The organism is Streptomyces sp. NPDC029044 (assembly GCF_040637495.1).
Lineage (GTDB): Bacteria > Actinomycetota > Actinomycetes > Streptomycetales > Streptomycetaceae > Streptomyces.
Genome location: NZ_JBEZWN010000004.1, coordinates 1 through 111,856, shown reverse-complemented (window position 1 = coordinate 111,856; position 111,856 = coordinate 1). Strand labels below are relative to the sequence as shown.

102 protein-coding genes, 1 tRNA gene, 1 other RNA gene, 4 pseudogenes and 1 riboswitch (1 of these 109 cut by a window edge) are annotated in these 111,856 nt (G+C 71.1%); of the genes and pseudogenes, 51 read left to right on the top strand and 57 right to left on the bottom strand.

Annotated elements, in window-relative coordinates; translation table 11 throughout:
* From AB0E85_RS05430 to AB0E85_RS05370, 13 genes are all read right to left on the bottom strand, one after another.
* Nucleotides 1-1,560, bottom strand: partial view of a hypothetical protein gene (locus AB0E85_RS05430; protein ID WP_361922659.1) — the 5' portion only. The gene continues 1,740 nt to the left of window position 1, outside the view; the window shows 1,560 of its 3,300 coding nt (coding positions 1-1,560); its start codon is at nt 1,558-1,560; its stop codon lies off the left edge, out of view.
* A complete protein-coding gene (locus AB0E85_RS05425) occupies nt 1,557-2,807 on the bottom strand; it encodes a hypothetical protein (protein ID WP_361923094.1) in 1,251 nt (416 codons plus the stop codon). Before AB0E85_RS05425 ends, AB0E85_RS05430 begins: the two co-directional genes overlap by 4 nt.
* Nucleotides 2,808-2,860: 53 nt before the next feature.
* Complete coding sequence (locus tag AB0E85_RS05420) at nt 2,861-4,087, bottom strand: XRE family transcriptional regulator (RefSeq protein ID WP_361922656.1); 1,227 nt, start codon at nt 4,085-4,087, stop codon at nt 2,861-2,863.
* Between the two features lie 147 nt (nt 4,088-4,234).
* Complete coding sequence (locus tag AB0E85_RS05415) at nt 4,235-6,205, bottom strand: ABC transporter ATP-binding protein (RefSeq protein ID WP_361922653.1); 1,971 nt, start codon at nt 6,203-6,205, stop codon at nt 4,235-4,237.
* 197 nt (nt 6,206-6,402) lie between these two features.
* A complete protein-coding gene (locus AB0E85_RS05410; protein ID WP_361922650.1) occupies nt 6,403-7,449 on the bottom strand; it encodes a phosphotransferase in 1,047 nt (348 codons plus the stop codon).
* A gap of 64 nt (nt 7,450-7,513) precedes the next feature.
* On the bottom strand, nt 7,514-8,398 hold the full coding sequence (locus tag AB0E85_RS05405) for a phosphotransferase (protein ID WP_361922647.1): 885 nt from the start codon (nt 8,396-8,398) through the stop codon (nt 7,514-7,516).
* Between the two features lie 134 nt (nt 8,399-8,532).
* Nucleotides 8,533-9,033, bottom strand: a complete 501-nt coding sequence (locus AB0E85_RS05400) for a LuxR C-terminal-related transcriptional regulator (RefSeq protein ID WP_361922644.1) — start codon at nt 9,031-9,033, stop codon at nt 8,533-8,535.
* 34 nt (nt 9,034-9,067) lie between these two features.
* Complete coding sequence (locus tag AB0E85_RS05395) at nt 9,068-10,399, bottom strand: glutamine synthetase family protein (protein ID WP_361922641.1); 1,332 nt, start codon at nt 10,397-10,399, stop codon at nt 9,068-9,070.
* 92 nt (nt 10,400-10,491) lie between these two features.
* On the bottom strand, nt 10,492-12,024 hold the full coding sequence (locus tag AB0E85_RS05390; protein ID WP_361922638.1) for an amino acid permease: 1,533 nt from the start codon (nt 12,022-12,024) through the stop codon (nt 10,492-10,494).
* Nucleotides 12,025-12,103: 79 nt separating this feature from the next.
* The gene (locus AB0E85_RS05385) at nt 12,104-13,108 is read right to left on the bottom strand and encodes a hypothetical protein (RefSeq protein ID WP_361922635.1); all 1,005 of its coding nucleotides are present in this window, start codon (nt 13,106-13,108) and stop codon (nt 12,104-12,106) included.
* A 210-nt stretch (nt 13,109-13,318) separates the two neighbouring features.
* Nucleotides 13,319-13,513: a hypothetical protein gene (locus tag AB0E85_RS05380; protein WP_191846794.1), complete on the bottom strand. Its 195-nt coding sequence runs from the start codon at nt 13,511-13,513 to the stop codon at nt 13,319-13,321.
* Nucleotides 13,513-13,953 (bottom strand): hypothetical protein, encoded by a 441-nt coding sequence (locus AB0E85_RS05375; RefSeq protein WP_361922631.1) that lies wholly within the window; start codon nt 13,951-13,953, stop codon nt 13,513-13,515. Before AB0E85_RS05375 ends, AB0E85_RS05380 begins: the two co-directional genes overlap by 1 nt.
* A gap of 109 nt (nt 13,954-14,062) precedes the next feature.
* Nucleotides 14,063-15,301, bottom strand: coding sequence for a helix-turn-helix transcriptional regulator (locus tag AB0E85_RS05370; RefSeq protein WP_361922628.1), 1,239 nt, complete (start codon nt 15,299-15,301; stop codon nt 14,063-14,065).
* A 427-nt stretch (nt 15,302-15,728) separates the two neighbouring features.
* Here AB0E85_RS05370 and AB0E85_RS05365 point away from each other — a divergent pair, with 427 nt between their 5' ends.
* Nucleotides 15,729-16,460: a haloacid dehalogenase-like hydrolase gene (locus AB0E85_RS05365; RefSeq protein ID WP_361922625.1), complete on the top strand. Its 732-nt coding sequence runs from the start codon at nt 15,729-15,731 to the stop codon at nt 16,458-16,460.
* A 17-nt stretch (nt 16,461-16,477) separates the two neighbouring features.
* Here the strand turns inward: AB0E85_RS05365 and AB0E85_RS05360 are convergent, their stop codons facing one another.
* Entirely contained in the window at nt 16,478-17,122 is a 645-nt protein-coding gene (locus AB0E85_RS05360) for a DUF6886 family protein (RefSeq protein ID WP_361922622.1), read from the bottom strand.
* A gap of 130 nt (nt 17,123-17,252) precedes the next feature.
* Nucleotides 17,253-18,749, bottom strand: a complete 1,497-nt coding sequence (locus AB0E85_RS05355; protein ID WP_361922619.1) for a LacI family DNA-binding transcriptional regulator — start codon at nt 18,747-18,749, stop codon at nt 17,253-17,255.
* A gap of 763 nt (nt 18,750-19,512) precedes the next feature.
* Here AB0E85_RS05355 and AB0E85_RS05350 point away from each other — a divergent pair.
* From AB0E85_RS05350 to AB0E85_RS05315, 8 genes are read left to right on the top strand one after another with little or no spacing between them, the layout of a single operon-like run.
* On the top strand, nt 19,513-20,634 hold the full coding sequence (locus tag AB0E85_RS05350; protein ID WP_361922616.1) for a glycosyltransferase family 4 protein: 1,122 nt from the start codon (nt 19,513-19,515) through the stop codon (nt 20,632-20,634).
* Nucleotides 20,631-21,623 (top strand): D-2-hydroxyacid dehydrogenase, encoded by a 993-nt coding sequence (locus tag AB0E85_RS05345; RefSeq protein WP_361922613.1) that lies wholly within the window; start codon nt 20,631-20,633, stop codon nt 21,621-21,623. The genes AB0E85_RS05350 and AB0E85_RS05345 overlap by 4 nt, the downstream gene beginning before the upstream one ends.
* Nucleotides 21,610-22,731 carry a GTP 3',8-cyclase MoaA gene (locus tag AB0E85_RS05340; protein ID WP_361922610.1) on the top strand — a complete coding sequence of 374 codons (1,122 nt, stop codon included), beginning with the start codon at nt 21,610-21,612 and terminating at the stop codon, nt 22,729-22,731. Before AB0E85_RS05345 ends, AB0E85_RS05340 begins: the two co-directional genes overlap by 14 nt.
* Nucleotides 22,728-23,828, top strand: a complete 1,101-nt coding sequence (locus tag AB0E85_RS05335) for a hypothetical protein (RefSeq protein WP_361922607.1) — start codon at nt 22,728-22,730, stop codon at nt 23,826-23,828. The genes AB0E85_RS05340 and AB0E85_RS05335 overlap by 4 nt, the downstream gene beginning before the upstream one ends.
* Before the next feature lie 15 nt (nt 23,829-23,843).
* On the top strand, nt 23,844-24,704 hold the full coding sequence (locus AB0E85_RS05330) for a radical SAM protein (RefSeq protein ID WP_361922604.1): 861 nt from the start codon (nt 23,844-23,846) through the stop codon (nt 24,702-24,704).
* Nucleotides 24,683-26,410, top strand: coding sequence for a carbamoyltransferase C-terminal domain-containing protein (locus AB0E85_RS05325; RefSeq protein ID WP_361922601.1), 1,728 nt, complete (start codon nt 24,683-24,685; stop codon nt 26,408-26,410). Before AB0E85_RS05330 ends, AB0E85_RS05325 begins: the two co-directional genes overlap by 22 nt.
* Nucleotides 26,407-27,012 (top strand): HD domain-containing protein, encoded by a 606-nt coding sequence (locus AB0E85_RS05320; protein WP_361922598.1) that lies wholly within the window; start codon nt 26,407-26,409, stop codon nt 27,010-27,012. The genes AB0E85_RS05325 and AB0E85_RS05320 overlap by 4 nt, the downstream gene beginning before the upstream one ends.
* Nucleotides 27,009-28,001: a glycosyltransferase gene (locus tag AB0E85_RS05315; protein WP_361922596.1), complete on the top strand. Its 993-nt coding sequence runs from the start codon at nt 27,009-27,011 to the stop codon at nt 27,999-28,001. Before AB0E85_RS05320 ends, AB0E85_RS05315 begins: the two co-directional genes overlap by 4 nt.
* A gap of 11 nt (nt 28,002-28,012) precedes the next feature.
* On the opposite strand, the gene gltX is transcribed toward AB0E85_RS05315, so the two are convergent.
* The 7 genes and pseudogenes from gltX to AB0E85_RS05280 form a co-directional block, all read right to left on the bottom strand.
* Nucleotides 28,013-29,380 carry a glutamate--tRNA ligase gene (gene gltX / locus AB0E85_RS05310; protein ID WP_361922594.1) on the bottom strand — a complete coding sequence of 456 codons (1,368 nt, stop codon included), beginning with the start codon at nt 29,378-29,380 and terminating at the stop codon, nt 28,013-28,015.
* Between the two features lie 1,082 nt (nt 29,381-30,462).
* Nucleotides 30,463-31,023, bottom strand: coding sequence for an ATP-binding protein (locus AB0E85_RS05305; RefSeq protein WP_361922591.1), 561 nt, complete (start codon nt 31,021-31,023; stop codon nt 30,463-30,465).
* 1,014 nt (nt 31,024-32,037) lie between these two features.
* A pseudogene (locus tag AB0E85_RS05300) lies at nt 32,038-33,417 on the bottom strand (hypothetical protein); the annotation flags it as partial.
* Nucleotides 33,418-34,008: 591 nt separating this feature from the next.
* Nucleotides 34,009-34,420, bottom strand: an RNA gene (gene rnpB / locus AB0E85_RS05295) — RNase P RNA component class A.
* A 124-nt stretch (nt 34,421-34,544) separates the two neighbouring features.
* A pseudogene (locus AB0E85_RS05290) lies at nt 34,545-35,261 on the bottom strand (EamA family transporter); the annotation flags it as partial.
* A gap of 82 nt (nt 35,262-35,343) precedes the next feature.
* Nucleotides 35,344-36,171, bottom strand: a complete 828-nt coding sequence (locus AB0E85_RS05285) for an AraC family transcriptional regulator (RefSeq protein WP_361922588.1) — start codon at nt 36,169-36,171, stop codon at nt 35,344-35,346.
* A gap of 23 nt (nt 36,172-36,194) precedes the next feature.
* Entirely contained in the window at nt 36,195-36,758 is a 564-nt protein-coding gene (locus AB0E85_RS05280; protein WP_361922584.1) for a Uma2 family endonuclease, read from the bottom strand.
* A 134-nt stretch (nt 36,759-36,892) separates the two neighbouring features.
* On the opposite strand from AB0E85_RS05280, the gene AB0E85_RS05275 reads away from it, so the two are divergent.
* From AB0E85_RS05275 to eda, 4 genes are all read left to right on the top strand, one after another.
* On the top strand, nt 36,893-37,645 hold the full coding sequence (locus tag AB0E85_RS05275; protein WP_361922581.1) for a MerR family transcriptional regulator: 753 nt from the start codon (nt 36,893-36,895) through the stop codon (nt 37,643-37,645).
* Nucleotides 37,645-38,223: a hypothetical protein gene (locus AB0E85_RS05270; protein ID WP_361922578.1), complete on the top strand. Its 579-nt coding sequence runs from the start codon at nt 37,645-37,647 to the stop codon at nt 38,221-38,223. The genes AB0E85_RS05275 and AB0E85_RS05270 overlap by 1 nt, the downstream gene beginning before the upstream one ends.
* Nucleotides 38,224-38,277: 54 nt before the next feature.
* Nucleotides 38,278-39,060, top strand: coding sequence for a peroxide stress protein YaaA (gene yaaA, locus AB0E85_RS05265; protein WP_361922575.1), 783 nt, complete (start codon nt 38,278-38,280; stop codon nt 39,058-39,060).
* 75 nt (nt 39,061-39,135) lie between these two features.
* On the top strand, nt 39,136-39,786 hold the full coding sequence (gene eda / locus AB0E85_RS05260; RefSeq protein ID WP_361922572.1) for a bifunctional 4-hydroxy-2-oxoglutarate aldolase/2-dehydro-3-deoxy-phosphogluconate aldolase: 651 nt from the start codon (nt 39,136-39,138) through the stop codon (nt 39,784-39,786).
* On the opposite strand, the gene AB0E85_RS05255 is transcribed toward eda, so the two are convergent.
* The 3 genes from AB0E85_RS05255 to AB0E85_RS05245 are packed head-to-tail and all read right to left on the bottom strand — an operon-like array spanning nt 39,761 to nt 43,097.
* Entirely contained in the window at nt 39,761-41,482 is a 1,722-nt protein-coding gene (locus AB0E85_RS05255; RefSeq protein WP_361922569.1) for a bifunctional RNase H/acid phosphatase, read from the bottom strand. The genes eda and AB0E85_RS05255 overlap by 26 nt on opposite strands.
* A gap of 20 nt (nt 41,483-41,502) precedes the next feature.
* The gene (locus AB0E85_RS05250) at nt 41,503-42,246 is read right to left on the bottom strand and encodes a C4-type zinc ribbon domain-containing protein (protein ID WP_361923091.1); all 744 of its coding nucleotides are present in this window, start codon (nt 42,244-42,246) and stop codon (nt 41,503-41,505) included.
* Nucleotides 42,243-43,097, bottom strand: coding sequence for a Nif3-like dinuclear metal center hexameric protein (locus AB0E85_RS05245; protein WP_361922566.1), 855 nt, complete (start codon nt 43,095-43,097; stop codon nt 42,243-42,245). The genes AB0E85_RS05250 and AB0E85_RS05245 overlap by 4 nt, the downstream gene beginning before the upstream one ends.
* Before the next feature lie 199 nt (nt 43,098-43,296).
* Between AB0E85_RS05245 and AB0E85_RS05240 the strand changes: the two genes are divergently transcribed.
* Together AB0E85_RS05240 and AB0E85_RS05235 are read left to right on the top strand one after the other, a co-directional pair.
* Nucleotides 43,297-44,577: a hypothetical protein gene (locus AB0E85_RS05240; protein ID WP_361922563.1), complete on the top strand. Its 1,281-nt coding sequence runs from the start codon at nt 43,297-43,299 to the stop codon at nt 44,575-44,577.
* A 48-nt stretch (nt 44,578-44,625) separates the two neighbouring features.
* Nucleotides 44,626-44,793, top strand: a complete 168-nt coding sequence (locus AB0E85_RS05235; protein ID WP_361922560.1) for a hypothetical protein — start codon at nt 44,626-44,628, stop codon at nt 44,791-44,793.
* A gap of 158 nt (nt 44,794-44,951) precedes the next feature.
* Here the strand turns inward: AB0E85_RS05235 and AB0E85_RS05230 are convergent, their stop codons facing one another.
* From AB0E85_RS05230 to AB0E85_RS05210, 5 genes are all read right to left on the bottom strand, one after another.
* Entirely contained in the window at nt 44,952-45,896 is a 945-nt protein-coding gene (locus AB0E85_RS05230) for a 3-oxoacyl-ACP reductase (protein ID WP_361922557.1), read from the bottom strand.
* An 11-nt stretch (nt 45,897-45,907) separates the two neighbouring features.
* Nucleotides 45,908-46,984, bottom strand: a complete 1,077-nt coding sequence (locus tag AB0E85_RS05225; protein ID WP_361922554.1) for a Zn-dependent alcohol dehydrogenase — start codon at nt 46,982-46,984, stop codon at nt 45,908-45,910.
* 32 nt (nt 46,985-47,016) lie between these two features.
* Nucleotides 47,017-47,874: a MaoC/PaaZ C-terminal domain-containing protein gene (locus tag AB0E85_RS05220; RefSeq protein WP_361922551.1), complete on the bottom strand. Its 858-nt coding sequence runs from the start codon at nt 47,872-47,874 to the stop codon at nt 47,017-47,019.
* 220 nt (nt 47,875-48,094) lie between these two features.
* Nucleotides 48,095-48,835, bottom strand: a complete 741-nt coding sequence (locus AB0E85_RS05215) for a class I SAM-dependent methyltransferase (RefSeq protein WP_361922548.1) — start codon at nt 48,833-48,835, stop codon at nt 48,095-48,097.
* A gap of 218 nt (nt 48,836-49,053) precedes the next feature.
* Nucleotides 49,054-50,493 carry an MFS transporter gene (locus tag AB0E85_RS05210; protein WP_361922545.1) on the bottom strand — a complete coding sequence of 480 codons (1,440 nt, stop codon included), beginning with the start codon at nt 50,491-50,493 and terminating at the stop codon, nt 49,054-49,056.
* A 194-nt stretch (nt 50,494-50,687) separates the two neighbouring features.
* Here AB0E85_RS05210 and AB0E85_RS05205 point away from each other — a divergent pair, with 194 nt between their 5' ends.
* From AB0E85_RS05205 to AB0E85_RS05175, 7 genes are all read left to right on the top strand, one after another.
* Nucleotides 50,688-52,427, top strand: coding sequence for an MFS transporter (locus tag AB0E85_RS05205; RefSeq protein ID WP_361922542.1), 1,740 nt, complete (start codon nt 50,688-50,690; stop codon nt 52,425-52,427).
* Between the two features lie 101 nt (nt 52,428-52,528).
* Complete coding sequence (locus tag AB0E85_RS05200; RefSeq protein WP_361922539.1) at nt 52,529-53,179, top strand: class I SAM-dependent methyltransferase; 651 nt, start codon at nt 52,529-52,531, stop codon at nt 53,177-53,179.
* A gap of 108 nt (nt 53,180-53,287) precedes the next feature.
* Nucleotides 53,288-53,575: a hypothetical protein gene (locus tag AB0E85_RS05195; protein WP_361922536.1), complete on the top strand. Its 288-nt coding sequence runs from the start codon at nt 53,288-53,290 to the stop codon at nt 53,573-53,575.
* 62 nt (nt 53,576-53,637) lie between these two features.
* Nucleotides 53,638-54,588, top strand: a complete 951-nt coding sequence (locus AB0E85_RS05190; RefSeq protein WP_361922533.1) for an N-acetylmuramoyl-L-alanine amidase — start codon at nt 53,638-53,640, stop codon at nt 54,586-54,588.
* 158 nt (nt 54,589-54,746) lie between these two features.
* Complete coding sequence (locus AB0E85_RS05185) at nt 54,747-55,583, top strand: hypothetical protein (protein WP_361922530.1); 837 nt, start codon at nt 54,747-54,749, stop codon at nt 55,581-55,583.
* Between the two features lie 99 nt (nt 55,584-55,682).
* Nucleotides 55,683-56,693 (top strand): LLM class F420-dependent oxidoreductase, encoded by a 1,011-nt coding sequence (locus tag AB0E85_RS05180; protein ID WP_361922527.1) that lies wholly within the window; start codon nt 55,683-55,685, stop codon nt 56,691-56,693.
* A 46-nt stretch (nt 56,694-56,739) separates the two neighbouring features.
* Nucleotides 56,740-57,030 carry a hypothetical protein gene (locus AB0E85_RS05175; RefSeq protein WP_361922524.1) on the top strand — a complete coding sequence of 97 codons (291 nt, stop codon included), beginning with the start codon at nt 56,740-56,742 and terminating at the stop codon, nt 57,028-57,030.
* Between the two features lie 120 nt (nt 57,031-57,150).
* On the opposite strand, the gene AB0E85_RS05170 is transcribed toward AB0E85_RS05175, so the two are convergent.
* The 3 genes from AB0E85_RS05170 to AB0E85_RS05160 are packed head-to-tail and all read right to left on the bottom strand — an operon-like array spanning nt 57,151 to nt 60,391.
* The gene (locus tag AB0E85_RS05170; protein ID WP_361922521.1) at nt 57,151-58,221 is read right to left on the bottom strand and encodes a prenyltransferase; all 1,071 of its coding nucleotides are present in this window, start codon (nt 58,219-58,221) and stop codon (nt 57,151-57,153) included.
* The gene (locus AB0E85_RS05165) at nt 58,218-58,952 is read right to left on the bottom strand and encodes a class I SAM-dependent methyltransferase (protein ID WP_361922518.1); all 735 of its coding nucleotides are present in this window, start codon (nt 58,950-58,952) and stop codon (nt 58,218-58,220) included. Before AB0E85_RS05165 ends, AB0E85_RS05170 begins: the two co-directional genes overlap by 4 nt.
* On the bottom strand, nt 58,946-60,391 hold the full coding sequence (locus tag AB0E85_RS05160; RefSeq protein ID WP_361922515.1) for a glycosyltransferase family 4 protein: 1,446 nt from the start codon (nt 60,389-60,391) through the stop codon (nt 58,946-58,948). Before AB0E85_RS05160 ends, AB0E85_RS05165 begins: the two co-directional genes overlap by 7 nt.
* Nucleotides 60,392-60,602: 211 nt before the next feature.
* On the opposite strand from AB0E85_RS05160, the gene AB0E85_RS05155 reads away from it, so the two are divergent.
* Nucleotides 60,603-61,262, top strand: coding sequence for a TetR family transcriptional regulator (locus tag AB0E85_RS05155; RefSeq protein WP_361922512.1), 660 nt, complete (start codon nt 60,603-60,605; stop codon nt 61,260-61,262).
* A gap of 329 nt (nt 61,263-61,591) precedes the next feature.
* Here AB0E85_RS05155 and AB0E85_RS05150 read toward each other — a convergent pair whose 3' ends face one another.
* Together AB0E85_RS05150 and AB0E85_RS05145 are read right to left on the bottom strand one after the other, a co-directional pair.
* Nucleotides 61,592-61,825 carry a ferredoxin gene (locus AB0E85_RS05150; RefSeq protein WP_361922509.1) on the bottom strand — a complete coding sequence of 78 codons (234 nt, stop codon included), beginning with the start codon at nt 61,823-61,825 and terminating at the stop codon, nt 61,592-61,594.
* 2 nt (nt 61,826-61,827) lie between these two features.
* Nucleotides 61,828-63,279, bottom strand: a complete 1,452-nt coding sequence (locus AB0E85_RS05145) for an aldehyde dehydrogenase (protein WP_361922506.1) — start codon at nt 63,277-63,279, stop codon at nt 61,828-61,830.
* 158 nt (nt 63,280-63,437) lie between these two features.
* Here AB0E85_RS05145 and AB0E85_RS05140 point away from each other — a divergent pair, with 158 nt between their 5' ends.
* The 3 genes and pseudogenes from AB0E85_RS05140 (at nt 63,438) to AB0E85_RS05130 (ending at nt 65,716) form a co-directional block, all read left to right on the top strand.
* On the top strand, nt 63,438-64,463 hold the full coding sequence (locus tag AB0E85_RS05140; protein ID WP_361922503.1) for an MBL fold metallo-hydrolase: 1,026 nt from the start codon (nt 63,438-63,440) through the stop codon (nt 64,461-64,463).
* Between the two features lie 11 nt (nt 64,464-64,474).
* Nucleotides 64,475-64,752: pseudogene (locus tag AB0E85_RS05135) on the top strand (nuclear transport factor 2 family protein); the annotation flags it as partial.
* Between the two features lie 58 nt (nt 64,753-64,810).
* Nucleotides 64,811-65,716: a helix-turn-helix transcriptional regulator gene (locus AB0E85_RS05130; protein ID WP_361922500.1), complete on the top strand. Its 906-nt coding sequence runs from the start codon at nt 64,811-64,813 to the stop codon at nt 65,714-65,716.
* A gap of 4 nt (nt 65,717-65,720) precedes the next feature.
* Here AB0E85_RS05130 and AB0E85_RS05125 read toward each other — a convergent pair whose 3' ends face one another.
* Complete coding sequence (locus AB0E85_RS05125; protein ID WP_361922497.1) at nt 65,721-66,536, bottom strand: SAM-dependent methyltransferase; 816 nt, start codon at nt 66,534-66,536, stop codon at nt 65,721-65,723.
* A 35-nt stretch (nt 66,537-66,571) separates the two neighbouring features.
* The gene (locus AB0E85_RS05120; protein WP_361922494.1) at nt 66,572-67,252 is read right to left on the bottom strand and encodes a phosphotransferase; all 681 of its coding nucleotides are present in this window, start codon (nt 67,250-67,252) and stop codon (nt 66,572-66,574) included.
* 171 nt (nt 67,253-67,423) lie between these two features.
* Nucleotides 67,424-67,559, top strand: a riboswitch (cobalamin riboswitch).
* Between the two features lie 109 nt (nt 67,560-67,668).
* On the opposite strand from AB0E85_RS05120, the gene AB0E85_RS05115 reads away from it, so the two are divergent.
* Genes AB0E85_RS05115 through AB0E85_RS05095 form a run of 5 tightly spaced genes read left to right on the top strand, consistent with a single transcriptional unit; the run spans nt 67,669 to nt 73,129 of the window.
* Entirely contained in the window at nt 67,669-68,883 is a 1,215-nt protein-coding gene (locus tag AB0E85_RS05115; protein WP_361922491.1) for a prenyltransferase/squalene oxidase repeat-containing protein, read from the top strand.
* On the top strand, nt 68,880-69,515 hold the full coding sequence (locus AB0E85_RS05110) for an SCO2322 family protein (protein ID WP_361922488.1): 636 nt from the start codon (nt 68,880-68,882) through the stop codon (nt 69,513-69,515). The genes AB0E85_RS05115 and AB0E85_RS05110 overlap by 4 nt, the downstream gene beginning before the upstream one ends.
* A complete protein-coding gene (locus AB0E85_RS05105; RefSeq protein ID WP_361922485.1) occupies nt 69,508-70,599 on the top strand; it encodes a CbiQ family ECF transporter T component in 1,092 nt (363 codons plus the stop codon). Before AB0E85_RS05110 ends, AB0E85_RS05105 begins: the two co-directional genes overlap by 8 nt.
* Nucleotides 70,596-72,284 carry an ATP-binding cassette domain-containing protein gene (locus AB0E85_RS05100; protein WP_361922482.1) on the top strand — a complete coding sequence of 563 codons (1,689 nt, stop codon included), beginning with the start codon at nt 70,596-70,598 and terminating at the stop codon, nt 72,282-72,284. The genes AB0E85_RS05105 and AB0E85_RS05100 overlap by 4 nt, the downstream gene beginning before the upstream one ends.
* Nucleotides 72,281-73,129, top strand: coding sequence for an ECF transporter S component (locus AB0E85_RS05095; RefSeq protein WP_361922479.1), 849 nt, complete (start codon nt 72,281-72,283; stop codon nt 73,127-73,129). Before AB0E85_RS05100 ends, AB0E85_RS05095 begins: the two co-directional genes overlap by 4 nt.
* Nucleotides 73,130-73,332: 203 nt before the next feature.
* On the opposite strand, the gene AB0E85_RS05090 is transcribed toward AB0E85_RS05095, so the two are convergent.
* Complete coding sequence (locus tag AB0E85_RS05090) at nt 73,333-74,568, bottom strand: cytochrome P450 (protein WP_361922476.1); 1,236 nt, start codon at nt 74,566-74,568, stop codon at nt 73,333-73,335.
* A gap of 218 nt (nt 74,569-74,786) precedes the next feature.
* Between AB0E85_RS05090 and AB0E85_RS05085 the strand changes: the two genes are divergently transcribed.
* On the top strand, nt 74,787-75,956 hold the full coding sequence (locus tag AB0E85_RS05085) for a steroid 3-ketoacyl-CoA thiolase (protein WP_361922473.1): 1,170 nt from the start codon (nt 74,787-74,789) through the stop codon (nt 75,954-75,956).
* On the opposite strand, the gene AB0E85_RS05080 is transcribed toward AB0E85_RS05085, so the two are convergent.
* Both AB0E85_RS05080 and AB0E85_RS05075 read right to left on the bottom strand, forming a co-directional pair.
* Nucleotides 75,940-76,143: a DUF397 domain-containing protein gene (locus tag AB0E85_RS05080; protein WP_361922470.1), complete on the bottom strand. Its 204-nt coding sequence runs from the start codon at nt 76,141-76,143 to the stop codon at nt 75,940-75,942. The genes AB0E85_RS05085 and AB0E85_RS05080 overlap by 17 nt on opposite strands.
* Nucleotides 76,103-76,951, bottom strand: a complete 849-nt coding sequence (locus AB0E85_RS05075; protein WP_361922467.1) for a helix-turn-helix transcriptional regulator — start codon at nt 76,949-76,951, stop codon at nt 76,103-76,105. Before AB0E85_RS05075 ends, AB0E85_RS05080 begins: the two co-directional genes overlap by 41 nt.
* A 91-nt stretch (nt 76,952-77,042) precedes the next feature.
* Between AB0E85_RS05075 and AB0E85_RS05070 the strand changes: the two genes are divergently transcribed.
* On the top strand, nt 77,043-77,438 hold the full coding sequence (locus tag AB0E85_RS05070; protein ID WP_361922464.1) for an ATP-binding protein: 396 nt from the start codon (nt 77,043-77,045) through the stop codon (nt 77,436-77,438).
* Here the strand turns inward: AB0E85_RS05070 and AB0E85_RS05065 are convergent.
* Complete coding sequence (locus AB0E85_RS05065) at nt 77,435-77,845, bottom strand: peptidoglycan-binding domain-containing protein (protein WP_361922461.1); 411 nt, start codon at nt 77,843-77,845, stop codon at nt 77,435-77,437. The genes AB0E85_RS05070 and AB0E85_RS05065 overlap by 4 nt on opposite strands.
* An 89-nt stretch (nt 77,846-77,934) precedes the next feature.
* Complete coding sequence (locus tag AB0E85_RS05060; protein WP_361922458.1) at nt 77,935-79,974, bottom strand: phosphatase PAP2 family protein; 2,040 nt, start codon at nt 79,972-79,974, stop codon at nt 77,935-77,937.
* 355 nt (nt 79,975-80,329) lie between these two features.
* On the opposite strand from AB0E85_RS05060, the gene proP reads away from it, so the two are divergent.
* Nucleotides 80,330-81,715: a glycine betaine/L-proline transporter ProP gene (gene proP / locus AB0E85_RS05055; protein WP_361922455.1), complete on the top strand. Its 1,386-nt coding sequence runs from the start codon at nt 80,330-80,332 to the stop codon at nt 81,713-81,715.
* Between the two features lie 89 nt (nt 81,716-81,804).
* On the top strand, nt 81,805-82,476 hold the full coding sequence (locus AB0E85_RS05050) for an O-methyltransferase (protein ID WP_361922453.1): 672 nt from the start codon (nt 81,805-81,807) through the stop codon (nt 82,474-82,476).
* A gap of 33 nt (nt 82,477-82,509) precedes the next feature.
* Here AB0E85_RS05050 and AB0E85_RS05045 read toward each other — a convergent pair whose 3' ends face one another.
* Nucleotides 82,510-82,902, bottom strand: a complete 393-nt coding sequence (locus tag AB0E85_RS05045) for a hypothetical protein (protein WP_361922450.1) — start codon at nt 82,900-82,902, stop codon at nt 82,510-82,512.
* Nucleotides 82,903-82,998: 96 nt separating this feature from the next.
* On the opposite strand from AB0E85_RS05045, the gene AB0E85_RS05040 reads away from it, so the two are divergent.
* On the top strand, nt 82,999-83,406 hold the full coding sequence (locus AB0E85_RS05040; RefSeq protein WP_361922447.1) for a DUF1992 domain-containing protein: 408 nt from the start codon (nt 82,999-83,001) through the stop codon (nt 83,404-83,406).
* A gap of 43 nt (nt 83,407-83,449) precedes the next feature.
* Here the strand turns inward: AB0E85_RS05040 and AB0E85_RS05035 are convergent, their stop codons facing one another.
* Together AB0E85_RS05035 and AB0E85_RS05030 are read right to left on the bottom strand one after the other, a co-directional pair.
* The gene (locus tag AB0E85_RS05035) at nt 83,450-84,136 is read right to left on the bottom strand and encodes a hypothetical protein (RefSeq protein WP_361922445.1); all 687 of its coding nucleotides are present in this window, start codon (nt 84,134-84,136) and stop codon (nt 83,450-83,452) included.
* A gap of 4 nt (nt 84,137-84,140) precedes the next feature.
* Nucleotides 84,141-84,836, bottom strand: coding sequence for a hypothetical protein (locus tag AB0E85_RS05030; RefSeq protein WP_361922442.1), 696 nt, complete (start codon nt 84,834-84,836; stop codon nt 84,141-84,143).
* A gap of 159 nt (nt 84,837-84,995) precedes the next feature.
* Between AB0E85_RS05030 and AB0E85_RS05025 the strand changes: the two genes are divergently transcribed.
* Nucleotides 84,996-85,487 carry a GNAT family N-acetyltransferase gene (locus AB0E85_RS05025; protein ID WP_361922438.1) on the top strand — a complete coding sequence of 164 codons (492 nt, stop codon included), beginning with the start codon at nt 84,996-84,998 and terminating at the stop codon, nt 85,485-85,487.
* Between the two features lie 2 nt (nt 85,488-85,489).
* Here AB0E85_RS05025 and AB0E85_RS05020 read toward each other — a convergent pair whose 3' ends face one another.
* Nucleotides 85,490-87,541 carry an MFS transporter gene (locus AB0E85_RS05020; RefSeq protein WP_361922435.1) on the bottom strand — a complete coding sequence of 684 codons (2,052 nt, stop codon included), beginning with the start codon at nt 87,539-87,541 and terminating at the stop codon, nt 85,490-85,492.
* Nucleotides 87,542-87,700: 159 nt separating this feature from the next.
* On the opposite strand from AB0E85_RS05020, the gene AB0E85_RS05015 reads away from it, so the two are divergent.
* Nucleotides 87,701-89,203 carry a peptidoglycan-binding protein gene (locus tag AB0E85_RS05015; RefSeq protein ID WP_361922433.1) on the top strand — a complete coding sequence of 501 codons (1,503 nt, stop codon included), beginning with the start codon at nt 87,701-87,703 and terminating at the stop codon, nt 89,201-89,203.
* Nucleotides 89,204-89,230: 27 nt separating this feature from the next.
* On the top strand, nt 89,231-89,767 hold the full coding sequence (cpt, locus tag AB0E85_RS05010; RefSeq protein WP_361922431.1) for a chloramphenicol phosphotransferase CPT: 537 nt from the start codon (nt 89,231-89,233) through the stop codon (nt 89,765-89,767).
* A gap of 209 nt (nt 89,768-89,976) precedes the next feature.
* Here the strand turns inward: cpt and AB0E85_RS05005 are convergent, their stop codons facing one another.
* Together AB0E85_RS05005 and AB0E85_RS05000 are read right to left on the bottom strand one after the other, a co-directional pair.
* Nucleotides 89,977-90,636 carry an HAD-IA family hydrolase gene (locus AB0E85_RS05005; RefSeq protein ID WP_361922429.1) on the bottom strand — a complete coding sequence of 220 codons (660 nt, stop codon included), beginning with the start codon at nt 90,634-90,636 and terminating at the stop codon, nt 89,977-89,979.
* A 208-nt stretch (nt 90,637-90,844) separates the two neighbouring features.
* The gene (locus tag AB0E85_RS05000) at nt 90,845-91,426 is read right to left on the bottom strand and encodes a TMEM165/GDT1 family protein (RefSeq protein ID WP_062926595.1); all 582 of its coding nucleotides are present in this window, start codon (nt 91,424-91,426) and stop codon (nt 90,845-90,847) included.
* Between the two features lie 389 nt (nt 91,427-91,815).
* Between AB0E85_RS05000 and AB0E85_RS04995 the strand changes: the two genes are divergently transcribed.
* From AB0E85_RS04995 to AB0E85_RS04970, 6 genes and pseudogenes are all read left to right on the top strand, one after another.
* Nucleotides 91,816-92,460 (top strand): HNH endonuclease family protein, encoded by a 645-nt coding sequence (locus AB0E85_RS04995; protein ID WP_361922427.1) that lies wholly within the window; start codon nt 91,816-91,818, stop codon nt 92,458-92,460.
* A 78-nt stretch (nt 92,461-92,538) separates the two neighbouring features.
* Complete coding sequence (locus AB0E85_RS04990) at nt 92,539-94,173, top strand: alkaline phosphatase D family protein (RefSeq protein ID WP_361922425.1); 1,635 nt, start codon at nt 92,539-92,541, stop codon at nt 94,171-94,173.
* 190 nt (nt 94,174-94,363) lie between these two features.
* Nucleotides 94,364-94,773, top strand: a pseudogene (locus AB0E85_RS04985) (FAD-binding protein); the annotation flags it as partial.
* An 83-nt stretch (nt 94,774-94,856) separates the two neighbouring features.
* Nucleotides 94,857-95,309: a DoxX family protein gene (locus AB0E85_RS04980; protein WP_361922423.1), complete on the top strand. Its 453-nt coding sequence runs from the start codon at nt 94,857-94,859 to the stop codon at nt 95,307-95,309.
* A gap of 292 nt (nt 95,310-95,601) precedes the next feature.
* Entirely contained in the window at nt 95,602-96,198 is a 597-nt protein-coding gene (locus AB0E85_RS04975) for a VTT domain-containing protein (RefSeq protein ID WP_361922422.1), read from the top strand.
* 129 nt (nt 96,199-96,327) lie between these two features.
* Nucleotides 96,328-97,614 (top strand): phosphatase PAP2 family protein, encoded by a 1,287-nt coding sequence (locus AB0E85_RS04970; protein WP_361923088.1) that lies wholly within the window; start codon nt 96,328-96,330, stop codon nt 97,612-97,614.
* 61 nt (nt 97,615-97,675) lie between these two features.
* Here AB0E85_RS04970 and AB0E85_RS04965 read toward each other — a convergent pair whose 3' ends face one another.
* A complete protein-coding gene (locus AB0E85_RS04965; RefSeq protein WP_355829748.1) occupies nt 97,676-97,912 on the bottom strand; it encodes a DUF2277 domain-containing protein in 237 nt (78 codons plus the stop codon).
* Between the two features lie 102 nt (nt 97,913-98,014).
* On the opposite strand from AB0E85_RS04965, the gene AB0E85_RS04960 reads away from it, so the two are divergent.
* Together AB0E85_RS04960 and AB0E85_RS04955 are read left to right on the top strand one after the other, a co-directional pair.
* Nucleotides 98,015-98,929: a 2-dehydropantoate 2-reductase gene (locus AB0E85_RS04960; protein ID WP_361922420.1), complete on the top strand. Its 915-nt coding sequence runs from the start codon at nt 98,015-98,017 to the stop codon at nt 98,927-98,929.
* Between the two features lie 89 nt (nt 98,930-99,018).
* Nucleotides 99,019-99,372, top strand: a complete 354-nt coding sequence (locus tag AB0E85_RS04955) for a hypothetical protein (RefSeq protein WP_355829742.1) — start codon at nt 99,019-99,021, stop codon at nt 99,370-99,372.
* 12 nt (nt 99,373-99,384) lie between these two features.
* Here AB0E85_RS04955 and AB0E85_RS04950 read toward each other — a convergent pair whose 3' ends face one another.
* The 3 genes from AB0E85_RS04950 to AB0E85_RS04940 all read right to left on the bottom strand — a co-directional run bounded on the left by AB0E85_RS04950 (nt 99,385) and on the right by AB0E85_RS04940 (nt 100,705).
* On the bottom strand, nt 99,385-100,038 hold the full coding sequence (locus tag AB0E85_RS04950; RefSeq protein WP_361922417.1) for a DUF305 domain-containing protein: 654 nt from the start codon (nt 100,036-100,038) through the stop codon (nt 99,385-99,387).
* A gap of 102 nt (nt 100,039-100,140) precedes the next feature.
* The gene (locus AB0E85_RS04945; RefSeq protein ID WP_361923085.1) at nt 100,141-100,488 is read right to left on the bottom strand and encodes a DUF6153 family protein; all 348 of its coding nucleotides are present in this window, start codon (nt 100,486-100,488) and stop codon (nt 100,141-100,143) included.
* A 142-nt stretch (nt 100,489-100,630) separates the two neighbouring features.
* A tRNA-Val gene (locus AB0E85_RS04940) sits at nt 100,631-100,705 on the bottom strand.
* 250 nt (nt 100,706-100,955) lie between these two features.
* On the opposite strand from AB0E85_RS04940, the gene AB0E85_RS04935 reads away from it, so the two are divergent.
* Both AB0E85_RS04935 and AB0E85_RS04930 read left to right on the top strand, forming a co-directional pair.
* Nucleotides 100,956-101,795: a DUF4097 family beta strand repeat-containing protein gene (locus tag AB0E85_RS04935; protein WP_361922416.1), complete on the top strand. Its 840-nt coding sequence runs from the start codon at nt 100,956-100,958 to the stop codon at nt 101,793-101,795.
* Nucleotides 101,796-101,869: 74 nt separating this feature from the next.
* On the top strand, nt 101,870-103,270 hold the full coding sequence (locus AB0E85_RS04930) for a hypothetical protein (RefSeq protein ID WP_361922414.1): 1,401 nt from the start codon (nt 101,870-101,872) through the stop codon (nt 103,268-103,270).
* Between the two features lie 19 nt (nt 103,271-103,289).
* Here AB0E85_RS04930 and AB0E85_RS04925 read toward each other — a convergent pair whose 3' ends face one another.
* From AB0E85_RS04925 to AB0E85_RS04915, 3 genes are all read right to left on the bottom strand, one after another.
* Entirely contained in the window at nt 103,290-104,444 is a 1,155-nt protein-coding gene (locus tag AB0E85_RS04925) for an amidase domain-containing protein (RefSeq protein WP_361922412.1), read from the bottom strand.
* A gap of 122 nt (nt 104,445-104,566) precedes the next feature.
* Nucleotides 104,567-105,844: a hypothetical protein gene (locus AB0E85_RS04920; protein WP_361922410.1), complete on the bottom strand. Its 1,278-nt coding sequence runs from the start codon at nt 105,842-105,844 to the stop codon at nt 104,567-104,569.
* 56 nt (nt 105,845-105,900) lie between these two features.
* Nucleotides 105,901-108,057: a transglycosylase domain-containing protein gene (locus AB0E85_RS04915; protein ID WP_361923082.1), complete on the bottom strand. Its 2,157-nt coding sequence runs from the start codon at nt 108,055-108,057 to the stop codon at nt 105,901-105,903.
* Nucleotides 108,058-108,308: 251 nt separating this feature from the next.
* Between AB0E85_RS04915 and AB0E85_RS04910 the strand changes: the two genes are divergently transcribed.
* Together AB0E85_RS04910 and AB0E85_RS04905 are read left to right on the top strand one after the other, a co-directional pair.
* On the top strand, nt 108,309-108,530 hold the full coding sequence (locus tag AB0E85_RS04910; protein WP_184557282.1) for a zinc ribbon domain-containing protein: 222 nt from the start codon (nt 108,309-108,311) through the stop codon (nt 108,528-108,530).
* Nucleotides 108,531-108,588: 58 nt separating this feature from the next.
* Nucleotides 108,589-109,371 carry a DedA family protein gene (locus AB0E85_RS04905; RefSeq protein WP_361922408.1) on the top strand — a complete coding sequence of 261 codons (783 nt, stop codon included), beginning with the start codon at nt 108,589-108,591 and terminating at the stop codon, nt 109,369-109,371.
* On the opposite strand, the gene AB0E85_RS04900 is transcribed toward AB0E85_RS04905, so the two are convergent.
* Together AB0E85_RS04900 and AB0E85_RS04895 are read right to left on the bottom strand one after the other, a co-directional pair.
* Nucleotides 109,292-110,101, bottom strand: a complete 810-nt coding sequence (locus AB0E85_RS04900; protein ID WP_361922406.1) for an HAD family hydrolase — start codon at nt 110,099-110,101, stop codon at nt 109,292-109,294. The two genes, AB0E85_RS04905 and AB0E85_RS04900, sit on opposite strands and share 80 nt — an antisense overlap.
* On the bottom strand, nt 110,101-111,856 hold a 1,756-nt coding region (locus AB0E85_RS04895; RefSeq protein WP_361922404.1), incomplete at its 5' end, for a cysteine protease StiP domain-containing protein. The genes AB0E85_RS04900 and AB0E85_RS04895, both read right to left, overlap by 1 nt.

Sequence of the window (111,856 nt, the reverse complement as noted above, 5' to 3'; positions counted from 1 at the left end):
GGCGTGGCTGACCGGAGACACCAGGTCCATCTCGTGGACGATGGGAAGGTTCTTGGCGTCTTGGTCGATCTCCCGAAGCGCGGTCGTCCGTTTCCGGGACGCCAGGGTGATCTCCGAGGTGCAGCGGCTGACGGCAGCCGTCTGGAAGGCGTCGATCTCGTCGATCAGCATCACGTCGCAGGCCCGCAGCGTCATCTCCAGCACGCTCATGCCCCTCGTACCGCGTGCCTTGCCGCGGAACTCCTGCCCGTCCAGCACGACACCGATGCGGGTCCGGCCTTCCAGCAGGTTCGCGTGGTTGGTGACGACCACGGCCGCGTCGGCGGCCCGGTAGAACTGCTGGAACTTGCCGCACACAGGGGCGAAGGAGCAGGTGTGCCGGGTGGATCCGGTGGCGGCGGAGGTCAGCGACGTGCAGTTCTCCTCGCCGTAGGGGTACAGGTTCGGTGGGTCCATGAGGGCCCGCTGCGCGCAGCCGGCCGACAGGAGCCCGATGTCGGTCCTGGCACGACGGTCCCACTGGTCGATCTGGGTGGAGGGGCTGAGGGCGGCGTAGTCCATGGCCCGGCGGTGCATGCTCGTCGGCGACATCAGTGGAGTGCAGTGTGCGGGCTCGGGGAGATGTCTCTCCCTATGCAGGTAGGCCAGGTCGTTGTTGATGTCCCAGGCCATGTCGAGGGTTGCGCGGACGTCGGTGACCGCGAGGGCGATCCGGACGTCGTTGAGCGCCGCCCAGGACGCCATGACCCGCACCAGGACCGTCTTGCCGCTTCCCGTGGGGGCGTTGAGGACCTGGAGGTCCCCCGAGGTCAGGTCGAGTTCTGTCAGCGCGCCGTCGGTGGTCTTCATGCCCTTGAAGAAGCGCTTCAGGGTCTTGTGGAGGTAGGCGACGCTCTTATCCTGGCCGCTGAGGATCTTGGCGACCTTCAGGAGTTCCTTCACCGTCGGTGCCACACGGTCACGCTGCGGACGGGTCCTCACCTGTGGCAGAGCCTCGTGACCGGGCGCTTCGAGGAAGCCAGGGGTCTCCTGGATGTGGATGTCGCGGTTGGTCGTGCCGTGCTCCTTGCCCAGGTAGGCGGTTCTCGTCCTGTGCGTACCGGGACCGACGAACGCCTGCGCCTTGGGGCGCTTGCCGAAGGTGAAGAAGGGGCCGACAACACGCCGCGCGTAGTCGAGGCAGTTCCCTCCCACCCGGGGGATCACGGCGTCGGCCGTTTCGGGTTCCCTGGTCGGCAGTCGCAGCGAGCCACCTGTCCTGTCGGCCATGTCGGCGTCGGGAGCGAAGGCTCCGAGCAACGCGAGGGCCGCCGCCTTGAGCTTCTTCGGGTCCGTCCACTCCGGCGACATCAGGACCATCACCTGACGGATGACGTTCCTCTCGGCCACCGGCAGCCTCGCCCACTCCGACCACGCCCGCGGCTTGCGGTGGGCGAAGAAGGAAGCCCCTTCGAAGCCGGCCAGCACCCGGCCCTCGTCGTCCTTGCGCGGAAAGTAGTGCGCCGCCAGTGCGAGTGCCCCTGCCAGGCCGGCTTCGCGGCCCGTCATCTCCCCGCTCACGCCCGGCCCTCCTTGACTCCCGTGATGACCATCTCGACGTAGTCGGTGGCGGTCATCGCCGCCTTCATCCCGTACATGCGGCACACCATGTCGAGCTGGGCCACCTGCTCCTGGCGGTGGTCAGGCACGACCAGGTACTCCGCTCCTCCTCGGTCGCCACCGTCCATGTGGAGCTTGCTGACCAGGTGGTTCACCCAGGTGTAGTCCTTGAAGTCGGCGAGGAACGCCGGCTTCTCGCTGTCCGGGTGAGTGATCCAGTGATCGCACTGGTCTCCGTTGGGCCACAGGTGTGACGTCCAGGCCGTGCCCTCAAGGTCCGCTGAGACAGCCCGGTGAAGAGCCAGTTCAGGGAGGCCAGGGACGACGGTGTAGCGCCACACCGGCCGCACCAACGCCACGTAATCCTCGACCGGCTGAGCCTCCGGCAGCTGCGGAACTGCCCCGGTCCACAGTGCAGCGAAACGTCCGGACGGGACTCTGCACCCAAACGTCGGGCTCAGGGTGGGGGCCGACTTCTTCCGAGCGGTCACGACGAACTCGTAGGACGCGCCGGTCTCCTCGTGCCAGGGGTACAGACACCGCACCCTGCCCTGGATGCGTGCACCGGAACGGGTGGCTGCCACCTTCATCGGCCACTTACAGGCGGGACAAGGCCACCACCAACCGTTGTACTGCGCGTATTGGGAGATCGGCTTGTAGAAGTCGTTCGCCCGGGACGGCAGCTTGAGGTCGGGGAGGCTTCCCTTCGGGACCGTCGGGTTCTCCACCAGCGTGGTGCGGTGCCTCTCGTAGAAGGGGCCTTTGATCGCGCTGAAGACGGCTTCCTGGCTGTACTCGTCGTCCAGCTTGGGTTTCGTCACCTGGCCGCTGAACTTGCCGACCTTCTGGGCGGCCCGCATGACTCGCTGGGCTTCGTGCCGGAAGTCGAACCCGTCCTCGGTGGCGACTCCCTCGCTGTCCATCAGCCGCACGCCGGCGAGAGCCCGGGTGTCGATCCAGTCCGGCAGCAACCCCTCCAGGGAGCCTGCGCGGTCACCGGTGAGCCGTCCCAGCAGTTCCTCAAAGCGGATCAGATGCCCGGGGCCGCACGCCGCCATCAGGATCCCGTGGGCCTCGATGAGCCGGTCCAGACGCTTCGGACCGTCCAGTTCTTCACTGGCGATCGCGTGCTCACACACGGCGAACGCCTTGACGATTTCCAGCAGGGCATGCGTCTGCTGAATGCCTGTTGTGTCGTCAGCTTGCATCACGAGCCGGAACCCTACGACAGGGCACTGACAGCGACCCTCCCCCGAAGGCCCTAATCGAAAACGTCTTCGAATCCCTGAGTGTCGATGCCGGGATACAGAGCACGGTAGGCGTCGAGGTGGTCAGTGATGTGGCGCCGGCCTGAGTCGGTGAGAAGCCACCGGTACGGCCCGTGGGTCACTCCGTCAGGGTGTCGAAGGACGATGAAGCCTCTGCTCGGGGTACGCCCGTCGGGGCTCTGCCCCACCGCGAGGTAGTGCGGTCCACGTCCGGCAAGACTGCCGTCCACTCCCTGTGCCCCAGCGCGTGCGACACGGACCATGATCTTCCACAACCACGGCGACAGAAGCGGCGCGGGCGGTCCCGCTTCGCGGGAGACACCCAGCGCCGTGCGGGTCACCGCTCTGCCACGCCGGGTCATCTCAACCCTGGTGCGGGGCACGTCCCCCAGGCCGTCGAGATGTACCCGGTCCCGGTACACGCGGATCAGACCGCGTCGTTCCAGAGCGGCCACGGAAGACCCGGCGCCGGGATCATGCACCCCGGCCTCGCGCAGCCGCTCCTGAATGCGGGTGTAGCCGACGACGTCGGACGGGACGGAGAGGGCGAGTGTCATGCGCCGCCACTCGACTGCAGGCTGCCGCCGCGCTCCCGCGTAGCGGTTCTGTCGCTGCTCCGCCTCGGCCTCCTGGTCTTGCTGGAAGATACAGGTCAGGTAGGTGCGCTGCCGGTCGTTGAGAGCCTCCCAGGCGGTCATCGACTCCTCGGACGGCCGTCGCGACTGCCGCTCGGGGAGTACCGGGAGGGGGTCCTCCGGGCGGCTGCGGAGCCAGGCATCCACCACCACCCGGACGGGAACCCCGTAGACCTGGGCCAGCATGCGCGCCACCTGCCCCAGAGTCTCGGGAGAGCGCCACATCCAGCCGCGTACGTGTCTGCCGCGTTCCAGGTCCCGGATCTTCTCAGCGTTGAGATGCAGACCCTGCGCGCCGTGCTTCCGCCGCAGGGCTGAGGCGGCCTCTTCCGTGCTGATGCCCGCGTCGCGGCGCAGGTCCGCGAGGGTCTCGGTGCCCGGCTCACGGCCCGTCAACTCCTGCGCATCGCAGCGCAACACCTCCAGCAGCCGACCGAAAGCCCGATCACCGACGGCCCGTGCTCCCGTCTCCCAGTGGCGCACGGCACGTGACGTAACACCGACCGCCTCAGCGAGCTCCTCCACGCTCATATCCCTGAACAGTCGCTGGCGTACCAAGGCTTGGGGAGAGATGGGCTGCGCCATACCTCCAGCAAAACGCAGTGAACAGTTCACCGCAACTGTTTTCAGAGTCCGGCCGCCAAAGGCACCACGACGCTGGGGCCTCGAAGACGTACACGCCTGCCGTGGACCAATCCGATCTCGTGGAACCTCCCATCCGTACCGCCCTGATCAGAACAGGACAGACTGGTTCGACGCGACGTTTCCGTCCGAGTCGGCCTGGGCAGGGACCTGCCCGGTGCGCTCGTTCTGCAGATCCCACAACTCTCGGAACAAGCCGTCCCGCTGGGCCAGCAGTTGCTCCGGGGTGCCGTGCTGGATGACACGCCCCTGGTCCAGAACAACAATGCGATCGGCGATGGTCACATTGGTGAGCCTGTGAGTGACCAGGACGACCGCGCGGTCGGCGGCGAGGTGGCGTAGCCCGGTGAAGATGCGGTGCTCGGCCCTCGGGTCGAGAGCGGCGGTCGGTTCGTCCAGGACGAGCAGTCCGGCCGGCCGGTGGAACGCTCGGGCTAGCGCGATCCTCTGCCACTGCCCGCCGGACAGTTCCTGCCCGCCCCACCATTCTTTGGCCAGCAGGGTGTTCAGCCCGCTGCGCAGTCCGTCGACGACCTCGTCGGCGCCCGCAGCCTGCGCCGCGGCGAGCACGGCGGCGTCTCCCTCCTCGGTGGCCTGACCGAGGGTGATGTTCTCCCGCGCCGAAAGAGGCCAGGCCGCGTAGGACTGCGGCACGACGGCGACACGCGCCCAGGTGGCGTACGCGTCCAGGTTCCTGGTGTCGGTGCCGTCCCAGATGACGGCTCCTTGGTCGGGTAGGTACAGGGCCGAGAGGATCTTGCTGAGAGTGGTCTTGCCGGAACCGTTCTCGCCCACGAGTGCGACGACCTCGCCACGCCGGACCTCCAACGAGACGTCGTTAAGGGCGGGACGGTCGGCGCTCGGGTACTGGAAGGTGATGTTCTCCGCGCGTACGACGGCGGGGGCGGCTGGCGCCTGGGAGCCCCGGTCGATGCGGTGTCCGCCGGCCTCGTCGATGAAGTCCGCCCAGTCGTCCAAGAACATGCCGGTACGGAAGAGCTGGGCTCCGTAGCCGACGATTCCGTCCAGTCCCGCGCTGACGCGCCCCAGCGCGAGGAACGCGGTGCCGAGGGCGGCGACGGAGATCTGCCCGGCAGACACCAGCAGGGCGAGGGCCACCCACACCACCGCGTGGGCGAGGCCTCCTGTGGCCCCGCCCACAAGGGAGATCCTGGCGGAGCGCCAGGTGGCCTGGTCGGTGGTCCTGTCGATCCGCGTCCCGGCCGTGCGGTACTTGGCGAGGAGGAACGGTGCCATGGTGCCGGAGCGGACTTGGTCCGCGGTCTGCTTGTCGACCATGTACCAGCGCAGCATGCCCAGGAGCCGCCGGTCCTTCGACGTGGCGAGCGAGGCGATGTAGCTGATGCGCGCTGCCCTCACGCTGGCCAGGCCCTTCGGCAGGGCCGCCAGGACAAGCAGAGGTAGAAGGATCGGGTGCACGGCGGTCAGGACGCACGCCGAGGCGATCAGCGATGCCGATGCGGCGAGGATGTACTGGGCTTGGGTGAGAAGGTCCCTGGAGACCTCCACTCCGCGGTCGGCCGCGTCCCAGCGGTCGTTGTATCCGGGGTTGTCGTACGCGGCCAGTTCCGCCTTGGTCGCCGCGTCGAGGAGCTTGAGTTCGGCTTCCCGGGCGATACGCGGGGCCAACCGGGCCGACAGCGCGGTGGAGGCAATACCCAGCAGGGCACGGAGACCGATGGCACCCGACAGGACGACGAGGGAAGGTACGGCGGCACGGAGCTGGTCGCCGCTGATGTGCTGCGAGGCGATCAGCGGCTTGATCACCCCGGTGGTGGCCATCAGACCGAACGCCTCCAGTACTCCGGAGAGGAGCTGGACGCCGAGCAGGGCAATAACCGCGGCGCGGTCTACCTGCCAGCCCAGTTCGAGGGACCTGCGGATCAGCTGGGGCAGGCGCCGGGCCATCGAACGGGTCGTGATCGCGTTGGCGGCCTCGATACGACGGTCACCGGGGATGACGAACTTCAGTTCCTCGTCCGAAACCTCCGCCTCGTCCGCCGGCGCGGCTGTCCCGGTGGGCTTCGGGATGGTTGTCATCGGCTCCAGCCCTCCGTGGACTTGCGGTGCCCGACCAGGGGCGTACGGGATCCCAGCGGCGCACGCCGTTCGCGAATGAGTACCGGATGCTGGCCGATCACGGTTCGATGTGCCAAGACGTCCCCCCTGTGCATTGCGTGGATGAGGTTGTCGCTGGTCAGTCGTTTCGTTTGGCATGGTCAGAAGTTGACGGGTGGTCACGCCGTGCCTCCGCTCGCTCCGAGGGCGGTGAGCTCGTCTTCAAGACACTCAAGCTCACCGAGCAGGTGGCGGACGGCGACCTGACGCTCGCGCCAGTACCGCCTCAGATCCACCTCCGCCTCCCCCGGCAGGTCGTACTCCGCGGTCGTGGCCCCGTAGAGGCTGGACAGCATGTACAGCAGCGCGATCCGAGCGCAGGCCCGCACTTCCCGAATCGGAAGGCTGGGGTGCTCCGAGCGGTAGGCCCTGGCCATGGCCAGGGCGCAAGCGGCCCACTCGGTGCTGGTCGCGACCGTGCGCGGGTCGAACGCCGCCCGCCCCAGCTCCCAGGCTGGCAGCGCGCCGGCGCAGCGGAAGTCGATGATGCCGGTGACGGCATCGGCGAGGGTGATCAGATTGGTGCGGGTCAGGTCCGCGTGCAGCGCCTGTTCGACCAGCGTCTCGGGGAGATGAGCCCTCAACCGGGGGACGTGTGTGCGCAGGTCCTCACGCCGCTGGTCGAGGTCGGCACGCAGTTCATCCAGATGGTCGTGGCCTTGGCGCCTGGCCCTGGCCATCACGGTGTCGCATCTTGCTACGGCCTCCTCGACGGGCTCGGTCCGCCAGCGGGTGTGCTGCACGCGCCTGGGCATCGGATACGCGGCGAGCGTACGGTGCATGCGCCCCATAACGACGCCGATGTGCTCGGCGAGCCGGATCGTCATCGCCGACGAGGTCACCCGGCCGGGAGCCTCGTCGACCACGGCCCATGCGCTGCCTCCCGCGATGGTGACCAGGTTGTCGTCGGCATCGGGCCACACCCGTGGAACGGGAAGCCTCGCGGCCCGGCAGTACTCCGACATGTCCCACGCGTTGCGTGCCGCCTCCAGGTCGGCCATCGAGCGGTACTGCTTGACGAACAGCCGTACTCCGTCGTCCGTCAGGACTCGCCGGTTGATGGTGTCCGTGCCCATGTGCACCGGTTCGACGACATCAGCGACCAGCCCGTACCTTTCCTCCAACACTTCAGCGGCGAGCGTCTCGCCCCAGCCTGCTGCGTCCATTCAGATCACCGACCGCCGTCCACAGGGAGACAGCGGTCCGTGCGAACCGTTCCAGAGAAGCTGTTCACGCACGCCACCCGCCCCACACGCACTTGCCGGTCTCCAGACGCAGGTTCTCCAGCATGGTGTGTGCCTCGTCGACCAGTCCGATGTCGCGCTGCCTGATCCCCCAATCCAGGCAGTCCAGGGCATCCAGTGCCCCGTACGTCCGGCACGCGATCTGTTCCTCCTCGGTGAGTGGGCGGCCGTATCCGTGGTGGAAGGCGGCGTTGAGGTCGGGACGGTTGCACAGGATCCGGTAGCGCAGTCGGCTCAGGTCGCGGTAGGCGGCAGGCCGAAGTTCGGCGCGTTCGAAGTCGATAACCCGCAGGCGCTGCTCGGTCTCGTCCCACATCCAGTTCTTGGGCATGTAGTCGCCGTGCTGCGATACCGGAGGCAGGCGTGGAGGGGCCTCCCCGGCGAGGGTGCGCACCATCGCGAGGTCGTGTTCCGGCGCGTTCCTCCCCGTACGGCCCAGCAGTCGGGTGATCGTCTCGTCCCAGGCCTCCTCGGTCATTTCCGGCATCGACTCGTTGGCCGCCGCGGTGTGGAACCGGGCGAGCAGTTCACCGGCCTGCTCGTAGGCCGCCCGTTCCTGCTCGGCCGGCAGGCGCAGCGAGTCGAGGCCGCGTCCGGGCACGGCGGTGACCAGGACGGTGCGCGTCTGCGTGTCCGCGGAGACCAGCTCGGGGGCGCGGTCTGCGCCCAGGGCCACGGTCCACTTCTCGTACGCGGTCACCTCGCGTCGGTGGAGCTTCGCGCCCGCGTGACACTTCCCGAACCACCTTTGGCCGCCAGGCCCATTGACCTCCCAGACGGAAGGCCGGATGTCTCCGGGCCGGGGATGCTCGGCGACCACCGTGTACGTGTCGGTCGCCGACTCCACCAGATGGTGGAGCGCGCTGGGCATGTCGGTCAACGGTGCGCCCTTCCGCTCGCCGGGCCGCCCGACCGTGCCACGATGAGTGACAGGTCGGACGCGCTCAGTGTCCTGTTGTGGGTGGGTAGCTTGCCAAGTGCCACTGACAATGCGCTCTGAACTGGTCATTTGCCTGCCCGGAGGCGAAGGACGGCGCCGGAGGCCATCTCGAGGAGGGACTCGCTCAGAACTCCGTACCGCCAGCCGAGCGTCACCAGGTGCGGGTCGTTTTCTGCCTCGACGCGCTGCCGCAACGCCCGTACTCGTCCCAGGGCTTCTTCGTGGCTGATGCGGGCGCGCGCCGCGTACTCCTTTGACGTCGCACCGATGGCGACCATGCGCCACGTCTCGATCTCCGCCTCCGAGAAGGCTCCCGGGAGCGTGGCCATCTCGGGGCGCCGGAGCTGCTCGGTGACGAAGCCGGCGTGGACGACTGCGGCCCGGCCACGGGTGCCGAACTTCTGTCCGCAGTGCTTCAACTGCACGTTGATCGTGCCAGCCGTGATCGTGCGGTCGGTGGCGATCGCGTGGGTGCTCTTGCCCTCCGCGACCTGCTGGACGATCCGAATCTGCGCGGGTGTCAGGTCGAGCGACGTCGAGGACGGGCGCGCCGGTCGGGCACTCACGGGAGTTCTCGGTCCTTTCGGGGAGGAACGGCGGTCAGGCGCGGGCCAGCCACCGACGCCGCTCGGCGTCGGTGACCAGGCTCCGCTCGTGGTCCAGTTCCAATTGGGCAAGACGGGTGTAGTGCTCGACCACATCGGTTCCGAAGGCTTTCCGCGCGAGGGCGCTGTTCTGGAAGGCGACGAGGGCGTCGGCCAGGGTGGGCGGGACGGAGGTGCCGCCCACCCGGTAGGAGTTGCCCGTCTCCGCCGGACCGGGGGTGAGTTTCTGTTCGATGCCGTGGTCGATGGCCGCCAGGGCGGCGGACAGGGCCAGGTAGGGGTTGGCATCCGCGCCCGGCACGCGGATCTCCAGATGGAGGCCCTCGCCGTGGCCGACGACGCGGACGGCACAGGTGCGGTTGTCGTAGCCCCAGCTGAACGTGGTTGGCGCGAACGAGTCGGGCGTGAACCGCTTGTAGGAGTTGGTGTTCGGGGCGTAGAGGGGAACCAGCTCCGGCAGGCCGGCGAGCAGGCCCGCGATGGCGTGCCGCCCTGTCTGGGACAGTCCGCCGCCGGACTCGTCGAGCTGGCTGATGGCCTTCGACCACAGCGACACGTGGAGGTGCAGACCGTTGGCACGGCCGGTTTCCGGGGCGGCCATGAAGGTGGGCGCCAGTCCAGCACGCGAGCCGAGGGTGCGCACCGCGTGCTTGAACAGCAGGTGCCCGTCGCAGGCGGTGAGGGCGGGCCCGTACGGGAAGGTCACCTCGACCTGGCCGGGCCCGGCCTCCGTCTTGATCGCTTCCACGGGCATTCCGGCGCCCGCGAGCGCGCGCTGAAGGCGGCGGAAGAAACGGTCGGAGACCGGATCATGGTCGAGGGCGTAGTCCAGGTTCTCCGTGGCCACCGGTCGTAGGCCCTGGTATCCGGCCTGTTCCGCCTCCGCGTATGTGCCCCTGTAGAGGACAAACTCGGTCTCGATCCCCGCCTTCGGGTGCAGCCCGTGGCGCGCCATCCGGGTCAACTGGCGATGGAGGATCTCGCGGGGGGCGATCTCGATGGGTGTTCCGTCGTGGGTCACGGCGTCGCCGAGCACGACCGCGGTACGCGGAAGCCACGGAACCACCCGCAGGGTCGACAGGGCCGGCTGCACGGACAGGTCCTGATAGCCGGTCTCCCACGAACTCAACGCGAAGCCGTCCGCCGGGCTCATGTCGATGTCGGTGGCCAGGACGTAGGCACACACCTCGGCGCCGTGATGCGCGACGCGCTTGAGGAAGTGGTTCGCGTCGTAGCGCTTCCCCTTCAGCCTCCCCTGCATATCGGGGACGGCGAGCAGCACCGTGTCGATGGCACCCGCTTTGACGAGGTTACGCAGGTCCGACAAGGAGAACGCCTTCTCGGGGCGCCCGCCCCGCTCGGGTCCGGAAGCGATAGCCAGACGCGCCACGGTGCTGTCGCCGCTCGTGGTGCCCGGCATCAGACGACCTCGTCTTCGTACGCGCTCGTCGAGCGGTCGAAGTGCTGTGCCGGCACTTCGTACGAGCTGCCCTTCGCCCGCCACCACCCCCAGGCCAAGGCGAGGACCACAAGCAGAGCGACCGGCGCGTAGTTGAACGTCTCCACCGACACGAGGCCGCCGCCGGCGGGGCGCGTCTGGGGCAGACAGAACAACACCGTCACGAACGCCACCCAGAGAACCGCGATCGTGCCCACGATCACGCCCCAGTTGCCGAGGTTCCACGGTCCGGGCCGGAACCGTCGGCGGTTCTTGACGCGCAGGAAGATCGGGATCGCGTAGGCCGGGGTGATGCCAACCACGTTGATGCTGGTGATCGCCGCGTAGGCGACCGGGCTGTACAGGCTCGGCAGGGCCAGTACGGCGGCGCACACCACGGAGAGCAGCACCGCCATGCGCGGCGTGCCGGTACGACGGTCCACCCGCCGCCACAGGTGCGAGCCGGGTAGCGCCCCGTCACGCGAGAACGCGAAGACCATCCTGCTGGCCGCAGCCGTCTCGGCATTGCCACAGCACAACTGCGCGACGATGACGACCAGGAGCAGTGCCTTCGCCCCGGCCACGCCGAGCGCGTCCAGGAAGATCTGTGCCGGCGGCACTCCGGTCGCGGTGCCGACGGTGCCCGCGTAGTCCTGGATCGCGAAGGTGAGTCCCGCCAGCAGGACGAACCCGGCCAGCCACGACCAGCCGATGGCGTGGATGATTCCGCGGGACGCGGACACCTGGGCGTCGGTGGTCTCCTCCGACAGGTGCGCGGAGGCGTCGTAGCCGCAGAACGTGTACTGGGCCAGGAGCAGACCCAGCACGGCCACGTAGAGCGGGCTCGACCAGCCCGTGTTGTTGACGAACTCGCCGAACACGAAGTCGGCGGACCGGTGGTGGGAGGGCACGATCGCGAGCGCGCCGACGATCACCGTGACGCCGGCGAGGTGCCACCAGACGCTGATGCTGTTGAGGATGCTGACCAGCCGGACCCCGAACAGGTTCAGGGTGAGGTGGAGGGCGAGGATGCACAGGAAGATCACCATGATCCTTCCCAGCGTCGGCTCGAAGCCCCACTGCAGGTTGAACAGGGCGCCCGTGAAGAGCGCGGCCCCGTAGTCGATGCCGGCGATCGCACCGAGCAGGCCCAGCAGGTTCAACCAGCCCGTGTACCAGCCCCACTTCCGCCCGCCGAGCTGCTCCGCCTGGTAGTACAGGGCTCCGGAGGTCGGATAGGCGGAGGTCACCTCGGCGAGCGAGGCGCCGATGAACATGACCATGGCGCCGACGACCAGCCAGCCCCACAGCATCACCGATGGGCCACCGGTGTTCAGGCCGAAGCCGTAGAGGGTCATGCAGCCGGACAGGACGCTGATGACGCTGAAGGAGATCGCGAAGTTCCCGAACGGCCCCATGCGTCGGGTGAGCACGGGCTCGTAGCCCAGTTCGCGCAGGTAGGTGTCATCGGACTTCCGTGGTGTCGCGTGGCGGTTCGGACTCGGACGGGACATGGATCGGCCTCCAAGACTCGGGGAGGTGGGCAAACTAGACAGGTTCATGCCAATACGTGGTTGCGATGGCGGCTGTAGATCACGGGTGCGGCCCGGCGCGTGGCCTACGGGTACGGGCGTAGGAGAGGGATTCGGCGCGCGCCCGAAGGAGCAGTGCCTCACCGGGATCAGGCCCCGCGGCTCCGTCGTGCACCGATGCCCATGGCTCGCGCGCCGCGTACGAGCCCATCGCCTCGAACACCTCGGCGGCCTCCAGGTACCGGTGTCCCGCCCACAACGCGTAGGCGAGGAGGTTCAGATCGGCCACCGATCGGTGCCCTACGGATGCCTTGTGGAACCAGTCGTGTAAGGCGGTCAGGGTGTAGTCGAGCGTCGACTCCTGTGCCCACTGCCGCCGCCACAGGGGATCGGCGCGCGACTGTCGTCGCTGCTCGACCTGTGCGTACGCCGGCAGAAGCAGCAGCGGCGATCCGACCGGTCGCTGCGAGGCCACGGACCGGCCGAAGTCGAAGACCGCGGCCAGGGAAGCGCCCGACGGACCCTCAAGAGCGAGCATGAACTGCACAACGCGGTGGTAGGCCTCGCGGTTGTACGGATCACGCTGGTTGACCTCGTAGAGCAGTCCCCACGGGCCGCCCGGCAGCATCGGTTCGGCGGACCTCACGCGGTGTTCTGGCCGCAGTTGGCGGGTGTCGACCTGGGCCAGGGCGACAAGACATACCCACGGCACGGGATCGTGGGGCGCACGGCGGGCCGCCAGCAGCGCGGCACGCCGCGCTCGCATCTCGAACTCCAGGGTCCGCGGGTGGTGTTGGCGGTGGGCACGAAGTGCCCTTTCGACGGCGACACGTACAGACATCAGCTGCGCGTCGTAGCTGTCGGGCTCCTCGGCGAGCCACACGTCGACGACGTCCGACCGGGCGGCTGCCACGGCCAGCAGCTGGGTGCGTGCCGTGCGTAGTGCCCAGTGCGTACCAGTCTTCCAGAGCAGCTCACGTGCCTGCCTCCAGCGCCCCGCCTGTAGTTCGACCAAGGCCACACGGAGGTCGTCGTCGTGACCAGCCGGGTGGTAGACGAGACGCATCAGAGTGCCTCGGAGGGGACCGTGCGCCGTCGGCAAGCCGGGTCGGGCCAGTTCGTCCGCTGCGGGCGGACCGTGGGGGTTGACGTGCTCTGCGAGCTGGACGGGAAGGTCATCGGGAGCCTCGGGCAGGTTGGGGGAGGGCCGTGAAACGCATGAAGGCGGACCGTCGGCCGAGCCGGGAGATGGGGCTCGTGCGCCGGTTCGAGCTCGCTAGAAACGGATCTGTCCGATCATGTCGGCGACGCCCGTCAGGAACCGGTTGATGGTCGGGGCCATGGACGTACTCGCCAGGAAGAACCCGAAGAGCACGCAGACGACCGCGGGACCGGGTTTCACGGATTTGCTGCGGATGAGGACGACCACGAGGATGCCCAGCACCAGCACGAAGGAGATGCTGAGCGCCATCAGGAGGCCGCCTCCTCCGCGGACCCGCGCCGTTCCCGCCGAGCCTGGCTCAGCGCGCGCCGCAGAGCGTCTGACTGGGTCAGCGCACGCGGGCCTCGGGGGAAGACGTGCCAGTGCATCCCGGGAGGCTCCGTGCTCTCGGCGGACGGCACGACGACGTGGCACTTCTGCCCCAGCGCGACGGTCCCCGGCTCCTCCCAGCGGGCCGCGGTACCCACGGGAACCAGGAAGTACAGCCGGGGCTCCGGACCGTCGTGGTCGAGGATCACCGGGCCGACCGGTTCGTCCCCCTCGTCGAGGATCTCGATCGCGCGCCGACCCACGGCCTCCACGGCGCGTACGGCGTCCCACCACTCCCCCGCCGAGCACAGCTCGGGCTCCTCGCCGATGGGCATCCAGCGCGGCGGGTTCGCGCGAGCTGCGGGATTGTCGTCGGACATGGAAAAGGCCTCCTCACCACTGGGTGTGAGGAGACCATTCCATTCAGCAAGCTGTCCTGCGCGGACAGTCTGTCCGTGGGCTCCGCTCGCCAAAGCCCTTGACACAACCTCAGGTTGTGCTAATACCCGTCCAACTACCGAATGCGGACAGCTCGTTGGAGGGGTGAGCGTCCATCCTGAGCAGCGCCGCAGTGGTCTCGCGAACGGACGGGTGGAACCGCGTGTGGTTGGGCGCGACCTTCCGCGCTCGCTTGAGGTCCGCGAAGGCACCGTCCCGGTCGTTCTCCGCGAGCTTCGCGGAGGCCACGTCTATGAAGTGGTGGCTCGACCGCTCGCCGACGGTCGTAGCGGGCGGCGCCCACTCGCCGCCGGCGACCGGAGACCATTCGACGAGACGGGCGAGGGCCTGCTCGGTGTCGCCCGTGTCGATCATCGCGTGCACCTCGTGGATGCGGATGTTCGTCGGGCCGAACGACATCTCGTACGCCAGCGAGTCCCGGTTTCCCGCCATGCGTGCGACCTGCTCCGCCTCCCGCAGGTACGAGTCGGCGCGGTCGGCGCTGTTCTCCCGGGCTTCGAGGACGGCCAGCTTCAGCAGCAGCGCACCGTCGACGGCGAGCGCGTCCTCAGTGAAGGAGCGTTCCGGCTGGAGCCGCTCCAACTCCGTCCGCAGCGCGAGCAGCTTGCGGCGCGCCGGCGAGTACGCCCCCTGGCGGAGCATGGCCCCAGCCACGAGGTAGCCGGCCGTGAACTGCATCAGCGGATCGCCGCTCTGGTCAGCGGCCCAACGAACGCGCTCCAGTGCCGTGTTCGACAGGTCGTGGTGACCCATCTTGTGGGCAAGGGAGTTCACGGCTCGGTAGGCGCGCGCCAGGTGCCAGAAGGCCTTGCTCCGGTCACCGTTGCCACCACCGAGGGCCACGTGCGTCAGTTCGGTGATGATCGGCGGCAGCAGGGGCCCCATCGGCGCGTACCGGGCGTCGCGACGCAGGGCCGCCACCTGGTCGACCTCGGAGGCGAGCACGGGAAGCGCCCGCGGAGCGATCTCCAGGTCGTCGGGGCTGTCGTAGCAGAGCAGGAGGCGGCGGAGCTCGGGTATGACGGCGTGGACGCCGTCCTCCGCCTCCGGCTCCCCGTAGTACGGCTGGCCCGTCAGGACCTCGGGGCCGAAGCGCAGCGCCTTGGCGAGAGCCAGCACCAGCGAAGGTGAGGCCTTGCGCGCCCCCGACTCCAGCTTCTGCACGTAGCTCGGGGAGACCGCGACCTTCTGCGCCAGCTGGGCGGCGGACAGCTTCCGTGTCCTGCGAGCGACGCGGAGACGGTCTCCCAGTGTCAGGTTTTCACTCATCGGTGGAGCTGTCCCTTCGCGATGAAGCACTTCGTTCAGAGTACGGTTACGGTCCAAGCCTGCGCCCCTGGTCGCCAACTGTTAACAGAGCCGATGGCCGAGCGCCCACGACGTGGATCTGCTGCGCGGACCCGACGTACGTTGCTGTTCCCGCCTGAGCCTCCGGCCACACGACCGAAGCGGGGCATATCGTGGAGAAGCGGGTGCGGGATGAGTACGGTTGCCGCCCCCTGGTCAAGAGGTAGGCGTCGAAGTACCTACGGACAGTTTGTCCGCGCGAATCCTGCAGGCGCCGGAGAGCCGCCCTCACCGTCGGCCGCAGACAGTAGCCGAGCCCTTACGGCGAGATGAGGTTGGGGTGGCCTCACATACGCTCACAGCCACAGGGCGGTTCCGCCCTGGTCGAAGGTGAGGAGTGAGGTCGGGAGTGGCTGAAGCCGAACAGTCCCTCGTGTTGTGGGACATCGACCGAACGCTACTGTACGTCGGTGAGATCGATCGGCAGGTCTACCGCGAGACCTTCGCCGAGATCGTTGGGCGCCCCGCCGAACGCCTTCCGGCCCGGGGAACCGGCGTCACCATGCCCCTCGCGATCCGATCCCTGCTCCTGCACAACGGCGTTCCGACATCGGACGTCCCCCGACTGCTACCGCGCATGGTTGAACTCCTGCCGCGGTGTCTCGCCACGCATGAGGAAGCCCTGCGCGAGCGGGGCGTCCTCATGCCGGGTGCTGTGTCCGCCCTGAAGGCGGTGCACGAGCAGGCGCACTGGGTGCCGACCGTCGTCACGGGGAACCTCAGGCCCAACGCGCTGCTGAAGCTCGAAGTGTTCGGCCTCGACGCCTTTCTGGACACGGAAATCGGCGGGTACTCCTCCGACGACGAGCACCGTCCCGCCCTCGTCGCCGTCGCACAAGAACGAGCTCAGGCCAGGTTCAGGGCAGCCTTTACCCGCTCCAACACCGTCATCATCGGGGACTCGCTCGAAGATGTCCGCACCGGAGTCGAAGGCGGTGCTTCGGTGATCGGAGTCGCGTCCGGCAAGACCACCGCCCGCGAACTGGCGGCAGCAGGAGCCGGCGCGGTACTCGACAGTCTTGAGGACGTACCGCGGCTCATGGAGGAGATCACGACGTTGACGCGTTCGACCATGAAGTGACGGGCAATCAATCCGGACTATGCCTCCCCGTGTGGTCCTGCGCGCTCTCCTCGCTGCTGTTCAACGTAGGCCCCACCGGAGGCCGCTTGGCCGAGGAGGATTCGCGGCCGGGCCTCAGGCCTGTGAGCTGGGTGCCCGTGTGAGTTGCGCAGCCGGATGCCGTTGAAACCGCAGGTGCTGGAGGTGATGGTCTCCCAGTACGGCCACAGGATGTCCAGGACCCGCAGCTGGATGCCGGCCTCGGCGTGCAGGGCCAGAAGGTCGCCGACGGGCTCGGGTGGTCCCAGCGGCTCGACGGGTTCTTCCGCGACGTGCGCGCGCGGGACGGGCCCCCCGATGGGGCGGAAAGGCGTGGAGTCGAACCGGTAGGCGTAGAGGCGAACGTTTCGGATCTCCTCCAACCAGTCGTACTCGATCGCGTGTACTCGATCTCCGTCTCCCGGACCGATGATCCGCTCGCGGTCGTCTGGGGACGTGTCGGGTGTCACCCATGCCATCGCCCGGGGACACTGCTTAGGGAACCAGTAGTCGGGAGCACGAACCGCGTCGACGGCCCAGACGAAGGCCCCCTGGTCCTTCGACGTCGGGGAGACGCGGGGGACGAAGCGGGTGATGGTGGGGTCCTCAGAGAAGTGCAGTAACTGTCCAGGCTCTGGCCGCATCGGGGCATCGTAAGTCCACATGCGCCGTTCTCGCCTTCGGCGATTCCAGGCGCACCACCGCAACGCATCGGAACAAGCCACCAGGTGGCCATACGAAAAGCACCGTGCGTCGGGGACCAATGAGATCGCCTCAACGACTGCGGGCCTGCCGCCGCCATCGTGATCGGCGGCAGGGTGCGGATCGATGGCAGGGAGATCGCACGATGGACGCCCGTGCCCGCAGGAGGTCGTTGAGCGCGCGCACCGGAGACGCTGGGGACGAGGCCAGTCGGGTGTCGAGCGCTGTCTCCCACTGCTCGGTCAGCCCGAGCATCAGGCGTTCGCGCATGCCGGGGGTGACGTGGGCGTAGCGCGCCGAGACGGAGCCGTCGATATGGCCCATCCGTTGGTCCATGAGGACCTTCTCGGTGCCGAGGTCCTCCATCACAGTGCGGTGGGTGTGGCGGAGGCCATGGGGTGTGAGGCCCTTGGCAATCGGAAGCCAGCAGGCGTCGGCCCGGTCGCCGGCGCCGCGCCCTCTGGCCGGGACGCCCGGCCACGGCTCTCCCAGCAGCGGTACGGGGCGGGTCTGCTGCGGCGCCTTCTTCGGGTACCAGCCGGAGACCGCAGGGGTGAACAGCCAGGTCGCGAAGCCATTTCGGCGCCAGTGGGCGGCATGGCTCAACACCGCGCCGCCGCGCATGAACCCCAGGTCCGCGATGGCCCGCTCCACCCTCATACGCTTGGCCTCGGTGACGCGGTCAGGGTGATTCAGGACGTTGGACACGGTGCCCGTGGAGACGTCGGCACGGCGTGCGACGTCGACGAGCTTCGCGCCTTGGTGGCCACCACCGCGAGTCCCGCCCTGTCCGCGGAAGACGTAGGTCCTGCCGTGACACGGGCATGGATTCGGCTTCGTACGGGCGATGTGGTTGGCGACCAGGGCCGACAGCCAGTCCATCAAGTCGATGGTCCGGTAGCTGTCGTCCTTGGGTGGGCAGCGCACGATCTCGCCGGTGTCGAGTTCGTACAGCTGCCACTCGACCCGGATGGAGCCGGGGCGGGCGAGTTCCGTCTCCAGGCCGACGATTTCGCCCCAGCGCATGCCGGTGTAGCCCTTGAGGACGACGGCGACGAACTCGTCGTCGCGGCCGGAGAGCAGCGCAGCCCGTTCGGCGGTGAGCAAGATGCCGAGTGCGTCGGTGACGACCTTCTCCGGGCCGCGATTACGGGAGCGTCCGGCACGCTTGCCGCGTCCGCGCCGCCTGGTAGCCGGGTTGGTCGTGATCAGGCCCTCGTCGATCGCGTCTTCGAAGATCAGGTGGAGCGTCGAGCGCCAGGTTCTGACGCTGGAGGCCGCGTAGACGGCCCGCTCTTTCTTCTCCCACAGGTCGACGTCCGTGCGCAGGATGTCGGCGAGTGCCTTGTCCTCGAAGTCGGGGAGCAGGTGCCCCTCGATGTGGCGCTTGTAGTTCTGCATGGTCGAGGCTGCCAGGTCCTGAGCCTTGTACCAGCGTTTCGCGTACTCGCCGAAGGTCGCTTGGCCGAGTTCCGGTTCGGGCCGGCCATCGCCCGGTTCCTTGTTCTCAGCCACGGCCGCAGTCCGGTGCCCCTCGCCCTCGTCCCTGGCGATGCCGAACGTGAGCATCTACGTCCTCCTCCCGCACGACCTCATGGCTCACGCAGGTTTCCCATGGAACCCCAAGGCCAAATCGACATGCCGGAGAAGATCACGCGGAGAGACCGAACAAGGTCACACGAAGGGTGCGGAGATCAGCAGAGAAGGTTTGCTCGCGGTTTCCAGCACGCTCTGCCTGCGGCTTTCAGCCGAGTTCGTCCAGGCAGCCAACAGGACCTCATCACACTTGTCGAGGGCATTCGCGAGGAGTGGCAGGACGTACGGCCCGACCAACACCTACCGGCTCCGAGCAATCTTTCAGAGCCTCGATGACCCTCAACACGCCTGCAAACAAAGCCTGTTGTTGTCAATGGGTCGTCAGCAAATTCCTGCGGACACTTTGTCCGCTCGTCGCACTCGCGTAGTGGAATCGTCTTTTCACGCTCCGTTGCGCGAATCCCCGACGGACCGCACCACCCCTGCGCGAGCCAGGTGCCTCCCTGCCCGAGTCACCGTTCTCCACCGCCTATCCCGCACTGGAGGAGTCCTTCCCATGGCAGCCCGTACACGCAGTTCACAGGGCGTGACCTCTACTCCGACCAGCAAAGCGGTCCCTCTTCAGCGTCAGAGAGGCACAGGAGGAGCCGTCGAATCAGCCCCAACCACGATCTCGCCGAGGATCGCCGTCGCGCTGCATGACGGCTACTACGGGTGCACATCGGGTACGGGCTTCAGCAACAGGGCCTTCCTCGAGGTACTCACGCGGGCACTGCCCCGAGAACGCCTCCTGGTCATGCCCGTTCACATCTCACGCTCCGACCCCAGTTACGACCCCACCTGGGTGACCGAGACCGAGGGAATGCTGGGGCGGGCCGGGGCCGACGTCGTTCCGGTTCCGGGTGGTCGCGCGGCGACCGCCGCCCTCGCGGGCTGCGAAGCACTGTGCGAGCGGGTCACGGAAACCGCCCGCGCGCGCCTTGCCGATGCGTCGATGGCCCAGCTGATCGGCCTCGACATCCCCTTCCTCGGACTCGGACCCCATCGACGCGCCGACGATCCGTTCAGCCTCCTTCTCCTGCCCCGCTCGACGAGTGAACTCGCCTCCCCGGAGGACCGGCGGCGCATCCGCTGGGAGCACAAGGGACTGACGGCGGCGGTGGGTGGCGGCGCACGCGTCGCCGCCATCTCGCACCACATGCGCGGCCATCTTGAGCAGGTCTACGGCGTCCCGCGACAGGCAGTGGTCGATCTCCCCAACGGACTGCTCCTGAGCGACCGCGAGGACGTGGTGCCGGCTCCGCTGCCGCCGCAAGCCGAAGCGGGGTTCCTGCTGGCCTTGGGCCGGGCGGTGGAGAGCAAGGGCTTCGAGGACCTGCTGGAAGCCGTCCGAATCCTCGGTACGCAGGGCGAACGGGTGCCGCACCTTCTGCTCGCACCCACAACACACACGGAGACCCTGACCGGCTACCAGCAGCGACTCCAGGCAATGGTCCGCGACTACGCGATCGACGCGACGTTCCTGCCGCGGTTCTCCCCCCGGTACCGCTCCTGGCTGCGGAGTCCGGCGCTTCGGGGAGTGGTGGTGCCCTCCCGGGCCGAACCGTTCGGGAGGATCCCCCTCGAAGCCTTCGCCTCGGGGGCCGCGCCGGTGATCGCGACTCGGGCAGGCGGGCTCACGGAGACCGTGGTCGACGGGGTGACCGGGTTCACGGCCGGAGCCCGTGACCCCATGAACCTCGCCCACGCGATCAGGCGAGCACTTCACATCAGCGTCCGAGAGCGTGAGCAGATGCGTGCGCGCGGCAGGGCACTGCTCATGGCCCGGCACGACTACGAGGCCACGATCCGCTCCTACCTGCGCCAGTACGCCCCTTGGGCGATGGCGCGCAGCGCCCCCTTGAGGGGTGGAGCGTGACAACCACCGCACTGGTTGCCCTCAACTCTCCTTACCCCTTCTGGCAGTTATCCGATCGGCACGCCGGACAACTGAGGTCCGCCTTTCCGGACGTCCGCTTCCTGCTCGCCCAGGAGCAGGACGTCCCTGTCGAGATCCGTACCGCTGACGTCTATTTCGGCTGGTCCTTCGACGCGGAGTGGCTCAAGTCCTCCCGACGGCTCCGCTGGACGGCCACCCCGTCCGCAGGCATCGATCACTGGCCGGTCACCACGCTCGATACCGCGGGCATCACGCTCACCCGCGGGTACGGCTACCACGGGAGGCCGATGGCCGAGCACGCGATCGGCCTGCTCCTCGGCTTCTCGCGGGGCCTGTTCACGAGTGCACGACTTCAGACCCGGTCCGTCTGGTGGAAGGACGAACTCGCCGACAGCTTCTTCGACCTGTACGGCGAGACGCTCACGATCGTCGGCTGCGGCTCTGTCGGCATCCGCCTCGCCGAGGTGGCGCGTGCCTTCGGAATGCATGTGATGGGAGTACGCCGCAACGCTCCTAGCTCCGAACCCGGCGGGATCGAATGGGTGCCGTCGCACCGCGTTCGTGAAGCACTCTCGCGTTCCCGTGCCGTCGTCAACCTGCTTCCCGCGACCGACGAGACGCGCGGCTTCTTCGACGAGAGCACCTTCAAGGCGTGTCGCCCCGGGACGGTCTTCATCAACCTCGGGCGGGCCAGCACCGTCGACCACCATGCGCTCCTCGGCGCCCTCGACCAAGGCCCGCTGGTCGGCGCCGCCCTCGACGTACAGCCGCGCAAGCCGCCCGCGCTCGACGATCCGCTCCGCCACCACCCGCAGATCGTGCTCACACCGAAGAGCGCCGTCTTCAGCCACGCCTACATGGACGAGGCGGTCGCCTTCTTCATCGACAACCTCCGACTTTTCCTCGCCGGCCAGCCCCTCAACGGTGCTGTCACCCCAACCCACGGAGGGACACATGATCCCCACTGACCAGCGGTTTTCCAGGACCAGCCTGTTGCAGCGGTTCGCCGAGTCGGGTCGGAACCATCCCTACCTGGCCTTCACGCTGAACTCCATCTGCAACCTCGACTGCGTCTTCTGCAAGCCGCGGTGCATGCCCGACTACGGACACAAGGACAAGACGCTCACGGTCTCCGACTACGCGGGCATCGCGAAGGAGGCCGGGCTCTGGGGCATCCGCAAGGCGCACACCTCGGGCGGGGAGCCGACGCTGCGCGCCGACATCCTCGACATCATCGGAGCGCTCTCCGACGGTCTCGGCGACAAGGCGACCATCGGCATGACCAGCCACGGCAACCTGCGCCGCGGCCTGACCGTGGACGCGCTGCGCGAAGCCGGGCTCACGTACCTGAACATCAGCCTGCACAGCCTCGATCCCGCACGGTCCACCGAGATCATGGGCGGCGGCGACCCACGAGTCTCCCGTGCCACCATCGATCGGGCACTCGAACTCGGCCTCAAGGTCAAGATCAACTGCGTGCTCCAGCGGTCGTACCTGGACGACGCCTTCGGTGTCGCCGAACTCGCCAGGCGACTGCCCGTCGCGGTACGGCTGATCGAGCTGCAGCGCATCGGACCGGCGGAGGCCCTGTTCCCCACCGAGTTCGTGGCCGAGGCGGAGGTCCGCGAACGCCTGCACACCTGGTTCGAGGAGGCCGGCGAGATCTCCCGCACCGAGCTGGGAGTGCGGAGCCCGGGACGGTACCTGCAGCCGACCGGCTGGGCCGGCTCCATCGGGTTCATCTCCAACTCCTCCTGTGCCACCTGCTCCGACGCCAACCGCATCAAGATCACGCCCACCGGTATCGCCCGGCCCTGCATCCTCCACAACCGCGACATCCCCCTGAAGCCGCACCTCTCGGACGACACCATGGCCGACACCTACGCCCACCTCTTCCGCGCCATGCTCGAGCGCGACAGCAACGAGGCCTGGCAGGGCTTCCACTACGTCGACTACGACCTGCGCTGGGACCGCATGGAGCGACCGCAGGGCGTGCCCGTGCTTCCCCTGCTGCCCGTGGCCAGCGATACGGGCGGGGCCTGCTCGCTTCGCCGGCCCGGAGGTGAGTCCGAGTGACGACGGCCCGTCCCACCGTGTCGTACCCGCAGCTCGGCGTCGTCTACGCCGAGCAGTTGGCCGCCCAGGACGTCACCGCGAGCGTGCTCACCCACAAGTGGCAGGCCGGAGACCTCATCGCACCGCACTCGGACATCGACATCCGCGTCGTCCTCGACCAGGCCCCCGACTCTTGGTGGGAGTGGAACGAGCGGCTGGCCACCGCCCACCACCAGGCGGTACTCCTGGACCCGACCCACAGCCGACTGCTCGAACATCCGCCCGGGTTCGCGTTCACCGCCGACGAGCTCGACCGGAACCAGGTGTCGCCGGCCGAGATCTCCACCTGGAGCCTGGTCACGGGCAGCGCGGCCACCCTCGGGCGGTGGCAGTCCCGTGCGCGGATGATGCCGTGGAGCCGAGCGGACGAGAGGTTCTACCGCGGGATCCTCGACGCGAGGATCGCAGGCCGCTACCAACTCGACAAGGACAGCACCGACAACGTCCACCACGACCTCGACGGCTACCGAAGGCACTGCGTCGCCTGGCACTACGTGGCGCCGTGCTGGTTCGCGTCGGCGGCCCTCGCCACGCGCACCCGGTGCCCCGGGAAGACCGCGGCTCTCAACCATTGGCACCCCGGCGAACTCGAATCACATGCCGAGAGGTTTCTTCGCCTGTCCGCCGCCACCTCGGATCCGGACCTCTCCCCCACTCAGGTACTGCGCACGGCCCACGTAACCGTGGACGCCGTACTGCGCCGCACACCGCCTCCCAGGCCGCTGCCGGAGGCGGTGGACGCGGAAACGGCGGCCTGGATCACGGCCGCCGGCATGCTCCGTGTGCGCGTCGCACGCTGGATCTACTACCTGAACCCGCCGCCGGAGACCGTGACCGGCTACTTGATCGCTCGCGAGGAGAAGGAACTCCGTTCCGCCCGGAACACCTTGACCCGTCTCGCCGACCGAACCTCCGGTGACGACGCGCTGCTCGTCAAGGCCATGACGGAGCTGCTGACCCCAGGCCCGACCACGACAGGCAGCCTTCGCGACCTCCTCGCCCTGTGGGGGCGTTACCGCTCCGTCGTCGAAGACTTCCTCTCCGCCCACCCCGAGTGACCAAAGGGGCTCCCCATGACGTCGTCCCCCGTGCTGTCCACCACGCAAAGGACCCTCAAGACCGCGAAGATCAAGATCACGACCAAGTGCAACCGCCACTGCGACTTCTGCATCTTCGCCGAGGGCGGCCAAGGCGAGAACATGCCGCTGGAGACGTTCAGGCGGGTCCTCGACCGCCTCGGACAGATCCCGTTCCGGCAGCTGCACATCAACGGCGGAGAACCCACCGTTCACCGCGACTTCAGCGAGCTCAGCGGCCTTGCCCGTGACCGTTTCCCGGAGCAGGTCATGGTGCTCGGCTCCAACGCGATCACCCTGGCCCGCAACGATCGCCTCCTCCAAGCGACCCTCGCGCACTACGACCAGGTCCTGATCGGCTGCGACGAGGAGCACGACAACTACGACGAGGTCAGCGCTGTCGTCCCCGTACTCCGTGAGGCCGGAAAAATCGTCGTCATCAACAGCGTGCTGGAGGCCATCGCCCCGGACCGCCTCAGTCAACTGGCCGCCCTGTGCGACGAGTACGGCGCCATCCACGTCACCAACCACGTCCACCACATCGACGTCGGCCAGCCCGCGAACGATCTCGGTGGCCTCTGCGACCGCAACGTCGACCAGCACCTCATGATCGAGGTCGACGGCGACTGCTACCGGTGCTTCAACGCCATGGCCAAGAACGACAGCGAGTTCACGGTCTGGGACGACGACTTCGCGGCCAGGGTCTTCGCGCCGCGCCGCAAACACTACGACTTCTGCCTGAAGTGCCACGAGTACAGGGACTCGGGCCTTCAGACCGTCCCCGCTCCCGCCCGTCGCACGGCTTCCGTCTCACCGCCCTCTTCTCGGAGGTCCCCATGCCCGCAGTGCTCGGTCTGAACTTCCACCACGACACCTCCGCCTGCCTCATCGTCGACGGCCGCATCTACGCGGCCGAGGAGGAGCGATGGAGCGGCGTGAAACACAACCGCACCACACGCAAGGGGGTTCTCACCGCCCCCACACACGCCCTCGACTGGTGCCTGCGGTCCGCCGGCATCACCGTCGACGACATCGACCACGTGTGGACCCCGTCCATGCGGCCCAGCCCCCGGCACGGATCGTGGGCGTCCACGGAGCAGGACGAACTCGCCGCCCTGCTCCCCGGGGCGCTCGGGCAACGGTTGAAGCTCATCTCCCACCACACCGCGCACGTCCTGTCCGGCTATCTCCTCTCCGGCGAGGAGCACGCCGCCGGCCTTGTCATCGACGCAGGCGGTTCCGCCCTCGGTATGGACATCGCGTCAGGGCGCGAACGGATCACCGGCTACGACCTGACGCCGGACAGCATCGACCGCGTCCACCAGGTCACACCGGCCATCGCCCCCGGCCCCTCCGGACCTGTGCGCGCCCACCCGTCCCTCGGCCACTTCTACCGCAACCTCGCGCTGCGGGTGATTCCGCCGGGCAACGAAGTCGAGGGCAGCATGATGGCCCTGGCCGCCTTCGGTGACCCGGACCGCTACTACAAGGAACTCCGCGACCTCGTCCATCTCGGCGCGAACGGGGACGTACACATCGCGGCGCCATGGGGGTCGTACGACGCCGAGACCCCGCTCGGGATCGAAGGCGCGTTCTGGACCGCGCGGTCCGCCGACTCGAAGCCGCTGGACGCCCGGGTGGACCTGGCCGCGGCGGCGCAGCGGGTCTTCGCCGAGGCGGTCATCCACGTAGCCCGTCACCTGCGTCACATCACGACCGTCCGCACACTGGTCTTCTCCGGCGGCTGCTCCCTGAACTCCCATCTCAACGGAACGCTCGCCGAGCAGTCCGGCTTCGAGAACCTCTTCGTCGCCCCGGCGCCGCACGACGCCGGCACCGCGGTGGGCGCCGCCCTCTACGCCTGGAACTATGTCCTCGGACAACCTCTTCTGCCGTCACCCGAGGACGCCGACTGGGGCCCGCTCCCCGGCCCTCTGCCCGACGGAGCGCTCTCGGGCGGCTACCGCAGCGTCTCCGGCCTCGGTGAGCGGCTGATCCCCACCGTCGCCGCGCTCCTCGCGGACCACCACGTCGTCGGCTGGGTGCGGGGCGGCATGGAGTTCGGGCCGAGGGCCCTCGGTCACCGCTCGATCCTCGCCCACCCCGGCAAGGCGGCGACCAAGACCCGCCTGAACGCCCTCAAACAGCGGGCCGACTACCGTCCGTTGGCGCCCCTGGCGCTCGCTGAGGAAGCCAACGCCTGGTTCCTCGGCGACGGCGACCCGTTCATGAACCGGGTCGTACGCGCACGGCACTGCAAGTCCGACCGGATGCCTGCGGCTGTCCACCACGACGGAACCGCCCGCCTCCAGACCGTGAGCCGAGGGCACTCCGGTGTCCGCCCGCTCCTGGAGGAGTTCCACCGGCTCACCGGCGTGCCCGTCCTCCTGAACACCTCCCTGAACTTCAAGGGAACGCCCATACTCCGCACCTCCGAGCAGGCCGTCGCCGCAGCGGTCGAACTCGGTCTCGACGCCCTAGTCGTCGAGGACACGTTGATCCTCGCCCCGCACGTGCGGATCGATACGGCACTGACGACCTCCTACGGAACGGACCGCACATGACCAGCGCCCCCACCGTGACGGACGAACTCGGCTTCAGGGACTGGCCGGAGCCGGAACGAGCGCGAGGCCGACTCGCCGCGACCCTCGCGACGACGATCTACGCCGGTCACGTCCGTGACCAGGGCACGCCCTACATCAACCACCCGGTGCGCGTCGTGGCCGTCCTGAAGGACGAACTCGGCGTCACCGATCCCGAACTACTGATCCTCGGCCTGCTGCACGACGCGCTGGAGATCGCGCCGACGGCGGAGCGCCTCGTAGCGTCCGGCCTGGGCCCGGACCTCACGCGACGGCTGCGTTCCATGACCCCCGACCACCGGTTGGAGCAGCGCCCCAAGCAGCCGTGGGACTCGGACGTCTGGCACAACAAGATCAGGTGTCTCGGTCCGGAGGAACTGCTCATCCGTCTCGCCGACCGCATCGACAACCTGCGCGACCTGCGGCACTCGCCGGACCCGGACCGCCGGGCGCGCTTCCTCGACAGCCTGACCAGCACCTACCTGCCGCTCGCCAAGGAGTCCCGCGACGTGAGCGCGCCACTACGAGCCGCGTACGGAGTGCTCAAGGCCGAGTACCGGCAGCAGGTGGAGGCGGGCACGTGACCCCGGTCGTCCACTCCATGTCACCGAAGGGCCGCACCGGAGGCCGCGTCTACCTCCGCATGATCCACGAGGCCACAGCCGACTCGATCGAGTGGCGGACGGTGCCGGACTACAAGCGCGCCTACACCGTCCGCCGAGGCCGGAAGGTGCGCCACCTCGCCCGCCTCGCGCCTCACATCCGCGAACTCAGAGACGCACCGGGCGCGTTCCTCTGGGACGACCTCAGCATCCTGTTCTTCACCCCGGAGATGCGGGCCCAGACCGTCTTCGTCTTCCACCACTACGAGCCGCTGCAGTTCGACTCCTGGCCCCTCGAACCGCTGCTGTGGCGCAGGCTCTTCGCGATTCTGCCCCAGTGCCGCGCGGTCGTGTGCGTCGCCCCGTCCTGGGCAACGTTCCTGCGGGAGCGCGGCGTGGACAACGTCCACGTGATCTACAACGCCTTCGATCTCGCCGAGATCGGCAGGGTCCGCGGCATGGACCCTGCCGAGTGCAAGGCCCGCCTCGGTCTCCCCCAAAACGAGATCATCGTGTACGCGGGCAAAGCCGTGCACTGGAAAGGCATCGAGAAGGTCGCCGCGGCCATCGAACCCGATCCCGGGCTCCGTCTCGTGACCACCGGAAGCAACACCATCGGCTCCCCGGGACACCACTTCGACCTGCCCCGTCCCCGGTACCTCGAACTGCTACGGGCCTGCGACGTCGGGGTCTTCACTCCCCGTATGCGGGAGGGGTGGAGCCGCTGCGCCGCAGAAGCTCTGCTCCTGGGTATGCCCTGCCTCATCCAGCCGATCGCCGGGCTCGGTGACCTCGCGCGTCTGACCGAGCAGCCGCCCCCGGATCCGCGTCGGCTGGCCCAGCAGATACGAGAGCGGGCGGCCGCGGCACCCGCCGAGTCGAAGACCGTGTACGAGACGCTGGCCCGCTTCGACACCACGTACTTCGCCGATGCCTGGTCCCGCCTCCTCGCACAGGCGACGGGACCGTGATCACGAAATGATCAGCCGGCGAGCTTCGCCAGCGCCGCGTCGATCCGGGCCAGGGTGCGGTCCTTGCCGAGGACCTCCAGGGACTCGAAGAGGGGCAGACCGATAGTGCGGCCGGTGACCGCGACGCGCACCGGGGCCTGGGCCTTGCCCAGCTTCAAGCCGTGCTCCTCGCCGGCGGCCAGGACCGCTTCCTTGAGGGACTCGGGGCTGGTCCAGTCGGCCGTCTCCAGCTTGGCGCGGGCCGTGGTGAGGAGAGCCACCGGGTCGCCCTTCATCGCCTTGTCCCAGGACGCCTCGTCCTCCACCGGCTCCTTCAGGAACAGGAAGTCGACGTTGGCCGTGATGTCTGAGAGGACGGCCACGCGGGTCTGGGCGTGGGGGGCGATCGCCTCCCACGCGGCCTGGTCAAAGTCCTCGGGCGCCCAGTTGGCGTACGGGGCACGCAGCCACGGCTCGCAGGCCTCGACGAACGTCTCCAACGGCAGGGCGCGGATGTACTCGCCGTTGAAGGCGGTCAGCTTCTTGATGTCGAAGAAGGCCGGCGAGGTGTTCACGTCCTCGACGCGGAACTTCTGCTCCAGCTCCTCGTACGGACGGATCTCGATGTCGTCCCCGGGGCCCCAGCCAAGCAGCATCAGATAGTTGGTCATCGCCTCCGGCAGGTAGCCCTCGGCGAGGTAGTCCTCGAGAGCGACCTTGTCCCGTCGCTTGGACAGCTTCTGCCGCTTCTCGTTCACGATCACCGGCAGGTGCGCCCACACCGGGGCCTTCGCGCCGAGCGCCTCCCACAGCAGCTGCTGCTTGGGCGTGTTCGACAGGTGCTCGTCACCACGGATGACCAGGGTGATGCCCTCGTCGAGGTCGTCGACCACATTGGCGATCAGGAAGACCGGGGAGCCGTCACCGCGGGCGATGACGAAGTCCTCGATCGCCGAGTTCGGGAAGGACGGCTCACCCCGGATGAGGTCCACGACGACCGTCTCGCCCTCGGTGGGCGTACGGAACCGCAGCGCCCGGCCCTCCACGTACTCCAGACCCCGGTCCCGGCAGAAGCCGTCGTAGCCGAGGTGCTGTGAACCGGTCCGCTCCTGGAGCTGCTCACGGGTGCAGTCGCAGTAGTACGCGCGGCCCTGCGCATAGAGCTGCTGGGCAGCCTCGCTGTGACGGTCGGCGTTCTGCGACTGGAAGTACGGCCCCTCGAAGGCGGGATCGTCCTCGTGGATCCCGATGGCCGCGAGCGCGCTGATGATGCCGTCGATCCACTCCGGCTTGTTGCGAGCCGCGTCGGTGTCCTCGATCCGCAGGACGAACTTGCCCCCCGACTGTCGCGCGACGGCCCAGTTGTAGAGAGCCGACCGGGCCCCGCCAACGTGGAACATTCCAGTCGGGGATGGGGCGAAACGCACGCGCGTGGAGGCTGTAGACATGCGTGCAAGCCTACCGATTCCCAGCGGGTGCTCGCCCGCACCCACGAGTGCGGATGGCATCATCCTCATCCCATCTTTCGAGCACGGGCGGGCTCACTCCAGATCTGAGCGTCGACGTCGGCAGACATTCCAAGCTGTAGCTTCACTGACGCCGAACGCAACTCCGAGCTGCGCGTACGTGGCCCCGCTCAGCTCACGCATCCGCACGAGTGCCGTTTGCTGCTGGCTCGTGAGCACATGCCGTCCGCCCCGTCCGGAGGCTGGCACAGGAGGCGAATCGATGAGATGGCGCCAAGTCGTCCCCTGCACAGCCGCCCGGACCGTCGCGTATCGCAGCCCGAACCTGTCAGCGAGCGATCGCAGGGAATCTCCGCGTGCACGCGCACGCCGCATTTCCTCCACAGTCGCTGCGGTCAGCAGAACACCTGGCCGACTCGACTCCCCAGAGGACTCCTCGGGCGCCCGGTCATCGACATGCGCCCAGGTGACGCCGCGGATCGCATCGTGGACCGTGTTGTAAGGGAGGCCAGATCTCGTCGCGAGGTAGCGCACCGTCGCACCGCCGGCGTGTTCGCGCCTCAGTCTGCGCACATGTTCTTCGTTCAGAACCGTGGGGCTGGGCTGGTCAGGATCAGCGGGCTGAGGACGACTGAGCGGCGGTGGGTCCTCCACCCCGCGCCAGGTGGAGCCGTAGACCGCCTTGGAGAGCGCCCTATTGCCCACCCCGAACGCACGTGCGAGATGATCTACCGAAGCACCGTTGTGCACCTGCCGCCGCGCGTCACGCACCAGCTCGGCGCTAAGCACCTTCCGACCGCCGAGGTGACCCGGGCCTGGTCCATCGGGGCTCCCTTCCGAAGCCTGCGGCGACACGCGAACACCCCCATTCATGCCTGAAGCAGGGCCGAACAAACGTGCACCTCAGGCAGAGCGCCCCTCGTGCGGCCGAAGGGCACACATCCAAGGGCCTACCGTCCACGAGCGCGTGATGGCCGTACCCGTGACGTGACACCGTCAGGCGCCCGTAGTTCTGCTCAGGCAGCTTGATCCCGATCCCTGGCCGTCGCCGAGACCGACGACGACTGCGACTTTACCGGCCGCGCCGAGGAGTGCTGCTGCTCAGCTCGTCGCACGGCAACCGCGCGGGGTGAGAACGGAGCCTTCGCCGAGCTTTCGCGGATCCCTTCGTACGGAGGCTCCAACCTGATCTCGAACCACGTTGTCTTGCCCTCGGCCTCCGGCCTCGTGCCCCAGGCATCCGCCATTGCGTCGAGGAGCAGAAGACCCCGGCCACTCTCGTCATTCGGTGTGGCTGCAACGGTGCTCGGCAACGTGGGGTCAGTGTCCGTGACTTCCACGCGAAGCCATTCGGCGGTGCGGGTCACAACAACGTCGCATGGGCCAGCTGAGTGCAGAACCGCGTTGGCTATGACCTCGCTTGCCATCAGCTCAACGGTCTCCAAGGTTTCGTCCCGCAAGGGGCCGCCCAGATGCTGGGCCACCGCTACGACCCGGCGACGCGCGGGCGGGACAGCGTCAACAGCAGCCTCAACCGTGAATCCGTTCGTCGGACATTCGGAATCGCTGCGTGCCATGACGACAACCTCACTCGGTAGCGGCCTCAGTTAACGAAAGCCTTCCATCCGACGAGAACCGTGTGAGGACAGTCTGTCCCCAGGCGTCCCAAGCAGGTCCCCTTGACATCGCCGTGAGTTGTGATAGCTGAAGTGCGGCGAATGTCGACGACGGGCAAATCGGCCGTCGCGAGAGCGAACCATCTCTGACTGGCCTGCCCGCAGACCAGTCGATCGCTAGAGGAGCTGGGTTGCGGTGCGCGGTTCAGACGTGGTCGCGGCGAGTTCGGCGAGAGCCCACGGCACAGAGCTCCCCTCTAGCGTTCGACAAGCACACGAGATCCAGGAAAATACCTACGAGACAGCCGCGCGAATTCGATGGTCGACGCGGACGTCACCAGACAAGTGCTGAAAATGCTCTGCGCATCCAGGATGCTGGCGCAGCATCGCTGCCACTGAACTAGCTACGTCTCCGGTCAGTGTCGACAGCCAGCGGGAAATGTCTGCCTGCGCTGCCCATTGATCCCACCGAGCGTCCCACTCGAATGCGCCGCTGCAGCATTCCTCAAGCAGGTCCAGCTCACCTGCCTCGGCAGCCTTCTGGGCGATGGTGATCAGCCATGCGATGGTGGCACCCACCTCTCCGCGCTCCGGTAATCTGCCAGTGCCGAGCAGCGCGGCCATGGCGCGAACGACCTCGACGGCGCGGTGAGGTTGCGCCAGCAGTGACGGCATAAGGGGGGCCAGAGGTACTTTGACCAAGAGGTCACAGTACAGAGCCGCGTCGTCGGTATGCGCGGCGGCGAGGGTGATCAGCTCTTCTGCCGCTCCGGACGAGCCGTCGGCCAATTCCTGGTTCAGGTACTCCCCACGCAGCAAGGGGGGTTGTGCCGGTATCTCCAGCTCTTGGTCGATCAGCTTGAGGAAGTCCGCGATCGTGGCCGGCCGTCGAGCAGGATCCCTGTGCGTGGCTTCCCGTACAACCGCACGCCAAGCACCAGATTTCGGGATGAGAGGGACGTTCGCGAGGGGCATCTCACCAGTGACGGCCCACCCGATGAACTGGCCGAGGCTGTAGATGTCGGCGGTCGCTCCGACGCGGTGGGCATCGTCGTACAGCTCCGAAGCGGCGAAACCGTCGGACCCCAGGAACACTCCCACTCGGGTGCGCTGCGGATCGGTTGTCTGCCCTGGGGGACGCCGCACGACGCCCCAGTCCGCGAGAACCCAGCGGCCGTCAAGCCGGAGCACGTTCGCCGGTTTGATGTCCCGGTGCACCCAGCCCTCCTGGTGTGCCACGGCAAGGACGGAGCAGAGTGCCTCCAGGAGCGCCCGCAATGCGGCTGCGTCGGTGAACTCCTCCCTGCACCGCTCCGCTGTGGTCTGCGCGTAGGGCATGACGAACCATGTGTTTTTTGGGTCGTGGTCCAGAACCGGCATCGAGTGAGGGTGCCCACTGAGGCCACGGCCGAGTTCGATCTCGCGCTTCATACGGGCAACCTGGCGAGGGAACGGGTATTTCTCCCGTAGCTTTTTGAGAGCGACGATCTCTCCGGTCGGCTTGTGCGTCGCCCTGAACACGTCTGCCTGCCCGCCACCGACCAGAGGGAGGCGTTCGCATCGGTAGTCCTTACGTTCGCCACGCGTGGCATGGCCGGCCACTTCTCCGCGCCGCGGCGGGACGGAGAGCTTGCGAGCCATCTCGTCCAAGTCCTCGGAACCGGTCACCATGGTGATGCGGGTACGCGTGTTGGCGATGGCGGTCGCGAGATCTTCAGTCACTCCGGCTCCCGCGTTGGCAGGACGTCGCACAGCAACCACATCGCGGTGGACCTCGGCAGCGTCGAACCCCTCGGCGAGGTATTGCAGCGCCTCGAACTGGTCCTCAGGCAGCAACGGCCCAAAAGCTTCGAGTTGCGCTCTGTCTACGACGGTCCGCACGGCTTTCAGAGTCTGCGGGTCGATCCCAAGCTCTCCCAAGACCTCGTCGGAATGCTTTGCGAACAATCGCGACGGAAGCTGGGCGGCGGACTCCTCCAGTTCTGTCGTGAGCTGCTCGATGGCTGGCGCGTCACGGACTTCGAGGCTGTGGGTGGCGGAGTTCACGGTGTAGAGCCGCTTGGCAGCCCACTCCAGCGCCGCGTCGTGCGGGAGGACCTTGACGAGGAGAAACGTGTCACCGCCGTCGTTGGGAGCGAGGACGACGCCACGCCAGAACTCGGTGATGCGGATCGTCCTCAAGCGCGGGTCACGTGCGTTGCGCACGGCCGCCAGGCCCAGCCCCTTGTCCGCGCGTATTTCCGCCATCGTCAGGGTCTGAAACTTGGCCATCGCCTTACGGAGACCCGCCCGCACCGGCTTCTCCAACTGATCGTATTCAGCCCAGAGAGTGTTGGCGAAGGCGAGCTGCGGCAAGAGTAACTCCACTACGCTAAAGGCCTACTTACAGTGGCCACCAGGTTACCGCCCAGCCCGACTCACAGAGGCGGCCAAGTGCGCTCAGCCGACCCTGTCGAGACAGGCGCGCGCGATGCACGCTTAGGTCGGTGCAGACGCCCTGATCGATCCAGCCTCTCGATCGCCGCCACAGTGTGCTGAGGCTCTACACCAGCACCCACGCGGGCGTCGTTGCCGACATCCCCCACCAGCTGCACAGCGCTGAGCCGGCACCCGTTACGTCGAGTCTCACGAGCACTACGACTACTGGCCGCTCTCGGCCTCCTGCCCCGAACACGGTCACCAGCGCCAAGGCCGCGTAGCCTCGCCGATTCAAGACACGGTTTCGAGGCACGTTACTACGGCACAGGCCACTGGTGGCTGTCGCGAACGCCCTCCTCGGAGGGGTCACCCGCGCCTCTGCGCCAGGGACTTTTCAGGGACTTTCAGCGCTGTCCCAGGGACTTCCGAGGGACTTTGCGCCGCCTAACGCGGCAAGCCCCCGAAAGACCGGAAAGGGCCTCCGACGCAGGTCAGAGGCCCTTTTCGAGGCAAAGCCGCAGGTAGCGGCAGACGAGTCGGGCTGTACGCCGGGTTCTGTTCCCGGAGTTCCTCGCGGAGCTCCGGGCGACGGCCATCCATCTAGGGCCGGTGTTGCCACCGGCCTCGTGCGGTCTACCCGCGGACTCGGGCGGGCAGCCCTCGATCGTCCGCGCAGAGCCACCTCCGAAAAGGCGGCCCCTCTTGACCTTGCTCCGGGTGGGGTTTACCTAGCTGCCTGAGTCACCTCAGGCACTGGTGGTCTCTTACACCACCGTTTCACCCTTACCGAGGACCGAGGTCCCCGGCGGTCTGCTTTCTGTGGCACTGTCCCGCGGGTCACCCCGGGTGGCCGTTAGCCACCACCCTGCCCTGTGGAGCCCGGACGTTCCTCGGGAAGCTCCCCGTCAGGGGGACTCCACGCGGCCGTCCGCCCGGCTCGTCTGCCGTGTCGACCATGGTACCCGTACCCGGCGGACGTCCCGTTTCGGCGCCGCGGCCGCCGTGGCCAGGACCGAGCCCGCCAGGATCAGGGTGAAGGCGACGCCGATGCCGAGGGTCAGCTCCTCGTCCAGGAACAGCGCGCCCGCGGCGACCGCGACCGCCGGGTTGACGTACGTGATCACGCCGGCCCGGGTCGGGCCGACCTCCTTGATCAGCTCCAGGAACGCCACGAACGCGATCGCGGTGCAGATCACGCCCAGGCCGGCGAGGGCCGCCAGGACCTCGCCCGAGGGCATCGTCGCGGGCCTGGTCAGGAAGGCAGCGGGGGCGTAGACGACCGCGGCCAGCGTGAGGCACGGGGTGATCAGCTGGAGCGTCGGGACGTCCTTGAGGTACCGGGCGGCTATCAGCGGGGCCGTGGCGTAGCCGACGACCGTCACCAGCACCTCGGCCATCGACAGTGCGTCGCCGCCGGTGAGGTGCGGCAGGGTCAGGACGGTGACGCCCGCGAGGCCGAGGGCCAGGCCCGCGATGCGGCGGGTGCCCACCCGCTCCCCCGCGCCGAAGAAGCGGGCCAGGAGGACGGCGACGATCGGTACGCCCGCGATGAGGAGTCCGGCGGTGGAGCTGGACAGGTGGCGTTCGGCGTCGGTCAGGGTCCACCACGGGCCGATGATCTCGATGACGGCGAAGGCCAGCATCGGCTTCCAGTGGGTCCGGACGGTACGGCCGAAACCGCCCTGGCGCAGGGCGAAGGGGAGCAGGAGTGCGGCGCCGAGGGCGCAGCGCGCGAACACCACCATGGACGGGGACAGCTCGTCCACCGCCACCTTGATCATCAGGTAGGGGACGCCCCAGATCACTCCCATGAGGGAGAACAGGAACCAACCGCGTGCAGTCATGCGACGAGTCTCGGCCGTGTCACCCCCTGCTGTCTTGAACGCTGTTGCGGTACGCCGCCGGGGTCACCCCCAGCACCCGGCGGAACCAGCGGGTGAGGTGTGCCTGGTCGGCGAAGCCGACGAGGCCCGCGACCTCGGCGGGGCGCAGTCCGGCTTCCAGGAGGCCGCGGGCCCTGGCCACCCGGTGCTGGGCGAGCCAGGCGTACGGCGGTACGCCCATCGTCGTGCGGAAGGCGCGGAGCAGTTGGTAGCGGGACAGGCCCAGGTCCGTGGCGAGCAGAGCCAGGGAGGGAGGGTCCAGCAGCTCGTCGGCCAGACGGTCGCGTACGGTCCTGGCGATGCCGTCGGCGCCGGTCACGGTGTCGCTCGTCGCCCGGGCCGTGGAGTGGCGGCGGGCCAGGGCCGTGAGCAGCCAGGGCAGCCGGGACTCGGCCTCCAGTGGGTCGGGGCAGGCGCTGATGTCGGTGTGGGCGGCGCGCAGGGCCACCGCCAGCTCAGGGTCGTGGAGGACGGCTTCGCGGAAGTGCGGGAGGCCGCCGAGGGTGCCGTCGGCGAGGAGGGCCGGGTCGGCGTAGAGGGCCTGGTAGGCGTAGCCGTCGCAGGCGGCCGGGCCGCCGGTGTGCATCTCGCCGGGCTCCAGGACGACGATCGAGCCGGGGTAGGAGTGGATGTGCCCGCCCCGGTACGCGATGACCTCCGAGCCGCCGACGGTGACGCCTACGGTGAACTCGTCGTGGGCGTGGGGTGCGTAGACGTGGCTGTCGAAGTGGGCGGTGAGGAGGTCGAGGGGCGGGCCGGACCGGCCCAGGCGTGCCCTGGTCCAGCTGGTCTGTTCGCGCATCCCCATGTCGCACCCCCGCCCACAGGGGATCAGAGGAAGTCCGTGGTGTCCAGGTCGAAGGCGAAGGGGTCCGGGAGAGTGAGTGATCTGCCGAAGGCCGCGGTGCGGGAACGGAGGTAGTCGCCGTCCGGCTCGGTGAACAGCGTCGTCGAGGACGTGCCGCGGTCGACGAGCAGGTAGAAGGGGATGCCGCCGCGGGCGTAGCAACGCCGCTTGGCAATTCTGTCGATCTTCGGCCTGGTGGACGTCACCTCCAGCACCATGGTGACCCCCTCGCAGGACATCCACGGGGGAGCGCCACGGAAGGCCCTTGCCTCCTGGGCGACGATCGTGCCGTCGGGGATCACGTGATCCGGGGGGTGACCGTGCGCAGCGCTCAGTCGCAAACCTTTGTTTCCCGAGAACAGGACGTCGAGTTGCGAGCGCCGGTGGAGCTGTCTGACGATCCGGCTGATGCAGTGCTCGTGGTGACCGTCCGGCTGTGGAGTGAGGACGAACTCGCCCTCGATCAGCTCGGCGCGGAAGCCCTCCGGAGTGTCCAGTTCGAGGAACCAGTCCAGTAGTAGCTTCTGCGTGCACGGGTCCAGGCCCATGAGGTTGACGCTCCTTCGCCGCGGTCACCGGCAAGACTGAGACCTGACCCGGATCACGGGGGCGGGAACCGGCTGCAGTTCCACCGATCGTGGGCTCTTGACCCTGCCGCAGCGTCAACGTCTTCACTGGTGGCATGCGGATCGGAGAACTCGCCGCGGTCGTCGGCGTCACCACGCGGGCCGTGCGGCATTACCACCATCTGGGGTTGTTGCCCGAGCCGGAGCGGCGGGCCAACGGGTACCGGGAGTACGGGTTGCGGCATGCCGTCGTGCTGGCGCGGATCCGGCGGCTGACGGAGTTGGGGCTGGGGCTCGCGGAGGTGCGGGACGTGCTCGCGGACGACGCCGGGAAGGACCTCGTCGAGGTGCTGACCGAGCTGGACGAGGATCTGGCGCGGCAGGAGGAGGCCCTGCGGGAGCGGCGGGCGCGGCTGCGGACGCTGCTGGACGCGGAGGGCGGGGTGCCGGCCGAGGGGCCCGTGTCGCCCGAGCTGGCCGCGCTGTTCGCCGGGACCGCGCATCTGTCGGACTCTCCCATGGCCGCCAAGGACCGCGAGATCATCGCGTTCCTGGAGACCGCCATGCCGGCGGGGGCCCGGGAGCAGCTGGTGTCCTCGATCGGGGAGGCGCTGGGGAGTCCGGAGGCCGTGGCTCGGGCCGGGGAGGCCTACGCGCTGCTCGACGCGCTCGCCGGTGCCGGGCGCGATGACCCGCGTGTCGACGAGGCGGCGCGGGCACTGGCCGGCTGCATCCCGCCGGGGATGTTCCCGGAGGCCGGGGAGCTCGACCAGGACGACGGTTTCCTGCGCGCGTTCTACGACGACCTCTCCCCGGCCCAGGCGGAGGCCATCCGCCGGGCCCTGCGGATCCTCACCGAGGAGCGGTGATGAGGGCCGTGCGGCTGCTGGTGCGGCACGAGGTGCGGTTGCTGGCGAGTCTCGCCCTGTGGGTGGCGCGGCGTACGCATGGGACGGGCGGGGGCCGGGCCTTCGGGTATGCGCACGGGCAGGGGGCGATGATGGCCGGTTTCGGCTTCGTGTGCCTGGTCGAGACGGTGGCGATGTCCGTGCTGTTGCGGGACTGGCCCACCGTGCACGCGGTGGTTCTCTTCCTGGACGTGTACACGATCGTGTTCGTCGTCGCGCTGCACGCCTCGTCCGTCGTGCGTCCCCATGTGCTGGACGCGGATCGCGGCGCGCTGCGGATCCGGCGGTACGTCCATGTCGACCTGTGCGTGCCGCTGGAGCGGATCGCCTCCGTGCGGCGTGAGCTGCGGATGACGCACGAGCGGGCCGACGGCGAGCTGAACGTCGAGGTGGGCGCGCAGACCACCGTCACGCTGGAACTGACGGAGCCGGTCACGCACGTCACCTTCCTGGGCCGGCGCCGCGAGGTGCGGGTCGTCCGCTTCCACGCCGACGACGCCGACGGGCTCGTGCGCGCCCTCGGCCGGGCGCGCGTCTGAGCTCCCCCGCAGACCCCCGTACGCTGTCGGCGGAGTTCGATCGAAGGAGTACGCGTGCTTGTCCTGCTGCCGCCGTCCGAAGGAAAGGCATCGTCCGGCCGTGGTGCGCCGCTGAAGCCGGAGTCGCTGTCGCTGCCGGGGCTCGCCGAGGGCCGGGAGGCCGTGCTCGGCGAGCTGGTCGAGCTGTGCGCCGGCGACGAGGACAAGGCACGTGAGGTGCTGGGGCTGAGCGAGGGGCTGCGGGGCGAGGTCGCGAAGAACGCGGAGCTGCGGACCGCCGGGGCGCGGCCGGCCGGGGAGATCTACACCGGCGTGCTCTACGACGCCCTGGACCTGGCGAGCCTGGACACCGCCGCCAAGCGGCGTGCGGCGCGCTCGCTGCTCGTGTTCTCGGGGCTGTGGGGTGCCGTGCGGGTGACGGACCGGATTCCGTCGTACCGGTGCTCGATGGGGGTGAAGCTGCCGGGGCTCGGGGCGCTGGGCGCGCACTGGCGTGGGCCGATGGCGTCGGTGCTGCCGGAGGTGGCCGGGGGCGGGCTGGTGCTGGATCTGCGGTCGGCCGCGTACGCCGCCGCCTGGAAGCCGAAGGGCGAGGTCGCCGGGCGTACGGCGTCGGTGCGGGTGCTGCACGCCCCCACGCGGAAGGTGGTCAGCCACTTCAACAAGGCGACGAAGGGGCGGATCGTGCGCAGTCTGCTGACCGCCGGGGCCGATCCGAAGGGACCGGCCGAGCTGGTGGAGGCGCTCCGGGATCTCGGGTACGTCGTGGAGGCGCAGGCGCCCTCGAAGGCGGGGCAGGCGTGGTCGCTGGACGTGCTGGTGGACGAGGTGCACTGACGCGCATTACCCACGCGCGTTGCATGCTACGCAATGACCTTTGCGCATCCTGCACTCGGGCGGCAGGATGACGCCATGGTCACCTCCCCCCTGCCCGCCTCCGTGCTGGGCCTCGCCCCCGTCGTCCCCGTCGTCGTCGTCGAGGACGTCGGCGACGCCGTTCCGCTGGCTCGGGCTCTGGTCGCCGGCGGGCTGCCCGCGATCGAGGTGACGTTGCGGACGCCGTCGGCTCTGGACGCGATCCGGGAGATCGCGCGGGAGGTGCCCGGGGCCGTGGTCGGGGCCGGGACGGTGATCCGTCCCGGGCAGGTGGCCGAGGCGGTGGCCGTGGGCGCCCGGTTCCTGGTCAGCCCGGGCTGGACGGACGTCCTGCTGGAGGCGATGCGGGCGTCCGGGGTGCCGTTCCTGCCGGGGGTGTCGACCGCGTCCGAGGTCGTGGCACTGTTGGAGCGCGGGGTGCGGGAGATGAAGTTCTTCCCGGCGCAGGCCGCGGGCGGCACGGCGTATCTGAAGTCGCTGTCGGGGCCGTTGCCGCAGGCGCGTTTCTGCCCGACGGGCGGGATCGGCCCGGACTCCGCGCCGGACTATCTGGCCCTGTCCAACGTCGGGTGTGTGGGCGGCAGTTGGATGCTGCCGCCGGACGCGGTCGCCGCCCGCGACTGGGGGCGCGTCGAGGCGCTGGCCCGGGAGGCGGCGGCGCTCAGCGCAGGTGGGACGTGTCGTTGAGGAGGCGGACGCTGGCGTTGCCGTCCGCGTAGTACGCGACCACCGAGAGGGACGCGGCCGACAGTTCCATGCGGAACAGGGACTCCGGCGGGGCGCCCAGGGCGAGCCGGACGAGCGTCTTGATCGGGGTCACGTGCGTGACGAGCAGGACCGTTCGGCCCGCGTGGGCCGCGACCAGTTTGTCGCGGGTGGCGGCGAGCCGGGTGGCCGTCGCCGCGAAGCTCTCGCCGCCGCCGGTGGGTTCGGCGTCCGGGGAGGCCAGCCAGGCGTTCAGGTCGTCGGGGTGGCGCTCGCGCACCTCGGCGAAGGTGAGCCCCTCCCAGGCGCCGAAGTCGGTCTCGCGCAGCCCGTCGTCGATGCCGACGTCGAGCCCGAGCCGGGCGGCGACGATCCCGGCGGTCTCCCGCGTACGGGCGAGCGGGGACGACACGACGGCCTGGATGGTGCCCCGCCGGGCGAGCATCGCGGCGGCCCGCTCGGCCTGCTCCCGGCCGGTGTCGGACAGGGAGGGGTCGGTTCCCCCGCTGCCGGAGAACCGCTTCTGGGGCGTCAACGGCGTCTCGCCGTGCCGGAGCAGGACGAAGGTGGCGGGGGCGCCCATGTCGGCGGGGGCCCATCCGGGCGCGGCGACGGCCTTGGCAGCACGGGCGTCGGCGACGGCCTTGGCAGCACGGGCGTCAGCGTCGGCCTTGGCGGCCCACGTGTCGGCGTTCTCGGCGGATGCGCCGGCCTTGGCAGCGCGGACATCGGCTTCGGCCTTCACCACGGGCCTCTCGGCCGCCGCAGCGCGGACATCGGCTTCGGCCTTCACCACGGGCGTCTCGGCCGCCGCAGCGCGGACATCGGCGTCGGTCCTCGTGGTGTCGACCTCCGCGACGGCCTGCGCGGCGCGCGCATCGGCGGCAGCCTCCGCCGGGCGGACGGCAGTCACGCGCTCGCCGGTCTCCGCGTCCACCTCGGCCTGCGTCTCCGCGTCCACCTCGGCCTGCGTCTCCGCGTCCACCTCGGCCTGCGTCTCCGCGTCCGCCCCGACCTGCGTCGCCGGGGTCCGTGCCGCGTCGCCGCCCGACGGGATCGTCGCCTCACGGGCGGAGGCCGGCGCGGCCGCGGAGGCCGGCGCGGCATCCTGGCCCGGGCCGGCCGGCCCGGCGGCGGCCTGGCCTGCCGCCAGAGCGTCGCGCACCCGCGCCGCCCCCGCCGCCGCGTCACCGGGCGGCTCCGGCGTCGCCGCAGCCCGGGGTGCCGTGTGGAGCTCAGCCGTCGAGTCCGCCTCCGACCACCGCTCCCCCCGGGCCCCCGCGTCCATCGCCTCGTTGGCCAGTCGGTCCGCGTGCTTGTTCCGCTCCCTCGGCATCCACTCGTACGTGACCTGCCCGGGCGGGAAGACCCGGGCCGCCTGGGTCGCCAGGGGCTTCATGTCGGGGTGCTTGATCTTCCAGCGGCCCGACATCTGCTCGATGACGAGCTTGGAGTCCATCCGGACGTGGACCCTCGCCGCCGGGTCCAGCGCAAAAGCAGCACGCAGGCCGGCGAGGAGGCCGCGGTACTCGGCGACGTTGTTCGTGGCGACGCCGATGTACTCGGCGGTCTCCCGCAGGGTCTCCCCCGTCGCCGCGTCGCTGACCACGGCCCCGTAGCCGGCGGGCCCCGGGTTGCCCCGTGAGCCGCCGTCGGCCTCGACGATGAACTCCCGCACCGGAAGGGCTCCCTGAAGACCTAGAGGCCGGACTCGGACGTGCGCACCAGGATGCGGCGGCAGTTCTCGCAGCGGACCACCGTGTCGGGAGCCGCCTTGCGGATCTCGGCCAGCTCGGTGATGGCGAGTTCCTGCCGGCAGCCCTGGCAGCTGCGCGCGTACAGCTTCGCCGCGCCGACGCCGCCCTGCTGCCCGCGCAGCTTGTCGTAGAGCTTGAGGAGATCGGCCGGGATGGAACCGGCGACGACCTCGCGCTCCTTGGTGACCGTGGCGACCTCGCCGTCGATCTGCTCGAAGGCCGCGTCGCGGCGCGTGGTCGCGTCGTCGATCTTCGACTGGACGGAGGTGACGCGCTCGGTCAGCTCCGCGACCCGCTCCTGGGCGGACTCGCGGCGCTCCATGACCTCCAGCACCACGTCCTCCAGATCGCCCTGCCGCTTGGCGAGGGAGGTGATCTCGCGCTGGAGGTTCTCCAGGTCCTTGGGGGAGGTGACGGCACCCGAGTCGAGGCGCTGCTGGTCGCGGGCGGCGCGCTGGCGCACCTGGTCCACGTCCTGCTCGGCCTTGGTCTGCTCGCGGGCGGTGTCGCTCTCCTCGGTCTGCGCGGCCACGAGCAGGTCGCGCAGCTGGGTGTGGTCCTTGGTCAGCGACTCGATCTCGGCGTGCTCGGGCAGCGACTTGCGCTTGTGGGCGAGCTGCTGGAGGCGGACGTCGAGGTCCTGGACGTCGAGGAGTCGGATCTGGTCGGCGGGCGCGGCGTTCAGTTCGGGGCTCCAAGGGGGTCGGAAGGGGCAGAGGCCGCGTGCGCGGTCCAGGGGTCGGTGACCGTCTTCGAGACGTGGACGCGCAGGTCCCATCCGTGCCGGTCGGAGATCTCGTCGAGCTGGCTCGCGGCCAGCTCGCACCAGGGCCACTCGGTGGCCCAGTGCGCCGCGTCGAGCAGCGCGAGGGGGCTGTGGGCAACGGCTTCCGACGCCGGGTGGTGGCGCAGGTCGGCCGTGAGGAAGGCGTCGACGCCGGCCGCGCGTACGTGGTCGAAGAGGCTGTCGCCGGAGCCGCCGCTGACGGCGACGGTGCGGACGGGCGCCTCGGGGTCGCCGGCGACGCGGATGCCCTGCGCGGTGGCGGGCAGCCGCTCGGCGGCGCGGGCGGCGAACTCGCGGACGGTCAGCGGGTGGTCCAGCGCGCAGAGCCGGCCGAGGCCGCGGCGGCCCTCGGGGTCGGTGGGGTCGGGCACGAGCGGCCCGGTGACGCGCAGGTCCAGCGCGCCGGCGAGGGCGTCGGAGACGCCCGGGTCGGCGGTGTCGGCGTTGGTGTGGGCGACGTGCAGTGCGATGTCGTTCTTGATGAGGGTGTGCACGACACGGCCCTTGAAGTGCGTCGCGGCGACGGTCGTCGTGCCGCGCAGGTAGAGCGGGTGGTGGGTGACGAGCAGGTCGGCGCCCAGCTTCACCGCCTCGTCGACGATCTCCTGGACGGGGTCGACGGCGAACAGGACCCGCGTGACCTCCTGGTCCGGGTCGCCCGCGACGGTGCCGACCGCGTCCCAGGACTCGGCCCGCTCGGCGGGCCACAGGGTCTCCAGCGCGGCAATGACTTCAGACAGAGGGGGCACGGGAGCAAGGCTACCCGCCTGATCTGTGGCGTTGCACCGCCACCGTCCGCTCCCGGCACCCCTGGCCCCGCTCAGCACAATCGCCCCCTTTTCCTCAGGCGAATCGTTCCCGGAACACCCTTATGTGTGAAGTCTGCTGCCGGGGAATTCCCCGCCCGCGCGTGCGATACCTACGTTCGTCACTGGAGGTGACCGAACGATGACGGCCTGTGCGATCGAGCCTTCGGCGGGACACGAGGACGACGAGGACGAGGACGGGTCCCGGCCGGCAGGCTGCGCGCTCACCGTGGACGGTGCCTACGGTGCCCGTCTCGCGGCGGCCGGCGACTCCTGGTTCCCGGAGCGCTGGACCCTGGACGGCCATGAGCCGTACGCGGTGCCCCTGCCGCGCAACCAGCCGGAGGAGCCCGGAACGGAGGTGCAGCCGATGGGCGACGGCCGGGTCCTCATCCACCGGATGGTGGCCGGGCGGCACGCCTTCGCGCTGCTGTACCCGACCGGGCCCGGTACCGGTGAGCTGCCCCTGGGCGCGGTCGAGTGCCGGGCCGAGACCGGCCGGCTGCGGCTGCTGCCGCCCGCCCCGGGTGGCGAGCGGGCTTACGCCCTCGCCGTCGGGCCGCGTACGACGTCGGTGTGGCTGGTGGCGGGCGGCGCCTTCGGGCCCGAGCGGCTGGCCGAGCTGCCCGGCCGCTGCTCGGGCGGGGTCTGGTTGGACCGGACGGCGCGGCTGCTGGCGCTGGACCGGGAGACCGGCGGCCGCGTCAAGACCGTCGTGGTGGACCTGGAATGCGGCGAGGTGTCGCCGCTGTTGCAGATCGCCGCCGAGAGCGACGACCGGCTGCTGCTCGCCGACCACGACAGCGGGCTGCTGATCGTCCGCTCGGACGCCCCGTCGCCGGGGCAGGGCCGGCTGGGCTGGGGCGTCCTCGGCAGCACACTGCCGGTGCGCTTCCCGGAGTGCCTGCGGGTGCGGGACTGCTCCCTCACGCCGTTCGCGATCCAGCCGGGGCAGGTGCTGACGCCGGAGAGCTGCGCGGTGGCGCTGCGGGTGGACGGGCCGCGGGGCAGCTGGGTGGGGGTCTGGCGGCCCGCCGAGCGGCGGGTGCACCACCTCCGGGCGCCCGAGGGGTGGCTGGCGGGGACGGGCCTGTGGACGCCGGAGGGAGTGTTGCGGCTGCCGTACGCGACTCAGGCCGTGCCGTGCGGGGTGGCGCGGGTGAGTCCGCCGCCGGCCGTGGAGCGGGAGCCCGGGGCCGCTGCGGCGCCGCATCCGGAAGGGGAGTCGCCGGTCCCGGTTCCGGGGCCCTCCGGGCAGCCCGCGGAGCCCGGACCGCCTGCCCCGCCGACCCCGCCCGCCGAGCCCGCGACGCCCTCGGCTCCCCGTCCGGTGCCCCTTCAGGAAGCGCCGTTGGGACGCCTTGTAACGAACCAGTGCCGGTTGGCGTGGCCGCCTGGATCCGAGGTCAGGGGTGCCGGTTAGACTCACCCGGCTGTAAAAAAGATCATGTTGACGGGGTGAATTCCACCGATGAGTGACGCCAGCACGAACCAGTCGCGTGATGCCGACGTCCAGCAGACCTCCTCCGGCCCCGGCCGGCACCGTGGTGAGGTCTCCACGCAGGACAGTGAGGCGACTCCGCGCGGACGCCACCGCAAGCCGGTGGCGGAGACCGATCAGGCCGTGACCGCGGCCTGACGGGCACGCCGGTCACCGGACGGCGAACGGCCCTTCCCGCCACAAGCGGGGAGGGCCGTTCCGTGTCTGTCACACCCGCGTCATCCGGCGCCCGGGTGCCTCACCCGCATCATCCGGCGCCCGGGTGCCTCACCCGCATCATCCGGCGCCCGGGTGCCTCACCCGCGTCTCAGCCCCAGCACCTCCACCGCCGCGAACGTCTCCCCCGCCGGCCGGTCCGCGTAGTACGGCCCGAGGACGGCCTCCAGTTCGTCGTACGTGAACGTGTCCTGCTTGCTGTCGAACTTCGCGGCGACCCGTGGCCGTTCGAGGACGGCGACCATCCCGCCGTGCACCACGAGGAGCTGCCCGTTGACGTGGGCGGCGGCGGGCGAGGCCAGGTAGCCGACCAGCGGGGCGACGTGCTCGGGGGCGAGCGGGTCGACGGCGTCGCCGGAGGGCTGCTCGACGCCCGCGAAGACGTCCTCGGTCATCCGGGTGCGGGCGCGGGGGCAGATGGCGTTGGCCGTGACGCCGTACTTGGCGAGGGCGAGGGCGGTGGAGGTGGTGAGGCCGACGATGCCGCCCTTGGCCGCCGCGTAGTTGGGCTGCCCGGCGGAACCGGCGAGGAACGCCTCCGAGGAGGTGTTCACGATCCGTCCGAACACCGGCTCCCCGGCCTGCTTGGAGCGCTCCCGCCAGTGCGCGGCGGCGAACCGGGTGGTGTTGAAGTGCCCCTTGAGGTGCACGCGGAGGACGGAGTCCCACTCCTCCTCGGCCATGGAGAAGACCATGCGGTCGCGCAGGATGCCCGCGTTGTTGACGAGGATGTCGAGCCTGCCGAACGTGGCGACGGCCGTCTCGACGAGCGTGCGCGCCTGGTCGAAGTCGGAGACGTCACCGGTGTGCGCGAGGGCGGTGCCGCCCGCCGCGCGGATCTCGGCGGCGACCTCCGCGGCGGGGCCCGCGGACGCCTCGCCCGAACCGTCGCGGCCGGGCTTGCCGTAGTCGTTGACGACCACGGTGGCGCCGAGCCGGGCGAGTTCCAGCGCCTCGGCCCGGCCGAGCCCGCGGCCCGCGCCCGTGACGATCGCGGACAGCCCCTGGAGCGGCAGCAGCGGCATGGGATGAGTCCTCACATCTCGATGCAGGTACGCAGGGCGGTCCCGGTCCGCATCTGGTCGAGAGCCTCGTTGACGTCGGCGAACGGGACCCGGTGGGTGATCAGGCCGGCCAGGTCGATGCGGCCCGCGCGCCACAGGGCGATGGTGCGTTCGTAGGAGCGCAGCACGTCACCGCCGCCGTACAGGGAGGGCAGGATCCGCTTCTCGTCGAAGAACAGCTCGAACATGTTGAGCTGGAGGAAGTCGTCCATGGCTCCGGCGCCGACCACCACGAGGGTGCCGCCGCGCCGGGTGTGGTCGTACGCGGTGCGTGCCGTGGCGGACTTGCCGACGACCTCGAAGACGTGGTCGAAGCCCTCACCGGCGGTGATCTGCTGTTTGGCGTCGGGCAGTTCGTCGGGGGAGACGGCCCGGGTGGCGCCGAAGCGGAGGGCCGCATCGCGGCGCGAGGGCACGGGGTCCACGGCGACGATCTCCGCGGCGCCCCGGAGCCGGGCGCCCTGGATCACGGAGATGCCGACGCCCCCGCAGCCGATGACCGCCACCGACGAACCGGCCTCCAGGTCCGCCGTGTTGAGCGCGGCTCCGAGGCCGGTGGTCACCCCGCAGCCGATGAGGGCGGCGATGTCGAAGGGCACGTCGTCCGGTATCGGCACCGCGCAGCCGGCGTCGACGACGACCTCCTCGGTGAAGGTGCCGGTACCGGCGAAGCCGAAGACGTCTCCGCCGGGGCGCTTGAAGTTGGGGGTGCCCGCGTTCATGAACCCGGCCAGGCACAGCTCGGTCTGACCGCGCTTGCACGCGGGGCAGGCGCCGCAGGCGGGCAGCCAGCACACGACGACCCGGTCACCGGCCTTCAGATGACGTACGCCCTCGCCGACTTCGAGGATCTCCCCCGCTCCCTCGTGCCCGGGGACGAAGGGCGCGGGCTGCGGCAGCACCCCGCTCATCGCGGACAGGTCCGAGTGGCACAGCCCCGTGGCGCGCACCCGGATCCTCACCTTGCCGGGCCCGAACCCCACCGCCTCGACGTCGTCGAGGACCTCCAGTTTGTCCTGGCCGATCTCGTGCAGTACGGCTGCGCGCATGGTGCGGGCTCCCCTCGTACGGCGTGCTGGAGTCAGGTGTGTTCGACGACGGTGTCGGCGAGGACGGGCGCGTCGGCCCTCTCCACGGCGCTGACGGCGACCCGGGTGGATCCGGGTGTGTGCCACATGCGGATCCGCAGGGTCTCCCCCGGGTACACGACCCCGGCGAAGCGGGTGGCGTAGGACCGCACCCGCGTCACGTCCCCGCCGAGCAGCGTGTCGACGACGGCCTTGAGCGTGATGCCGTAGGTGCACAGGCCGTGCAGGATGGGCCGTTCGAATCCGGCGACCTTGGCGAACTCCGGGTCGGCGTGCAGGGGGTTCCAGTCGCCGGAGAGGCGGTAGAGCAGGGCCTGGTCCTCGCGGACCGGCCGTTCCACGGTCCGGCCGGGTTCACCGGTGGGAGGATCGAGGCGGGCGGAGGGGCCGCGGTCGCCGCCCCAGCCGCCCTCGCCCCGGATGAAGATCTGGGCGTCGTTCGTCCACAACGGGCCCTCGGTGTCGGCGACTTCGGTGCGCAGCACGAGGACGGCCGCCGTGCCCTTGTCGTACACGGCGGCGATCCGGTGGGTGGCGGTGGCGGTGCCCGTCGCCGGGATGGGCCGGTGGACGAGCAGGCTCTGGCCCCCGTGCAGGACACGGGCCAGGTCGACCTCGATGCCGGGCATGGACAGGCCACCGGTCACGCCGGGTTTGCCGGCGCCCGCGACGGTGGCGAAGCTCGGCAGGACGTGCAGCCGGGACTCCAGGGTGTAGCGCAGCTCGTCGGGGTCGGTGGCGGGGCTGCCCGCGCCGATGCCGAGGTGGTAGAGCTGCACGTCCTTGTGGTCCCAGGAGATCTCGCCGGTCCGGGGTCCGGCGGCGAGCGCCTTGGCTGCGTCGATGGGCATGGGGCTCCTGATCGCCGTGAGGAAGGACCTCGGTACGGCCGTCCGCACCGTCGGCCGCACCGAGGCCGTCTGGGGCCGGACCGGGCCGCCAACTGAAACGCGTTCCAGTCCCGCGCCCTCTGTATAGCCGAGGCCCCGGCACTTGTGAAGGCTCCTGACACTGCGTCAGATCGGTGTCGCGGTGACTTCTGCCTGCCGGCGCCGTGGAGGAGAGGGAGCCTCACGTCCGCTGGAACAACCCCGTCCAGAGGAAGGACTTCCCGAAGTGCCCGGACTCCTCCGGCTCGTCGCGCATCCGCCGCAGTTCGAGCTCGGTCAGGCCGGAGAAGATCTCCCGCAGCGCCTCGGGGGTGTACGCGAGGCCGCCCCGCAGCCCGGCCCCCTCGCGGTAGAAGTCGGTGTCGGACAGCTCAGACCCCATCCCGCCGGCCCCCGCGGCGAAGCACGTGAGGCCGAAGAAGCCCCCGGGTGCCAGGAGTTGCTCCAGGAGGGCGAGATAGCTGACCCGGCGGTGCGGCGGCAGATGGTGGAAGCAGCCGGAGTCGTAGACGAGGTCGTACGGGCCGGTGAGGTCCTCACCGGCGAGCGCGAAAGCGTCCCCGTGGTGGAACCGCACGTTGTCCGCCCCCGTTTCGCGAGCCCGCTCCCTGGCCCAGTCCAGGGCCGTCGAGGAGAGGTCGACCGCGTCGACGTCGAAGCCCCGTGCCGCCAGGTACAGCGCGTTGCGCCCCGGCCCGCATCCCAGTTCCAGCACCCGGCCCCCGCTGAGCACCCCTCGCTCCACGGCGGCCACCAGGCTCTCGTCCGGCCGCGCCGCGAAGAACGGCACCGGCCGGGAGCGGTCGGCGTAGAAGTCGTCCCACCAGTCGGCACCGCGCCCGGTCCACCGATCGGCCTCGGGTGCGAACAGGCCGTCGAGCAGGGCGAGTACGTCGTCGACGGTGCGTATGTTCCGGTCCATCCGGTCCCCCTTCCGCTTCCGTCGACGGTAGGGCCAGACGCACTGAAAGGCCAGGTCAGGGCGGGTTTCCCGGGAGCTGCGGGAGGCTGTGTGCGGGCCGCCGCGGGGCGGGGACGCGCTCCGGGGACGGGGCGCACCGCCCCCGGGCCGAAAGAGCGGCGGCGCACCCGTGGCGGGTCGTCACGCCCCTGTTCCGGGCCACGCCGGCCGCACTGTTTTCAGGCGGCGGCCTCCCGCTCCCCCGCCGCCCGCGGCAGCCACACCCACATCAGCGCGACCCCGGCCGTCAGCACCACGGCCCCCACCCGGAACGCCAGCGCGTAGCCCTCCGTCAGGGCCCGCGGAGTCACGCTGCCCGCCGACCGGGCCGCCGCCAGGGTGGACAGGACCGCCAGGCCCAGGGAACCGCCCATCGTGCGGGAGGTGTTGACGAGGCCGGAGACCAGGCCCGCCTCCTCGGGAGCGGCGCCGGACGTCGCCAGGGAGGCGAGCGGGGTCGCGGCCAGGCCCGCGCCGAGCATCATGAGGACGCCGGGGACGAGAATCGCGGTGGCGTAGGAGCCGTCGGGCGTCATCGTGGACTGCCAGGCGAACCCGGCCACCGCGACCAGCGTTCCGAGCACGGCGACGGTGCGCGGGCTCATCGGCCGCATCAGGCGGGGCGCGAGCTTGGAGCCGAGGATGACGGCCAGGGAGCTCGGCACGAGGGCGAGGCCGGCCTCCAGCGGGGTGTAGCCGAGGACGTTCTGCGCGTAGAGGGTCATGAAGAACCACATGCAGAACATCGCCGAACCGCACAGGAACATGGAGACGTTCGCGGCGGAGACCGACCGGATGCGCAGGAGGCCGAGCGGCATCAGCGGGCTCGCCGTGCGGGCCTCGACCGCGAGGAACGCCCCGAGCAGGGCCAGGCCGGCGAGCAGCGGCACCACAGTGGCCGGTGCCGTCCAGCCCACCGCCTCGGTCTGGGAGATGCCGTAGGCCAGCGTGGCCAGGCCGGACGTGACGAGCAGCGCGCCGGGCAGGTCGAGGCGCCGGCCGTCGCCGGCCCTGCCCTCGGTGAGGAACCACGCGGCGGCGCACAGCACCACGGCCCCGACGGGCACGTTGATCAGCAGCACCCAGCGCCAGGAGAGCGCCTCCACCAGCAGTCCGCCGACCAGGCCGCCCGCCGCTCCACCACCGGCCCCGACCGCGGTCCAGGTCCCGATGGCCCGGGCCCGGGGCGCCCCCTCGGGCACGGAGGCGGTGAGGATCGTCAGCGTCGAGGGCGCCAGCACCGCCGCGCCCAGCCCCTGCACGGCCCGCGCCACCAGCAGCTGCCAGTCGTCCTGGGCCAGTCCGCCGGCCGCCGAGGCCAGGGTGAACAGGCCGAGCCCGACGAGGAACATCCGCTTGCGGCCGTAGAGGTCCCCGGCCCGGCCGCCGAGCAGCATGAAGCCGGCGAAGGCGATGGCGTAGGCGTTCACGACCCACTGAAGGCCCTGCTCGCCGAGCCCGAGCCCGGTCCGCATGGACGGCAGGGCCACGTTGACGACGGACACGTCCAGCACGACGAGGAACTGCCCGGCACAGGTGAGCGTCACCACCAGCCAGGTCGGAGGCGCGGCACGGCGCGGCGTACGGGTCATTTCGGCGGCTTCGAGCATGAGTGTCATGCTCTCAACCGCTCCAGGCCCCCTGCATCGGGATTTCGGCCTAGGCCTCGCGCCGACAAGCGGCAGGCACCCGGCCTCTCCTTCAAGGGAAGGTCAAGTTTTCGTTAGGGTGCCGAAGCAACGGAATAGTTGCCTCGACATACAAGGTTCCCACTCCACGTAACCCGACGCTCCCGGCCTGGAGGCCCTCCTCAATGACGCAGACGACGACAGACCGCCCCGCCGGCAGAGCGAGCGGGGCCGTGGTCCCGGTGCTCGCCTTCGCGGGCATCGTTGTCGCGGTGATGCAGACCCTGCTCGTTCCGGTGATCAAGGATCTGCCGCAACTGCTGGACACCGCCCCCAGCAACGCCACCTGGGTCCTCACCTCGACCCTCCTGTCGGGAGCGGTGGCCACCCCCATCATGGGCCGCCTCGGCGACCTCTACGGCAAGCGCCGCCTGCTGATCCTCAGCCTGGCCGTGATGGTGGTCGGCGCCCTGGTCAGCGCGCTCACCAGCGATCTGCTGCTCATGATCACCGGCCGTACGCTCCAGGGCTTCGCGATGGGCGCGATCCCGCTCGGCATCGGCCTGATGCGCGACATGCTGCCCCGCGAGAAGCTCGGCTCGGCGATGGCGCTGATGAGTTCCTCCATAGGCGTCGGCGGCGGCCTCGCCCTGCCCGCCGCCGCCCTGATCGCCCAGCACAGCGACTGGCACGCCCTGTTCTACGGCGCCGCCGGCCTCGGCGTGCTCGCCATCGCCCTGACCCTCCTCGTCGTACCGGAGTCCCCGGTGCGCGCCGAGGGCTCCTTCGACCTGCCGGGCGCGCTCGGCCTGTCCGCCGGGCTCGTGCTGTTCCTGCTGCCGATCACCAAGGGCAGCGACTGGGGCTGGGCCTCCGGCACCACGCTCGGCCTGTTCGCGGCATCGGCGGTGGTGCTCGTGCTGTGGGGCGTGATGGAACTGCGCCTGAAAGCCCCGCTGGTCGACCTGCGCACCACGGCCCGCCCCGCCGTCCTCTTCACCAACCTCGCGTCGATCATGGTCGGCGTCTCCTTCTACGTCGTCTCCCTGGTCCTGCCCCAGCTGCTCCAGCTGCCGACGTCCACCGGCTACGGCCTCGGCCAGTCGATGGTCGTCGCGGGTCTGCTCGTGGCGCCGCTCGGCCTGACGATGATGTTCACGGCGCCCGTCTACGCCCGGCTGTCCGCGAAGTACGGCCCCAAGGTCACCCTGATCCTCGGTCTGCTGATCATCGCGATCGGCTACGGCGCCGGCCTCGGCCTGATGAGCGCCGCCTGGCAGAGCCTGGTCATCTCGGTCCTGCTGGGCGCGGGCATCGGTCTCGCCTACTCCTCGCTGCCCGCGCTGATCGTCGGCGCGGTCCCGGCGTCGGAGACGGGTGCGGCCAACGGCCTCAACACCCTGATGCGCTCCATCGGCACCTCGGTGTCGAGCGCCGTGATCGGCATGGTGCTGGCGAACACCGCGAACGACGTCGGCGGCGTCGAGATCCCGACCATGCACGGCTTCCGGGTCTCCTTCCTGATCGCGACGGGCGCGGTGGCCGTGGGCCTGCTCCTGGCGCTGTTCCTGCCGGGCCGACGGCCGTCGGAGAAGCCGCAGTTGCGGGCGAGCAGCGAGGAGGACGCGGCGCTGGAGCGCGCCGAGCGGGTCCTGCGCGGTTTCCGTGGCCGGGTGCTGGCCGCCGACGGCGCCCCGGTCGCCCGCGCCAAGGTCACGCTGATCGACCGCCGCGGCCGCCAGGCCGGCGCGACGCTCTCCGCCGAGGACGGCAGCTATGCGCTCGCCGTCCCGGCACAGGGCTCCTACGTCGTGGCCGCCCGCGCCCAGGGGCACGGCCCGCTCGCCTCGTCCGCGACCCACGCGGGCGACGGACGTCCGGTCGACCTGGACCTGTCGCTGCCGGGCGAGACGGTCTCGGCCTGACTCCCGTCCTCCCCTGCTACTCACCGGTACCCGCTGTCGTCCTCTCGGCAGGGGTTACGGCACGATGGCGCCCTGACCGTCGTACGACCGAGAGGAACCCCATGCCCGCGGCCCCGAAGCCCGAGATCCTGGCCGCGTTCGAGGCGGCGAAGGGGTTCATGCCGGTGGACGAGGGCCTGGCACTGTACGCGGCGGCCGTGGAGGCCGGGCGGCTCGGGCTGCCACTGCTGGAGGTCGGCACGTACTGCGGCCGGTCCACGATCCTGCTCGCCGACGCGGCCCGTGAGGCCGGGGTCAGCGCGCTCACCGTCGACCACCACCGCGGCAGCGAGGAGCAGCAGCCGGGCTGGGAGTACCACGACCCGGAGACCGTCGACCCGGAGGTCGGGCTGATGGACACGCTGCCCACGTTCCGCCGCACGCTCCACAAGGCGGGTCTGGAGGAGCACGTGGTGGCGCTGGTCGGACGTTCCCCGCGGATCGCCGCGTTCTGGCGTACGCCGCTGGGGTTCGTCTTCATCGACGGCGGCCACACCGACGAGCACGCCGGCGCCGACTACGAGGGCTGGGCCCCGCACGTCGCCGAGGGCGGCCTGTTGCTCATCCACGACGTCTTCCCCGACCCGCAGGACGAGTTCACCGGCCAGGCCCCCTACCGGATCTACCTCCGGGCGCTCGCCTCCGGCGCGTTCACCGAGGTCTCGGCGACGGACTCGCTGCGGGTCCTGCGCCGCACCGGCCCGGGCATCTGAGAGAACGGCTGGGCGGGTGAACTGCGCCCTTCGCACCCCCGCCCGGTCGGCCCACGGGCGGCGTGGCGCGTCGGCGGGCGGACCGCCGCTGCCCAAGGATCCGGGCGCGTGGCACACACCTTCGCAGAGCTCGTGGAGAAGCAGCGCGCGGCGGACGAGGCGTACGCCCGCGTGCGTCACCTCCAGGACGCGTACGGGCCGCCCACCCAGACCAAGTGGAGCGACCAGCAGACCACCACCTGGGAGACGGCCTGGCGCGCCTGGCGCGATCTCGCCCGGGACGTCCAGGCCGCGGTGACCGGCTACGCGAAGCAGGAGGGCACACCGCGCCAGGAGGTGGAGGCGCGGGTGAAGGAGGCGGTACGGCACGGGGACGCCGGCGGGAACGGGGCGTAACCGCCACACCGCCCGGCCGTCCGCGGCCCGCCGCCCCCGCTCGTGGCCGCTAGGGTGGCAGCGTGTCGTACGCAGGCCCGGACTTCGAACCTCCCCAGAACCGCCGCCCCCGCCGCGGCCCCCTGACCGTCGCGCTCGCCGCGCTGGTGCCGGGGGCGCTGCTCGGCTGGCTGGTGTACGAGACGGTCGGCGGACCGGGGGACGACGGCGGCTCGGGGCGGGCGACCGTACGGTCCTCCCCGCCGGCCGCGTCGAGTACGCCCTCCGACGACGCCAAGGAGCCGGGCGCCTCTCCGGAGCCCACCGGCACGACCTCCGCCTCCGCGCCCGCCGGCACCGGCCCGCTCAAGGGCAAGGTCGTCGTCATCGACCCGGGGCACAACCCGGGCAACTTCCGGCACACGTCCGAGATCAACCGCCAGGTGGACATCGGGACGAACCGCAAGGAGTGCGACACCACGGGCACGTCCACCAACGACGGTTACAGCGAGGCGAAGTTCACGCTGGACGTGGCGCACCGGATGCGCACGCTGCTGGAGAAGCAGGGCGCCACGGTGAAGCTGACACAGGACGCCGACCGGCCGTACGGGCCGTGCGTGGACGAACGGGCCCGGATCGGCAACGAGGCGAAGGCCGACGCGGTGGTCTCGATCCACGCGGACGGCTCCGGCGCCGGCAACCGCGGCTTCCACGTGATCCTGCCCGGTCCGGTCAAGGCGGGTGCCGCGGACACCCGGGCGATCGTCGGCCCCTCCCGCGATCTCGGCGAAGCCGTCGTGGGCCGCTTCGTCGCGGTCACCGGCAGCGCGCCCTCCAACTACATCGGTGACGGCGGCGGACTCGTCACGCGTAAGGACCTGGGCGGTCTCAATCTGTCAACGGTTCCCAAGGTGTTCATCGAGTGCGGCAACATGCGCGATAGCAAGGACGCTGCGTTGCTCACCAGCGGCGCGTGGCGACAGAAGGCGGCGCAAGGGATCTCCGAGGGAATCGTGAGTTTTCTGCGCGGGTAGTCCCGGACCGGCAGATCCCGGCGGACACCCTGACCTGGCGGACGATAGGGTCCTCCTTACGATGAGGGGCCACCCCCGCGCTTCACACCGAGTCCGGACGGCGGCATGGTGACAGCGACGCCTCTACCGACGATGAGACGACCTACGAAGGACCTGAAGTGAATATCCGCTCCCTCACTCGGGGCGACGGCGTGGTGATCGGAGCAGCGGTATTGCTGTTGATCGCGTCGTTCCTCGACCTCTACTCGTTCGACAATGTCCCCGACAGCGTCGACCTCCCCAGCCTGTGGGGCAGCGGCCCGGTCGTGTTCAGCGTCGTGCTGGCCGGGATCATCGGCGCCGCGCTCGTCGTCGTCGGCCGGGGCCTTCCGCAGGCCCCGAAGATCGCGGGACTGGAACTCGTCCCGTTCGGCGTCGCCTTCACGGTGTTCGCCGCGTGGAGCGCGCTGGGCAACATCTTCGACGTGCCCGGTGGCTTCGACAACATCGGTGACAACGGCAGCGAGGGCGCCCCGAGCCCCGGCATCGGCATCATCCTCGCCCTCGTCGCCACGCTGCTGATGGCCGCCGCCGCCCTCGCCACCCCCCTCGTCCCGGTCCTCAAGGGCGCTTTGCTCCCGGCCCCCCGGCCGGCCGCCCCGCAGCCCTATGGCGCCCAGCCTCCCGGTGGTTACGGCTACCCGGGCGCGCAGCAGCCCGGCGGTTACGGCCAGCCGCAGCCGGGACAGCCCGGGCAGCCGTTCGGCGGTCAGCCCCAGCAGGCGCAGGCCCAGCCTCAGCCGCAGCCGCCGGCCGGGGACTTCTCCCCGTTCTGGTTCGCGGTGCCGGTGCCGCGGCCGCTGTTCGCGGAGGACGGCTCGCCCACGCCGATCGCCGAACTCGCCCCGGGTACCTGGTACCTGGCCGTCGAGCAGCGCGGCGCGGCCCTGGTCGCCCAGACGCAGGACGGCCGCCGCGGTGTCCTCCAGGACACGTCGGGCATCCAGCGCGGCTGAGCCCGCACCCCTCTCCCACGGCCCCTCGCCCTTCCGGGTGGGGGGCCGTTGCCGTACAGTCGTCGCCTCCGTCAGCTGACGCATCGTCAGGAGGCAGGTATGCGGCTCGGTCTCGCGCTCGGTTACTGGGGCCGCGGCCCCTCCCCCGGCCATCTCGCCCTCGCGCAGGAAGCCGAGCGGCTCGGCTACGACTCCGTGTGGACGGCGGAGTCCTGGGGCTCGGACGCTTTCACCCCGCTCACCTGGATCGCCGCCCACACCTCCCGGATCCGGCTCGGCACGGCCGTCGCGCAGATGGCAGCCCGGTCGCCGGTGACGACCGCGATGCACGCCCTCACCCTGGACCACCTGTCCGGCGGCCGCATGATGCTCGGCCTCGGCCTCTCCGGCCCGCAGGTCGTCGAGGGCTGGTACGGCCGCCCGTTCCCCGCCTCGCCGCTCACCGCCACCCGCGAGTACGTCGACGTCCTGCGGCAGGTGCTGCGCCGCGAGGCCCCCGTCGAACTGGCGGGCCGCTTCCACTCCCACCCCTACCGGGGGCCGGACGCCACGGGCCTCGGCAAACCCCTCAAGCCGATCACGCACCCGCTCCGCCCGGACCTGCCGGTCCTGCTGGGCGCGGAGGGGCCGAAGAACGTCGCCCAGACCACCCGGATCGCCGACGGCTGGCTGCCGCTGTACTGGTCGCCGACCCGGCCGGAGGTCTACGGTCCGGCCCTGGCGGAGCTGCCCGAGGGGTTCCTGGTGGCGCCGATGGCGCAGGCCCGGATCTGCGACGACGTCGCCGAAGGCCTGCTGCCCGTCAAGGCGATGCTCGGGTTCTACATCGGCGGCATGGGCCACGCGGCCCGCAACTTCCACGCCGACCTGATGGCCCGCATGGGCTACGAGGCCGAGGCCCGCCGCATCCAAGAGCTGTTCCTCTCCGGCCGCAGGGAGGAGGCCGTGCTGGCGGTCCCCGACGCCTTCGCCGACGAGATCTCCCTGGTCGGTCCGCGCGAACGGATCGCCGAGCGCCTGGAGTCGTGGCGCAAGGGACCGGTGACGGACCTCCTCGTGCTCAGTCCCGACCCGCACACCCTGCGGGTACTCGCCGAGTTGAACTCCTGAGCGAATCCCCTGGTTTCATCCAGAGTTCAAGGGCAATCCGGAAGGTATGTCCCCTCGATATCGCAACGGTGCGAATCAAGCCGGCACGATCGTGGCGGTCGTGGCCGACATCATGGCCCTGATCCTGGGTCTCTGGATCCTGATGTACCTGCTGGACGCCAACCCCGGCAACTCGTTCGTCCAGTTCATCCACGACGCGGCCCGCTGGCTCGCCGGCTGGTCGCACGACCTGTTCACCTTCGACGAGGCATGGGCCCGAGTGGTCTGCGGCTACGGCCTGGCAGCGGTGGTGTACCTGTTCGTCGGCCACGCGATCGCCAACAGGACCCGCCACTGACAACGCCCAGAGGGGCTCGCCCCAAAGGGGCGCGGGGCTGTGTCGACATGCGGCTCCGCCGCGTGGGCGCGACAAGCCACACACCACCCGCGCCCGCACTGCGGGCGAGCCCCCGAGCTCCTAGGCGCAACAGTCCGACTCAAGCCCCACAGGCAACTCCGCACCACCGAAGACCTGACACGTAGCCTCGTGCCCACCCAACGCGGCAACGGCCAGCAACAACGACCCCGCGGTCCACGTCGTCAGCTCCCGCGGCCAGATCGCGTCGTCGTCGAACACATACCCGGTCCAGTACAGCCCGCTGTCCTCGTCCCGCAGGTGCTGGATCGACTGAAGGATCTCCAGCGCCCGGTCGGACTCCCCCATCGCCCACAGCGCGAGCGCGAGTTCGGCCGACTCACCCCCCGTCACCCACGGGTTGGGCACCACACACCGCACGCCCAGCCCGGGGACGACGAACCGGTCCCAGTCCTCCTCGATCCTGGCCTTGGCCTCCGCTCCGGTCAGCGCACCGCCGAGCACGGGGTAGTACCAGTCCATCGAGTACCGGTTCTTGTCCAGGAACCGCTCGGGGTGGTGGCGTATGGCGTGCCGCAGTGCTCCCGCCGCCAACTCCCAGTCCGGTTGGGCCTCTTCCCGCTGCTCGGCGATGGCCAGGGCGCAGCGCAGGGCGTGGTGGATGGAGGAGCTTCCCGTCAGCAGGGCGTCGGCCGTCCGCGTGCCGTCGTCGTCGCGCCGCCAGCCGATCTGCCCGCCGGGCTGCTGGAGGCCCAGCACGAACTCCACCGCCGCGTACACCGCCGGCCACATCCGGTCCAGGAACGCGTCGTCGCCGGTGGCGAGGTAGTGGTGCCAGACGCCGACGGCTATGTAGGCGACGAAGTTGGTCTCCCGGCCCCGGTCGGTGACCGCGTCGTGCTCGCCGTCGGTGTATGCGGCGTACCAGGAGCCGTCCTCGTTCTGGTGCCGGGCCAGCCACAGGTAGGCGCGTTCGGCGGCCTCGTGCTCGCCGGCCGTGTCGAGCGCCATGGCCGCCTCGACGTGGTCCCACGGGTCGAGGTGGTGCCCCCGGAACCAGGGGATCGCGCCGTCCTCGCGCTGCACGGCGAGGATGCCGGCGACGGTCGCGGCGGCCTGCCCGGCGGTGAGGACCCCGGGCAGGACGAGGTGTTCTGTCCGGGGGGTCGTCACTTGGCGTCCACCCGGGGCAGGTGCGGCTTGGTCGCGTACGCCACGAAGCTCTTGCCGATCAGCGGGTTCAGCGCCTGCTCGGCGACCCGGGTGGCCAGCGGCTTCTTCATGATGTCCCAGACGAGCAGCTTGTGGTACGCCCGCACCGGCAGCGCCTTGTCGTTGTCGACGCCGAAGGCGCACTTGAGCCACCAGTAGGGCGAGTGCAGGGCATGTGCGTGGTGCGACCCGTACGGCTCCAGGCCGGCCTCGCGGATCTTCTCCACCAGCTCGTCGGCCTTGTAGATGCGGATGTGGCCGCCCTCCACCTCGTGGTAGGCGTCGGAGAGGGCCCAGCAGACCTTCTCGGGCCCGTAGCGCGGGACGGTGACGGCGATGCGCCCGCCGGGCTTCAGCACCCGCACCATCTCCGCGAGGACGCCCTTGTCGTCCGGGATGTGCTCCATCACCTCGGAGATGATCACGACGTCGAAGGACTCGTCGGGGAAGGGCAGCGCGAGGGCGTCGCCCTCCATGGCCGTTGCGGTGGCGCCCTCGGGGGCCTCGCCGGCCTCCTTCATCGCCGCGAACCACGTGGCGACCTCGCGGATCTCGTCGGCGTTCTGGTCCAGGGCCACGACCTGTGCGCCCCGCCGGTAGCACTCGAAGGCGTGCCGGCCGGCACCGCAGCCGAGGTCCAGGACGCGGTCGCCCGGGGCGAGCGGGAACCGGGAGAAGTCGACGGTCAGCACGTGGCCCTGCTTTCGGAGTTGACGCCTTCTACATCTGCCGGGGCTGCGGAGACAGCACCGGCTGTGCCTGCCGGGGCTGCGGCCACGGCACCGGTCGAGGGGGCCGGAGGGCCGGAAGTGTGCGGGACGGTGCGCACTCCGGCCCGGTCGATCGCCTCGCGGTAGCGGGCCACCGTGCCCTCCGCGGCCCTGGCCCAGGTGAAGTGCCGCAGGACCCGTTCACGCCCGGCCGTGCCGAGGCGGGCGCGCAGCTCCGCGTCGCCCAGCAGCCGGCCCAGGCCCGCGGCGAGCGCGCCCGCGTCGCCGGGCGGTACCGCCAGGCACGTCTCACCGTCGCGGCCGGCGACCTCCGGTATGGCGCCGCCGGTCGTGGCGAGCAGGGGCGTGCCCGTCGCCATGGCCTCGGCGGCCGGGAGCGAGAAGCCCTCGTAGAGCGACGGCACGCAGGCGACCTGCGCCGAGCGCACGAGGTCGACGAGTTCCTCGTCGGTGATGCCCTTGACGAACTCGACGGCACCTTCGAGGCCGTAGCGCTCCATCGCCTGGGCGACCGGTCCTTCGGTGGGGCGCTTGCCGACGACGACGAGATGGGCGCCGGGGTGCTCGGTACGCACCTTGGCCAGGGCCTCGACGAGGTGCACCAGCCCCTTCAGCGGCACGTCCGCGCTGGACGTCGTCACGATCCGGCCCGGCACGACCGGCACCGAGGGGTCCGGCGAGAACAGGTCGGTGTCGGCGCCGATGTGGACCACGTGGATGCGGTCCCGCCGGACACCGAGGTGGTCGATGATCTCCTGCTGCGAGGTGCCGGAGACGGTGAGCACGGACGGCAGCCGGCGGGCGACGCGCTTCTGCATGCGTGTGAAGGCGTACCAGCGCCGCACCGACAGGCGCCGCTTCCGCCCGTCCGCCGCGTCCAGTTCCAGCTGCCGGTCGACGGTGATGGGGTGGTGGATGGTGGTCACCAGCGGCGCGCCGACATCGCCCAGCAGGCCGTAGCCGAGGGTCTGGTTGTCGTGCACGACGTCGAACTCGCCGCGGCGGGCGCGCAGATGGCGGCGGGCGCGCAGCGAGAAGGTCAGCGGTTCCGGGAAGCCGCCCGTCCACATCGTCGCGACTTCCAGCGCGTCGATCCAGTCGCGGTACTCGCCGCGCCCCGGCGTGCGGAAAGGATCCGGCTGGCGGTACAGGTCGAGACTGGGCAGCTCGGTGAGGCTCAGCCCGTCGTAGCCCTCGTCGAGGACGGGGTAGGGCTGGGCGCCGATGACCTCGACCCGGTGGCCGAGGCGGGCCAGTTCGCGGGAGAGGTGCCGGACGTAGACGCCCTGTCCGCCGCAGAACGGGTCCCCTTTATAGGTGAGGAGCGCGATGTGGAGCGGTCGCAAGCCGTCGGCGGCGGGGCCCTCCGTAGCCCCGGCCTGACTGGCCTCAGCGGTCACTCTGGGCCCCCTTCTCCCTGCACTGTCCCGCGAGATTACGCCGGGACGCTAATCTAGAACAAGTTTCAGACTTGATCGTTCGGAGGCTCTGAATCTACCGGCAGGTAGGGGTGCTGTGAGCAGTGGATCAGGTGATTCACGCCACGACCGGCGCCGTGCCATGCTGTGTGATCACTCGTCCTCACGGACGGTCACGGAACGGGACCGACACATGCCCGCGGAAGCCAAGGTGAGCGCCAAGGTGAACAAGCCGGCCAAGGTGGAAGCCGGAGCGGCAGCCCCCGCCTCCCCGCCCCTCACGGAGCGACAGGAGGCGCGCCGCCGCCGCATCCTGCACGCGAGTGCGCAGCTGGCCAGCCGGGGCGGCTTCGACGCCGTGCAGATGCGGGAGGTGGCGGAGTCCTCGCAGGTGGCGCTCGGCACGCTGTACCGCTACTTCCCTTCCAAGATCCATCTGCTGGTCGCCACGATGCAGGACCAGTTGGAGCACATGCACGGCACCCTGCGGAAGAAGCCCCCGCAGGGTGAGACGGCGGCCGAGCGGGTGGCCGAGACGCTGATGCGGGCCTTCCGCGCCCTCCAGCGCGAGCCGCATCTGGCCGACGCGATGGTCCGCGCCCTCACCTTCGCCGACCGCAGCGTGAGCCCCGAGGTCGACCAGGTCTCCCGTCAGACGACGGCGATCATCCTGGACGCGATGGGCCAGGAGAACCCGACCCCGGAGCAGCTTTCGGCGGTCCGGGTCATCGAGCACACCTGGCACTCCGCGCTGATCACGTGGCTGTCGGGCCGGGCCTCGATCGCCCAGGTGAAGATCGACATCGAGACGGTGTGCCGTCTGATCGACCTGACGGCACCGGCCACGGTGTAGCCCCCGGACACGACGAGGACCTACGAGACGGGTTCCCTTCGCCGGCATGGTCCGGATCAGGTGATGGGGGTCGCCTTCCGGTCGCCCGGCCTTGCGGCCCTGCGTCCTTCCGGCCTCTCAGCCCTACCGTCGCAGTCGGCACCAGCGGAAGCCGGAACTGAAGCTTCCCGCCGACGTCGGCTACTCCGGTCGGACTCCCTCACTCGCCTCGTAGGCCGATTTCCAGGATAGAACGCCCGCAAGGGAATGAAACCCCTCGATCCATGATTTTTCGGGCACCAGGGCACCACGGTGCTCCGGCGCTACGGGCGCTACGGGCGCTACGGGCGCTACTCGTCCGGCGGGAACACCGCCTCCCCGCTGTCCCCCAGTGTGATCGTGATCGCCTCCGCCGGGCAGCATTCGGCCGCCTCCAGCACCCGCTCGTTCGCGTCCATGTCGGGGGCCGTGGGACGGGACTGGCGGGCGGCGTCCAGACGGAAGCCGTCCGGCGCGTGGTGGAGGCACTGCGCGGAGCCGATGCACAGGGAGCGGTCGACCTCGATGTGCCAGCGGTCGCCCATCGCTAGGCCTGCGCCGGGAGGTGGATCATCTTGTGCTCCAGGTACTCGCCGTACCCCTCGGGCCCGAACTCCCGCCCCAGCCCCGAGTTCTTGTAGCCGCCGAAGGGGCCGAGCATGTCCAGGCTGAAGGTGTTGACGGAGTACGTGCCCGTGCGGACCTGGCGCGCGATGTCGATGCCGTGCTCGACGTCCGCCGTCCACACGCTGCCGCTCAGCCCGTAGTCGGAGTCGTTGGCGATCTTCACGGCGTCGGACTCGTCGTCGTAGGGCAGCAGGCAGATCACCGGGCCGAAGATCTCCTCGCGGGCGATGCGCATGGAGTTGTCGACGTCGCCGAAGAGGGTCGGCTCGACGTACCAGCCGCGGTCCAGGCCGGCCGGGCGTCCGCCGCCGGAGAGGATCTTTGCGCCCTCCTCCTGCCCGATGCGGATGTAGTCGAGGTTGCGCTGCTGCTGCCGCCGGGCCACCAGCGGGCCCACCTGGGTCGCCGGGTCCAGCGGGTCGCCGACCGTCAGGGCGCCCGCCGCGGCGGCGAGGGCGTCGGCGAACTCGTCGTAGCGGGAGCGCGGCAGGAGGATGCGGGTCTGGGCGACGCAGGCCTGCCCGTTGTTCATCCAGGCCGCCGGGGCGATGCCCGCCACGGCCGTCTCGACGTCCGCGTCGGGCAGCACGACGGCCGCGGACTTGCCGCCCAGTTCGAGCGTCACGCGGGTGAGGTTGCGGGCGGCGACCTCCATCACGCGCTTGCCGGCCGCGACCGACCCGGTGAAGGACACCTTGTCGACGCCGGGGTGCCCGACCAGGTACTCGCTGACCTCCCGGTCGGCGGGCAGGATCGACAGCACGCCCTCCGGCAGCCCTGCCTCGCGGGCGATCTGGCCGAGCAGGTACGCGTCGAGCGGCGACTCGGGCGACGGCTTGAGGACGACCGTGCAGCCGGTGAGCAGGGCCGGGGCGAGCTTGGCGGCGGCGACGAACTGCGGCACGTTCCAGGGGACCACGGCGGCCACGACCCCGACGGGCTCGCGCCGTACGAGGATCCTGCCCAGCACGCCGTCCCGCCGCTCCTCGTGGGTGAAGTTCCGGGCGACGGTGATCGCCGAGTCCCAGACCATCACCGCGCCGAGCGCCTGGGCGAGGATGCTCCAGGAGTACGGCGAGCCGTTCTGGGCGGAGATGACACGGGCGATCTCGTCGTGCCGGAGGGCGATGGCGTCCTTGATGCGGCCCACGACCTCGATCCGCTCGTCGAGGCTCATGCGCGGCCAGGGCCCCTCGTCGAACGCGCGCCGGGCCGCCGCCACGGCGCGGTCCACGTCCGCCGTCGAGGCGTGCGGGACACGTCCGATGACCTCCTCGGTGTGCGGCGAGATCACCTCGATGACGTCCCGGCCCAGGGGGTCGGTCAACTCCCCGCCGATGAACAGCTGTCCGTGTTCCACGAGCTCGGTCATGGCCGACTGCCTCCCCGGGAGCGTTCTCTGACGGTGCATCAGATATGCCACTGATACCAGCCCCGCCCCGAGGAGTCCACGGACCGCGCACCGCGGAGAGACTCCTCGCTGGAACCCGTTCTAGTTATAGTGGCGGGGAGCCGGCGACGGGGGAGCCCATGACACAGGTGACCGACCACGGCGGAGGCGTCCGGTCGCTCCGGGTCCCGATCCCGGACAACCCGCTCGGCCACACGCTGGTGTACGTCGTCGACACCGACCGCGGCCCGGTGCTGATCGACACCGGCTGGGACGACCCGGAGTCCTGGGACACCCTCACTCGGGGCCTCACGGCCTGTGGCACGTCCGCGGCCCAGATCCACGGCGTGGTCATCACCCACCACCACCCGGACCACCACGGCCTGTCCGGCCGGGTCCGGGAGGCGTCGGGCGCGTGGATCGCGATGCACGCCGCGGACACCGCGGTCGTGCGGCGGACCCGGGAGGCCCGCCCCGAGCGCTGGTTCACGTACATGGCGGCCAAGCTCACCGCGGCCGGCGCCCCCGAGGAGCACATCGCCCCGCTGCGGGCGCCCCGGCCCCGCGCCCTGCCAGGCCTCTCCCCGGCCCTGCCCGACCGCGACATCGTCCCCGGCGAACTCCTTGCGCTGCCCGGACGCCGCCTGCGCGCGATCTGGACCCCGGGGCACACACCCGGCCACGTCTGCCTCCACCTGGAGGAGGACCACCCGGCTCAACTCCCGGGCCGAGGTCGCCTGTTCTCCGGCGACCACCTGCTGCCCGGGATCACCCCGCACATCGGCCTCTACGAGGATCCGGACGACACCACCGTCACCGACCCCCTGGGCGACTACCTCGACTCCCTGGAGCGCGTCGGCCGGCTGGCCCCCGCCGAGATCCTCCCGGCCCACCAGCACCCGTTCTCCGACGCCGCCGGCCGCGTACGGGAGTTGCTCACACACCACGAGTCCCGCCTGACCGACCTGCTGGCGCTGCTCGCCGAGCCCCTCACCCCCTGGCAGCTCGCCGAGCGCATGGAGTGGAACCGCCCCTGGGCCGAGATCCCGTACGGTTCCCGCACCATCGCCGTCTCGGAGGCCGAGGCGCATCTGCGGCGGCTGGTGAAGCTGGGCCGGGCGGAGGCGGTACCGGGGAGCGAGCCGGTGCGGTACGTGGCGGTGTAGACGTCGGCTCCCGCCCGGCCGACCGGCTGTCCCGCCGCATGATGTCCAATGTCCTGGTCACGGTGACGTCACCGGAGACGGCGCGGGCGGTCTCCTGCTTCACGACGTACCGCGTCGACGGCTACGAGGGCGGTTCGTCCCGGCCGGGCCGCCGGTCCAGGTCGGGCACTACGAGGACACGTTCCGCCGGGTGGGCGACGGGGCCTGGCTGTTCGCCTCACGGACCCTCCACCTGCCGTTCGGCGGCCCCACCCCGCGCCCGAACATGCCCGCGTCACAAGGCTCTTGACGTTTCCGGGCGCCCCCTAGGATGGTCGGAAGCAACGCTCGCACCGGGAGAGATGCCCATGGGCACCGAAGAGGCCGCACGCACGACGACCGGCAGCGGGGCCCTGGACGGCGGGTGCACGGGGCCCATGGTGCCGCGCCTCGCCCTCGGCGCCCGGCTGCGCGGGCTGCGGGAGGCGCGGGGCATCGGCCGGGCGGACGCCGGGCACGTCATCCGTGCCTCCTCCTCCAAGATCAGCCGGATGGAGGCCGGCCGCCACGGCTTCAAGCTGCGTGACGTCGCCGATCTGCTCACCCTCTACGGCGTCACCGACGAGGCCGAGCGGGCCACCCTGCTGGCGCTGGCCGAGCAGGCCAACACCCCCGCCTGGTGGCGGCAGTACAGCGACGTCGTGCCCGCCTGGACGCAGACCTACCTCGGGGCCGAGCAGGCGGCCGGCCTCATCCGCTGCTTCCGGGTCCAGCGCGTGCCCGGCCTGTTGCAGACCCCCGACTACGCCCGGGCCGACGTCCGGCTCGCCCACCCGGACGCCGGTGCCGCGGAGACCGACCGCCGGGTCGCGCTGCGGATGGTCCGCCAGCGGATCCTGCACCGGCAGCCGGCGACCCGGTTGTGGGCCGTGATCGACGAGGCGGCGCTGCGCCGTCCGGTGGGCGGTCTCCCCGTCATGCGGGACCAGCTCAGGCATCTCATCGAGATGTGCCGGCTCCCGCACGTCACGGTGCAGATCCTGCCGTTCGCGGCCGGCGCGCACGCGGCCGAGGGCGGTCCGGTCACCATCCTGCGGCTGCCCGGCGGGCAGTTGCCCGACGTGGTCTACCTGGAGCAGCTCACCGGCGCGCTCTACCCCGACCGGCCGGCCGACATCGAGTGCTACTGGGACGCCATGAACCGGCTGGTGGTCGAAGCCGAGTCGCCGGACGAGACTCCGACCATCCTGCACCGCATCCTTCAGGAGACCTGAGCGCTCAGTTCTTGCGGGCGACGCCGCCGTACTGGTGCACCTCGGCGGGAAGCCCCAGGGCCGCCGCGTCGGGACGCCAGCGCGAGCAGGAGGCCACGCCCGGTTCGAGCAGCTCCAGACCGTCGAAGTAGCGCGCGATCTGCTCGGGGCTGCGCAGGATGTACGGGATCGAACCGCCGTCGTTGTACTGCTGGATGGCGCGGACGTACTCCTCGCTGGTGTCGGTGGAGTCGTACTGCACGAGGTAGCTGCCGGGGGGCAGGGCGTCCACGAGCTGCCGGACGATCGAGCGGGCCTCGTCGTGGTCCTCGATGTGGCCCAGGATGCCCATCAGCATGAGGGCGACGGGCCGGTCGAAGTCCAGGGTCTTCCCGGCCTCGCGGACGATCGTGCCCGGCTCGCGCAGGTCGGCGTCCACGTAGTTGGTGACGCCTTCCGGTGTGCTGGTGAGCAGCGCGCGGGCGTGGGCCAGCACCAGGGGGTCGTTGTCGACGTAGACGATCCGGCTCTCCGGGGCCACGCGCTGGGCGATCTGGTGGGTGTTGTCGACGTTGGGCAGGCCGGTGCCGATGTCCAGGAACTGGCGGATGCCCTCCTCGGCGGCCAGGTGACGGACGGCCCGGGCGAGGAAGTAGCGGGCGGCGCGGGCGCCGGTCTCGATGCCGGGGAAGATCTCGCGGAACGCGTCACCGGCCACCCGGTCGACTTCGTAGTTGTCCTTCCCGCCCAGCCAGTAGTTCCAGATCCGGGCCGAGTGCGGCACCGAGGTGTCGATCTTGGGGAACGGCTCCTGCTCGGGGTTCTCCGCCTGGTCGGTCATGGACGCTCCTGCGTGAGTGGTCGGGAAGCCCCACGTTAGCCGGTCCGCGTCCGGGAGAGGATCAACTCCTCTGCGCTTTCCAGGAGTTCGACCTCGGCTCGGCCCATCGTCGGATTGGCACCCCGGCGGCGCAGGGCCTCGGTCAGGGCTGTGCGGGAGAGCGGGGACGGGCCGTCGAGGAGGGCGGTCAGCATGGTGTCTGCCGGTGCGGAGAGGGAGTCGCCGGCGACGGCGGCCTGCGCGAGGACCACCGCGGTCGCCGCCCAGTCCAGCCCCGGGTCGCCCTCCTCCGCGTCCGACCAGTCGATGACGCGGGGACCGTCGGGGGTGATGATCACGTTCTCCGGGTGCAGGTCCAGGTGCAGGACACGGACGGCCGGGTCGGTGGCGCGCAGGGCGGGGACGGCGTGCAGGTCGCGCAGCAACCTGGCGAGGATGCGCCCTGCCTCGGCCACGTCCAGGGTGCCGGCGAGGCAGGCCTGGAGCATGGTCGGGCCGGAGAGCCGCTCCATCACCAGGTCGGTGCGCGAACCGGAGGGCCGGACCCGGGGAACGGGATAACCGTGGGCGCGCACGTGCTCCATCACGGCCCCCTCGGCCACCGCGTCACCCCTGCCCTCACGCTCCCGACGCAGCACCCACGCCGCGTCGATCTCGAACACATCGGCCCGGCGCCCGGATCCGAGCAGCTGTCCCGGCGGCGGCGTGATCGGCATGAAGCGAAGCTACCCGCATCCGCGGCGCCCCCACCGGGCCGAGAGCGCCAACCCCTTCGCCGCCCGGCCCCGGACCAGGCCTCCCCACACCCGGCATGGGGCCAAGCCGCCGCGCTGCCCGTCCCCGCCCGCACGTGACCAAGCCCCCACCCGGCCCCCTCGGCCGGTTTCCTACGTCCGGGTACAGTAAGCGGGTCGTCATCACACCGTACGGGGGGAAGCCGGTGCAATTCCGGCGCTGACCCGCAACCGTGAACCACCGCCCGAGGTGGTGAGCCGGATCGCCCCGTACGGTTCGTGACCGGCTCGCGTGCCCGGCAGACCGCCGGGCACGGCACCGTCGAGGTATACGGAGCCGAGCCGCCGGGGTGTCCCGTGCTGCCCGGCTCCCCCACAGGGAGAGGCACCCGCCGATCATGAACGTCCGCCGCAGCGCCGCGGTCCTGGCCGCCGTCGCCGTGATCGGCGCCGCCACCCCGGCCGCCGCCGACCCGTCCCCGTCGCCCTCCCAGGCGTTCCCCTCCGCCCTGTACGGCGACAAGGACCCGAAGTTCGACGGCGTCTGGCGCCAGTCGCTCGCGCTGCTCGCGCAGGACACCACGGGGGTGAAGCCGGCGGAGAAGTCCGTGCGGTGGCTGGTGCGCCAGCAGTGCGCGGACGGCGGCTTCGCCTCCTACCGGCCCGACCCCACCACCGCGTGCGACGCCAAGACCATGCTCGACACCAACGCCACGTCCGCCGCCGTGCAGGCCTTGGCCGCGCTCGGCGGGCACGACGGCGTCACCCGCAAGGCCGTCGGCTGGCTGAAGTCCGTCCAGAACGAGGACGGCGGCTGGGGCTACTCGCCGGGCGGGGCCAGCGACACCAACTCGACGTCGGTCGTCATCGGCGCGCTCGCCGCCGCGGGCGAGAAGCCGGACCAGGTCGAGAAGGACGGCAAGTCCCCCCACGACGCGCTGCTGAAGCTCGCCCTGCCCTGCGGCGGGGACGGTGACGGCGCCTTCGCGTTCCAGCCGGACAAGAAGGGCGAGCTCGCCGCCAACGCGGACGCCACAGCGGCCGGTGTGCTCGGCGCGCTGGGCAAGGGCATGGTCGTCGAGCCCGGCAAGAAGTCCGACGCCACCTGCGAGAAGGCCGCGACGCCGCAGCAGGCGGCGGCGAACGGCGCGGGCTACCTCACCGCCGCCCTGGCCAAGGACGGCAACCACCTCATGTCCGCGCTGGCCGGTGCCGAGCCCCAGCCCGACTTCGGCAACACCGCCGACGCGGTCGTCGCGCTCGCCGCGCAGGGGGACACCGCGCAGGCGGAGAAGTCCGTGCGGTGGCTGGAGAAGAACTCCGCTTCCTGGGCCGCGCAGAGCGGTCCGGCCGCCTACGCCCAGCTGATCTTCGCCGCCCACGCGACAGGCACGAACCCGCGTGACTTCGGCGGCGCGGACCTCGTCAAGCAGCTGGGCGCGACGGGCCCGGCCCCGCAGGCCGCCGGGAAGTCCGCGGCCAAGGCCTCGGACGAGAAGGAGGACTCCGGCTCGGACTTCTTCGGGGTCTGGTGGTACGTCGGCGTCTGCCTGGTCGCCGGCATCGGCATCGGGTTCCTGTTCACCGGCCGCAAGAAGCAGCAGCAGCTGTGATCCGCCGGGCCGTTCTCCTCCTCCTGGCCTCGCTCCTGCTGGGCGCGGGCGCGGGCCAGGCCCAGGCCGCCGGTTACCGGTACTGGTCGTTCTGGGAGCGCGACGCCGGCCGCTGGGTCTACGCCACCCAGGGCCCGTCCCTGGTCCGCCCGTCCGACGGCGACGTCCAGGGCTTCCGCTTCGCGGTGAGCGAGGACTCCGCGAGCGCGGTCCGGCCGCGCGGCACCGCCGACTTCGCGACGATCTGCGCGAAGACGCCCGCGCAGGACGGCAGGAAGCGGGTGGCCCTGGTCATCGACTTCGGCACACCGTCGGACGCACCCGGGGGCGAATCCCCGCCCGCCGCCCGCACGGCCTGCGCCCGCGTCTCCCCCGACGCGACGACGGCCGAGGCCCTGGCGGCGGTGGCCAAGCCGCTGCGCTACGACACCGACGCCCTGCTCTGCGCGATCTCGGGCTATCCGCGCAAGGGCTGCGGCGAGCAGGTCTCCCAGCAGCAGCGGGAGCGGAAGCCGGCTGCGGAGCAGAACTCTCCCTCGGACGACGGGCCGTCCCTGGGCCTGATCGGCGGCATCGCCGTGGTGGTGGTGCTGGGCGGCGCGGCGATCTGGCAGGTACGGCGGCGTGGATAGCGGCCCTCGGCGTCGAGGCCGGGCTCAGCTGCACCCCGGCGCCTGGTGGCTGTGGGCGCTGGCGCTCGGCACCGCCGCCACCCGCACCACCAACCCCCTGCTCCTCGCGCTCCTCGTCTCGGTCTCCGCCTACGTCGTGGCGACCCGCCGCCCCGACACCCCCTGGTCCCGCTCCTACGGCGCCTTCGTCAAACTCGCCCTCGCGGTGATCCTCATCCGCCTCGTCTTCGCCATCGTCCTCGGCTCCCCCATCCCGGGCACGCACACCCTCCTCACGCTCCCCGAACTTCCCCTCCCCGCCTGGGCCCAGGGCATCCGGCTCGGCGGCGAGGTCACCGCGGAGGCCCTCACCTTCGCGCTGTACGACGGTCTGCGGCTGGCCACGCTCCTCATCTGCGTGGGCGCCGCCAACGCCCTGGCGAACCCGTCCCGGCTCCTCAAGTCCCTCCCGGGCGCCCTGTACGAGATGGGCGTCGCGGTCGTCGTCGCCCTCACCTTCGCCCCGAGCCTGATCGCCGACGTCCGGCGGCTGCGCGCCGCACGCCGTCTGCGCGGGCGCCCGGACCACGGCATCAGGGGCCTGCTTCAGGTGGGGCTTCCGGTCCTGGAGGGCGCGCTGGAGCGTTCCGTCGCCCTGGCCGCCGCGATGGACGCCCGCGGCTACGGCCGTACCGCACAGGTCCCGCCCGGCGTACGCCGTACCACCGCCGTCCTCACCCTCGGCGGTCTGCTGGGCGTCTGCGCGGGAACGTACGGCCTCCTCACGGCCGAGGGCGCCGCCTACGGTCTCCCCGTGCTCCTCGCGGGTCTCGCCGCCGCCCTCGCGGGCCTCAAACTCGGCGGCCGCCGGTCCCTGCGCACCCGCTACCGCCCGGACCGCTGGGACGTGCGCGCCTGGCTGGTCGTCGCCTCCGGCGTCGCGGTGGCGGCCCTGCTCGCCCTTGCCGCGGCCCGTGACCCCGCGGCCCTCCACCCCGGCGTGGTCCCGCTGGTCGCGCCCGCCCTCCCCCTCTGGCCGGCCGCGGCCGTCCTGCTCGGCCTGCTGCCCGCGTTCGTCGCCCCCGACCCCAAGGAGCCGTCGTGATCCGCTTCGAGGATGTCTCCGTGACCTACGACGGGGCCGCCGAACCCACCGTCCGGGGCATCGACTTCGAGGTCCCGGAAGGCGAACTCGTCCTGCTCGCGGGCCCGTCCGGCGTCGGCAAGTCCACCGTCCTGGGCGCGGTCAGCGGACTCGTCCCGCACTTCACCGGCGGCACCCTGCGCGGCCGGGTCACGGTCGCCGGCCGCGACACCCGCACCCACAAGCCGCGCGAACTGGCCGACGTCGTGGGGACGGTCGGGCAGGATCCGCTGTCCCACTTCGTCACGGACACCGTCGAGGACGAACTCGCCTACGGCATGGAGTCGCTGGGCCTGGCCCCGGACGTGATGCGCCGCCGCGTCGAGGAGACCCTCGATCTGCTGGGCCTGGCCGACCTGCGCGACCGGCCGATCGCCACGCTCTCCGGCGGCCAGCAGCAACGGGTCGCGATCGGCTCGGTCCTCACCCCGCACCCGGACGTCCTCGTCCTGGACGAGCCGACCTCCGCGCTGGACCCGGCGGCCGCCGAAGAGGTGCTGGCCGTGCTCCAGCGGCTCGTCCACGACCTCGGCACCACCGTCCTCATGGCCGAGCACCGCCTGGAACGCGTCATCCAGTACGCCGACCAGGTCGTCCTCCTGCCCGCCCCGGGCGCCTCCCCGGTCCTGGGCCATCCGGCCGAGGTGATGGCGGTGTCCCCGGTGTACCCGCCGGTGGTGGCCCTGGGCCGCCTGGCGGGCTGGACCCCCGTTCCCCTGACGGTCCGCGACGCCCGCCGCAGGGCAGGAGATCTTAAGCAACAGCTGGAAAACGCCCCTCTTCAGGGGCGCGGGGCTGCGGTCGATGTGCGGCTGCCGCCGCGTGGGCGCGACAAGCCACAGACGACCCGCACAGGCAAGCGATCCGCCCACCCCGCCCCCGTAGGCGAAGTCGAAGTGCGAGCCCTCTTCGTCTCCCACGGCCGCATCCAAGCTCTCAGCCACATCGACCTCACCATCACCCCCGGCGAGACCATCGCCCTCATGGGCCGCAACGGCGCCGGAAAGTCCACCCTCCTCAACGCCCTGGTCGGCCTCCTCAAGCCCACCTCGGGAACCGTCCGGGTCGGCGAAGCCACCCCCCACCGCACCGCACCGAAGGACCTCGTCCGCAAGGTCGGCCTGGTCCCCCAGGAGCCGCGCGACCTGCTCTACGCCGACACCGTCGCCGCCGAGTGCGCGGCGGCCGACCAGGACGCCGGCGCTAACCCCGGCACCTGCCGGGCCCTGGTCACCGAACTGCTGCTCGGCGTCACCGACGAAACCCACCCCCGTGACCTCTCCGAAGGGCAGCGGCTCGCGCTCGCCCTGGCCGTCGTGCTGACCGCCCGGCCCCCGCTGCTCCTGCTGGACGAGCCGACCCGGGGCCTGGACTACGCGGCGAAGGCCCGGCTGGTCACGGTGCTGCGCGCGCTGGCCGCCGAGGGGCACGCCATCGTCCTGGCCACGCACGACGTGGAGCTCGCGGCCGAGATCGCCCACCGGGTTGTGCTGCTCGCCGAGGGCGAGGTGATCGCGGACGGGCCGACGGCCGAGGTCGTGGTCTCCTCCCCGTCGTTCGCCCCGCAGGTCACCAAGATCCTGGCGCCCCAGCACTGGCTCACCGTCGCCGAGGTCCGCGCGGCCCTGCGGGAGAGCGGCCGATGAGCCTTCGGACCTCCACCCGCGGGCCCGCCCAGCGGCAGGCCCGGGCCGTCCGCCTCGGCCCCCGCTCCCTCACCGCCCTGGCCCTGGTCAGCGCGGTGGGTGTCGCCGGCTTCGGCTGGCCCTTCCTCGCCCCGCCCACGTCGCGGCTCAGCGCGCACGCGCAGGACGCGCCCTGGCTCTTCGCGGGCCTGCTGGTGCTGCTGGTGGCGGTCGTTGCCGCGGCGATCTCGGAGTCCGGGCTCGGCCCGAAGGCGGTCGCGATGCTCGGCGTGCTGGCCGCCACGGGAGCGGCCCTGCGGCCGATCGGCGCCGGCACCGCGGGGATCGAGCCGATGTTCTTCCTGATGGTGCTGAGCGGCCGGGTGCTCGGCCCGGGCTTCGGGTTCGTCCTCGGCTCGGTGACCATGTTCGCGTCCGCGCTGCTCACGGGCGGGGTCGGGCCGTGGCTGCCGTTCCAGATGCTGGGCATGGGCTGGTTCGCGATGGGCGCGGGCCTGCTGCCCGGTCCGGACCGGCTGCGCGGCCGGACCGAACTCGCGATGCTCGCCGGCTACGGCTTCCTCGCCGCGTTCGCCTACGGCACGGTGATGAACATGGCGGGCTGGCCCTTCATGAGCGCCCTCGCTTCGAACGTGGCCTTCGATCCGCATGCGCCGGTCGCCGCGAACCTGGCTCGTTTCGTCGCGTACTGCGTCGCCACGTCGCTCGGCTGGGACCTGGGCCGGGCGGTCGTCACGGTCGTGCTGACCCTCACCGTGGGGCCCGCGGTCCTCAGGGCGTTGCGCAGGGCCACCCGCCGGGCGGCCTTCGAGACGCCGGTCACGTTCGAGGCGTCCCGGCAGTGAGGCCCCCCACATGACCCACGTCACGTACGAAGCAGGGTCGTAGGAGCAAGTCCACGGTCAGAGTGGCTGAGCCGTGCTGACATGCGGCCCGGCCTAGTAAGACAGGGCTTTGCCGGCACGGGCGGGCCCTGTTTCTCTGGACGACCAGGCGGCGGCCCTCTGATCCCCGGGGCCGCCGCCTGCGCCATGTCCGGCGCGGTACGTCAGCCCGTACTCACCGGAAGCTCCTTCACCCCGTTGATCCACGCCGACCGCAGCCGGCGCGGGTCCCCGACCAGCTTCAGCCCGGGCATCGCGTCGGCGATCGCGTTGAAGATGAGGTTGATCTCCAGCACCGCGAGGGACTTGCCGAGGCAGTAGTGCGGTCCGCCGCCGCCGAAGCCGAGGTGCGGGTTGGGATCGCGGGTGACGTCGAAGGTGTCCGGGTCGTCGAAGACCTCGGGGTCGTGGTTGGCCGAGGCGTAGAACAGGCCCAGCCGGTCGCCCTGGCGGATGCGCTTGCCGCCGAGTTCGGTGTCCTGGGTGGCCGTGCGCTGGAAGGCGGCGACCGGGGTCGCCCAGCGCACGATCTCCTCCGCCGCCGTCTCCGGCCGCTCGCTCTTGTACAGCTCCCACTGTTCCGGATGGGTGAGGAAGGCGTGCATGCCGTGGGTGATGGCGTTGCGGGTGGTCTCGTTGCCCGCGACGGCCAGCATCAGCACGAAGAATCCGAACTCGTCGGAGCTGAGGTTCCCTTCGTCCTCGGCCGCGACGAGCTGCGTGACGATGTCGTGGGCCGGGCACTGCTTGCGGTCGGCGGCCATGTTCATCGCGTAGGCGATGATCTCCGTGGCCGACTCGGCGCCGACCTCCTCGGTGATGGCGTACTCCGGATCGTCGTACGCGATCATCTTGTTGGACCAGTCGAAGATCTTGTCCCGGTCCTCCTGCGGGACGCCCATCAGCTCGGCGATCGCCTGGAGGGGCAGTTCGCAGGCGACCTGGGTGACGAAGTCGAACGGCCCGGTGTGCGCGCGGGCGTTCTCGACGATGGAGCGGGCCCGGTTGCGCAGCCGCTCCTCCAGCGCCCGGATCGCCCGGGGCGTGAACCCGCGCTGCACGATCTGCCGGACCCGGGTGTGCTCCGGCGGGTCCATGTTCAGCAGGATCAGCCGCTGTGCGTCGATGGAGTCGCGCTCGATGTGCTCGTTGAAGCGGATGATCGCCGTGTTGAGGGACGACGAGAACAACTCGGGGTGCGTGGAGACGTACTTGACGTCGGCGTGCCGGGTGACGGCCCAGTAGCCCTCGTCCTGGAAGCCGGCGAGTCCGGCCCGCTGCGCCACCCAGCAGACCGGTTCGGCCCGGCGCAGCTCGGCGAACTCCGGCAGGGGCACGCGGTGGTGCAGCAGGTCGGGGTCGGTGAAGTCGAACCCGTCGGGCAGCGCGGGACAGGGCATGGGCGGCTCCCACCACTCGTACCGACTTGTCGGTCTGACGGCCCATCAGCTGTGCGGAGTTGCGGTGACGGTAGTAACGGGTTCTACAAGTAGCAAGAGGCACGGCCCCGCCAATTGCCCGCACGACTATTGCGGTCACCGAGCGGCCCTCAGCACACTGTGCACAGAACTAGAACGCGTACTAGTTCCGCTGAGCCTCCCGGAGAGGACCCGCACCCATGGCTGCCGAACCCGTGATCGTCGAAGCCGTACGCACCCCCATCGGCAAGCGCGGCGGCGCGCTCGCCAACCTGCACCCCGCCTACCTCCTCGGCGAGACCTATCGCGAACTCCTCGGCCGCACCGGCATCCCCGCCGACTGCGTCGAGCAGATCGTCGGCGGTACGGTCACACACGCCGGCGAGCAGTCCATGAACCCCGCGCGCACGGCCTGGCTGACCATGGGGCTCCCCTACGAGACGGCCGCGACGACCGTCGACGCGCAGTGCGGGTCGTCCCAGCAGGCCTCGCACATGGTGGCCAACATGGTCGCGGCGGGCGTGATCGACGTCGGCATCTCCTGCGGGGTGGAGTCGATGTCGCGGGTGCCGCTGGGGTCGGGCTCGAAGCACGGGCCGGGCAAGCCGTTCCCCGACGAGTGGAACGTCGACCTGCCCAACCAGTTCGAGGCGGCCGAGCGCATCGCCCGGCACCGCGGCCTGACCCGCGAGGACGTCGATGCCCTCGGCCTCGCCTCGCAGGAAAGGGCCGCCCACGCCTGGGCGGAGGAGCGCTTCAAACGGGAGACGTTCGCGGTCCAGGTCCCCACGACCGAGGAGGAGCAGCACGCCGGACAGGGCATGTGGCGCCTGGTCGACAAGGACGAGGGCCTGCGCGACACGACAGCGGAGGGTCTGGCCTCGCTGAAGCCGATCATGCCGACGGCGGTGCACACGGCCGGCAACGCGTCGCAGATCTCCGACGGGGCGTCGGCGGTCATGTGGGCGTCGAAGCGGATGACGCGGGCGCTGAAGCTCCGCCCCCGGGCCCGGATCGCGGCTCAGGCCCTGGTGGGATCCGACCCCCACTTCCACCTCGACGGCCCGATCGACGCGACGAAGGCCGTGCTGGGCAAGGCCGGGATGTCGTTGAAGGACATCGACATCGTGGAGATCAACGAGGCGTTCGCGTCGGTCGTACTGAGCTGGACGCGGGTCTTCGACCAGGACCTGTCGAAGGTGAACGTCAACGGCGGCGCGATCGCGCTCGGGCACCCGGTGGGAGCGACCGGGGCCCGGCTCATCACGACGGCACTTCACGAACTGGAGCGCGCGGACAAGGAGTTCGCGCTGATCACCATGTGCGCGGGGGGTGGCTTGGCCACCGGCACGATCATTCAGCGCTTGTAGATGCCCAGTTGACGAAGGTGGTGAAGGTGGCGGGATCGAGGGTGAGGATCGGTCCCGCCGGGTTTTTGGAGTCGCGTATGGCGATGGTGGCAGGGGCTTCGGCCACCTCTACGCAACTGCCACCTTGATCGCCGCTGTAGCTGGACTTACGCCACAGGATCCCCGTCGGAATCGCGTTGCTCGCCATAGCGTTCCTCCATTACTCGCCGGATCAACTCCGCCGAATCCCTGAGGGAGAGCGCGGCGGCCTGCAAGTGATCGTAACGGAGCGAGCAGTCCTTGACGGTGTCCGGATTTGCGGTCGGATGCCCGCTGCCGTACCCCTCGGTATAGACGATGTCGGGATCGCCGTGGAAGCGGAAGAGGTCGAATGAGCCTTGGAGTCCCGCGTGACCTCCAGCCGAGAACGGCAGGACCTGGATGTTGATCCGGGGATTGCCCTCATAGGACAACAGGTGGGCGAGTTGACCCCGCATGGTCTCCCGGCCTCCCATCTCCTGGTGGACGGCAGCCTCGCTGATGACCGCCCAGAAGACGGGTGGCTCACTCTTCTCGAAGATGCGCTGACGTGCCAGGCGAGCAGAGACGCGGTCGTCCAGGTCGGCCTTGTCCAGCGCGCCCAGCACCGCACTTGCGTACGCCGTGGTCTGAAGAAGTCTGTGAACCAGATGCGTGTGAAAGGTACACATCGCAACTGCGCGCATCTCCAGCTCGGCCACCTGCTGGAACCAGGCCGGAAGCCGACTCCGCAGCACCAACTCGACGAGCCGGGAGAACATACCGTCCGTACCCAGCGCCGCATCCGCCCGTTCGCTGAACTCCGACGTCGGAACCTTACGGGCCGTCTCGATCTGCCCCACCAGTGAGCCGGTGTAGTTGAGGATTCCCCCGAGCTGCTTGAGCGTCAGTCCCGCCGCCTCCCTGTGGCGCCGTAGCTCATAGCCGTAGTAGTCGAGCGGGGACGCACCCGGGTCAAGCGAGTTGATGTTGGTCACGCAGAGCCCCTCTCACGCAACTCCGTCCACCAAGAGACGGGTTGTATCCGTTCCGTAGCCGAGGGTAGTCACCGCACGTCAGCCTCGTCCCGTGAACGAATACTTTCCCGCCCAGTACTCGATGCGCCTCACCGTCGGTGAACACGCCCCACGGCACATCCGCCGTATCGTCCGCTCGTTCCTCGGCGAGTGGGACATGCCCGAGCTGTCGGACGCCGTGGAGCTGGGCGTGACGGAACTGCTCGCCAACGTCGTACGGCACGTCCCGGACCGCCGCTGCACTCTGCTGTTGCTGCGGCAGCCCACGGGCGTGCGGGTGGAGGTCACGGACGGCAGCGATCAACTGCCCTGTACACCACAGGGCTTGGAGGCCGAGGCCGAGAACGGCCGAGGGCTGCTCCTGCTCGACGCGACGGCCGACAAGTGGGGCGTGTCGCTGTGGTCCGGGGGCGGGAAGACGGTGTGGTTCGAGTGCGCGGGCCGCTAACAGAAGGGAGCATCCGGCGCGTTGGCCCAGAAGGAGAGGAAGGACCAGGTCTGCGCCCCGATGCGACCGTCCACGACGATGCCGGCACACTGCTGGAACGTCCTGGTCGCGGACTGCGTCAGTCGACCGAAGTCCCCGTCCACGTCCAGACCGGCGTCGATCGCCTGGTTCAGGTAGCACTGGGCCTGCTGGACCACCGCTCCGGATGACCCCAGACGGAGGTTCGGCCGGTTGATGGTGAAGTCGCAGATGTCGTCCGGCCCCTGGGCGACGAGGGCTGCTGGACGATTCGACTTCTCCACGACCTGGGCCGGTTTGACCGAGTCGGTCGCCGAAGCCACAGCCGGTGCTCCCGCGAGGGAGACGGGGAGAGCCAGCGCCGCTACGGCGATGAGCACACGTCGCATGCCGTTCACCTCCAGAGAGGGTGCCCTTGTTCTCATCGTGCGCGGCACCCACCCGGGCTGCATCTCGGGCAGGTTGCACCGTCAACCAGTCATCCGCGTACAGCCTTTCGGGTCGGCACGGGTTCCCGCTCGGCCGCCGCGGCGGTGGCGGCCCGGGGGCCGGACAGCAGGTACGTGAGTCCGAACCCCGCCGCCACCACCACCGCTCCTCCGGCCGCGTCCAGCACCCAGTGGTTGCCGGTCGCCACGATCGAGACTCCCGTGAGCAGCGGATGCAGCAGGCCCAGCGCCTTCATCCACCACCGTGACGCCAGGACGGCGATCACGATCCCGCACCACAGCGACCAGCCGAAGTGCAGGGACGGCATGGCCGCGTACTGGTTGGTGAGCGCGGTGAGCGTGCCGTAGTCGGGCCGCGAGAAGTCCTGGACTCCGTGCACGGTGTCGATGAAGCCGAGCGTCGGCATCAGCCGGGGTGGGGCCAGCGGGTAGAGCCAGAAGCCGACCAGGGCGAGCAGGGTGGCGAAGCCCAGGGCTGAGCGGGCCCAGCGGTAGTCGCCGGGACGGCGCCAGTAGAGGACCGCGAGGACGGCCAGCGGGACGGCGAAGTGGAACGACGTGTAGTACTGGTCAAGGCCCTCGCGCAGCCAGCCGATCCCGACGACGGTGTGGTTGGCCCAGTGCTCGATGTCCAGCCGCAGGGTGCGTTCCAGGTCGTAGACCTGCATGCCGTGCTGCTCGGCCTCGGCGCGCCCGGCCGCGTTGCTGCCGCCGGTGGCCGCGAGCCGGACCTGGGAGTAGGCGGCGTAGGCGACCCGCAGGAGGAGCAGCTCCAGGAGAAGGTTGGGCCGGGTGAGGACGCGGCGCGGGAACGGCAGCAGCGGCACGTGCCGGAAGCGGGCCGGGACCGCGGGGGCGTGGGCGGTCGGCAGCGGCGACCGCCAGGCCGGCGAGGTGCGGGACAGGAACGGCACGGCGGTGGCGGCGGCGAGCGCGGCCAGCAGGACGACGTTGTCCCGCACGGGGTTCAGGGACGCCATGTTCGGCAGGATCATCGTGGCCGGCAGGGTCATGACCACGACGACGGTGACCGGCCACACGTACCGGTCGGAGGCGCGTCTGCCGACCCGGCCGGCGACCGTGAGCAGCACCCACAGCAGTTGGTGCTGCCAGGCCGTGGGCGAGACGACGATCGCGGCGCAGCCGGTGATGGCGACGGCGAGCAGCAGCTGGCCGTCGCGGAAGCAGCGCACGGCCCGGCGCAGGGCCAGGACGGCGACGGCCGCGCCGAGCGACAGGAAGAGCGCGACCTCCAGGGGGCCGTTCAGCCCGAGCCGGAGCAGGGCGCCGTGCAGGGACTGGTTGGCGAGGCCGTCGGCCGGGCCGCCGAGGCCGACGCCGGCCATGTGGTGGACCCAGTAGCGGTGGGAGTCGTGCGGCATCGCCGCCCAGGCGAGGCCGGTGCAGGCGGCGAAGGTGACACCGGTGGCGAGCGCGGCGCGTCTGCGGCCGGTGCACCACAGCAGGGGCGTGAACAGCAGCAGGGTGGGCTGGAGCGCCGCCGCGACGCCGATGAGCAGGCCGCTGGCGCGCTGGCCGCGGGCGGTGAAGCAGCCGAGCAGAACGAGCAGGACCGGGATGATGCTGGTCTGGCCGAGCCACAGGGTGTTGCGGACGGGCAGGGACAGCATCAGCAGGCTGACGGCGACCGGCGCGGCGAGCAGCGCCGTCCGGCGGCCGACCGGCGGGGGCAGGGCGCGGGCGGCGATCAGGCCCAGGGCGACGACGAGCAGCAGCGTGCCGAAGGTCCAGCCCCAGCCGAGGGCCTGTTCGGCCGAACGGGTGAGCGGTTTCAGGGCGAGTCCGCCGAAGGGTGTGCCGGTGAAGCGGGTCGAGGCGTAGAGCGAGCCGTTCACGTGCAGGACGCCGTTCGGCCCGACCCAGGTCTCCAGGTCGGTCAGCCGCTCGCCGCGCGGGGTGGCGAGGACCACGGCCAGCTGCCGGGCGGCGAGGACGGCGGCGATCAGCCACAGCCCGAGACGGGCGGCGCGCAGGCGTGTGCGAGCCCCACCGGTGGCCGTCGCTCCGAAGCCTTCCGCCGGTCGTCCGCCGTGATCCGCATTCGCCACGCCTCGTCGGCCTCTCGCGCCAGTTCATCCCACATGTCCTGAATATGGGAATTCCTCCTGCGAACCCTATGGGGAATGAGTGGTTCCGGAGAAGAAGACGCGGTCGGTTGCGACCGCGCACGGGCGGTGCGTGCAGCCGTCATGGACGCGATATGGATCACATGAAGATCGGTTGTGAACCGCTTTCTGCCGGGCAGAAGCAGCAGCACAGCCACGATTTACGTGCAGCGTGCAACGAAAGGCGTACCGCCCGTAAGCGGAGCAAAACCGCCTATCGTCGCTTTTTCGGCCCGTACGACAGCGCCGCCGCGCGGGACCGCGTCCCTGTCCCCGTCGAAAGGTAGGCGAGCGAGTCTTGTCGACTGCCTCAGTCGTCGCCCCCGCGTCCCTCGTGAAGTCCCGCAAGGCGAAGACCCCCGACCCCACCGTCACCGACCCCGCGCTCGTCAAGCGCGCCGTGAAGGCGGCCGCGCTGGGCAACGCGATGGAGTGGTTCGACTTCGGCGTCTACAGCTACATCGCGGTCACACTGGGCAAGGTCTTCTTCCCCTCGGGCAACCCCACCGCCCAGCTGCTCTCCACGTTCGGCGCCTTCGCCGCGGCCTTCCTCGTCCGCCCGCTCGGTGGCATGGTCTTCGGCCCACTCGGCGACCGCGTCGGCCGCCAGAAGGTCCTCGCCCTCACCATGATCATGATGGCGGCGGGCACCTTCGCGATCGGCCTGATCCCGTCGTACGCGACCATCGGCGTCGGCGCGCCGATCCTGCTGCTGGTCGCCCGCCTCGTGCAGGGCTTCTCCACCGGCGGCGAGTACGCGGGCGCCTCCACGTTCATCGCCGAGTACGCCCCCGACAAGCGGCGCGGCTTCCTCGGCAGCTGGCTGGAGTTCGGCACCCTCGCCGGCTACATCGCCGGCGCGGGCCTGGTCACGATCATGACCGCCCTGCTCTCCGCCGACGACCTGACCTCCTGGGGCTGGCGCATCCCGTTCCTGATCGCGGGCCCGATGGGCATCATCGGCCTCTACCTGCGGCTGCGCCTGGAGGAGACCCCGGCGTTCGCGGCCGAGGCGGAGAAGGCCGAGAACAACCGCCCGAAGACCCCGCTGCGCGAGATGGTGGCCGGCCAGTGGCGCGCGCTGCTGCTCTGCGTCGGCCTGGTGCTGGTCTTCAACGTCACCGACTACATGCTGCTGTCGTACATGCCGAGCTACCTGACCGGTCAGCTCCACTACGACGAGACGCACGGCCTGCTCGTCGTCCTCGGCGTGATGGCCGTCATGATGATCGCCCAGCCGTTCGTCGGCGCGCTGACCGACCGCGTCGGCCGCCGCCCCGTGATCGCCACCGGCTGCGCGGGCTTCCTGCTGCTGTCCGTTCCGGCCCTGCTCCTGATCCGCGAGGGCAGCCTGATCGCGGTCGCGCTCGGCATGGGCGCCCTCGGCCTGCTGCTGGTCTGCTTCACGGCGGCGATGCCCTCCGCGCTGCCGGCGCTGTTCCCGACGAAGGTCCGCTACGGCTCGCTGTCGATCGGCTTCAACGTGTCGGTGTCCCTGTTCGGCGGCACGACCCCGCTGGTGGTCACGGCCCTGATCGGCGCCACCGGGAACATGATGATGCCCGCGTACTACATGATGGCCGCGGCCGTGATCGGCGGTTTCGCCGTGTGGCGCATGGCGGAGTCGGCAGGGCGTCCGCTGCCCGGCTCGGCGCCCTCGGTGGCGGGTCGACACGCCGAGTGAAATCCCGCTGACAGCGACCCGCCCACCAACTATCTTCGTCAGCGCCAGTAGTTAGGGATGCTAACTATGCTGACGAAAGGTAGAGGTGCATGAGCGAGTCGCACGTCTGGGACGAGGTCGACGCCTACTTCACCGCCCACCTCGCCCCGGACGACGAAGCCCTGGCGGCCGCCCTGCGCGACAGCGACGCCGCCGGGCTTCCGCACATCAACGTCGCGGGCAACCAGGGCAAGCTCCTCCAGCTCCTCGCCCAGATCCAGGGCGCCCGCCACATCCTGGAGATCGGCACGCTCGGCGGCTACAGCACCATCTGGCTGGGCCGCGCCCTGCCCGCCGACGGGCGGCTGGTCTCCCTGGAGTACGACCCCCGGCATGCCGAGGTCGCCGTCCGCAACATCGCCCGCGCCGGCCTGGACAAGCTGGTCGAGGTGCGGGTCGGCCCGGCCCTGGAGTCGCTGCCCAAGCTGGCCGACGAGAACCCGCCCCCGTTCGACCTGGTCTTCATCGACGCCGACAAGGCCAACAACCCGCACTACGTGGAGTGGGCGATCAGGCTCACCAGCACGGGCAGCCTGATCGTCCTCGACAACGTCGTACGGGGCGGCCGGGTCGTCGACGCGGACAGCACCGCGCCGGACGTGACGGGCACCCGTACCGCGATCGAACTGATCGCCGCCCACCCGAGACTGAGCGGCACCGCGATCCAGACGGTGGGGATGAAAGGCTACGACGGGTTCGCTCTGGCCCGCGTGCTGGCGTGAGGCCGCGCCGTCACACGGCGTGCGGGCCCGCTGTCACACCTCGTGGTAGAAGCCCACGTTGACGCTGCGCGGGGCGGTGCGGTCGTGGATGATGATCTCGCCGCTGCCGCCCCTGGGCAGCGGGACGGTGCCGCCGTAGGCGAGGGGCTGGGCGTACTCCCCCATCATCAGCCGCACTTCGGAGGACGGGTCGGGCTGGGAGCCGCGCAGCCAGGTGACCTGCCAGGTCCCCTCCGGTCCGCACAGGAACTCCAGGTGCACGCGGGAGACGAACAGCCAGTCGTCCGGCGTGCTCAGCCGGCACACGGACTTGTCGCGGCCCACCCGGAGCACCGCGCCCGGCTCGCTCGGCGCTTCGGCCATGAGCATGCCGGCCGTGGCGCCCGCCTCCGCCTCCGCAACGGTGGCCATGGTGAGTTCGAGCACGTGCGCTCCTTCTGGGACGTCCCGGTGGGCCAGACAGGTTCGTGGCCCGCCGCATGATAAAACGCCCGGCCGCGCGGTGTCCGGCACAATGGCCTCATGACCGAGCGAAAGCCACCAGGCGTCGACTTCGAGTCCTGGGTCGACAAACAGATCCGTGACGCGGAGACGCGCGGGGAGTTCGACCGGCTGCCGGGCGCGGGCGAACCGCTCCCCCGCGAGATCGAGAGCACCTACGACGAACTGTGGTGGGTCAAGCGGAAGATGGCCCGCGAGGGCTTCTCCGTCCTGCCGCCGGCGCTGGCCCTGCGCAAGGAGGCGGAGGACGCGCTGGAGGCCGCGCTCGCGGCCCCCTCGGAGCGGATCGTCCGGAAGATCGTCGACGAGGTCAACGCCAAGATCCGCGACATGATGTTCAAGCCGCCGCCCGGCCCCCCGCTGGGAAAGAAGCCGTACGACGTCGAGGACGTCGTACGGCAGTGGCGGGAGCGCCGGGCGGACCGGTGACCGGGGGATCTCCCCCGGCTCACACGTGCAGCAGCCGTTCGGTTCACACGTGCAGCAGCCGTTCGGCCAGCTCGCGGTAGTCCTTCAGGGCCAGCCGGAGCTGCTCGGTGTCGGCCGACGACACGGACCTGCCCTCACCGCCCTCGACGGACTGCCAGGAGTGGCGCAGGGTGCGGCGGCGCTGGGTCACGGCCTCGGTGAAGCGGGCCGCGATCTCCTCCAGCACGTGGTCGGCCTCCTCGACGGCGGCCCGGGGCCCGTCGACGAACCCGGCGACGGCGTGCTGCAACTGCGAGCCGAGCTTGTCGGACTCCTCGTGGGCGAGGAGGTGGGCCCGGTTCTTGGCGGAGCCGACCTTGTCGGGGCCGGTGCCGTGGTCACCGCGGGGTGCTCCGGGGCCGAGCCGGTCCGGGTCGTGCCGGTCGGTGCCGTCCGTACCGTGCCGGTCCGTCCCGCGCCGGTCCGTGCCCGGCAGGTCGGTGCCGTGCGCCGCGGCGCGGTCCGCGTCGGTGCCGTGCGCCACGGCGCCGTCCGCGTCGGTGCCGTGCGGGGCACCGCGGTCGGTCCCGATGCCGCGCGCGGCGCCGCGGTCCGCTTCCGGGCCCGGGGCCGTCTCGTGGCGGTCGGTGCCCGGTGCGGCCGGGCGGTGGCCGGTGCCCAGGGCGCTCTCGCCGCGGGCGTCCGGGGCGGCCGGCGACTGGTCGCCGGGCGGTCGGGTCATGTCGGTCATTGCCTCAACTCTCCTTCGCCTGACGTCGGTTCATCGCCCACGGCATGTGCCCGCCGCGGGTCTGGGCCTTGCGGCCGCCGTTCAGCGCGGCGCGCTCGCGGCCGCTCTCGTGCCGTCCGCCGGTGTGGCCGCCGCCGTCGTGGCGGGCCGGCTTCACCAGCTCCTCGAACAGGGCGCGGGCCGCCACCATGGCCTCACGCATGTCTTCCGTACCCTGGCCGCCGTCGCGGGCGTCCTCCGCGCGCAGATGCGCGGCGCGGTGCACGCGCCGGTAACCGTCCACGTGGTGGGCGTGGTGCACGGACAGCGCGGACAGCTGTTCCTCGTACTGCGCGCCGTCCGGGAAGCCCCGGGCACCGGCGAGCTCGGCGAGCAGCCGGTCGGCCTCGGCGACGGCGTCGCGCGGCGAGTCGACGAACCGCTCCTGGGCGGCCGTCCAGCGCGCCTCGTACTGCTCGCGCTGCGCCGGCTCCAGCGGCCGCTCGCGCAGCTCGCCGTGGCGCTGCACGCGCTCGGTCAGTTCGCGCTCGGCCGCTGTGGCGTCCCCGTCGTGCCGGGCCACGGCCCGGTCGTACTCGGGTCCGAAGCGCCGCTTCAGGCTCGGGCCACGCCGAGGCCCGCGGGCGCGCAGGGTCATGACGGCCGCGATGATGACGACCGCCGCGATCACGATCAGAGCAATGATCAGGCCAGTGGACATGAATGCCTTCCGGGTTCTCGGCCCAACCGGCTCTCCTAGCGAGCCGGTTCGCCCGTCGGGTTGCCCCAAACCCCGCGTCCAAACGGCGCCCGGGCGCAACCGGGTGGCCGGGACTATTCGGTTGCGTGTCCGATGGGGCGCCTGTGAAGAATGCGGTTCATGACCTGGACCGTGACTCCGGAACCGTACGACTCCCCCGTCGCCGCCGCTCTGTGGCGGGCGTACTACACCGAGGTCAGCGACCGCTGGTACCTGCTGCACGAAGGGCGCCGGACCGACCCGGCCGAGCTGGAGCGGGAGATCGCCGCCCAGCCGGGTGCCGACCTCGCCCCGCCGGACGGCCGGTTGCTCGTCGCCCGGTACGGCGGTGAGCCGGCCGGCAGCGCGGGCGTACGGCTGGTGGACGACACCACCGCCGAGCTCAAGCGGGTGTTCCTGCGCGAGCCGATGCGCGGCAGGGGCGGCGCCCCGCTCCTGGTCGGGGCCGCCGAGGAGGCCGCCCGTGCGCTCGGCGCCACCCGGATGATCCTCGACACCCGCAGCGACCTCGTCGAGGCCCGCGGCCTCTACGCCCGCCTCGGCTACCGGGAGACCGGGCGCCACAACGACGACCCGTACGCGGAACACTGGTTCAGCAAGGAACTGGCCTGAACTCAGCGCCTCTCCTCCAGGGAGCGCGTGCGGTACGGCCGCTCGCGCCGGGACCCGCACAGTTCGCCGTTCAGCTCGCGCACGAGCCGCTCCAGGTCGGTCGGCCGGTCCGGCCCCCACCAGTCGCCGAGCAGCTCGGCGAGGGACTCCTCGCGGGCCCCGGCCAGCCGGTCGGCGACCTCGCGCCCCCGCTCGGTCAGGACCATGTCGACGCCCCGGCGCACGGCGAGCCGGCGCTCTTCGGCCTGCCGGGCGGCCTCCATGATCACGGTCAGGGGCACGGGCATGGTGTCGGCCAGCACGCCCGGCTCCACCGAACCGTGGCGCCGCATCCGCAGCAGCAGCCAGCTCGTGGCGGGCAGCAGGTCGTAGCCCGCCCGGGCGGTGATCTTGCGGTAGATCTCGCGGCGCCCCGCGCGGGTGCCGAGCACCGACAGGGCCCGGCAGACCTCGTCGTACGAGGACCGCTCGACGGGGTTGCTGGCCAGGGTCTCGGTGACGTCCGGCGCGGTGACCGAGCCGCGCAGCCGGTCCTCCTTCAGGAACCAGGCCAGCACGAAGCCGAGGAGCGCGACGGGGGCGGCGTACAGGAAGACGTCCGTGATGGAGACGGCGTAGGCGTGCAGGGCCGGCGGGCGCAGGCCGGGCGGCAGGGCGGCGATGCCGCGCGGGTCGGCCTCCAGCGCGTCCACCGAGACGCCGGGCGGCAGCGCGGCACCGCGGAAGGCGTCGGTGAGCTGCTCGCCCAGGCGGCCCGCGAAGACCGTGCCGAAGACGGCGACCCCGAACGAGGCGCCGATGGAGCGGAAGAAGGTCGCGCCGGAGGTGGCCACGCCCAGGTCCTCATAGGGGACGGCGTTCTGCACGATGAGGACGAGGACCTGCATCACCAGGCCTAGGCCGAGCCCGAAGACGAAGAAGAAGCCGCTCAGCTCGGCGGTGGAGCTGTGCTCGTCCAGCTGGTGGAGCAGGAGCAGCCCGAGGGTGGTGACGCCGGTGCCGGCGATCGGGAACACCTTCCAGCGGCCGGTGCGGCTGACGATCTGCCCGGAGGCCGTCGAGGCCAGCAGCAGGCCCAGCACCATCGGCAGCATGTGCACACCGGACATGGTCGGGCTGATGCCCTGCACGACCTGGAGGAAGGTCGGCAGGTAGGTCATGGCGCCGAACATGGCGAACCCGACGACGAAGCTGATCACGGCGGCGAGCGTGAAGGTGCGCACGCGGAACAGCTTGAGCGGCAGGACGGGTTCGGCGGCCCGCCGCTCGACGGCCACGAAGGCGACGGCGAGGACGGCGCCCAGGACCGCCAGGCCGACGATCTGCCAGGACCCCCAGGCCCAGGTCGCCCCGCCGAGCGAGGCGACCAGGACCAGACAGGTGGCGACGGCGGCGATCAGGAAGGTGCCGAGGTAGTCGATGACGTGGCGTCGCGCCGTGCGGGGGATGTGCAGGACGGTCGCGATCACGGCGAGCGCGACGACGCCGACGGGCAGGTTGACGTAGAACACCCAGCGCCAGCTCAGATGCTGGGTGAACAGCCCGCCGAGCAGCGGCCCGAGCACGCTGGTCGCGCCGAAGACGGCACCGAACAGGCCCTGGTAGCGGCCGCGTTCACGCGGCGACACCAGATCGCCGACGATCGCCATCGACAGCACGATCAGCCCGCCGCCGCCGAGGCCCTGGAGGGCCCGGAACGCGATCAGCTGGGCCATGTCCTGCGCGGCGCCGCACAGCGCGGACCCGACCAGGAAGATCACGATTGCCGTCTGGAACAGCCGCTTGCGCCCGTACTGGTCGCCGAGTTTGCCCCACAGGGGGGTCGCGGCGGTCGCGGCCAGCAGATACGCGGTGACCACCCAGGAGAGGTGATCCAGACCGCCGAGATCGCTGACGATCGTGGGCAGCGCGGTCGACACGATGGTCTGGTCGAGGGCGGCGAGCAGCATGCCGAGGAGCAGGGCTCCGATGGAGACCAGGACGTTCCCGGACACCCGCTCCCCTGGGGCCGCGCCCGGGGGCGTCAGCGTGGTGGCGTTCCCGTCCTCGGCCATCCGACCTCCCGCGTCTGCTGTGACCTTTTCCATCGTGACCGCTGTGACCGGTTATGGCCCGCCGGGCCCTTTTGGAAGCTGTGCTTCCGGGGGCTCCTCGACCGCACTGTGGAGAAGATCTGGATAATCTCTGGAGTTCGCGAGGGGAGGGAGGAACGCGTGGAACCGCCCAACGGCCACCCGTGCCCGGAGTGCGGCGCGCCCAGACAGCGGGACAACACCCCCGCCTGCGCCTGCGCCGACCGGGTCGCCGAGGCCCTCCGCGACGCCCGCACGATCCAGGCGGCGGCAGCGGAGGACTTCGACCCGCTGCGGATCCGCCCGTACGTGGAGATCGACGGCCTGGGGTCGTCCGGGCCGGGCACCGGCGAGGGGCAGCCCTCCTCACCGGCCGGGGCGACGACGTCCCCGCATCCGGAGGAGCACAGGGCATCCGAGGCCTCCCCGGCCACGCCGTCCCCCACCGCATCCCCGGCCTGCTCGGCGGAGCCCACCCCGCGCGCCTCCCCCACGGACGCCACGGCCGTCCCGCGGGCACGTGCCGCTGCGCCCGGGCCGCCCGGGCCCGGCACACCGGAGCCACCGCGCGCCGAAGGCCCCGGGACCGTGCCCGCGACCACGCCGGGCGGGACCGGAGTGGAGGGCAGAGCCGTGACGCTTCCGCTCGGCCCGGCCGCACACCCCGGGAATGCCGCTCCGCCGCACGGCCCGTCGGCACACCCCGGGAATGCCGCTCCGCCGCACGGCCCGTCGGCACACCCCGGGAATGCTGCTCCGCCGCACGGCCCGGCCGCACACCCCGGGAATGCTGCTCCGCCGCCCTCCCCCGCCGACGCCACCATGCCCCTGCGCCCGGTCGACCCGGCCGACCCGGCCGACCCGGACGTGACCGCCGCGCTGCCGGCCGCCCCCGTCACCTCGGCGCTTCCCACACCCCTGGCCCCCGCCCCGAGCGAGCCGAGCGTCACCGACCTGCGGATGTTCGACGGCACCGCGGGGCCACCCGCCGGGGCGTCGGAGGGCGGCCGGTCCGGCGCTCGTCGGCCGCGTCGGCGCAGCACCCTGCTCCTCGCCGCCGCCGGCGCCTGCGTCGCCGTCGTGGCGGCCGCCGGGTACGCGAGCGGGCTGTTCTCCTACGAGAGCCCGTCCCGGGACACCGCACTGCCGGACGACATCCGCGCGAGCGTGCCGGACGCCCCGTCGAGCAGCGCGGCGTCCACACCCGCGCAGGGCGGCGCCTCGGTGGTTCAGCCGGCTCCGGCGGCGCCGCGGCCGTCGCCGTCGCGCACGGCGAGCCCGTCCGCCTCGCCGTCGCCGTCCGCGCCGAGCGCCTCGGCGAGCCCGTCGCTCTCGCCCTCCCCGTCGGCATCACAGCCGTCGGCATCGGCGACCGGCTCCGGACAGGCCGCTCCGGACAACTCCCGCCAGAACAAGGGCCCGGCCATCCTGCGCCTCGGCGACAGCGGCCCGGAGGTCACCGAACTCCAGCTCCGCCTGCGGCAGTTGAACCTGTACGTCGACGACACCGACGGCAGCTTCGACGACCGGCTGGAGGACGCGGTCCGCACCTACCAGTGGTCCCGCGGCATCCAGGTCGACGACCTCGGCGTCTACGACCGGGAGACCCGGGCGAAGCTGGAGTCCGAAACCCGGGAGCCCTGACCGGCCCGGCCGCCCTATCGTGACGCCGTGACTACTCAGGTGATCGTTCTCAACGGCGGTTCGAGCTCGGGCAAGTCGGGGATCGTCCGGTGCCTGCAAGAGGTCCTGCCCGGTGCGTGGATGGCCTTCGGCGTCGACTCGTTCGTCGAGGCGCTGCCCGCGAAGCTCCAGGGATCGGAGGGCGGGATCACGTTCGCGGCGGACGGCGGCGTGAGCGTCGGCGCGGACTTCCGGGCTCTGGAAGCCGCCTGGACCGAGGGCATCGCCGCCATGGCCCGCGCCGGCGCCGGGATCATCGTGGACGACGTCTTCCTCGGCGGCGCGGCGTCCCGGCAGCGGTGGGAGAAGGCCCTCGCCGGACTCGATGTGCTGTGGGTCGGAGTCCGGTGCGACGCCGAGGTCGCCGCGGGCCGCGAGATCGCCCGGGGAGACCGGGTCAAGGGCATGGCCGCGTCACAGGCCCGGGCCGTGCACGAGGGGCTGACCTACGACGTGGAGGTGGACACGACGCACACCGAGTCCCTGGAGTGCGCGCGCGTCATCGCCGCCCATGTGACGGGCTGACCAGCGCCGCCCGAGGGACTCACGCCTCTCCGGCCACCCACGGACACGCGCCTGCCTCGCCGCCCCCGCGACGCGCACGCCGGCCACCCAAGTGACGCGCACCGTCGCGGCCGCCCGACCGGGCCGGGCGCCACCATCCCACCGAGCCCGGACATCTCCGCACAGCCGTTCCGGGGCCCGGCCATTCCGCTGAGCCGGGCGGCCCGGGTTCACCCGATGTGCAGCCGGATCGTCCCGTCCGCGCCGGCCTCCACACGCACCGTCGTGAGGTCCTCCACCACGACGTCCGGCTCGTGGGCCGCGGCCCGGGGCCCGACCCCGACCACCGTCATCCCGGCGGCGCGCCCGGCCGCTATGCCGGCCCCGGAGTCCTCGAAGACCACACAGTCGGCGGGGGCGACGCCCAGCTCGGCGGCGCCCTTCAGGAAGCCCTCGGGGTCGGGCTTGCTCGCCCCGACGGACTCCGCGGTCACCCGCACCGCGGGCTGCTCCAGACCGGCTGCGGCCATCCGCGCCGTCGACAGCGGCACGTCGGCCGAGGTCACCAGCGCGTGCGGCAGCCCGCGCAGCGCGGCCAGGAACTCCGGCGCGCCGGGGATCGCGACGACACCGTCGGTGTCGGCCGTCTCCTCGGCGAGCATCCGGGCGTTGTCGGCGTGGTTCTGCTCCATCGGCCGCTCGGGCAGCAGCAGCGCCATGGAGGCGTAGCCCTGCCGGCCGTGGACGACCTTCATGATGTCGTCGCCGTCGAGCCCGTGACGCTCGGCCCAGCGCCGCCAGACGCGCTCGACCGAGGCGTCGGAGTTGACGAGGGTGCCGTCCATGTCCAGCAGGAGGGCGCGGGCGGTGAGCACGGCGGTGGCCGTCATCGGCAGCTCCAAGGCTCGGGGCGCGTTCCAGCGCGGGAGAGGGGGCGGACGACGGATCGCGACCGGCACGCCCCGGGAGACAAGGCGGCCCCGCCCGCCGGTCAGGGAAAACGGGCGGAGGCCACTTTGTTTCTCCACGGTACAAAACAAGGCGGCCTTCGCGCCAGGGGCCCCACCGGACGTTCACCCACTGTTCGGCCCGCCCGGCTCAGCCGGTCACGGCCTCCCACAGGCTCCACACGCCGAGCGCCAGCATGACCAGCGCCGCGACCTGCGTGATCAGCCGCAGCGGCACCTTCTTCATCAGCGCCTTGCCGCCGACGATGCCGAGCCCGGCCACGGCCCACAGCGCGAGCACCGCCCCCAGGCCGACGGAGAGCGGGTCGTCGTAGCGGGCGGCCAGGTTCGCGGTCATGATCTGGGTCAGATCACCGAACTCGGCGACCAGGATGAGCATGAACCCGGCACCCGAGACCTTCCAGAAGGACTGGTTCTCCGGCTTGCGGACCTCCTCCTCGTCCTCGCCCTTGCGCAGCAGCAGCACCGCGGCCCCACCCAGGAACAGCACGCCCGTGAGGGCCTGCACGATCTGCTGCGGCAGCAGCGTCAGCACACTGCCGGCGGCGACGGCGAGCGCGACGTGCAGCGCGAAGGCCGCGGCGACACCGGCGAAGACGTAGGAGGCGCGGTAGCGGGTGCCGAGGACGAGGCCCGCGAGGGCGGTCTTGTCCGGCAGTTCTGCGAGGAAGACGACGCCGAAGACGACGGCCGTCACGGTCAGGCTGATCAAGGGTTCCTCAATCGGTCGGGGCTGCCCCACCGAGAGTGCTGGACCTTCGCACACGACGCCTCGGCACGGCAGCACACACGGCACCCGCACCGGGGGGCGCGGGCGTGCACTGCTTTGCCGAAGGTCTCGCTGGCAGGTCCGGGAAAGGACCGGCCTCCGGGCGCCGGCTCAGGCGGGCTGAGCAGTATGTCGACGGTCCGGCGAAGAGCTACTCCCCTTCTGCGCCGTCCATCGTACGCGACACCCCTGATGTGAAACTTTCCCCGTGAACCTTGTCATGTCATGCACGTGTCACTAACTTCTCACCGGGCGCACACCTGTGCGCAACACGGCACCGCGAGCATTCCCCTCGCTCGCACGCCACACCCCCTTCTCCCCAGGGAGTCCGCATGCCCAGGTTCTACGCGCGTCGACGGCTCAGCGTGGCCGCGGCCGCCACCGCGCTCATATCGTCCGTGGCCCTCTTCAACGCCCCCACGGCCTCCGCCGCCCTCCCCACCCCCGTGAGCGGCGCCACCGCACGCTCCTACCTCGCCTCGCTCACCGTGGCGACCGAGGACCGCACCGGCTACAACCGGGACCTCTTCCCGCACTGGATCACCCAGTCCGGTTCCTGCAACACCCGCGAGGTCGTCCTCAAGCGCGACGGATCCAACGTCCAGCAGGACTCCTCCTGCGCCGCCACCAGCGGCAGCTGGTACTCCCCCTACGACGGTGCCACCTGGTCCGCCGCCTCCGACGTCGACATCGACCACCTCGTGCCGCTGGCCGAGGCCTGGGACTCCGGCGCCGACTCCTGGACCACCTCCCGCCGCCAGTCGTTCGCCAACGACCTGACCCGCCCTCAGCTCATCGCGGTCACCGACAACGTCAACCAGGCCAAGGGCGACCAGGACCCGGCCACCTGGATGCCCTCCCGGACGACGTACCGCTGCACCTACGTCCGCGCCTGGGTGCAGGTGAAGTACTACTACGGCCTCTCCGTCGACTCGGCCGAGAAGTCCGCGCTGACGAACTACCTCGCGAGCTGCTGACACGCTGATTCGTGTCGGGACCTCCCCGCTGACCTCCGTCGCTGCGTACCGTACGGGGCGACGGAGAGGGGAAACGACATGAGCGCACTGCGCCTCGGACCGCTGCTGAGGTACACCGACGGCTCGTCCGCGACCGTGTGGGTCGAGACGAGCCGTCCGTGCACCGCCGAGGTGCGCTGCGCCGACGGCGCCGGCGGCACGGCCCACAGCTTCCAGATCGCGGGCCACCACTACGCACTGGTCCCGGTGACCGGTCTGACGGCGGGTACGACCACCCCGTACGAGGTGCTGCTCGACGGCGCCCGGGTGTGGCCGCTGCCCGGCTCCCCCTTCCCGCCCTCGGCGATCCACGCGCCGGGCGGAGAGAGCGGCCTCGACGTCGCCTTCGGCTCGTGCCGCTGGGCCTCTCCCCCGGCGGGCGGGGACGACCCCGTGGGCCCGGACGCCCTGGACGCCCTCGCCACCCGCCTCGCGGCCGACCCCGAGGGCGAGCGGCCGCACGTCCTGCTGCTGCTCGGTGACCAGGTGTACGCCGACGAGACCTCCGACGCCACCCAACGCTGGCTGGCGGGCCGCCGCGACCTGAAGGAAGAGCCGGGCAACGGGGTCGCGGACTACGAGGAGTACACCCACCTCTATTACGAGTCCTGGCTCGACCCGCGCATCCGCTGGCTGCTGTCCACCGTGCCCAGCTTCATGATCTTCGACGACCACGACGTGATCGACGACTGGAACACGTCCGCCGCCTGGCTCGAAGACATGCGCGCCACCGGCTGGTGGCAGGAGCGCCTGCTGAGCGGCCTGATGTCGTACTGGGTCCACCAGCACCTCGGCAACCTCTCCCTGGAGGAACTGGCGGCCGACCCGGTGTACGAGGAGGTCCGCAAGGTCCCCGACGGGACCGACGTGCTGCGGGCCTTCGCCGCCCGGGCCGACGCCGACGCCGCCACGGTCCGCTGGAGCTACCGGCGCGACTTCGGGCGTGTACGCCTGGTGATGGTGGACAGCCGGGCCGCCCGGGTCCTCGCCGAGGAGGAGCGCGCGATGCTCGACCCGGGCGAGGAGGCCTGGCTGCGCGAGCAGGTGCGGGACCCGGAGGCGTACGACCACCTGTTGATCGGCACCTCGCTGCCCTGGCTGCTGCCGCACCTCGTGCACGACGCCGAGGGGTGGAACGCGGCGCTGTGCGGCGGTGAACGGGGCGCGCGCTGGGCGCGGTTGGGGGAGAAGGTGCGGCGCGCCGCCGACCTGGAGCACTGGTCGGCTTTCCCCGAGTCCTTCGCGGGGCTGGCGGAGCTGATCGCCGAAGCGGGCTCGGGCGACCGGGCGCCGGCGACGGTGTGCGTACTCTCCGGGGACGTGCACCACGCCTACATCGCCGAGCCCTCGTGGCCCGGCCGGGGCCCGGACGCCCGGGTGGTGCAGCTGGTCTGCTCCCCCGTGCACAACTCCGTCCCGCTGTCGATGCGGCTGGCGTTCCGCATCGGCTGGAGCGCTATGGCGCGGCGCCTGGGCCGCGGGCTCGCCCGGCACGGCCGCCTCCCGAAGCCGCCGGTCAGCTGGCGCAAGACGGGCGGCCCCTGGTTCGGCAACCAGCTCATGACCCTGACCCTGCGCGGCCGTTCGGCCCGGCTCCGACTGGAGCAGGCCAAGACCCGCGAGGGCACGGGCCCCCGCCTGAAGACGCTCCTGGACTCCGAACTCGCCCCGTAATCGCCTGGTGCGCCCGCTGGTTGACGCTGTGCCCCGCGAGACCCCGCGATGGCAGTGGGGCATCCCACAGCGAGCCTCGGCCGCCCCTGCGCGAGCTGGCGCTCGTCCCCGACTCGGCGGGCCGCCTCGCCCCTGGTATCGACATCCGGGGCGCGGGCGGCTCTCTGGTCGGCCTCGGCTCCCGCACGGCTCGCCCGACGTACCGGGGTCGGCCGTCCGTGTGAGAACCCTCATAGAGGCGCGCCTGCCGGAACCGGACCTGCGGCACCCGCCGACGCCCTCCCCTCCCTCCTGCGCCGCGGGCGGTGCCGACCGCACACCGCCGACGGTCATGAGACAGGCGGACTGGACGTCACATCCCTCCCTTATGGGCTGATGGACCGTCAAGGAGTTGCACACATACCGCTGTTCGCGTTCGGCGTGCCGACAGAAGGCGTGCACCGGGTGACCACCGCCGGAACTCGCCCAGGGGTGGATTCGGTCACTCTTTCGGAGGCGGACACGGTGGCGAGAGCCGTTCTACGTGCGACAGGGCCGGAAACAGAGCCCCAACCGGAGGCAAAGTCGTGGCCAAATGTTGAACTTGCAAGCATCAATTAGGCACACCTAACGTGGGCTACTCCGCGGTATCCGTCCCCGACCGGCCTCCCCAGGGCCGGCCAACCGAAGGAGAGACCCCCCACATGACCGCTCGCCTCAACGGCGCACAGCCGTACGCGCTCGGACTGTTCCGGATCGTCGTCGGCCTGCTCTTCGCCTGCCACGGAGCCGTCGCGCTCTTCGGCGTCCTCGGAGGCGTGGACGGCAAGGGCGGCACCGCCGCGACCGGTGCCTGGCCGAACTGGTACGCGGCCGTCATCGAACTCGTCGGCGGCACCCTGGTGCTGCTGGGCCTCGGCACCCGCATCGCGGCGTTCATCTCCTCCGGCGCGATGGCCTACGCGTACTTCAAGGTCCACCAGCCCCAGGGCCTGTGGCCGATCGAGAACAGCGGCGAGGGCGCGGCCATGTACTGCTGGGCCATGTTCCTGCTGATCTTCACGGGCTCCGGCGCGTTCGGCCTGGACCGGCTGCTGGCCCGGCGTACCTCGACGCAGGAGCAGCGCACCGCCGGCCAGACCCCGGTGGCCGCCTGAGCCGCCCCGCACCTCGGACACCCAGCGGCGCCCTCCCCACCGGGAGAGGCGCCGCTTCGCGTTTACCAGCCCGGCATCAGTGCTGTGAGGACGGCATCGCATATGCCGTATACGCCGGCAATCCGGTGCGAGGCGCGACGAGGTGAACACTCCGCACCGAACGTATGAGCCCCCCGTGAACCGCCCGTCACACCCCAGGCGTACGCTCTATGGCTGTCATGGCCACTCCTGCCGTTTCCGCCCGCGCCATCGCGGCACGGTCTGGCCCACGGGGGAGTCACGGGGAGTCGCGGTGCTGGAGCACTTGGGGTTGCTGATCGGCAGCCCATGGATCTACGCGGTGGTGGCCTTGTCCGTCCTGCTCGACGTGTTCCTGCCGGTGCTGCCCAGCGGCGTCCTGGTGATCACGGCGGCCACGGCGGCGGCAGCGGGCACGGCGGCCGACGTGCCCGACATCCTCGCCCTGACCCTCTGCGCGGCCACCGCCTCCGTCCTGGGCGACCTGCTGGCCTACCGCCTCGCCTGGCGCGGCGGCGCCCGGCTGGACCGGGCGATCTCGCGTTCCCGGCGGCTGACCACCGCCCAGGAACGCCTCGGCGCGGCCCTCGCACGGGGCGGCGGCGCCCTCGTCGTCCTCGCGCGGTTCGCTCCCGCCGGCCGTTCGGTGGTCTCCCTCGGTGCGGGCGCCGCCCACCGCCGCGCCCGCGACTTCCTGCCCTGGTCGGCCCTGGCCGGCCTCACCTGGGCCGCGTACAGCGTCGCCCTCGGCTACTTCGGCGCCCACCTGCTGGGCGCGAGCTGGGTGGCCACGGCGGTGTCGGTGGGGGCGCTGTTCGGCGCCGGAGCGGGGGCGGCGTATCTGATGCGGCGCGAGCCGCGGACGTCGTAGACCGGCTCCGGCCCACCACCACGACCACTCCGAGACCTGGAAGCGGCTGAGACATTGACAACCACAGCGTCGCGGGACGCCTCCCGAATAGGACGGATCGCGCTCGCCGCGAGGCGGCGGCCCCGGGCGATGCTGTGGGCCGCCGCCGGTGTGATCACTCTCGGTTTCCTCGTCGCGCTCCAGATCACCGCACACCACCTCGGCATGCCGGGGCCGATCACCACGCAGGCCCGCGAGGTGATCCACGCCCCCAAGTCGGGGTTCCTGCTCTACGCCAGCATGGCGCTGACGATGGTGGTGCTCACCTGGCGGCAACGGCTCATCGCCCTCGGCACCGCGGTCGGCATCGACCTCGTCTTCCTGCTGGTGCGATGGGCGACCGGTACCTATCCCGCCGAAGGCCACCCGTTCGGCAACGGCGCGCTGTGGGTGATCCTGGGCGTCGCGGTCTTCGCCCTCGTCCGCCGCACCGGCCCCGAACGCCTCCTGATGCTGAAGGGCGTCGGGCTCGGCCTGTTGCTGGTCACCGGCCGCAAGACCGGTGACACCTGGCTGTTGATCACGTCGCAGACCCGGCCGGTCACCCTCGACCCGTACGTCGCCATGGCCGATCACGCGCTGGGCAACCCGTCGTGGCTGGCGGGCCGGCTCCTCAGGGCGAGCGGCCCGGTCGGCGAGCACGCCCTCGACTACGTCTACGCCCAGCTCGCCGTGGCGGCGGTCTGCGTGGCCCTGTACCAGCTGCGCAACGTGGCGGCCGAGCAGCGCTTCCCGCGCCACCACCTGGTGCGCACCTTCCTGCTGATCGGCCTGCTCGGACCGGCCTTCTACATGATCTACCCCGTGGTCGGGCCGATGTTCGCCTACGGCCCCGAGGGCGGGCACTGGGCGGCGGCCGACCTGTGGCCGGACACCCTGCCGCCGATCACCACTCCGTACGAGCTGCCGTTCGACGAGATCACCCCGCGCAACTGCATGCCCAGCCTGCACACGGCCTGGGCCGTCACGATCTTCATCCACTCCCGCAAGGGCCCGCGCGCCCTGCGGTACGCCGGCACGTTCTGGCTGGTCGCCACCCTCGCCGCCACGCTGGGCTTCGGCTGGCACTACGGCGTGGACCTCATCGCCGGTGTGGTGTTCGCGTACACGGTCGAGGCGGCGCTGCGCACGTACGACCGCGGGTGGGACCGGGCCGGAGTGCGGCTGATCGCGTACGGCGCGGCCGTCTTCACGGTGCTGCTGGCGTCCTACCGCTTCGTGCCGCTGGAGATGGCCGCATACCCGTGGGTGTCCGGCCCCCTCCTCCTGCTGGCGATGGCCTCGGTGGTCTACGGCTACCTGCGGACCACCCGGTTGTGGGAAGCGGAGACCGTACCGGCGCCGCGCCCCGAACCGCAGGCGGAACTGGCGGTCTGAGGCGCAGGGCGTTCCGCCCGGGACCATCTCGACAGGATCAGGCCCGGCCGTCTCGAACGGGTCAGGCCCGGCTCGCCTTCCGCGCCCCGGCCCCGCGGACCTCCAGACCGTCCAGCAACTCGGCCGTGGCCTGCGCGACGGCCTCCACGGCGCGGTCGAACACCTCCTGGTTGTGAGCGGCGGGGGCGCGGAATCCCGAGATCTTCCGCACGTACTGAAGGGCGGCAGCGCGCACATCGGCCTCGGTGGCCTCTTCCGGCATCGCGGGCGGACGCAGCGTCTTGATACTCCGGCACATGCCCCCAGTTTCACCCGCCCGGCCCTCCTGCGACAGCCACGCCTGCCATGATCACTCCGAGGCGGCCACCATCCCGGGGCCGACCGACGAGAGGAACTCCTCGTGGCGAACGAACTCAGCGTGGCCGTACTGGGCCCCGGCGGCGTGGGCGGCCTGCTCGCCGCCCTGCTCTCCCGCTCCGGCCACCGCGTGATCTGCCTGTCCGGCGAGCGGACCGCCGAGACGCTGCGCACCGACGGCATCCAGGTCCGCAGCGCCCGCTTCGGCGACTTCACGGCCCGCGTCGAGGCGGCCACCGAGCTGCGCGAGCCGGTCGACGCGTGCCTGGTCACCGTCAAGGACACCGCCCTGGACGCCGCTCTGGCCCGCGTTCCCGCCCCGGTGCTGGGCGACGGCCTCCTCGTGCCGTTCCTGAACGGTGTCGAGCACCCGGCCGCCCTGCGGGCCCGCTACCGGCCCGACCGCGTGGCCCCCGCCGTGATCCGCGTCGAGTCGACCCGGGTCGCACCGGGCGTCATCGAACACGGCAGCCCCTTCGCGGAGATCGACCTGACCGGCACGGACGTGCCTCGGCCACGCCTCGACGCCCTGGCCGAGGCCTTCGCCACGGCCGGTCCGGCCGCCCGGGTCCTGGAGGACGAGACGGCGGCCCTGTGGGCGAAGATGTCGTTCCTGGCGCCGTTCGCCCTGCTGACCACGCGCTACGGCCTCCCCCTCGGCGACGTCCGCACCCGTCACCGCGACGAGCTGACCGCCCTGGTGGAGGAGACCGCCGCGATCAGCCAGGCGTGCGGCGGCCCGGCGGACCCCGCCCAGGCCCTCGCCCGCTACGACGCCTTCCCGGCGTCGATGAAGTCGTCGATGCAGCGCGACGCCGAGGCCGGCCGGCCCCTCGAACTGGACGCCATCGGGGGCGCGTTGCTCCGCGCGGCCGAGCGCCACGGGGTTGCGGCCCCGGTGGCGTCGCGCGTGGTGCGGGAGTTGTCGGACCGGGCCGGGGGCACGGCCCGGCGCTGATCCGGCGCCCGTTGCCCCCGGCACACTCGTTCGCATGAACCACAGGAAGGAACTCGCCCGGCAAATTCGAACAGGCGTATCATTGGGCCGTGGCTACGACCTATGACTTTCCGAGTGACCTCCTGGCCGGTCAGGAGGAACTCCATCAGGTCCGGGCCGAGCTTTCGGCCCTGCTGAAGCGGCTGCCCTGGTCGGTGGAGCCGCTGGACGGCTTCAGCGACGACAACGGCTGGCGCAAGGTGGAACGCCCCGCCTCGCCCGGCTGGAGCGCCGACGAACAGGCCGAAGTGGAGAAGCTCCGGCAGCGGGAGCACGAACTGGCGGTGTTCGTCAGCACCCACCGCTACTGGTCCGAGCTCGCCGGCCCCGAGCGGGTGGCGGCCCGCTCGGAGCTGAAGCACGCGCACGAGGTTCCGCCGGAGGAGACCGGCGGAACCTCGTGACGCCCGACGGGGTCAGCTCTTGGCGTCCATCATCCGCTTCATCTCACGGATCTCGGCCTGCTGGGCGGTGACGATGTCACCGGCCATGGCCTTGGCGGGGCCGTAGCGGCCCTTGCTCTGCTCGGTCCGGGCCATCTCCACGGCCCCCTCGTGGTGTTCGACCATCAGGGTCAGGAACTGGTGGTCGAAGGCCTTGCCCGTCAGCTGCTCCAGCGCGGCCATGTCCTCCTCGCCCATCATCCCGGGCATGCCGGAGTGGCCCGACGCGGAGTGGTCCATGCCCCCGCCCGCGCGGGGCACGTCCTCGCCCCAGGTCCTCAGCCAGCCGGTCATGGTCCGGATCTCCGGATCCTGCGCCTTCTCGATCCGCCCGGCGAGGTCCTTGACCGCTCCCGAGGAGGCCCGGCCGACGGCCAGCCGCGCCATCTCCAGCGCCTGCCGGTGATGCGGGATCATGCCCTGCGCGAAGGTGACGTCCTGGGGGTTGTGGGCGCCAGTGGCCGACGGGGTCCCGGTGGGGCCGTGGCTACCGGCGTCGCCGTGGCCGGCACCGCCCGCGGCACGGTCGGCACCGTCACCACCGCACGCGGCCAGGACGACCGCCGCGGCACCCGCGGCCGCCACCAGGGCAGCCCGGCGCGCCAGGGTACGAATGCTGTTGCTCATGCGTGAACTCCTGCTTCTGCAAGGAATGGAGAATTCGGGACACGACGGAGCACCACGCCGTTCCGCGCACAGGTCGGTGCCGGCCGGCGTGATGGGGTGTGTCTAAATCCGCAGAAGCTGGAGCTCGGCCAGGGAAGGCGGGGCCCGGGCACCATCCGTGTCCACGACCGCGTACGCCCGTACGGCGCTCTCCCCCGCGGCCACGGGGACCGGGTCGGCAACCAGCGGGGGCAGCACCGGCCCCCCGCCCACGGCACCGGACGCACAGGTCGCGTCGGCGTGCCGGACATGCCCGTCGGCGCAGTGCAGATAGGGCATGGCGTGGGTCGTCGCCGCGGAGACCGGGCCCGTCCGGGCCTGGTGCCCCTGCATCACATGAGCCCGCTGGGGAAGCCCACCCCCGGGCGCCAGCCCATGCATCCCGAGCAACCCCGCCAACAGCCCCAGCACGCACAGCACATGCCACCGCCGCGGGGCGGGTCGCTGAGCACGCTGGGCGGGGCTGTTCACGCGCTCATAGTAGGGGGCGGGCCCGAAGCCCCGACGCAGGAGACCCCCCAGGAGCGTTCCTGGAGGGCCTCTGAACTCTGCGTGGTGGGCGCGGACGGTTTCGAACCGCCGACATCCTGCTTGTAAGGCAGGCGCTCTACCCCTGAGCTACGCACCCGGCTCCCGGGCCACGTGCCCAGGACGAGTCGACAGCCTACATGGCCGGGGGCACGGTCCGGCAAACCCGTATCGCGGGAGCGCCGGGGTGCCGGGGTGCCGGGGTGCCAGGGTGCCGGGGTGCCGGGGTGCCGCACCTGGGGGTAACCCCACCTTTGATCCGGGAGTGGCCCGGATCCCCCGGCGGGCCCCGGATCCATACGGTCGTAGAGCGCACCGCAGCGCCGTCGTCCGTCCAGGGGGAGACCGTCATGACCGCACGCACCGCCACCGTCCGCGCGACCGCCCGCGCCACCGCCCTCGCCGGTGCCGTCGTCGTGCTCGTCGCCGGGCTCAGCGCCTGCGGGGCGTCCGCCGGGGACGACACGGACCCCGACCGCCGGTCCTTCGGCCTCCAGGGCCGCACCCTCACCGTCGACTCGGACGACTCGGCCCTGGAGATCGTCGCATCCGGCGAGAACCCGGCGGGCAAGATCGAGGTCACCCGGTGGTTCCAGGGCTCGGTCGTCGTCGGCAAGGAGCCCGAGGTCACCTGGGCCATGCGGGACGACCGTCTGGTACTGCGCCTGAAGTGCTCCGGCATCGTCGTCGACTGCTCGGCCAAGCACCGCGTCGAGGTCCCCCGCGGCATCACCGTCAAGGTGCAGGACGGCGACGGCACGGTCCACGCCCGCGGCTTCCGGGACCCCCTGAACATCCGCACCGGCGACGGATCCGTACGCGTCACCGACACCACCGGCCCCGTGGAGGTGCGCACCGGCGACGGATCCATCCGCGTCTCCGGCACCAGCGGTCCGCTGCGGATGCGCACCGGCGACGGGTCCATCCGCGCGGACGTCTCCTCCCGCGACGTCCGCACCCACACCGGCGACGGTTCGGTCCGCCTCGAACTCGGTGCCGTGCCGGACCGTGTCGAGTCCCGCAGCAGCGACGGCTCCGTGACCATCGCACTGCCCCGCGCCGCCTACCGCGTGACCACCGAGACCGGTGACGGCGGCGTCGACGTGTCCGTGCCCCGCGACGAGAACAGCTCCCACCGGGTGTCCGCCCGCACCGGCGACGGCAGCGTGACGGTGCGAACAGCGAACTGAACGGCCCGTGTGTTCGTCCTCTACCGGTGGGAGAATGACACCGGGCAGGGTGGACCACAGCACGGGAGAGGGATGTGACGGCGACACCAGGACAGCCGGACTCGCCGTCGGTGCCGCGCGCACACCGTCCGCGTCGCCGCACCCCCCGCGTCCCCGGGCCGCTGCGCGACACGCTCGTCCTGGCCGCGCTCCCGCTGCTGGCCGCGCCGGCCCTGGCCGCCGCCTTCGCCGGCGGGGGCACCCGGCGCTGGTTCGGCGGCCGGGCCGAGAACCAGCGGGCCGAGGCCCAGGCCGCGAAGGACGCCGCCGCGGCGGCCTTCTACGAGCTCGACACCGCCCAGCGCGACCTGCGCATCTCGATCGAGACGATCACCGCCGTCGATGACTCCCCCGCCGCCCGGCGGGCCGTCGCCGACTTCGACGCGCTGGGCCGGCGGATCGACGAGGCCAGTCACCGGTACATCAACGCCGTCGACGCCCACGATCTCGACCGCGACGACCTGGAGGCCGCCGCCGCGTCCCGCGCCCGCGGCGAGCTGACCGCCGCCAAGGAGGAACTCGGCCGGGTCAAGCAGGAGCTCGACCGGTTCACCGACGGTCTCGGCCCCCTCCTCGGCAAGGCGGAGACCCAGCTGGCCCGTCTCGCCCCCGCGGTGGAACGCGCCCGCCAGGCCCTGCTCGCCGCCTCCAACGCGCTGGACGCCGTACGGGCGTCGGGACTCAGGGCGGACGACCTCGCCGCCCGGCTCGCCGCCCTCTCCCCGGAGCTGACCAAGCTGAACCAGGGCGCCGGGCAGCACGGCGTGCCGCAGACCCTGGAGCGGGCCGAGCGGGTCACCCGCGAGGCCGAGGCGGTCCGGGTGGAGGCCGAGCGGCTGCCGGACCGCGCCGCCGAGATCGACCACCGGCTCGTCTCCCTGCGCACCCGCGCCCAGGCCCTCACCACCCGCTCCGAGCAGGTGGAACCGACCCTGAGTGAGCTCCGCCGCCGCTTCACCGCGGCCTGCTGGCAGGACCTCCAGCACGTCCCGGACGCCGCCGCCGAGAACGTCCGCCAGGCCGAGGCCAGACTGGCCGAGGCCCGCACCGCCCGCGGCGAACAGCGCTGGGCCGACGCGACGGCCCTGCTGTCGACCGTGCGGGCCCTGCTGAACAACACCGACGAGGCGGTCTCGGCCGCCGGGGACCGCCTGCACCGACTGAACGCGGTGCAGAAGGATCCGCAGCAGGAGATCGACCGCACCCGTTTCGCCATCCGCGACGCCCAGCGCCTCGCGATGGCCGGCCGCAACACCCCCGACCCGCGCCACGCCCGCCCCCTGGACGACGCCGTGGCCCGCGTGGACCGCGCCATCGCCGGCCTCGAAGGCCGCCACCCCGACTACTGGCACTTCCTCACGGAGATGGAGGGAATCCGGCGGACCGTGGCCCGGGTGGTGGACTTGATCCGCGAGGAGCGAGGGGCCGGACACTGAGCCCGGCCCCCGTCCGGTCTCAGGTGCGGTAGGCGTAGTAGTACGCGTTCGGGTACGACGCGACGATGCTCGCCACCGACCTGCGGAAGGTGTTGTTGGAGTGGTAGGTCACGTACGGCACTCCGCCGCTCTTGTACGTGACGATCATCGTGTGGTCCTTGGACCCGTCCTTGTCGAAGTCCACCTGGAGGACGTCGCCGACCTCCATCTGGTAGACGTTGGCGAGCGGGCTGGTCCGCTTGGAGTTCTGGGCGAACCAGGACCACTCGTTGACGCCGATGAACGAGTGCGACTGGATGTCGGCGTTGCCGAACCACCGGGTGTAGTCGTACACGTAGCCGGGGACGTGCTTCCAGCCGCCGGCCTTCAGGGCCTGGCTGACGAAGTTGGTGCAGTCGCCGCCGGCGCCGCGGCCGCTGAAGTCCGGGTAGTCCTTGTTGTAGGCGTTCCAGTGCTTCTCGGCGTAGGCCGCCATGGCCTTGTAGTCGTACGTCGTGCCGGTCTTCGGGGCGGCGGCCGGGTAGCGGGTGGTCGCCGCGCGCGGGGCGTTCGGCATGGTGTCGGCGGCGGCGGTGGCCTTGACGGGAGCCGGCTTGGAGAGCGTGTTCACCGCGAGACCGCCCTGGTCGGCGTCGCGGATCCCCGTCAGCCGCCAGTCGCCCCGCCGGTCGGCCGTGAAGGTCAGCTCGTGGCGGGCCTGGAAGCCGGTGGTCTTCGGCGCGTTGCCGCGGGTCCGGGCGTAGGTCAGGGTCGTGGTCTCGGTGACCTCCGCCTTGGCCGTACGGCCCGTCACCCGCGTGGCGTTCAGGGTGACGGTGGTGCTGGCGTCGCGGTACGTCTCGCCGGCCTCGGCCAGCTTCTCCTTGCGCTGCCCCAGCGCGGACCGGGTGGCGTCCTCGGTGCGGGCGGTGCCGGAGGACAGCGCGACGTCGCCGGAGAAGCGGTCGGTCAGCGGCTTGTCCGCGTCGGCGCGCCCGCCGTCGACCAGGGCGTTGGTGCGGTCGGTGAAGACGGCGTCGGCCAGCCGCTGGAAGGTGGCCCTGGTCCGCGCGTCCACCGTCGGATCGTCGCTGACCGCAGCGCCGGCGCTCCAGTTGGGCAGCAGGGCGACTCCGGCGACGACCGAGGTCGCCGCGGCGCCGACTATGGTGACGCGGCGTCGCGTCCCGCTCAATTTCCGTGATTTCACTGGTGTTTCCCCTCTTGCCCCGGCCAAAGGGTTGCCGGGGTAGGAGATCTTTGCATGGAATGTGTGACTGCTGTGAAGAGTGTTGCGCCGGTTGTTTTCGGCACTGATCACTTCACGACCGTCGACCAGTCGGGTGACTGTGCGGGGTCGAGGCCGCGGAGCCGTTGCAGGGTCGCGGGCTTCTGCACGTCGAGCCAGTCGGCCAGTTCCCTGAAGGACACGCATTTGACGTCCTTCTTCGTGCACATCGCCTTGACGATACGGTCGACGGCCCTCATGTAGATGCCGCCGTTCCAGTCCTCGAAGTGGTTGCCGATGAACAGCGGGGCCCGGCTGCCGTAGTACACGCGGTTGAAGCCCGACATGTAGGAGGCGACGGTCTGTTCCTCCCACTGGGGGTAGTTCGCGGGGTCGCCCTCGGTCTCGCCCTCGGACTGGTTGTAAAGGAAGTTGAAGTCCATCGACAGGCCCTGGTACTTGCCGCCCTCGTAAGGGAGCATCTGGAGCGGGAAGTCCCATATGCCGTTCTTCTTGCGGGGCCATATCTGGAAGTCGCCGGCGGAGCTGGCGTCGTAGCGCCACTTGTAGTCCTTGGCGGCCGTCAGCAGGTTCTCCTGGCCCTCCAGGCAGGGCGCCCGGCCGCCGGTGACCTCCTTCCTGAAGTCGAACGGCAGCGGGTCGACGTCGCGGAAGCCGGTGTTGGTCTTCCACTTCTCGGCGAAGTCGTAGAACTGGTCGATCTCGCTCTTCCACTCCGCGACGCTCCAGTCGCCGCCGCCCTTCTCGCCGCAGAAGTGGCCGTTGAAGTGGGTGCCTATCTCGTTGCCGCCCTGCCACGCCTTGCCGAGCTGCTCCAGCGTGGTGCGGATGTGCTCGTCGGTGGCGAAGCTGATCGCCGCCGAGCCCTTGGGGTGCTGGGGCGGGGCGTAGAGGTCCTTCTTGCCCTTGGGCAGGAGGTAGATGCCCGTGAGGAAGAAGGTCATGTGGGCGTCGTACTCCTCGGCGAGCTCCCGGTAGTGCGAGAAGAGCCCGTCGTCGCCCTGGAGCGCGCCGTCCCAGGAGAAGACGACGAACTGGGGCGGCTTCTCGCCCGGCTTGAGCGGTACCGGCTTCAACTGGCCCTTCGGGGGGCCGGTGTAGGAGGTGGAGCCGTCCCCGAGGACCTTCGTCCTGCCGTCCCACTCGGGTTCCCGGTCCGGCTTCGCGGAGGGTTCCTTGCGGGTCCCGGAGGAGGCGGCCGGGGCGGTGGTGTCCGAGCCGGTCAGGATCAGATAGCCCGCGACCAGGGACGCGACGACGAGGAGCGCCGCCAGGGCCAGGATCCCCGGGGGCACGCTGCGGCGGGAGGCGCGGGGTCGTCGGCGGCGGCCGGAGGGCGATTTCATGCGCGGCTCATTCTGCGAAGGGGGGTGGGGGGTTCGGGGCGGTGCCGGGCGCGGGGTCAGCCGATGCCGCGGGCACCGGACCAGATGCGGTACGGGACGCTGTCCCCCGGGGAGCCCGCGATCCCCTTCAACGGGAGGGGTTCGAGGCTCTTGCCGAGGTCGATGCGGTAGGCCACCACGGCCGTCGACACGGAGTGGGCCGTGCCGACGTACCAGGCGGCCGTGTCGTTCTGCGTGGTGCCGGCCTTCCCGGCCACCGCGGCGGCCGGGTCCACGCCCGGGCGGGCGGTGCGGAAGGCGTCCGTGAGGGCGGACTGGACCGCGGCGGCCACGCTCGCCTTCACCGCGCGGCGGGAGGCGGGCTTCGTCAGCGCGATCCCGGAGCCGTTGCGGGTGATGCGGGACACCGAGTACGGCTCGACGTGCTTGCCGGCGGCGGCGAACGTGGCGTATCCGCTGGCCATGCGGATCGCGCTGGGTGTGGCACTGCCCAGGGACATCGCGGGCACCTGCGGGCCGAAGCTGGAGGAGAGCAGCCCGGCCCGCTGGGCGGTGGCCCGCACCCGGTCCAGGCCGGTGTCCATGCCGAGCTGCATGAACGGCGTGTTCACCGACAGGGCGAGCGCCCGGCCCAGGCCGATCCGCCCGTAGGACTTCTTGCCGTCGTTGTGCGAGGTGACCTGCTTGCCGCCGCGGTCCCAGTAGGGGCCCTCGGGTGTCCTGACGGCGATGCCGTCGTCCCCGTCGTACAGCGTCTGCGGGGTGACCTCGGTCGCGGCCCCGTCCCGGGTCTTGTGCACGCCGTTCTCCAGGGCGGCGGCGTAGACGAAGGGCAGGAAGGCCGAACCGGCGGGCACGGTGGTCGCGTTCGACTCGTTGTAACCCTGGGTGCGGTGGTCGGGGCCGCCGTGGACGGCGAGGATCCGCCCGTCGGTGGCCACCGACGAGGCGCCGAAGTGCAGGGACTTCGCCTTGGCCGGATCCTTCTTCCGCGCCTGCTTGCGGGCCTTGGCGACGGCTTCGGTGAGCGCGGCCTCCTGCTTGCGGTCGAAGGTCGTGTAGATCTGGAAGCCGCCGAAGTCGAACTCCTTGTCCGAGAGGTGCGCCGCCTTCTTGGCGTACCGGGCGGCCAGTTCCACGAGGTAGTCGCTCTGCTTGCCGGTGTCGAACCCGGGCGCCCGCTTGAGCGGTTCGGGGAACTTCGTGTACCGGGCCCGTTCGGCCTTCGACAGGGTGCCGGTCTCGGCCATGCGGTCGAGGATCCAGGACCAGCGTTCCACCGCCCGGTCGTGGTTGGCCTCGCTCAGGGCCGGGTCGTAGAGCCCCGCGCCCTTGAGGAGGGAGGCGAGGAAGGCGGCCTCGCTGACGTCGAGGTCGCCGACGTCCTTGCCGTAGTAGGCCTGGGCGGCGCGCTGGATGCCGTAGGTGCCGCGGCCGAACCAGCTCGTGTTGAGGTAGCCCTCCAGGATGTCGTCCTTGCTCATCTGGTTGTCGAGCTTGAGGGCGAGCATGGCCTCGGTGAACTTGCGGCGGACCGAGCGGTCCTGGTTGAGGTAGACGTTCTTGACGTACTGCTGCGTGATGGTGGAGCCGCCCTGGGTCTCCCCCTGGCCGACGGTGCGCCACAGTGCTCGGCCGAGGCCGCTGAGGGATATGCCGGGGTCGCTGTAGAAGCTCGCGTTCTCCGCCGCCAGCACCGCGTCGCGGACGTCCTCGGGTATGTCCTTGAGGGGCATCGCCTGCCGCCGGACCCAGCCGGTGCGGGCCATGGGCGTCCCGTCGGACCAGAAGTAGACGTTGTCCTGCTGGGTGGCGTAGGAGTTGAGGTTCTCCGGGATGTCGGTGGCGGCGTAGGCGGATCCGAGGAGGACGACGCTCAGACCGGTGAACGCCAGCGCGGCGCCGAGCCACTGCCGCCAGGAGGGCGCCCAGCGGCGCCAGCCGACGCGGCCGGCGTGCGGGTAACGGGGCCGCAGGCGGCGGGCGTCGGACGCGACGCGGGTGACGAGCCGCGTCAGCCCCGGGGATGCGGCGGGGAGACGGGACAGGGCGGAGGCACGGGGAGCCTTGCGCCGGCGGCGTGACCTGCCCCGGCCGCTGTCGTCCGGCGCCGTGCCGGAGCGCGTGTCCGCGCTGCCGGTGGCGGCCGGCTCGACGGCGCGCAACATCATGGTCTCGTCCGCGTTCAGGGAAGCGGGGACCTTCAACTGCATGGTCTCGTCCGATTCCCGCCCAGCCTTGGACACGGCTGCGTCTCCCTCCCGCTCACGGTGGTGCTCGCGCGGAAGGGCATGGCTGCCGTGTTCGACGGCAGCGAGCCCTTGCGTTCCCCCGCCCTTACGGCTTCTCGCGACGATCGAAAGTTACCAGCGGCCTTTACAGGTCCTCCACACCGGTACGGCAAGAGTGATCAAACGGAATCCGGAAGGGCGGCACTTCCGCCGTCGCGGATTAACCTGTCCCCATGCCTCGCTACGAGTACCGCTGCCGGACCTGCGGCGACACCTTCGAACTCAGCCGTCCCATGGCGGAGTCCTCCGACCCCGCGGCCTGCCCCTCCGGTCATGAGGACACGGTGAAGCTCCTCTCCACGGTCGCCGTCGGAGGCTCGGCCTCCGCCCCGGCTCCGGCGCCCCGCGCGGGCGGCGGTGGAGGCGGCTGCTGCGGGGGCGGCTGCTGCGGCTGACGCCGCCTCCCGGGATTTCCTCAGGAGTCCTTCAGCTTCGGTTCCCTACCGTGGCGGCATGACAGCCATCGCAGCGGACGCCGGACCGCAGTGGGTCAACGACCTGATGGACGCGCTGGGCGCGCCGGGAGCCGGTCTCGCCATCGCCCTGGAGAACCTGTTCCCGCCGCTGCCCAGCGAGGTGATCCTGCCGCTGGCCGGGTTCGCCGCGAGCAGCGGCCGGATGAGCCTGCTCGCCGTCCTGCTGTGGACGACGGCCGGCTCGGTGATCGGCGCGCTCGCGCTGTACGGGGTCGGCGCGCTGCTCGGCCGTGACCGGACGGTGGCGATCGCGGCCCGGCTGCCGCTGGTGAAGGTCTCGGACATCGAGAAGACCGAGGCCTGGTTCCTCAAGCACGGCACGAAGGCCGTCTTCTTCGGCCGGATGATCCCGATCTTCCGCAGCCTGATCTCCGTGCCCGCGGGCGTGGAGCGCATGCGTCTGCCGGTGTTCCTGGGCCTGACCACCCTGGGCAGCGCGATCTGGAACACGGCGTTCGTGCTCGCGGGCTACTTCCTCGGCGCGAACTGGCACCGGGTCTCGGACATCGTCTCGACCTACTCGAAGGTGGTCCTGGCCGTGGCGGCCGTTGCGGTGGTGGCATTCATCGCCGTACGGCTGATACGACGCCCCAAGGAGACCGGGCGGCACGGGGCGCGGGGAACGGCGCGAGCGGCCACGACGGCGCCGCACCCGCACGACGACCACCCCACCCGAACGCTCAGGCGCCCCGCACTGTCTCCAGAAACTCCCTCAGGATCCGCTCCCCGGCGAGGACACCCCGGTCGGGAAGCACCCTGATCGAGGGAGCCGCGAAACCGGCGTCGGCCAGCTCCCCGTGGCCGGGCCGCCAGCCCTGGTCCGCCGCGAGCAGCAGGTCGGTGTCGAGCAGGGAGTCCCCCGCGGCGAGCGTGAGGTCGGCCCCGGTCCGCCGGGCGACCTCCCGCATCGCCGCGCTCTTGGTGAGCGGCTTGGGTACGGCGTAGATCTTGCGGCCCTGGAGGGACACGGTCCAGCCGCGGTTCTCCGCCCACACCGCGAGTTCCTTCACCCAGTCCTCGTCGAGCAGCTCGCGCTCGACGACGAGGTAGGCGAACAGGTCGTCGGCGACGCGGTGCTTGCGCACCCAGACCGGGTCGGCGGCCCTGAGCAGGTGCTCCTGCACCTCGGCGAGCGGCGCGCACTGATCGGCCAGCCGTGCGGTGACCTGCGCGTGCCAGTCTGGGTCGGAGACGCCGTCGACCATGAGGTGGCCGCCGTTCGCGCAGATCGCGTACGTGGGCTCCGGGCCCGGCAGGTTGATGCGCTGGTACTGCTTGCGCGTCCGGGTCGTCGTCGGCACGAACACGGCCGCGTCGCCCAGGTCGGTGAGGAGCCGGGCCGCCGTCTCCGTCATGTACGACAACGGCTTGCTCTCGTGCACCTCCACACACAGCAGCCGGGGCGCCCGTGCGTCCGGCATGGTGAGCGCCAGGGCGGCGGCGGAGTAGATCAGGGTGCGATCGAGGTCACTGGCGACGAGGACGGGCATCAGACCGACACCGCCTTGCCGTCGACGCCGGTCGCGCCCCGGGTGTACCGGGGGTGGATCAGGCCGACGCAGGTGTAGGGCAGTGCGTCGACCTCCTCGACGGGCACCCCGCGCTGCTCGGCCAGCAGGCGCACGTGGTCGAGGTCGCTGCCCGCCCCGGCGCGTGCCAGGACCTTCCAGGGCACGCGGCGCAGCATGACCCGGGTGGTCTCACCGACGCCGGGCTTGACGAGGTTCACGTCGTGGATGCCGTACTCCTCGCTGATGCGCTCGACGGCGGCCCAGCCCTCCCAGGTGGGCGAGCGGTCGGCCGCGAGCAGCTCCTTGGCCTGGGCGCAGGCGGCGTCGGTGACCTCGGGGAAGCGGGCGGACACGGCGTCCAGGAAGGCCACCGAGACGTCGGTGGCGGCGAGTTCGCGGTAGAACTTCGCGCCGTGGAAGTCGTGCGGGCCCACCAGGTCCGCGCGCAGCACGGTCCGCGAGATCAGGCCGGAGACGGTGGAGTTGAGGCAGGCGGAGGGGATGAGGAAGTCCTCGCGGGTGCCGTAGGTGCGGACGCAGGAGCCCGGGTCGGCTAGGACGGCGATCTCGGGGTCGAAGCCGGTGACGCCGTCGGACTTCTCGAACTCCTCGAGGGCCTGGGCGAGTTCGCGGGTGATGGCGCCCTTGCCGGTCCAGCCGTCGACGAAGACGACGTCCCGGGGGTCGTGGTGCCGGGCGAGCCAGCGCAGCGCGTTGGCGTCGATGCCCCGGCCGCGGACGATCGACACGGCGTAGTGCGGCAGGTCCAGGCCGTGCCGGTGCTGGGCCCAGCGGCGCATGAGGATGCCGACGGGCGTCCCGGCGCGGGCCAGGGAGACCAGCACGGGGCGCGGGGACCGCTCCGCGAGGACCGTCTCGGTGACGACGCCGACCGCCTGGGCGATCCGGGCCGCCGACTCCTCCAGCGCGGCGTGGAACAGCTCCTGGTACTGCTCGCTGGGCTGGTACTCCACGGGCAGCGACTCCGCGTAGTGCGCGCCGCCGCTCTGGATCGCCTCCTCGCGCTCCTCGGTCGGCGCCTCCAGCGTCACGTCCGAGAGGTCCTGGAGCAGCCAGCCGACCTCCTCGGGCGCGTACGAGGAGAAGGCGGGGCCGCGGAGGGGCTCGGGCAGCATGGAGGGCCTTTCGGGGGCGTACGACGGTATGACGGCGAGGAGGACCCGCGGCGTGTGCGCGGCGAGACGGGCCAGCAGTCCGTCGGGCGCGTGCAGCGCGGGGGTGTCCGCGGCCGAGTCGACCACCGCGACGACGGCGTCGAAGCCGGCGTCGGCGACGTTGTAGGCGTAGCGCTCGCCGGGGCCGTCGGCGGGGTCGTCGTGGGCGGGGAAGGCGAGGCGGGTGCGTATCGCGTACCCCGGGTCGTCGACCGCGAGGACGGGTGAGCGGGTGGTGGTGGAGTAGCGGACCTCGATGCCGGTGGTCCGCTCCAGCTCGCGGGCGAGCCTCAGCGGCGCGTACATCAGCTCCTCGAAGCCGAGGATGTGGACGCGGCGGGCCTGCGCGGGCAGCGCGTCCGCCAGCCGGCGGGCCATCGCCGGGAGGGCGTCTTCCAGGAGCTCCCGATGGGCGGGGGTGAAGCCGTGTCGGCCCCCGTCGGGCAGGCCGGTCGGCCAGCGCAGGTCGACGCGGTCGTAGTCCGCCTGCGGGCCGGTGGGGGCTGGTCGCGCGGTTCCCCGCGCCCCTGAAAAGGGCGTGTCGGCAACGCCCTCAGGG

What these genes read in the sequence shown, in the direction of transcription:
- AB0E85_RS04935 (WP_361922416.1), top strand. Translation starts at nt 100,956, where the DNA reads ATGACCGCACGCACCGCCACCGTCCGCGCGACCGCCCGCGCCACCGCC.
- AB0E85_RS05420 (WP_361922656.1), bottom strand. Translation starts at nt 4,087, where the DNA reads ATGGCGCAGCCCATCTCTCCCCAAGCCTTGGTACGCCAGCGACTGTTC.
- AB0E85_RS05285 (WP_361922588.1), bottom strand. Translation starts at nt 36,171, where the DNA reads ATGGGGATGCGCGAACAGACCAGCTGGACCAGGGCACGCCTGGGCCGG.
- AB0E85_RS05025 (WP_361922438.1), top strand. Translation starts at nt 84,996, where the DNA reads ATGACCTGGACCGTGACTCCGGAACCGTACGACTCCCCCGTCGCCGCC.
- AB0E85_RS05065 (WP_361922461.1), bottom strand. Translation starts at nt 77,845, where the DNA reads ATGCGACGTGTGCTCATCGCCGTAGCGGCGCTGGCTCTCCCCGTCTCC.
- AB0E85_RS04970 (WP_361923088.1), top strand. Translation starts at nt 96,328, where the DNA reads ATGCTGTGGGCCGCCGCCGGTGTGATCACTCTCGGTTTCCTCGTCGCG.
- AB0E85_RS05030 (WP_361922442.1), bottom strand. Translation starts at nt 84,836, where the DNA reads ATGTCCACTGGCCTGATCATTGCTCTGATCGTGATCGCGGCGGTCGTC.
- AB0E85_RS05375 (WP_361922631.1), bottom strand. Translation starts at nt 13,953, where the DNA reads ATGTCCGACGACAATCCCGCAGCTCGCGCGAACCCGCCGCGCTGGATG.
- AB0E85_RS05220 (WP_361922551.1), bottom strand. Translation starts at nt 47,874, where the DNA reads ATGCCCATCGACGCAGCCAAGGCGCTCGCCGCCGGACCCCGGACCGGC.
- AB0E85_RS05020 (WP_361922435.1), bottom strand. Translation starts at nt 87,541, where the DNA reads ATGGCCGAGGACGGGAACGCCACCACGCTGACGCCCCCGGGCGCGGCC.
- AB0E85_RS04995 (WP_361922427.1), top strand. Translation starts at nt 91,816, where the DNA reads ATGCCCAGGTTCTACGCGCGTCGACGGCTCAGCGTGGCCGCGGCCGCC.
- AB0E85_RS05035 (WP_361922445.1), bottom strand. Translation starts at nt 84,136, where the DNA reads ATGACCGACATGACCCGACCGCCCGGCGACCAGTCGCCGGCCGCCCCG.
- AB0E85_RS05050 (WP_361922453.1), top strand. Translation starts at nt 81,805, where the DNA reads ATGAGCGAGTCGCACGTCTGGGACGAGGTCGACGCCTACTTCACCGCC.
- AB0E85_RS05145 (WP_361922506.1), bottom strand. Translation starts at nt 63,279, where the DNA reads ATGACCGAGCTCGTGGAACACGGACAGCTGTTCATCGGCGGGGAGTTG.
- AB0E85_RS05270 (WP_361922578.1), top strand. Translation starts at nt 37,645, where the DNA reads ATGAGGGCCGTGCGGCTGCTGGTGCGGCACGAGGTGCGGTTGCTGGCG.
- AB0E85_RS05415 (WP_361922653.1), bottom strand. Translation starts at nt 6,205, where the DNA reads ATGACAACCATCCCGAAGCCCACCGGGACAGCCGCGCCGGCGGACGAG.
- AB0E85_RS05180 (WP_361922527.1), top strand. Translation starts at nt 55,683, where the DNA reads ATGCGGCTCGGTCTCGCGCTCGGTTACTGGGGCCGCGGCCCCTCCCCC.
- AB0E85_RS05370 (WP_361922628.1), bottom strand. Translation starts at nt 15,301, where the DNA reads ATGAGTGAAAACCTGACACTGGGAGACCGTCTCCGCGTCGCTCGCAGG.
- AB0E85_RS05355 (WP_361922619.1), bottom strand. Translation starts at nt 18,749, where the DNA reads ATGCTCACGTTCGGCATCGCCAGGGACGAGGGCGAGGGGCACCGGACT.
- AB0E85_RS05130 (WP_361922500.1), top strand. Translation starts at nt 64,811, where the DNA reads ATGGGCACCGAAGAGGCCGCACGCACGACGACCGGCAGCGGGGCCCTG.
- AB0E85_RS04965 (WP_355829748.1), bottom strand. Translation starts at nt 97,912, where the DNA reads ATGTGCCGGAGTATCAAGACGCTGCGTCCGCCCGCGATGCCGGAAGAG.
- AB0E85_RS05410 (WP_361922650.1), bottom strand. Translation starts at nt 7,449, where the DNA reads ATGGACGCAGCAGGCTGGGGCGAGACGCTCGCCGCTGAAGTGTTGGAG.
- AB0E85_RS05215 (WP_361922548.1), bottom strand. Translation starts at nt 48,835, where the DNA reads ATGGACCGGAACATACGCACCGTCGACGACGTACTCGCCCTGCTCGAC.
- AB0E85_RS05085 (WP_361922473.1), top strand. Translation starts at nt 74,787, where the DNA reads ATGGCTGCCGAACCCGTGATCGTCGAAGCCGTACGCACCCCCATCGGC.
- AB0E85_RS05005 (WP_361922429.1), bottom strand. Translation starts at nt 90,636, where the DNA reads ATGACGGCCACCGCCGTGCTCACCGCCCGCGCCCTCCTGCTGGACATG.
- AB0E85_RS05205 (WP_361922542.1), top strand. Translation starts at nt 50,688, where the DNA reads ATGACGCAGACGACGACAGACCGCCCCGCCGGCAGAGCGAGCGGGGCC.
- AB0E85_RS04905 (WP_361922408.1), top strand. Translation starts at nt 108,589, where the DNA reads ATGACAGCCATCGCAGCGGACGCCGGACCGCAGTGGGTCAACGACCTG.
- AB0E85_RS05115 (WP_361922491.1), top strand. Translation starts at nt 67,669, where the DNA reads ATGAACGTCCGCCGCAGCGCCGCGGTCCTGGCCGCCGTCGCCGTGATC.
- AB0E85_RS04900 (WP_361922406.1), bottom strand. Translation starts at nt 110,101, where the DNA reads ATGCCCGTCCTCGTCGCCAGTGACCTCGATCGCACCCTGATCTACTCC.
- AB0E85_RS05385 (WP_361922635.1), bottom strand. Translation starts at nt 13,108, where the DNA reads ATGCGTCTCGTCTACCACCCGGCTGGTCACGACGACGACCTCCGTGTG.
- AB0E85_RS05080 (WP_361922470.1), bottom strand. Translation starts at nt 76,143, where the DNA reads ATGGCGAGCAACGCGATTCCGACGGGGATCCTGTGGCGTAAGTCCAGC.
- AB0E85_RS04990 (WP_361922425.1), top strand. Translation starts at nt 92,539, where the DNA reads ATGAGCGCACTGCGCCTCGGACCGCTGCTGAGGTACACCGACGGCTCG.
- AB0E85_RS05405 (WP_361922647.1), bottom strand. Translation starts at nt 8,398, where the DNA reads ATGCCCAGCGCGCTCCACCATCTGGTGGAGTCGGCGACCGACACGTAC.
- AB0E85_RS05280 (WP_361922584.1), bottom strand. Translation starts at nt 36,758, where the DNA reads ATGGGCCTGGACCCGTGCACGCAGAAGCTACTACTGGACTGGTTCCTC.
- AB0E85_RS04915 (WP_361923082.1), bottom strand. Translation starts at nt 108,057, where the DNA reads ATGCAGTTGAAGGTCCCCGCTTCCCTGAACGCGGACGAGACCATGATG.
- AB0E85_RS05225 (WP_361922554.1), bottom strand. Translation starts at nt 46,984, where the DNA reads ATGCGCGCAGCCGTACTGCACGAGATCGGCCAGGACAAACTGGAGGTC.
- AB0E85_RS05095 (WP_361922479.1), top strand. Translation starts at nt 72,281, where the DNA reads ATGAGCCTTCGGACCTCCACCCGCGGGCCCGCCCAGCGGCAGGCCCGG.
- AB0E85_RS05360 (WP_361922622.1), bottom strand. Translation starts at nt 17,122, where the DNA reads ATGCGGCCAGAGCCTGGACAGTTACTGCACTTCTCTGAGGACCCCACC.
- AB0E85_RS04980 (WP_361922423.1), top strand. Translation starts at nt 94,857, where the DNA reads ATGACCGCTCGCCTCAACGGCGCACAGCCGTACGCGCTCGGACTGTTC.
- AB0E85_RS04910 (WP_184557282.1), top strand. Translation starts at nt 108,309, where the DNA reads ATGCCTCGCTACGAGTACCGCTGCCGGACCTGCGGCGACACCTTCGAA.
- eda (WP_361922572.1), top strand. Translation starts at nt 39,136, where the DNA reads ATGGTCACCTCCCCCCTGCCCGCCTCCGTGCTGGGCCTCGCCCCCGTC.
- AB0E85_RS05155 (WP_361922512.1), top strand. Translation starts at nt 60,603, where the DNA reads ATGCCCGCGGAAGCCAAGGTGAGCGCCAAGGTGAACAAGCCGGCCAAG.
- AB0E85_RS05040 (WP_361922447.1), top strand. Translation starts at nt 82,999, where the DNA reads ATGACCGAGCGAAAGCCACCAGGCGTCGACTTCGAGTCCTGGGTCGAC.
- AB0E85_RS05140 (WP_361922503.1), top strand. Translation starts at nt 63,438, where the DNA reads ATGACACAGGTGACCGACCACGGCGGAGGCGTCCGGTCGCTCCGGGTC.
- gltX (WP_361922594.1), bottom strand. Translation starts at nt 29,380, where the DNA reads ATGTTCCACGTTGGCGGGGCCCGGTCGGCTCTCTACAACTGGGCCGTC.
- AB0E85_RS05330 (WP_361922604.1), top strand. Translation starts at nt 23,844, where the DNA reads ATGACGTCGTCCCCCGTGCTGTCCACCACGCAAAGGACCCTCAAGACC.
- AB0E85_RS05125 (WP_361922497.1), bottom strand. Translation starts at nt 66,536, where the DNA reads ATGACCGACCAGGCGGAGAACCCCGAGCAGGAGCCGTTCCCCAAGATC.
- AB0E85_RS05150 (WP_361922509.1), bottom strand. Translation starts at nt 61,825, where the DNA reads ATGGGCGACCGCTGGCACATCGAGGTCGACCGCTCCCTGTGCATCGGC.
- AB0E85_RS05390 (WP_361922638.1), bottom strand. Translation starts at nt 12,024, where the DNA reads ATGTCCCGTCCGAGTCCGAACCGCCACGCGACACCACGGAAGTCCGAT.
- AB0E85_RS05240 (WP_361922563.1), top strand. Translation starts at nt 43,297, where the DNA reads ATGACGGCCTGTGCGATCGAGCCTTCGGCGGGACACGAGGACGACGAG.
- AB0E85_RS05305 (WP_361922591.1), bottom strand. Translation starts at nt 31,023, where the DNA reads ATGGCACGCAGCGATTCCGAATGTCCGACGAACGGATTCACGGTTGAG.
- AB0E85_RS05200 (WP_361922539.1), top strand. Translation starts at nt 52,529, where the DNA reads ATGCCCGCGGCCCCGAAGCCCGAGATCCTGGCCGCGTTCGAGGCGGCG.
- AB0E85_RS05325 (WP_361922601.1), top strand. Translation starts at nt 24,683, where the DNA reads ATGCCCGCAGTGCTCGGTCTGAACTTCCACCACGACACCTCCGCCTGC.
- AB0E85_RS05275 (WP_361922581.1), top strand. Translation starts at nt 36,893, where the DNA reads ATGCGGATCGGAGAACTCGCCGCGGTCGTCGGCGTCACCACGCGGGCC.
- AB0E85_RS05120 (WP_361922494.1), bottom strand. Translation starts at nt 67,252, where the DNA reads ATGCCGATCACGCCGCCGCCGGGACAGCTGCTCGGATCCGGGCGCCGG.
- AB0E85_RS05210 (WP_361922545.1), bottom strand. Translation starts at nt 50,493, where the DNA reads ATGACACTCATGCTCGAAGCCGCCGAAATGACCCGTACGCCGCGCCGT.
- AB0E85_RS05320 (WP_361922598.1), top strand. Translation starts at nt 26,407, where the DNA reads ATGACCAGCGCCCCCACCGTGACGGACGAACTCGGCTTCAGGGACTGG.
- AB0E85_RS05230 (WP_361922557.1), bottom strand. Translation starts at nt 45,896, where the DNA reads ATGCCGCTGCTGCCGCTCCAGGGGCTGTCCGCGATCGTCACGGGCGCG.
- AB0E85_RS05350 (WP_361922616.1), top strand. Translation starts at nt 19,513, where the DNA reads ATGCCCGTTCACATCTCACGCTCCGACCCCAGTTACGACCCCACCTGG.
- AB0E85_RS05175 (WP_361922524.1), top strand. Translation starts at nt 56,740, where the DNA reads ATGTCCCCTCGATATCGCAACGGTGCGAATCAAGCCGGCACGATCGTG.
- AB0E85_RS05380 (WP_191846794.1), bottom strand. Translation starts at nt 13,513, where the DNA reads ATGGCGCTCAGCATCTCCTTCGTGCTGGTGCTGGGCATCCTCGTGGTC.
- AB0E85_RS05340 (WP_361922610.1), top strand. Translation starts at nt 21,610, where the DNA reads ATGATCCCCACTGACCAGCGGTTTTCCAGGACCAGCCTGTTGCAGCGG.
- AB0E85_RS05235 (WP_361922560.1), top strand. Translation starts at nt 44,626, where the DNA reads ATGAGTGACGCCAGCACGAACCAGTCGCGTGATGCCGACGTCCAGCAG.
- AB0E85_RS04920 (WP_361922410.1), bottom strand. Translation starts at nt 105,844, where the DNA reads ATGAAATCGCCCTCCGGCCGCCGCCGACGACCCCGCGCCTCCCGCCGC.
- AB0E85_RS05090 (WP_361922476.1), bottom strand. Translation starts at nt 74,568, where the DNA reads ATGCCCTGTCCCGCGCTGCCCGACGGGTTCGACTTCACCGACCCCGAC.
- AB0E85_RS04950 (WP_361922417.1), bottom strand. Translation starts at nt 100,038, where the DNA reads ATGAGCAACAGCATTCGTACCCTGGCGCGCCGGGCTGCCCTGGTGGCG.
- AB0E85_RS05425 (WP_361923094.1), bottom strand. Translation starts at nt 2,807, where the DNA reads ATGCAAGCTGACGACACAACAGGCATTCAGCAGACGCATGCCCTGCTG.